This window comes from Ruminococcus sp. YE71 (assembly GCF_900119155.1).
Lineage (GTDB): Bacteria > Bacillota > Clostridia > Oscillospirales > Ruminococcaceae > YE71.
The window spans coordinates 1-87,009 of sequence record NZ_FPIR01000019.1; the positions used below are offsets into that span (position 1 = coordinate 1).

77 protein-coding genes and 1 tRNA gene are annotated in these 87,009 nt (G+C 47.4%); 39 read left to right on the forward strand and 39 right to left on the reverse strand.

The window, feature by feature from the left end:
• Positions 1-258: 258 nt before the first annotated feature.
• The 6 genes from BT142_RS15045 to BT142_RS15070 form a co-directional block, all read right to left on the reverse strand.
• On the reverse strand, positions 259-4,944 hold the full coding sequence (locus BT142_RS15045) for a phage tail tape measure protein (protein ID WP_072419006.1): 4,686 nt from the start codon (positions 4,942-4,944) through the stop codon (positions 259-261).
• A 3-nt stretch (positions 4,945-4,947) separates the two neighbouring features.
• Complete coding sequence (locus BT142_RS19230) at positions 4,948-5,187, reverse strand: hypothetical protein (protein ID WP_139182260.1); 240 nt, start codon at positions 5,185-5,187, stop codon at positions 4,948-4,950.
• 590 nt (positions 5,188-5,777) lie between these two features.
• Positions 5,778-7,751, reverse strand: coding sequence for a hypothetical protein (locus BT142_RS15055; RefSeq protein WP_072419008.1), 1,974 nt, complete (start codon positions 7,749-7,751; stop codon positions 5,778-5,780).
• Positions 7,752-7,781: 30 nt separating this feature from the next.
• Positions 7,782-8,000 carry a DUF5659 domain-containing protein gene (locus BT142_RS15060; RefSeq protein ID WP_072419009.1) on the reverse strand — a complete coding sequence of 73 codons (219 nt, stop codon included), beginning with the start codon at positions 7,998-8,000 and terminating at the stop codon, positions 7,782-7,784.
• Positions 8,001-8,004: 4 nt separating this feature from the next.
• Positions 8,005-8,682 carry an HNH endonuclease family protein gene (locus BT142_RS15065; protein WP_072419010.1) on the reverse strand — a complete coding sequence of 226 codons (678 nt, stop codon included), beginning with the start codon at positions 8,680-8,682 and terminating at the stop codon, positions 8,005-8,007.
• A gap of 1,037 nt (positions 8,683-9,719) precedes the next feature.
• The gene (locus BT142_RS15070; protein ID WP_072419011.1) at positions 9,720-10,493 is read right to left on the reverse strand and encodes a hypothetical protein; all 774 of its coding nucleotides are present in this window, start codon (positions 10,491-10,493) and stop codon (positions 9,720-9,722) included.
• A gap of 274 nt (positions 10,494-10,767) precedes the next feature.
• On the opposite strand from BT142_RS15070, the gene BT142_RS15075 reads away from it, so the two are divergent.
• Complete coding sequence (locus BT142_RS15075) at positions 10,768-10,959, forward strand: helix-turn-helix domain-containing protein (protein ID WP_092983348.1); 192 nt, start codon at positions 10,768-10,770, stop codon at positions 10,957-10,959.
• Between the two features lie 509 nt (positions 10,960-11,468).
• Here BT142_RS15075 and BT142_RS15080 read toward each other — a convergent pair.
• Positions 11,469-12,230, reverse strand: coding sequence for a hypothetical protein (locus BT142_RS15080; RefSeq protein WP_072419013.1), 762 nt, complete (start codon positions 12,228-12,230; stop codon positions 11,469-11,471).
• Positions 12,227-12,421: a hypothetical protein gene (locus BT142_RS15085; RefSeq protein ID WP_072419014.1), complete on the reverse strand. Its 195-nt coding sequence runs from the start codon at positions 12,419-12,421 to the stop codon at positions 12,227-12,229. The genes BT142_RS15080 and BT142_RS15085 overlap by 4 nt, the downstream gene beginning before the upstream one ends.
• Positions 12,422-12,582: 161 nt before the next feature.
• Between BT142_RS15085 and BT142_RS19915 the strand changes: the two genes are divergently transcribed.
• On the forward strand, positions 12,583-12,708 hold the full coding sequence (locus tag BT142_RS19915) for a hypothetical protein (protein ID WP_278277330.1): 126 nt from the start codon (positions 12,583-12,585) through the stop codon (positions 12,706-12,708).
• 421 nt (positions 12,709-13,129) lie between these two features.
• Here the strand turns inward: BT142_RS19915 and BT142_RS15090 are convergent, their stop codons facing one another.
• The 12 genes from BT142_RS15090 to BT142_RS15145 form a co-directional block, all read right to left on the reverse strand.
• Positions 13,130-13,870, reverse strand: coding sequence for a recombinase family protein (locus BT142_RS15090; protein ID WP_072419015.1), 741 nt, complete (start codon positions 13,868-13,870; stop codon positions 13,130-13,132).
• Positions 13,871-14,042: 172 nt separating this feature from the next.
• Complete coding sequence (locus tag BT142_RS15095) at positions 14,043-14,948, reverse strand: tyrosine-type recombinase/integrase (protein ID WP_072419016.1); 906 nt, start codon at positions 14,946-14,948, stop codon at positions 14,043-14,045.
• A 185-nt stretch (positions 14,949-15,133) separates the two neighbouring features.
• The gene (locus BT142_RS15100) at positions 15,134-15,877 is read right to left on the reverse strand and encodes a YebC/PmpR family DNA-binding transcriptional regulator (protein ID WP_072419017.1); all 744 of its coding nucleotides are present in this window, start codon (positions 15,875-15,877) and stop codon (positions 15,134-15,136) included.
• Between the two features lie 47 nt (positions 15,878-15,924).
• Positions 15,925-16,347 (reverse strand): Mini-ribonuclease 3, encoded by a 423-nt coding sequence (locus tag BT142_RS15105; protein WP_072419018.1) that lies wholly within the window; start codon positions 16,345-16,347, stop codon positions 15,925-15,927.
• A 4-nt stretch (positions 16,348-16,351) separates the two neighbouring features.
• The gene (gene obgE / locus BT142_RS15110) at positions 16,352-17,629 is read right to left on the reverse strand and encodes a GTPase ObgE (protein ID WP_072419019.1); all 1,278 of its coding nucleotides are present in this window, start codon (positions 17,627-17,629) and stop codon (positions 16,352-16,354) included.
• Positions 17,630-17,656: 27 nt separating this feature from the next.
• Positions 17,657-18,301 carry a hypothetical protein gene (locus BT142_RS15115; RefSeq protein WP_072419020.1) on the reverse strand — a complete coding sequence of 215 codons (645 nt, stop codon included), beginning with the start codon at positions 18,299-18,301 and terminating at the stop codon, positions 17,657-17,659.
• 73 nt (positions 18,302-18,374) lie between these two features.
• A complete protein-coding gene (locus tag BT142_RS15120) occupies positions 18,375-19,130 on the reverse strand; it encodes a hypothetical protein (RefSeq protein ID WP_139182261.1) in 756 nt (251 codons plus the stop codon).
• Positions 19,131-19,188: 58 nt separating this feature from the next.
• Entirely contained in the window at positions 19,189-19,470 is a 282-nt protein-coding gene (rpmA, locus tag BT142_RS15125; protein ID WP_072419022.1) for a 50S ribosomal protein L27, read from the reverse strand.
• Positions 19,471-19,499: 29 nt separating this feature from the next.
• On the reverse strand, positions 19,500-19,826 hold the full coding sequence (locus tag BT142_RS15130; protein ID WP_072419023.1) for a ribosomal-processing cysteine protease Prp: 327 nt from the start codon (positions 19,824-19,826) through the stop codon (positions 19,500-19,502).
• Positions 19,826-20,137: a 50S ribosomal protein L21 gene (gene rplU / locus BT142_RS15135; RefSeq protein ID WP_072419024.1), complete on the reverse strand. Its 312-nt coding sequence runs from the start codon at positions 20,135-20,137 to the stop codon at positions 19,826-19,828. The genes BT142_RS15130 and rplU overlap by 1 nt, the downstream gene beginning before the upstream one ends.
• Before the next feature lie 170 nt (positions 20,138-20,307).
• Positions 20,308-21,024: a sigma-70 family RNA polymerase sigma factor gene (locus tag BT142_RS15140; protein ID WP_084659518.1), complete on the reverse strand. Its 717-nt coding sequence runs from the start codon at positions 21,022-21,024 to the stop codon at positions 20,308-20,310.
• A gap of 29 nt (positions 21,025-21,053) precedes the next feature.
• Positions 21,054-21,878: a sigma-E processing peptidase SpoIIGA gene (locus tag BT142_RS15145; RefSeq protein ID WP_072419025.1), complete on the reverse strand. Its 825-nt coding sequence runs from the start codon at positions 21,876-21,878 to the stop codon at positions 21,054-21,056.
• Positions 21,879-22,103: 225 nt separating this feature from the next.
• Here BT142_RS15145 and BT142_RS15150 point away from each other — a divergent pair, with 225 nt between their 5' ends.
• Positions 22,104-22,721, forward strand: coding sequence for a hypothetical protein (locus tag BT142_RS15150; RefSeq protein ID WP_072419026.1), 618 nt, complete (start codon positions 22,104-22,106; stop codon positions 22,719-22,721).
• A 71-nt stretch (positions 22,722-22,792) separates the two neighbouring features.
• On the opposite strand, the gene BT142_RS15155 is transcribed toward BT142_RS15150, so the two are convergent.
• Positions 22,793-24,061 carry a bifunctional folylpolyglutamate synthase/dihydrofolate synthase gene (locus BT142_RS15155; RefSeq protein ID WP_072419027.1) on the reverse strand — a complete coding sequence of 423 codons (1,269 nt, stop codon included), beginning with the start codon at positions 24,059-24,061 and terminating at the stop codon, positions 22,793-22,795.
• Positions 24,062-24,390: 329 nt separating this feature from the next.
• Here BT142_RS15155 and BT142_RS15160 point away from each other — a divergent pair, with 329 nt between their 5' ends.
• Together BT142_RS15160 and BT142_RS15165 are read left to right on the forward strand one after the other, a co-directional pair.
• Positions 24,391-24,741: a hypothetical protein gene (locus BT142_RS15160; protein WP_072419028.1), complete on the forward strand. Its 351-nt coding sequence runs from the start codon at positions 24,391-24,393 to the stop codon at positions 24,739-24,741.
• Between the two features lie 16 nt (positions 24,742-24,757).
• On the forward strand, positions 24,758-25,282 hold the full coding sequence (locus tag BT142_RS15165; RefSeq protein WP_072419029.1) for a hypothetical protein: 525 nt from the start codon (positions 24,758-24,760) through the stop codon (positions 25,280-25,282).
• Between the two features lie 130 nt (positions 25,283-25,412).
• Here the strand turns inward: BT142_RS15165 and BT142_RS15170 are convergent, their stop codons facing one another.
• The 3 genes from BT142_RS15170 to BT142_RS15180 all read right to left on the reverse strand — a co-directional run bounded on the left by BT142_RS15170 (position 25,413) and on the right by BT142_RS15180 (position 28,895).
• On the reverse strand, positions 25,413-26,561 hold the full coding sequence (locus BT142_RS15170; RefSeq protein ID WP_347497756.1) for an aminotransferase class V-fold PLP-dependent enzyme: 1,149 nt from the start codon (positions 26,559-26,561) through the stop codon (positions 25,413-25,415).
• Between the two features lie 117 nt (positions 26,562-26,678).
• A complete protein-coding gene (locus BT142_RS15175) occupies positions 26,679-26,975 on the reverse strand; it encodes a hypothetical protein (RefSeq protein ID WP_072419031.1) in 297 nt (98 codons plus the stop codon).
• A gap of 186 nt (positions 26,976-27,161) precedes the next feature.
• A complete protein-coding gene (locus BT142_RS15180; RefSeq protein ID WP_072419032.1) occupies positions 27,162-28,895 on the reverse strand; it encodes a sensor domain-containing diguanylate cyclase in 1,734 nt (577 codons plus the stop codon).
• 468 nt (positions 28,896-29,363) lie between these two features.
• Here BT142_RS15180 and BT142_RS15185 point away from each other — a divergent pair, with 468 nt between their 5' ends.
• The 10 genes from BT142_RS15185 (at position 29,364) to BT142_RS15230 (ending at position 42,257) form a co-directional block, all read left to right on the forward strand.
• Positions 29,364-33,068, forward strand: coding sequence for a phosphoribosylformylglycinamidine synthase (locus tag BT142_RS15185; RefSeq protein ID WP_072419033.1), 3,705 nt, complete (start codon positions 29,364-29,366; stop codon positions 33,066-33,068).
• 70 nt (positions 33,069-33,138) lie between these two features.
• Positions 33,139-33,504: a DUF1294 domain-containing protein gene (locus BT142_RS15190; protein WP_242872010.1), complete on the forward strand. Its 366-nt coding sequence runs from the start codon at positions 33,139-33,141 to the stop codon at positions 33,502-33,504.
• Between the two features lie 20 nt (positions 33,505-33,524).
• Positions 33,525-34,001 (forward strand): Lrp/AsnC family transcriptional regulator, encoded by a 477-nt coding sequence (locus tag BT142_RS15195; protein WP_072419034.1) that lies wholly within the window; start codon positions 33,525-33,527, stop codon positions 33,999-34,001.
• A 5-nt stretch (positions 34,002-34,006) separates the two neighbouring features.
• Positions 34,007-35,185 (forward strand): aminotransferase class I/II-fold pyridoxal phosphate-dependent enzyme, encoded by a 1,179-nt coding sequence (locus BT142_RS15200; RefSeq protein ID WP_072419076.1) that lies wholly within the window; start codon positions 34,007-34,009, stop codon positions 35,183-35,185.
• Between the two features lie 268 nt (positions 35,186-35,453).
• Positions 35,454-36,056 (forward strand): alpha/beta hydrolase, encoded by a 603-nt coding sequence (locus BT142_RS15205; RefSeq protein ID WP_072419035.1) that lies wholly within the window; start codon positions 35,454-35,456, stop codon positions 36,054-36,056.
• 11 nt (positions 36,057-36,067) lie between these two features.
• On the forward strand, positions 36,068-36,910 hold the full coding sequence (gene ispE / locus BT142_RS15210; RefSeq protein ID WP_072419036.1) for a 4-(cytidine 5'-diphospho)-2-C-methyl-D-erythritol kinase: 843 nt from the start codon (positions 36,068-36,070) through the stop codon (positions 36,908-36,910).
• Between the two features lie 367 nt (positions 36,911-37,277).
• The gene (locus tag BT142_RS15215; protein ID WP_072419037.1) at positions 37,278-38,852 is read left to right on the forward strand and encodes a hypothetical protein; all 1,575 of its coding nucleotides are present in this window, start codon (positions 37,278-37,280) and stop codon (positions 38,850-38,852) included.
• A complete protein-coding gene (locus tag BT142_RS15220) occupies positions 38,849-39,754 on the forward strand; it encodes a radical SAM protein (RefSeq protein ID WP_072419038.1) in 906 nt (301 codons plus the stop codon). The genes BT142_RS15215 and BT142_RS15220 overlap by 4 nt, the downstream gene beginning before the upstream one ends.
• Positions 39,755-40,235: 481 nt before the next feature.
• A complete protein-coding gene (locus BT142_RS15225) occupies positions 40,236-40,736 on the forward strand; it encodes an HD domain-containing protein (protein ID WP_072419039.1) in 501 nt (166 codons plus the stop codon).
• 588 nt (positions 40,737-41,324) lie between these two features.
• Positions 41,325-42,257 carry a DHH family phosphoesterase gene (locus BT142_RS15230; protein WP_072419040.1) on the forward strand — a complete coding sequence of 311 codons (933 nt, stop codon included), beginning with the start codon at positions 41,325-41,327 and terminating at the stop codon, positions 42,255-42,257.
• Positions 42,258-42,518: 261 nt separating this feature from the next.
• Here BT142_RS15230 and pyk read toward each other — a convergent pair whose 3' ends face one another.
• Entirely contained in the window at positions 42,519-43,946 is a 1,428-nt protein-coding gene (gene pyk / locus BT142_RS15235) for a pyruvate kinase (protein WP_072419041.1), read from the reverse strand.
• A gap of 148 nt (positions 43,947-44,094) precedes the next feature.
• On the opposite strand from pyk, the gene BT142_RS15240 reads away from it, so the two are divergent.
• The 4 genes from BT142_RS15240 to BT142_RS15255 all read left to right on the forward strand — a co-directional run bounded on the left by BT142_RS15240 (position 44,095) and on the right by BT142_RS15255 (position 47,896).
• A complete protein-coding gene (locus BT142_RS15240) occupies positions 44,095-44,484 on the forward strand; it encodes a PadR family transcriptional regulator (protein WP_347497762.1) in 390 nt (129 codons plus the stop codon).
• Positions 44,485-44,677: 193 nt separating this feature from the next.
• On the forward strand, positions 44,678-45,436 hold the full coding sequence (locus BT142_RS15245; RefSeq protein WP_072419043.1) for an ABC transporter ATP-binding protein: 759 nt from the start codon (positions 44,678-44,680) through the stop codon (positions 45,434-45,436).
• 6 nt (positions 45,437-45,442) lie between these two features.
• Positions 45,443-46,759, forward strand: coding sequence for an ABC transporter permease (locus tag BT142_RS15250; RefSeq protein WP_072419044.1), 1,317 nt, complete (start codon positions 45,443-45,445; stop codon positions 46,757-46,759).
• Between the two features lie 27 nt (positions 46,760-46,786).
• Positions 46,787-47,896: a TraB/GumN family protein gene (locus BT142_RS15255; protein WP_072419045.1), complete on the forward strand. Its 1,110-nt coding sequence runs from the start codon at positions 46,787-46,789 to the stop codon at positions 47,894-47,896.
• 421 nt (positions 47,897-48,317) lie between these two features.
• Here the strand turns inward: BT142_RS15255 and BT142_RS15260 are convergent, their stop codons facing one another.
• The 3 genes from BT142_RS15260 to BT142_RS15270 all read right to left on the reverse strand — a co-directional run bounded on the left by BT142_RS15260 (position 48,318) and on the right by BT142_RS15270 (position 51,476).
• Positions 48,318-49,718: an exopolysaccharide biosynthesis polyprenyl glycosylphosphotransferase gene (locus BT142_RS15260; RefSeq protein WP_072419046.1), complete on the reverse strand. Its 1,401-nt coding sequence runs from the start codon at positions 49,716-49,718 to the stop codon at positions 48,318-48,320.
• A gap of 21 nt (positions 49,719-49,739) precedes the next feature.
• Positions 49,740-51,062, reverse strand: coding sequence for an AI-2E family transporter (locus BT142_RS15265; RefSeq protein ID WP_072419047.1), 1,323 nt, complete (start codon positions 51,060-51,062; stop codon positions 49,740-49,742).
• Between the two features lie 341 nt (positions 51,063-51,403).
• Positions 51,404-51,476: transfer RNA gene (locus BT142_RS15270), tRNA-Thr, on the reverse strand.
• Between the two features lie 203 nt (positions 51,477-51,679).
• On the opposite strand from BT142_RS15270, the gene BT142_RS15275 reads away from it, so the two are divergent.
• From BT142_RS15275 to BT142_RS15285, 3 genes are read left to right on the forward strand one after another with little or no spacing between them, the layout of a single operon-like run.
• Positions 51,680-51,910 carry a spore coat associated protein CotJA gene (locus tag BT142_RS15275; RefSeq protein ID WP_072419048.1) on the forward strand — a complete coding sequence of 77 codons (231 nt, stop codon included), beginning with the start codon at positions 51,680-51,682 and terminating at the stop codon, positions 51,908-51,910.
• Positions 51,900-52,160 carry a spore coat protein CotJB gene (locus tag BT142_RS15280; RefSeq protein WP_072419049.1) on the forward strand — a complete coding sequence of 87 codons (261 nt, stop codon included), beginning with the start codon at positions 51,900-51,902 and terminating at the stop codon, positions 52,158-52,160. Before BT142_RS15275 ends, BT142_RS15280 begins: the two co-directional genes overlap by 11 nt.
• Entirely contained in the window at positions 52,160-52,771 is a 612-nt protein-coding gene (locus BT142_RS15285) for a manganese catalase family protein (RefSeq protein WP_072419050.1), read from the forward strand. Before BT142_RS15280 ends, BT142_RS15285 begins: the two co-directional genes overlap by 1 nt.
• A 52-nt stretch (positions 52,772-52,823) precedes the next feature.
• On the opposite strand, the gene BT142_RS15290 is transcribed toward BT142_RS15285, so the two are convergent.
• From BT142_RS15290 to BT142_RS15300, 3 genes are read right to left on the reverse strand one after another with little or no spacing between them, the layout of a single operon-like run.
• On the reverse strand, positions 52,824-53,183 hold the full coding sequence (locus BT142_RS15290) for a DUF1667 domain-containing protein (RefSeq protein ID WP_072419051.1): 360 nt from the start codon (positions 53,181-53,183) through the stop codon (positions 52,824-52,826).
• Positions 53,184-53,186: 3 nt separating this feature from the next.
• Complete coding sequence (locus BT142_RS15295) at positions 53,187-54,443, reverse strand: NAD(P)/FAD-dependent oxidoreductase (protein WP_072419077.1); 1,257 nt, start codon at positions 54,441-54,443, stop codon at positions 53,187-53,189.
• 1 nt (position 54,444) lies between these two features.
• Positions 54,445-55,857 carry an NAD(P)/FAD-dependent oxidoreductase gene (locus tag BT142_RS15300; RefSeq protein WP_072419052.1) on the reverse strand — a complete coding sequence of 471 codons (1,413 nt, stop codon included), beginning with the start codon at positions 55,855-55,857 and terminating at the stop codon, positions 54,445-54,447.
• A 533-nt stretch (positions 55,858-56,390) separates the two neighbouring features.
• On the opposite strand from BT142_RS15300, the gene BT142_RS15305 reads away from it, so the two are divergent.
• The 17 genes from BT142_RS15305 to BT142_RS15380 all read left to right on the forward strand — a co-directional run bounded on the left by BT142_RS15305 (position 56,391) and on the right by BT142_RS15380 (position 81,767).
• Entirely contained in the window at positions 56,391-57,608 is a 1,218-nt protein-coding gene (locus BT142_RS15305; protein ID WP_242872011.1) for a hypothetical protein, read from the forward strand.
• 247 nt (positions 57,609-57,855) lie between these two features.
• Positions 57,856-59,004: a hypothetical protein gene (locus BT142_RS15310; RefSeq protein WP_072419053.1), complete on the forward strand. Its 1,149-nt coding sequence runs from the start codon at positions 57,856-57,858 to the stop codon at positions 59,002-59,004.
• Positions 59,005-59,033: 29 nt separating this feature from the next.
• The gene (locus tag BT142_RS15315) at positions 59,034-59,885 is read left to right on the forward strand and encodes a hypothetical protein (protein ID WP_072419054.1); all 852 of its coding nucleotides are present in this window, start codon (positions 59,034-59,036) and stop codon (positions 59,883-59,885) included.
• A 40-nt stretch (positions 59,886-59,925) separates the two neighbouring features.
• Entirely contained in the window at positions 59,926-61,020 is a 1,095-nt protein-coding gene (locus tag BT142_RS15320; protein ID WP_072419055.1) for a hypothetical protein, read from the forward strand.
• 42 nt (positions 61,021-61,062) lie between these two features.
• Positions 61,063-71,331 (forward strand): hypothetical protein, encoded by a 10,269-nt coding sequence (locus BT142_RS15325; RefSeq protein WP_072419056.1) that lies wholly within the window; start codon positions 61,063-61,065, stop codon positions 71,329-71,331.
• Positions 71,332-71,391: 60 nt separating this feature from the next.
• Complete coding sequence (locus BT142_RS15330) at positions 71,392-72,372, forward strand: helix-turn-helix transcriptional regulator (protein WP_072419057.1); 981 nt, start codon at positions 71,392-71,394, stop codon at positions 72,370-72,372.
• Positions 72,373-72,540: 168 nt separating this feature from the next.
• The gene (lexA, locus tag BT142_RS15335) at positions 72,541-73,152 is read left to right on the forward strand and encodes a transcriptional repressor LexA (RefSeq protein WP_072419058.1); all 612 of its coding nucleotides are present in this window, start codon (positions 72,541-72,543) and stop codon (positions 73,150-73,152) included.
• Positions 73,153-73,866: 714 nt separating this feature from the next.
• Entirely contained in the window at positions 73,867-74,304 is a 438-nt protein-coding gene (locus BT142_RS15340; RefSeq protein ID WP_072419059.1) for a sigma factor-like helix-turn-helix DNA-binding protein, read from the forward strand.
• Between the two features lie 102 nt (positions 74,305-74,406).
• Positions 74,407-74,541 carry a hypothetical protein gene (locus BT142_RS19920; protein WP_278277576.1) on the forward strand — a complete coding sequence of 45 codons (135 nt, stop codon included), beginning with the start codon at positions 74,407-74,409 and terminating at the stop codon, positions 74,539-74,541.
• A 311-nt stretch (positions 74,542-74,852) separates the two neighbouring features.
• Positions 74,853-74,996, forward strand: a complete 144-nt coding sequence (locus BT142_RS19240; RefSeq protein WP_175444974.1) for a hypothetical protein — start codon at positions 74,853-74,855, stop codon at positions 74,994-74,996.
• Entirely contained in the window at positions 74,984-75,346 is a 363-nt protein-coding gene (locus BT142_RS15350; protein ID WP_072419061.1) for a type II toxin-antitoxin system PemK/MazF family toxin, read from the forward strand. The genes BT142_RS19240 and BT142_RS15350 overlap by 13 nt, the downstream gene beginning before the upstream one ends.
• Before the next feature lie 3 nt (positions 75,347-75,349).
• Positions 75,350-77,305, forward strand: coding sequence for an ATP-dependent DNA helicase (locus BT142_RS15355; RefSeq protein WP_072419062.1), 1,956 nt, complete (start codon positions 75,350-75,352; stop codon positions 77,303-77,305).
• The gene (locus BT142_RS15360) at positions 77,305-77,484 is read left to right on the forward strand and encodes an SHOCT domain-containing protein (RefSeq protein WP_072419063.1); all 180 of its coding nucleotides are present in this window, start codon (positions 77,305-77,307) and stop codon (positions 77,482-77,484) included. The genes BT142_RS15355 and BT142_RS15360 overlap by 1 nt, the downstream gene beginning before the upstream one ends.
• On the forward strand, positions 77,481-77,588 hold the full coding sequence (locus BT142_RS15365) for a DUF3789 domain-containing protein (RefSeq protein ID WP_072419064.1): 108 nt from the start codon (positions 77,481-77,483) through the stop codon (positions 77,586-77,588). Before BT142_RS15360 ends, BT142_RS15365 begins: the two co-directional genes overlap by 4 nt.
• A 148-nt stretch (positions 77,589-77,736) precedes the next feature.
• Positions 77,737-79,275, forward strand: coding sequence for a recombinase family protein (locus tag BT142_RS15370; protein WP_072419065.1), 1,539 nt, complete (start codon positions 77,737-77,739; stop codon positions 79,273-79,275).
• Positions 79,265-80,140: a recombinase family protein gene (locus BT142_RS15375; RefSeq protein WP_072419066.1), complete on the forward strand. Its 876-nt coding sequence runs from the start codon at positions 79,265-79,267 to the stop codon at positions 80,138-80,140. Before BT142_RS15370 ends, BT142_RS15375 begins: the two co-directional genes overlap by 11 nt.
• A complete protein-coding gene (locus BT142_RS15380; protein WP_072419067.1) occupies positions 80,127-81,767 on the forward strand; it encodes a recombinase family protein in 1,641 nt (546 codons plus the stop codon). Before BT142_RS15375 ends, BT142_RS15380 begins: the two co-directional genes overlap by 14 nt.
• A 263-nt stretch (positions 81,768-82,030) precedes the next feature.
• Here BT142_RS15380 and BT142_RS15385 read toward each other — a convergent pair whose 3' ends face one another.
• The 8 genes from BT142_RS15385 to BT142_RS15420 all read right to left on the reverse strand — a co-directional run bounded on the left by BT142_RS15385 (position 82,031) and on the right by BT142_RS15420 (position 86,970).
• Entirely contained in the window at positions 82,031-82,270 is a 240-nt protein-coding gene (locus BT142_RS15385; protein WP_139182263.1) for a hypothetical protein, read from the reverse strand.
• 414 nt (positions 82,271-82,684) lie between these two features.
• Positions 82,685-83,179, reverse strand: a complete 495-nt coding sequence (locus BT142_RS15390; RefSeq protein WP_242872012.1) for a hypothetical protein — start codon at positions 83,177-83,179, stop codon at positions 82,685-82,687.
• Positions 83,176-83,562 (reverse strand): type IIL restriction-modification enzyme MmeI, encoded by a 387-nt coding sequence (locus BT142_RS15395; protein WP_347497767.1) that lies wholly within the window; start codon positions 83,560-83,562, stop codon positions 83,176-83,178. The genes BT142_RS15390 and BT142_RS15395 overlap by 4 nt, the downstream gene beginning before the upstream one ends.
• Positions 83,563-84,039: 477 nt before the next feature.
• Positions 84,040-84,264 carry a DUF6103 family protein gene (locus BT142_RS15400; protein WP_072419069.1) on the reverse strand — a complete coding sequence of 75 codons (225 nt, stop codon included), beginning with the start codon at positions 84,262-84,264 and terminating at the stop codon, positions 84,040-84,042.
• On the reverse strand, positions 84,261-85,409 hold the full coding sequence (locus BT142_RS15405; RefSeq protein ID WP_072419070.1) for a hypothetical protein: 1,149 nt from the start codon (positions 85,407-85,409) through the stop codon (positions 84,261-84,263). Before BT142_RS15405 ends, BT142_RS15400 begins: the two co-directional genes overlap by 4 nt.
• 15 nt (positions 85,410-85,424) lie before the next feature.
• The gene (locus tag BT142_RS15410; RefSeq protein ID WP_072419071.1) at positions 85,425-86,423 is read right to left on the reverse strand and encodes a hypothetical protein; all 999 of its coding nucleotides are present in this window, start codon (positions 86,421-86,423) and stop codon (positions 85,425-85,427) included.
• Positions 86,420-86,617 carry a hypothetical protein gene (locus BT142_RS15415; protein ID WP_072419072.1) on the reverse strand — a complete coding sequence of 66 codons (198 nt, stop codon included), beginning with the start codon at positions 86,615-86,617 and terminating at the stop codon, positions 86,420-86,422. The genes BT142_RS15410 and BT142_RS15415 overlap by 4 nt, the downstream gene beginning before the upstream one ends.
• 14 nt (positions 86,618-86,631) lie before the next feature.
• Positions 86,632-86,970 carry a hypothetical protein gene (locus BT142_RS15420; protein ID WP_072419073.1) on the reverse strand — a complete coding sequence of 113 codons (339 nt, stop codon included), beginning with the start codon at positions 86,968-86,970 and terminating at the stop codon, positions 86,632-86,634.
• Positions 86,971-87,009 lie beyond the last annotated feature (39 nt).

The window sequence follows — 87,009 nt, forward strand, 5'->3', positions numbered from 1 at the left end:
TGTTTATCAGTCTTCTTCTTCCTCTTCGGGAGCGTTCCAGTTGTGGTAAACGTTCTGGACGTCGTCGTTGTCCTCAAGGTTTTCGAGCAGCAGACCCATGAATTATAACAATATACTGTAACTATTGAAGATAAGCATATACTGTGATAAGCCATTCCGCACTTACAGTTTATCACACTTCATGTAATTTTGTCAATCTCTGAGTTGGGATAACTGTCTTAAATTTCTGTGTACAGCTTGCTTACTGCGGTAACTTATTCATCTTTTCCCTACAAGTCTGTTCATGTTGGTTTCTCTTACATATCTGTCAAGATAACCCTTGAATGTCTCATAATTGTCTGTCTGAACAGTTCCCGTAATGTTCCATGAGTAATAATTATTCTCATCGCCCATTCGACTGTTGTTTATTATCTCAGCGTTGTTTCTTGTGGTCTGTACAGCATTGTCAACTATATTCCTTATAGTCCTGTTAGTAAGCTGTGCTGTCCCTGTGCCGTGTATCATGTCATATAGTTTCTTAGCATCTTCTGCATTGAAAGTCACTTCTGATTTCTGCTTTGTTCCGTGAAGCATTGCAAGCCCTGTTTCGGTATTCACGCCGCCCTCAGAATAACCCTTGATACTCCTGAAAGCTATGTCAAACAGCTTAGATATTACGTTACCGCTCATACCTCTGAGAATAGCTTCATTCAGCCTTTTTACCGCCTCTGCCTGTTCGTCAGTCGCTTTGGCAAACTCGCTTGAATAGTTCTTGTAAAAATCAAGATAGTTCTGCTGTGCCGACTTTAATTCGTTCTGTGCCGTTATCTGCGAATCATAAGCATTTATTGTGTTTTGAACGTCTTTTATCTGTGGTTCTATCACGTTATGCAGGCGATATTGACAGCTTTCGTAATTGCCCGTGAAGGTGTTCAGCACACCTATGTCCTTGTTTGCTATGTCCTCACGCCAGTTTGAACCGAGCAAAGCAGAGGTTGTCATTTCATCTTGTGCGTTCTTGTAGGAATCAATAGCTTCGTTCCATAACTCTTTGTACTTATTGTATTCTGCTATCTGCTCATCAATGGGACTTGTTTTTGAATCACGCTCTTTTTCAAGTTCTGCTATCCTGCTTTCATTTACAGACTTGTCATATTCTTTCTGAGCCTTTGCAAGCTGTTCTTTATTAGTCTGCACTTCCCAGCCGTGACCCGTGTAAACTCGTTCTTTAGTGTTCTTTGCTTTTTCAAGTGCAATGGCTTTTTCTCTCAGATCATTCGCTCGTTCACGTTCTTCATTTTCAGTCCGTAATGCTTCTATCTGCTTGTTATAGGTTTCTTCAATCGCAGACTTTTCACGTTCAAGAGAACCTATCTCGCTGTCAATGGCACTCCTTATAGTATCGGCGGCTGTCTTGTAATTGTTTGCCAGTTCTTCAAGCTGTGTTTTTTCTGCATTAAGCGAATCAAGATAGCTTTGCTGTGCCGATCTCTTACGCTTTATGCTTTCTGTCTCTAAATCTATAAGAGCGATACTTTTTTCAAGCTGTGATACCGCTTCTTTTGTGCCGTCAATGCCTGCTGCTGTGTCAAGCTCAGACAGTCTTTTAAGCGAATCTATCAGCTTTTCTATTGATGAAATTTGGGTTTTATCAGTGAGATTTTCTTTCAGCTTTTCAAGACTCGCTATCAGCTCTTTAGGCTGAGTTTTAGCAAGCTTTGATATTTTTTGCTGTAACTTGTCTGTATCATCAATAAATGGTGCAAGTTCGGGAAAGTCCTTTATCAACGAAAGCATATCTTTATCAGAAATTGTACCATTAGAAATGCTGTCATAAGCCGTTCTGAGCTTGTCAACTGAACTTGTAATGCCGTCAATCTGCTTTGTGTAATCGCTTATATCAAAGCTGTCAGCTGTGTCTGCAAACTCGCTTAAAGACAATAGCGTGTCACGATATGCAATAAGCTGTTGTCTGTCCTCTGAGGTGCCAAGCCTGCTGAATTTATCTGCAAAATCTAAAAGCAGGCTTCCGTTCATGTCGTTCAGCAATTCAGATATAGCCGTGTCTAAGTCATCAGCTCTGTTTGCAAGCATAGGAAACGCTTCTATAAGCTTTGCAAAGTCTGTGTCCGTCAGCTCTCCCGACTTAAACTTGTCATAGGCAGTTTTGAGCTTGTCAACGTCCTCACGGTATTTTTTTATGGTATCTGAGAATTTATCACCGTTTTTGTTTTCAATATCAAACAGCTCCGACAATTTAAGCTTAGGCAGACTTTCTAACTGTGCTTGAGCTTTCGCCCGTTCTTCTTCAATGGTGTGGCGAATAGTATCATCTGCCTTTACAGAATTGACCCACTGATTATAATAGTCACTGATACTGTCTATACCCGACAGGTAACTATCAACATAGGTTTCGATCCTGTCTGTCGATAATACTCCCTCGCTCATAGCGTTTGAAATGGTATCGTCTTTAGCAAGACTATCAATGATATTCTGTCTGTATTCCTTGTAACTTTCCAGAGAATCAACATCGGTTTGACCCTCAACAGCTATATTTACTGTGAGCGTTTCAAGTAAGTCATTCGCTGCCTGTTCCTGCTTGTCGAGAACATCTTGCAATTCCTTTTGTGCGTTTGAAAGCTCCCGATAAAGCTCACTTGTGCTTGTATCAAAATCAGTATCATTTTCAAGAGCCTGTAAAGCTGTTTCAATGCCGTTTATCCTATCACGCAAGGTCGAATCATCAGCAAAATTGAATGACAAGAATTTATCAAAATCATGCCCTTGTATATTGACATTGGCATCTATCTCATTATCTTCAAAAGCCTTGTTGACAATTTCTGTTATCTGCTTTCTGATCTTGCCGTTATCTCCGTCAATGGTTATCTGATTAGAACCATAAGCCCAGTCTATATAACTGCTGCCTTTGTGATAAGTAGTGCTGTCAGCCTGAGAAGCGGCATCAAGATATGCTGTCCTCTGATCTCTTATCAGTTTATCACGTTCCTGCTGTTCAATTTCTTTCAGCTTTTTAAGTTCATCATCAAGCTGACCATTTACAAGGTCTAAATTATCGGCTTGCTGTCCAACTAACTTTGTTATCTCGCTTTGAATATCACGCACTTCTGAACGTGTTTCAGGACTGTCAAATGTACTGCTTTCTGAAAGCTCCTTGTACTTTGCAATAAGTTCATCGAGCTTTGCAGATTCAGTCTTTATGCTTTCGGCGCTCTGCCGTGACTGTTCGGCTTGCTCTTTTGCTTTTCCAGCGGCTTTTTGCTGTGCATCTTTAAGTGCATTGAATGCCATAGCACACGCAGTTACAGCCGTTATAACAAGCCCTACGGGGTTAGCCGAAAGAGTAGCCCATAGACCCTTTACCGCACCTGATAAGCTGAATGTGCTTGCTGTGGCTGCGTTTTCAGCTGTACTTAAACCTAATGTCTGTAACTTTGCTCTCGCTTCTGCTTCGCTTAGTCCTGTATTTGTAAGAATCTGCATACGCTGGGCATCTGTCAAGCTTTCGGTTGACAATACTGCTTTGAGCTGTGCAGCTGATAAACCCTTTGTAACATTCAGCAGTTGTGCAAATTCATCTGTACTCATGTCTGACCTTGCTAATTCAAGAGCATTGCCAAAGGCTGACATACCGTTTGCAGCCTTAGATACCACATTTACCAAAGCTGACAAACCGCTGACTGCGCCGCCTGCTGCGATACCCTCTAATGCTGATTTAGCAAGATTGGTTTTATCCAAAAATTCTGTTATTTCGGTTGTAAGCTCCAAAACATTCGCTATGCTTTCAGGGCTTATAATGTCAAGTGTCAGTCCCTCAAATGCAGCTTGCAGGCTATTTGACTTTGCTTCAACAGAATCAAGATAAGCATTAAACTTTTCAGCCGATGACCCTGCACTGTCTGCGGCTATCTTTGCATACTTGCTGACATTATCGTAATTCTCCATCAGAACTCTGAATGTTTCAGTCTGCCTTGTTCCTGCAAAAGCCTTTGACAATGCGTTCTGCTGAACCTGTGACAATGAATCCCATTTGTCAGCAAGATTTTCAAGCACTTCCGAATAGCTGTTGTATTCGTTTACCGTTGCTCTGAGGTCTATGCCCACATTTTTTAAGGTCAGTTCAACGTCTGACAAAATCTCTGTTGTTCCGTCATCATCAATAAGCTGTAACTTACCGCCTTTAATGTCAGACATTCGGGTGAAAATGGTTTTAAACGCATTTCCGATACTGTTTGCAGACTGCTGTGTTATCTCTGTAACGGTCGTTATCATGGCTGCCAAGTCATCAAACGAGACACCAGCCATTGAAGCTGTCGTTGCTACCTTTGACATTCCGTCAGCCAAGGCTCCGGCATTTACAGCGGCATTTGAATCAATTGCAGTAAGCTTATCAGTTATCTGTGAAATATCATCATCAAGAACATGATATGATTTGGATAATGCAGTCAAGTATTTTGCTGAATCCTCTGCCGACTTCTTAGATACCTTAGAAAACCGTATTGTCTCTTCATTTAATGCCTGTGCTTGTTCAAGTGACTTGCCTTGACGCAGCCATGTTTCAACGCCTGCTGCCATTTCTGATGTTGTCGCACCTAAATCCACACCGTTTCCGCTGAGATTTTTCATCAGGTCAAGAGCATTTGTAAATGTATCGCCTGTTGCAATCCTGATATTCGTCAAGCTTTTATCAAGCTGTTCTGTTGTGTCTATCAGCTTTTTTACAACGTTCTCGATCTGCTTTACAGCTTCAACAGATACAGCCGCTGTCGTGCCTATTGCCTTTGATACATCATTGATATTGCTGACCGCCTGCTGAGTTCCTGTTGTCTGGATATTGACAGCCACATTGGGAGCTATTTTTGCAAGCGCTTCCTGAATCCTGCGTTTTGTCTCTGCTTCGTTTATTTCACCTGTTATGTTTATAATAAAATCGTTTGTATCAGCCATTATTTAATGTCCCCTTTCGTATGGTATACCTTTGTTCTTCAAATAGTTTTCAAAAGCATCGAACACAAGTTCTTTGTCTCTGATCTCGTTTTCGGCATCGCTCCAAAGTCTTACATGACGTTCACCTTCTTCAAAATGATTGTAGACAGAACCGTGTAAGCCATTGTCAGCCGCTGTCAAGATACCCTGTTCATCCGTTGAATAGTGCAGCAGGCTTTCATCAAGATAAACCGATACTGACATTTTATTACTTTGCTTTATAACTTCCGTTCTCGTAATAGAATTTAACAGTTGATAGGTTCGCTGATACCACAAAGGTGAATAGTCTGAATACCATTGATTTATAAAATCTTCTATTAGGTCTTTAGTAAGATTGGCTGTGTGGTTTAAGGCTTGTTCGGTATCTGACTTGATAGCGGTTATTAGATCTTTTAAATTGTTGAATGTTCTTGCTATATGAATCACCTTCTTTCTTTACGTTAAAAATATAAAAGATAAATCTTCGGACTGTGAGCGTAGCGAAACAGGACGAATAGCGGGGTTGTTAGGGGGCGGCGACTAAGCCCCCTAACTATCAAATTAGATTTATTTTATTCTTTTGATTCTTTATTCTATCGTTGTAGACAAGTTAGGGGGGCTAATCGCCGCCCCCCTAACAACCCCCTGCTTTCCAAACTGTTTCGCTACGCTCAACCAGTTTGGGATGAACGGATTTTTAGGAATGGATTTTCTGAATATCAATATCCATATTTTTACTATTTAATAAAAAAGGGGGGGGTACATTTTTCTATAATATAGTATTTATATAAGAAATGTACCCCCCTACTCTAAAATCATTTCATAAATCTGCCAACATCTATATTTATTGATTTCAATAACTCTGATAGTTTCTTGTTATGTTTCTTAGCTGATTTGAATTGATCTTTACTTATTTGACAATTGTCCAAAATATCTTTAACTCTAAATTCTGTTCCTTCGGATAAACTGTCAATATATTCCATTATCTTTCCTGCTGTACTATCTGGATTTTGTTTTCTGGGTTTCTTGTATCTATCTTTAAATTCGTCCAGTATTGCAGAGTTTACAGTTTCAATATCAGCATTCCATTTTCTGCTAAAGTGTCCTCCGACAGTACTAATATACTTCTGGTTACAATACAGATACAATGTAACAGGTGTTTGACTGTTAAAGTCTCTTAAACTGCATCTGAATAAATTTTGTTCAAGGTCTGCTATGGCTCGATTCATACATATCTTATGAATCCTGCCATCTTCAAATATACCTTTGCTGATTTTTAGCAGCTCTGCTATTTTCTTTCTGCTCTCTTCTTCATCAAGTTTAAGCAATTCGTTATAGCCTTCTGTATCTATGAAAAAGTAATTCATGAGATAGTCGAAACCCGATTGTCTGTTTAAACCAAATTGAGCAACATTATCAAAATTGTACCATTCATTGCTCCCTCTCACATTTCCGAAATGAGCAACAGCAGTATTACCCTTTTGAAAGTATTCTTCACATTGCTGATAGCATACAATGAGCGTATCATTTTTTGCTCTGGAATGTAGATCATCAGCCAAAGCACTTAAATATTCAGTATTCTTTTTGCGCTCTTTTAAATCGCTTGCCTTATCATTAGTAATCATGCGATTAACATTTGTATCTACATTCACGATTTTAAGGGGCTTTAATGGTTCAAATGCAAGATTGTCCATCATGACAAAATCTTTATGCAAATATATAGGCTCAATGCCTGCTGTTGCATCAAGAATAATCGTCTTTATATCTTGCATAAGACTTGACATATTGTTTTTCAGATAGTACATGGATAGCTCATAGCTTCCACTGTCAATGGAATTTTTAGATGACTTTGTAGCCTTGACAATGACACCTTTTCGGACTATCTTTTTGAGATAGTGAAGTATCTCATAGCTCTTTGAGTTCAATTGACGGTTGTTGTTTATGGTTTTCTTGTGTTTGTCAATTACGTCAAAGAACAGTTTATCATTTCTTGTCAATCTCCTGAGATTAAAATGCTTAACGAAAAAATCTTGTGCAGCATCATCTGCAAGCGTATTTTCCGAATGGTTGTCCACTCTCAGGAAGTCATCTATGATTGCTTTGCGTAGATTCTCGTAACTGTCTATGACAAAATTTCTGTCAGCTTCGCTTGTTGGTACACCTTCGCTTATGGCGGTTGAAACATCGTTTATCTCTTTTCTTCCAATCGGAATATATTCATACGCTATCGGTTTTTCATCAATTAGCAGGAATTTCCTTTTGCATAGTTTATCATCACATTTAAATGTCAAAAGGTCTTTCAGGTCATATTCGCTAAGGTCTTTTAGTCTTTGTGAACTCATGAAAACGAATTGCTTATATTTAGCTTTTATCAATTGTTCTCTTGCTGAAAGTTCCCTGCTCTCAGAAGATACATAGATGCTCCTTGAACTATAACTGTTTCTCCCATCACCCCAAGAATCATTAACTATTTCACCGCCCGATAAAATTTTTAACCTTTCAAGTGAATCTGTAACAATAATTACTCCGATCTCTTTCATCTCCAAGTACGCTAATGATTCACAAAAGGCTTGAACGCACTGACTTTTTCCACAACCACATCGGCAAGGAATGACAATAGGTTTATTTCTTGTGTGGTTTTCAAAGTGCTTACACTTTGGGTTATCGTCAAGCAGGGTATCAATAAAATATTCTGCATACTGTCTCTGCTGTTCGTGAATGTCTGGAATATAATCTTCGATTTTTTCAAAAAACTCTTTCTTTAAGCAGGCTTTCTGAAAATCGTTCATTATTTGGTGCTGATTATTAGCTTCTATAACTTATCTCCCCTTCCTGTTATTCGTCTTAGGTTTTGAATACTTGCTTGCATAATCATCAATAGCGTGTTCAAGCTCTGGACACTCATTAAACAGGAATACAATATATCCCTGCTTTACCATGCTGGGCTGAACATCTATTAAATCAAATCCGTTATTGATAAGGTAAACAGCAAGTCTTTTTGATACTATCGCTTTTATTTCAGTTGTTGTATTATTCAAAAAATCATCCTCCGTTTTTGTCAAGGTAAATATTTACTTTTTCGTATGTGTCAAGGTCAATCCTGCTTTTCAATGCTTGATGTATAATGCTATGATCTCTATCAGATAGAATGATAAGGTTGCAGGCTCTGTTATCTGTTGTATCACGATTGATATGGTGTACATGAAAATTATCCCATTCAAAGTCTAATACCGATCTGTCATACTTACATAAATCAAGAATCTTATCCGCTATAATTAAATGAGAATACCGCCTATCAAAACCATCATCAAATAAAGCAGCAACGATATTTGACCATGCTACTGTGTGTTGCTTTCCATTCTTGCAAAGGTCAACGCTTTTGTATGATGTATTTTGACTTCTATCATGAATCGAAAGAAATTCATTGGTCTTAGTGCTATAAATCCTATCTTCTGTAGAAACAAAATACCCATCATAAAGCCTGAATTTTTCAGTGTCGCTCTTAGGCTGAAATTTGACTTTTTTGTGCTGCTTCTCCTGACTTATCGGCTGATAGTCAAGTTTCGGAAAACGTTCCCATATATTATTGTTCTTCTTGTAAGCTATAAGATTTCCTTTGTCACCAATAGCCCACGTTATTTCGTTGTAGCAATACTTTTGCGCAGTTTCAATTACTTCATTGTTTTTAGCTTTCAGCAGATCGTATTTAGCAGTTCGCATTTAATAATCACCTTTCCGTTTCTTTATAAAATGATAAAAGTGTGTTTCTGCCAAAAAACACACTTGATAACTTAATATCTTAGCTTCATGATTTGGCAGTATCGTTATTCTTCTCACTTACATTTATATCTATCATCACCTACCTATATAATAGTACAACTCAGCCTTACACTCCGACTTCCGAGAATCACCCTGAGTTAAATTTATCGGTGTTCGGTAAGTCAAAGTGTTTTAGCTGAATTTCTTTTCAGGCTCTGCCCGTCAGACAAGGTGACGTTGATCGCTAAACCCTTTTTTTACAAACATGGGTAAGGCTGTGGAATACCATTAGCAATAACATCACCCTGTCTCGCAGGCAGAAATTTTATGTTTGTTTCTAATTTTCAGATTTTATTCACAAATTGTTTGCTGATTCTTAATTGATTTTGTAGTTCACATATGGTATACTAAGTATAGTAAATGATATAATGGGGTATTATGTTAAAATATATTTATCCCCACATTATATTATATCACGCTTTTTGATATTTGTCAATAGGTTTGTAATAAAAATTAACTAAGTTGTAACTATTTTGTAATATTTTACACGTTACGTCTGCTCACGCAAGAAGTTGAAAATTCCCACGTATTATTTACGATTTTATTTATTTTTCGTGCAGTTTTCGTGTGAAAAAAAAGACTTTAAATGCTCCAAAAGCCTTGTATTTACGCATAGTTTACGAAAAACAGTCATGTATTTGGTACATAATAAAGAACATTTGTTCTCAAAACCCGTTTCGTAAATTATCATTATTGTCCGAAAAATCATACTTTAAATCAATGTTGCTGGTGAACATTCTGCTCACCCCTTTTTAGGTTTTCCCGATTTTGGAAAAGCCTTTTTTTCTATTAGTCTTTTTCTTTTCGTAAGTCACAAAATCGACTTGTGTAAATTGAAAGACATAATGAGGGGACAGCGACAAAGAGCAGGGGGCTATTTTATGTTAATATCCCCCTGCTCCCCTCGTTGGCTTGTTCTATATTGACAAAAACTATTTTCACCCTACGTCCTGTAACGTTTCTAAATACTTGTCCTTGTATCTATGTATAACGTTCTTGTTTTCCTCGCTAAGTTCATCAATTTCCCCAAATCCGAGAATGTACTCACCTGTTCTGCTGTCCAATAACCCCATATCAATTCTTCCAAAAAACGGATGTCTAAGCCCATCTGTAAAATCTTCATTCACAATGAACGCCAACACATCATGAACGTTCTTATCTTCAAGTCTTTCTTTTGCATGAGGTGATCTATACCAACCAGTTTCTTTCATATTCTGTGTTATATACTTCAATATCGGGTAATGTTCATATTCGTGAGTGTCAACGCCGATGATTACTCGTCCATCTGGAAGTCTAAAAGTATATTCCTTGTTTATAGAATTAACCAGTTCGTTTGGTATATCTTTCCCTATCTTTTTGTACTTTCCTTTGTGGTAAGTAATGTAAACCGTTGCTAAAAGTACCTGATCGTTATATATTTCAAGAGTTTTGCTTGAATCTGTTTGGCTTGTAACCTTATATGAGAAGTCACCAAAGTATATTATTGTTCCGACTATATCATAGAGCAAAACTGATGAATAATCACCTTTGAGAAAAACCATGTGTCCAATTCCATTCATCGAAACAGCACTGTGAGACAAATCGTACTCGTTCCCGATTGTACCATTTGTACCGTTTGTTTCTACGATAGTTCCATCAGGCAGTTTAAAAATTGCGCTGTATGAGTTATCAAACTCCCTGATAAAAGCCTTGTGAATCGTTTTAAGTTTCATTATTTATCAATCCTTTCGTTTTCTTGTGTCTTAAATCCAGCTTGTTTATTATTGCCATAACCACGATTTAACCGACCCCATAAACATTGCAGCTCGTTCCTGTTGTTTGGCTTGATTATATTCTATCATTAAAGATAGTGATAGTCAATACATAAATATCACAATCTTTAGTGATATTTATTGTTATATTTGTCACTTGATTTAGAGATATTTAAATGATATAATTATTAGGGGTGTTATTTTGTCTATTGTTTATGATAAGCTGATAGCCAAAATGAAAGAAGCGGGTATAACTTCTTATACAATGAAGCGTGATAAAATCATAGGTCAAGCTACTTACAAAAAAATAATGCAAGGTGGAGATATTGATACGAGAACGATTGATAAACTTTGTGAAGTATTAAATTGTCAACCCGGTGATATTCTCGAATACGTTCCCGATGAACAAGAGCAGCCTAAAGAATAATTATGCTCTGAAACGCTCTACAATGCGTTCTAAGTGCTTGTATTTTCGACCCTGTAAATTCTCACCATGAAGCCATTACAAGCCGTTACAATTGATTCTCGTGCATTCTGAGAGCATCGTGAACGTGCTTTATACATTTCCGAAAACTCTGATAAGTTATCTGCAAAACAGGCTCTAAAATCGCTTGCAGACTTACCCTTATAGTTATACCTCTAAGGGGTCGCAAGGCTATTTTGGGCTGTTCTCGTTTGATATAGAGTGTGTTTTACAACAAGAAAAGCCCATGTAAGATAGTTCCTGCGTGGGCTTTTGGTACAAACGATAAAGCAATAAATATTGCACAAGAATCATATAATTTTTTGTGCAAAATGTGCATAATTCTATTTACACTTAAACATTGATAAAAGAGGACAGCGATTTGTGACACACCCTGTCTAAGATGGGGGTATCAGATGAGTACCCTCTTGAACCTCGAATACCAAATTGGTACTCCATTGAAAATACATATCTTACCTATGATAAAACTCGGCGACGTTTTGTCGTTGAGTTTTTATAGCTCTTTCTATTTCTTCTTTTGTAGGGAATATCTCAATAATGTTTCTAACGTTTCTATACTGCATAACTTCACATTCGTTTCTGTCGTTTGTATATGCTATGATCTTATCATAGTTGATAATACCTTGATAAACGTGTAATCCGCTAAAGATCGAGCTATGAATATCATTGAATTTGTAAGCAAACCATATAGCAACATCTTTATTGATAGTCCATGATATTTCATTTTTGGCTTGCTCCAGCCTTGAAGCCGTAGCCCTATATACTGTTACCTCTTTTGTTCTCGGTAAATCATGGTATCTTTCAGAATCGGGAATATTTGGTGCTATTCGTTTTGCTTTCATCATTATCTTTTTAGGAAAATTATAACCATGTGATGTATAATGATCTATTATTGTTCTGTATATTAGTCCTTCATCTTTGCACATTTGACAAAAAACATCAAGCGCTTTGTTTTGTATTTTCAGTTTTTCTCCACATAAAAGAATTTCATCTGCTGCTTTCTGATCTTCTCCAACTTCGATAAAGTGATAAACCTGTTTTAACAATTCATTTAGTATTTCTTGCGGTGTTCTTCGTTCTCTTTCATAAAACCTGAAATATTCTTCTGGTGAACAGGGTTCTCCATCAAGATCATTATCAGCATCATTAAAATGTTCTAAATACTTATTGTATATAACTAACTGTTCATCAGTCATAATAAAATCATCATTCATTCGTCATTCTCCTTATTGTCAATCGTTATCATAGTTTCGATTGCCCTCATAACAAAAGCGTTCAAACTCTTGTCCCCAGTCTCCGAGATATGCTTTAACAATTCTGCTTTCATGCCTTTAGGCAGCATAAGCCCTACACGATCATACTTTTCTTTTGCAAATTGGTTCTTATATTCGGTTTTACCAGCCATAACAAGCCCTGCCTTTCATGTTTTTTTAATTATACCACATTTGATGATCTTTAGCAAGATACAAAATCAACAAATCATCTTACTAAAGATTGTTGATATTGCCTATTGCAATCTTACTAAAGATATGATATAATATATTACAGAAAGTGAGGTGAACAGCTTTGAGCTACAAAAAGCAAAAAAGAAAAGCAAAGGTTTTCTACAGCTACGCTAAATCAGTTTCCTTAATACTTGCAGGTCTTACGGGTCTGATAATGGCGATAGCCGAGCTTATCAAAAAGCTCTGAAAACTAAGCGGGGTGAAAGTCCCCGCCCCCTCGTGGGGCTTTGCTTTTCTGATTATAGTATACCATGCCAAAGGGAGGTTGTCAAGATGAATAGAAAAGTTTTTACTGCTGTGATCTGTTTTGTATCTGCTATGATAATAAGCATTCCTTTTGTTTCGGCTTGTCTGTATCTCGTATCATCGGGACTTTTCATGCAAGAGGGAATAAAAGACTTCAATAAAGCCCGTAAGCTGCACAAAAGTATAAAGTAATATTATTGCTCAAAGTTGTTTACCATAGTATTTAAGCCCTGTGACACTCTCACGGGGCTTATTTCACATTATATTGACTTTATCGTATCAGCCTGTCTCGTTCATTTTATAAGCTGAGTTATTCATTTCAAAAGTTGTCCATTTATAACTTCTATAATATGCCCTAATACTTATTCGATACCATATTCAGCAAACAATTCAGACTTATACTTGTAGTAGCTGTTTCTCGCAACTCCTACACCCTGACCGTTTATCATTGCCATTGTATCAATATCGTTAAGAGTTCCCTTGCCAAAAGCCTTATGATATTTAACTATCATTTCTTTGACTGCTGTTGACTTTTTAGTTACGATCTTCTGACCCTCTGTCCTGCCTATCTGCTTTCCCTGCTTTTTAGCTTCTCTGATACCCTCGCTTGTTCTTTTGTGAAGGTCTTGTACTTCTTTCTCACTCTGTTCAAATGCAAGCCTTATTTGTTTTTCGGCTAACTTTGTAATGTATATCGCTACTTCTGACATAATGCCGTTGATAAGTCGATCGGTATCGTCATCATTGGTATTGACCCTGACTGACAGCTTGTTATCACCGAGAACCGATTTGAAACTATCTGTATTGATAGTCTGCTCTTTGAGAAAAACAAGGTTTATCCCTTTGTTGTACAGTTCCATGTAAGTATCAAAGCCCTCGGCAGCGTTGCGGCTCATGCGGCTCACACTGTCAAATACAACCGTGTCACCTGTATTCAGTTTCTTTAAAAGCTTTGTCCATTCAGGGCGGTTTGACTTTGTACCCGTGTAAGTCTCCTGAATAATCATAGCTGTTGGGTAGGCTCTTGTTATATTGGTTATCTGTCTGTCAATGCTCTGCTTTGCGGTCGATATTCTGCAATAGCCGTAAATCTTATTATCCATAGTAACAACTCCACTTTGTATCATTTTTAACGAACGTTTATTTTGATACTCAAATTATATCACTTTCATTCCTTTTTGTCAAGTGGTTTTGATACATTTCTATACAACGTCTAAAATGATACTTTTATAATTGGCTATTCTTTACAAATCGGTATGCTGTTTTGACAGCTTATCATAAATTCATCAACGGACTTGCAGTAATACTCTTTGTAACTATATCTGCATCGAGCATAGAATTAAGATACCTTTGTGTAATGCTTATATTTTCATGACCCAAGAGCCTTGACAGACTGTAAACATCTACACCGTTTCTCACAAGGTTCTGAGCATAGAAATGTCTGCACGTATGCGGGGAACAGCGTATATCACTGTTCAGTTCCGCTCTTATTCCTGCTGTTTTAACTATGTTTTCAATGGTGTTCGGTGTACATTGACGGCAGGTTCTTGACAAGAATAACGCATCACTGTGAATCTCTTTATCACTTACATAGGCTTGCTTTATACGAAAATATATCAAAAGCTGTCTTTGCAGTATCGGGCTTATCCCGACTTGTCTTTCTTTATTGCCTTTGCCTTTTATTGTAAGTATATTACCGTTTAAAGAGCGTTCTTTTAGCATACACAATTCACTGCACCTTATCCCCGTATCAAGCAGCATAAGCATGATCGTTCTGTTTCTGGTTTCCGTGTAGGTAGTATTCATAAATACCGCTGAAAGTTTTCTTGCTTCCTCATCGGTAAATGTCTTTATAAGCGGTTTGTTCTCCTTTGTCCACTTGACTTTGAGCATAGGGTCAGAAGCTATATAATCACATTCGACTGCATATTTGAAAAAAGCTCTTAGCTGTTTTATTATGCCGTTTATGTAAGTTTCTTTGCAGTTATTATTGATCTTTGTAAATATATATTCCTTGACACATACAGTCCTGACTTCTTCAAGTTCTGTTATTCCGTGTGTATCGTTAAGCCATTTTATAAACAGCCCATTTCCGTTCCTGTACCCTTTGATAGTCGCAGAAGTGTATTTCTTGATAGTACATTCATAAACAAACTCATTCAGCACCGCATTTAAACGCACAAAAAAGCCTCCCCTTTCTCACAAAGAAACGGAAGGCTTTCAACATATATGAACTGTGATATACATTCAGAATATTTCACACAACGTATATCACTGTTCCTCTGCATTTTTCACAACTCGGACAGTGTTACTTTTTTGTATATCACCGTTCGGAAACCAAACAGCACGTAATATCGTACTGTTTATCAGTCTTCTTCTTCCTCTTCGGGAGCGTTCCAGTTGTGGTAAACGTTCTGGACGTCGTCGTTGTCCTCAAGGTTTTCGAGCAGCAGACCCATGAACTTGAGCTGCTTTTCATCGGTGAGGGTGGTGTAAGTCGAAGGTACCATCTCGCTGTCGGCGCTCATAACGGTGTAGCCGAGCTCCTTGAGCTTCTCGCTGACTGCGATAACGTCGTTGGGCTCGCAGCTTACCTCAACGATCTCGTCGTCGATGTTGAAGTCGTCAGCGCCTGCCTCGAAGCAGTCCTCCATCAGCTTGTCCTCGTCCTGACCCGAGTACTCCAGAATAACGGTACCCTTCTTGGTGAACATGAAGGAAACGCAGCCGCTGGTGCCGAGGTTGCCGCCGAACTTGTCGAAGTAGTGGCGAACATCGCCTGCGGTACGGTTCTTGTTATCGGTAAGGCACTCAACGATAACAGCAACGCCGCCGGGGCCGTAGCCCTCGTATACCATTTCTTCGTAGTTGTTCTTGTCGCCCTCGCCCGCAGCCTTCTTGATGATGCGGTCGATGTTGTCGTTGGGGATGTTGTTCGACTTCGCCTTAGCGATAAGCTGAGCGAGCTTCGAGTTGTTAGCGGGATCGGGGCCGCCCATCTTTACAGCTACAGCCATCTCCTTGCCGATCTTGGTGAAGATCTTGCCCTTGACAGCGTCGTTAGCCTCTTTCTTTCTCTTGATGTTTGCCCACTTGGAATGTCCTGACATTGGTTTATCCTCCTTGATTATATCCTTTATCAAACGTTTGTCCACGTTTATTGGTCTTGTTCAGCCGCGATGTTTTCTCTGATGATACCGTAGAGCTCCCTGATGCGTTCCGCACTTCCAATAAGCTCCAGATACCCGAACACCGCTTCGAGCCCTGTAGCGGCGCGGTAATCGGTGTTGGTCGCACTTTTCGGCGCACCGATGTGGCTCGAATTTCTTCCGCGCTTGTATATATATTCCTCATCCTCGGTGAAATGACCGTCCAGCAGGAAATGCGCAGCCCTTGCCTGATAACCTGCCCTCACCAGCTTCACGGCTTCCTTGTGCAGCTTGTTCGCAGGCATATTCGCGTGTATCACAAGCTCTGTACGCACCAGCCGCTCGTAAACGCTGTCACCCAGAAACGCCAGCGTCAGCGGTGAATACTGCCGCGCCTCGGCAGGGGAGAGTGTCTTGTTCAGCTCGTCCATAGCCTTACTCCACAAAGTCGAATTCGAAGCCGAAGATGTCTACCGTATCGCCTTCGTTGATGCCCATCTGCTCCAGCTTGTCGATGATGCCCGTCGAGCGCAGCACCCTCTGGAAGTACTGAAGCGACGAGTAGTCCTCCATGTTGCAGCTGCGGAGCACGTCCCAGAGCCAGTCCGCCTCGACGAAGTACACGCCGTCCTCGATGGTGACGGTGAAGTCCTTCTTCGAGAGCAGCTTGTCGTCCAGCTCTTCCTGAGTCAGCGGCTGAGCCTCGAACTGCTTTACGGGCGGCAGCTTGGACAGCTCCTCAAATACTTTCTTGACGAGCTCCTGCGTGCCCTGTGTGGTCGCCGCCGAGATCTCGAAGAACAGTCTGCCCTCGCCCTCGATGAACTTTCTGAACTGCGCGATCTGCTCGGGTGTGGCGAGGTCGCACTTGTTGGCCGCGACTATCTGAGGGGCTTCCGCCAGCTCGAAGGAGAAATTCTCCAGCTCGCGGTTGATTATCTTGTAGTCCTCGATGGGATCGCGTCCCTCGCTGCCCGAAACGTCCACGATGTGAACGATGAGCCTGCATCTCTCGACGTGTCTGAGGAACTCATGGCCGAGTCCCACGCCGTCCGACGCACCCTCGATAAGTCCGGGGATGTCCGCCATCACGAAGCTGTGCTCTTCGTCAAGTCTCACCACGCCGAGAACGGGGGTGAGGGTAGTGAAGTGGTAACTCGCTATCTTTGGCTTAGCCGCCGAGACCACCGATATGAGCGATGACTTGCCCACGCTGGGAAAGCCCACAAGACCCACGTCCGCGATGAGTTTCAGCTCCAGCTGGACTTCGTACTCGTCGCCCCTGAATCCCGGCTTTGCGAAACGCGGTATCTGTCTTGTGGAGGTGGCGAAGTGCTGATTGCCCTTGCCGCCTCTGCCGCCCTTGCATACGACAACAGGCTCATCCCCCGAAATGTCGGCAAGTATCCTGCCTGTCTCGACCTCCTTAATAACGGTGCCCCTCGGCACTTTGATGACAAGGTCGGGAGCGTTCCTGCCCGTACAGTTCTTCGAGCTGCCGTCCTTGCCCTTTTCCGCAACGTACTTGCGCTTGTAGCGGAAGTCGATGAGGTTCGAGATATTGTCGTCCGCCACGAACACGATGTCGCCGCCCTTGCCGCCGTCACCGCCGTCGGGACCGCCTGCCGCAACATATTTCTCGCGGTGGAAGGACACGCAGCCGTCGCCGCCATCTCCTGCCTTGATGTATATTTTCGCCTGATCTACAAACATCGTGTTCCCCTTTCGGTCGTGTGATGGTTACTTTCTGTCAAATATCTTAGCCGCGTCATTGAGCCGCTGATTTGCAGCCGAATTCTGCGAGAAGCTTTCTTTCCTGCCTGCGCGTTCGTGCTTGGCGCCCTCACCGTAGCAGAACAACCCGATGATAAGAGCTATTTTCAGCACAAGCTCGGCGGTCATTTCAAGACTGCCCCTGTTTGCTTTCTGGTACTGTTTCTGCGCAGTGCTCAGAGACGCAGTCGAGATGAACAGTTTTCCCTTCTCATCCGACTTGTACACATTCATCTGGTGCTCTTTCAGGTCTGCTATCTGTGTGAAGGAGTTGTAGGTCGCACTGTCGTTCTTCTGACTGCCCTGAAATTCCTCACCGCTGCCGTCGTAAGTTCCTTTGAAGGTGACGTGGTAGGTGTAGGTGGTGACTCTTCTCCTTCCGCCGTGTCTGCGGTGTCTGTAGTGAGTATGCTTTTCGGTCTTGCAGTCAAGGATGATGACCTTAGCCGTACCCACCTTGCTGATGGTGTTGCCGACCTTCAGCAGCCTTATGGGCGCCGCGATGAGTATCACGATAAGGCAGACCAGCGCACCCTTGTAGAAATCGGCACTGAGGTTTCGGGCAAAGGTATTGTTCGGGTCTTTTTTTAATTTTTCAAATAGTGAAGCCATTGTCATCCTCCGTAGGTCATGTTCTGCACGCGGGGCGAATCTTTATCTTTGTTTTTTTGTGAATGTACGGGTTTCAGCTCATCTGCTGTCCCGCGACATTTTCTTTCGGGTCGCTGCATGGCAGAGCCGGCATCATCGCGTCTTTCATATCCGCTCTGACGGCACTTGCGGCTCTGTCTTTGAAATAGTCGTCATTATGCAGTACCGCAGGCATCCCCGCGAATTCCTCGGGCACGTCGTTTCTCGGGTATTTCATTCCGAGCTCCATCTGTTTGTGACCCAGATAAAAGATCGCCGCCGCCAGAAAGAGCAGCACCCACATACCAACGGGCATCGAATACCTGCTGATATTGTAGCAGTATTCGTACTGCCGTTCAGCCGCATACTTGTCGTCTGGCGAGATGTACCAGTCGGTGCCGCCCTTGTTCAGCTTCACCTTGTACAAATAATAGGTGTGAGGAGTGTTTTTTCTCGCATCGTAAGTGAGGTCCTCGTACATATACAAAGTAACGCGCACTGTCATTTCTATCTCGCTGCCGTTTTCGTCAGAACCCGAGTAGGTGATGAAATACTTGTCATTGTTGAGTATGTTCTGTTCGGACGAAAACTCGATATTCGAATTCGACACCACAGCCTCAACAGTGCTTTCGCGGTGCATAGTGAAATAGCTGCCGAACAGTATCGAGAATAAGAACAGAGCCGCCGCAGCCGCGACCGTCAGGACTCCTGCACGCATCAGCCATACTCCGATGTTGTATGTGAAATGTGCGCCTTTGTCCATCATGAACAAGCGGAAAAAGTTATATATTCCTGCTAATAATTTTTTCATGATCTATCAATGTAAAAAACCCCGAGAAGTCATGCTGCCCGGGGTCTTGTCTGTCATATTAAGCCTGGGGGTAAACAGAAACCTTCTTGCGGTCCTTGCCCAGTCTCTCAAACTTTACTACGCCGTCAGCCTTAGCGAAAAGCGTATCGTCCGAGCCCTTGCCTACGTTCTCGCCCGGGTGGATGTGAGTTCCTCTCTGACGAACGAGGATGTTGCCGGCCAGTACGAACTGACCGTCAGCTCTCTTGACGCCGAGTCTCTTGGATTCGGAATCTCTGCCGTTCTTGGTAGAACCCATACCTTTCTTATGAGCGAAATGCTGCATGGAAATAATTAACATTTGAAATACACCTCCGTAAATGAAGTACGTCACCTGTCAATAACAGTGACCTTAACAGCCTGCGGAAATTCTTTCGACAGCATATACATATGGGTGAGCAGACCTAAGATGATCTTGTCTCCCGTGCCGTCGCTGTCATCCGTAAGCTTCAGATAAATGTCGCCGTTCGGTTCTTCCCTGACTTTAGCGTTCAGTGCGAACACTTCTGTCACGGTATTTGCCGTCAGCATAACAGCCGACGAAACTGCCGCACAAACGATGTCCTGCCCCTCTTCCGCATAACCTGCGTGCCCCGATACGACGAAGCCGAGGAGTTTCTGTGAATCACCGCTGCGGTAAAACTCCGCGTCGATCATTATGCGTTGATCGCTTCGATAGCAACCTTAGTGTAGGGCTGTCTGTGACCGAGAGCTCTCTTGCAGCCCTTCTTAGGCTTGTAAGTGAAGACGTTGATCTTCTTGCCCTTGCCGTTCTTGATGACCTTAGCGGTAACGGTAGCACCCTCAACGTAAGGAGCGCCTGCCTTGATAGCGCCTTCGCCGCCTACTGCGAGCACCTTGTCAAAGGTAACGGTCTCGTCAGCGTTTACCTCGAGCTTCTCGATGAAGATCTCGTCGCCTGCCTTTACCTGATACTGCTTACCACCGGTTTCGATTACTGCGTACATTCTTAGTACACCTGCCTTTTTATACAAACTCGCTGCGTTCGGTGTATACCTCAAAAGGGCATAACTTTAGCGTCTACCGAAAACAAGCGGCTTAATAATAATAACACATTACCGCGCATTTGTCAAGTCCGCGCCGTATCCCACAGAAGATTTAACATTTTTTTTACATTTCAGCACAGCTGTTCCATCCGTTCCCGCATCGCCTTGAGTATCTTCTTTTCCAGCCGCGAGATGTAGGACTGCGAGATGCCTATCCTGTCCGCCACCTCTTTCTGAGTCAGCTCTCTGCCGCCCCTCAGCCCGAAGCGCAGCTCCATTATCTGCCGTTCGCGGTCGCTGAGCCGTTCTATCTCTTCCATCAGCGTCCTTCGTTCGCACTCGCGGACCATCTTTTCTGCGGCGGTCTCCTCGTCCGAACCGATGATGTCCGAGAGGAGAAGCTCGTTGCCGTCGCGGTCGCTGCCAAGCGGTTCGTCTATCGAGATGTCCTGCTGACGTGTGGACGCCTTGCGAAGGTACATCAGTATCTCGTTCTCGATGCAGCGCGAGGCGTAGGTCGCGAGCTTGATGTTCTTCTCGGGGTCGAACGACCTTACCGCCTTGATGAGCCCGATAGTCCCGATGGAGACCAAGTCTTCGCTCGTACAGCTCGGCGACTCGAACTTCTTTGCGATGTAGACCACCAGCCGCAGATTATGCACCGTCAGCGTTTCGCAGGCGGCTTTGCGGTCGGTCTTCAGCAGCTCGAACGCCGCCTGTTCCTCTTCCTTTGTCAGCGGCGGCGGCAGCTGTTCCGCACCGCCGATGTAATCCACCCTGTCAAGCTCCCCGACGCACTTCCTGTAAAGCTCCGTCAGCCATTCCGCAAGTTTCTTTCTCAGACTCATTTCATACCACTCCTTATCTCTTGTCCGTATCACAGTATTTCGGGATTGAACACCGCGTAGCCCTTGCTCCCTCTGCTGGGCAGTATCCCCGTACAGCATCGCACCTGACGGCGCATCCCCGTGCAGCTGATGGTGACTCTGCCTTTCGAGGTCACATAGATGAGCCCCTCGCCGCCGATGGTCTCGAAGGGGACGGGTCGGAAGCCGTAGAAAAGCAGCTGTTCGGGGCGGTCGAGACTGAACCTTGTGTACAGCTCGTCCGAGCGGAAGATGACGACGGGCGCCCCCGTAAAGCTGTCGCAGAGCATATTCCCCGTGTCGGCTATGGCGGTGAACTCCGCCGAGAACGCCCCGAGCCTGTATTCGGCGCGGTACCTTTTCACCCTCGCACAGCTCCTGCGCCTGAGGGTTTCGAGCATCATCCCCGACAGGTACACGAGGGCACAGCAGACACCCAGCTGCGGCAGCGTCACGTCGAAATAGGGCACGAAATTCCGCACGAAGAGTATCCGTCGGTGGGTGATGCAGACCCACGCCATGCAGCATCCGCCGAACACCACGTCGCAGAGCAGATACCCCGCCGTCCGTCCTGCCAGCGCGAAAAACGACCTCGGACGGAAAGCCTCGGTCACGATCATGATGACCAGCGCCAGCTTGCCCGCCGTCATGGCGAACGCCGCCCAGAAACCCTCGCAGTCGATCATCAGCAGCAGCGAACCTGCCGCACTCATCGCGGCGGCTGTCAGCTCGTGGCGCGGCATCAGCTTTTCGTGGGTGACGGCGGAAATGCAGCCAAGATAGCTGAGGGTTATCACGGCGTTGGTGAGCATGAGTATATCTATGTAGACCTTCATTCTCCTGCCTCCTCCTGTGAACAGTATATCACCTTCGGGCGGTGAAAATGCTCGAATGCTGTGACTGCTCCCAAAAGTTGTTGCGTAAGCGGAAACTAACAGTTACATAATTATGACAATTTTTAGAATTTGTCCATCTGTGTTTGACAAAGTGATAGGAATGTGATATAATATTATAGATAAAAGGCAATATAAAAAATCTATTACTGTCAGGAGCAGTCGTTTATGACCGAGATAAGACTTGATTCGCGTCTTAAAAAACGTACACTTTACATATTTCTTGTGAGAACGAACTCCTTTTTTTCACGAGTGATCGCATTTTTCACAAAAACAAACTACACCCACGCATCTGTCGGCTTCGACCCTTGCTGCAACTCGCTCTACAGCTTTGCACGCATTTTCACGGCTCTGCCGATACCTGCGGGATTCGTTAAGGAAAGCACCAAAACAGGACTTCTGAGCCTCAGCCCCAACGCACCCTGCGCTGTCTACAAGCTCAGAGTCACCGAGCAGACCTACGAGGACATCGAGAACGAGCTTCAGCGGATGTACCTTAATAAAGAGCAGTACGGCTACAATTATTTAGGACCTATCGCCTGCTTTTTCGGCATACCGTTCAAGCTCGAAAAGCATTATTTCTGCTCACAGTTCGTTGCCGAGCTGCTTGAGCGGCACCGCGCCGTGACACTCGTCAAGCCTGCATCCCTCTACCACCCGAGGGACATCGAAAAGCTGAAAGGTCTTGAGCTCATCTACCGCGGCAGACTGAGCGACCTCACTCCCGAGCGTCTTTCAAAGCACCGTCGCCCCGAGAACATCCGCGACCTTACAGCACAGCTCTGAAAAAAACACAGACCCGAACGTTTTTGCAGCGTTCGGGTCTTTTTGTTATTCCGACTCTCGGGGAGCCTGACTCACTTCCCGAGATGTTCAATACCGCCTGCGAACAGCGACGCGAGGTACAGCGAACCGCAGATGATGAGCGCTTCGTCCTCGCCGAGGGACGCCAGCTCCCTTGCCACCGTCTCTTCGGCGGAGAGGGTCGAAGGTTCGGCATCTGCGCCGCTGCTTTTCAGAAGTTCTGCGAGTTCGGCGGCGTTCCTCGCGTTCGGGGCGAAGCTGTCAACGCAGACGAACCTGTCTCCGTGCGGCGCGATGAGTCGCGCAGCTTCGGCGCTGTCCTTGTCGGAGAGCATCCCGATGACGAAGTGCTTTTTGCAGCCGAGGGTACCCACCGTCGCGGCGAGTGCCGAGATGCCCTCGGGATTGTGACCGCCGTCAACGATGACGAGGGGGTCGCGGCTGAGCATCTGTATACGTGCGGGTATCTGCGCCGTCAGACCCTTGCGGAGGGCGGCTTCGGGTATCGAAAAGCCTCGTTCGCGCAGGGCTTCCGCCGTCTCGATGACGGCGGCGGCGTTGTACAGCTGATGCGTTCCGCCCATCATCAGCCGCAGACCGCGCATATCCCCGTAGTCGAATTCGCTGCCGAACATATCACAGCGCCGAACGTTCATGCGGCTCATGTCGGGGGTGCGGAGATGTGTGCCGCAGCGTTCTGCCTGTTCCTGCATGACCGTCAGTGCGCCGTCCTTCACGCACGCCGAGCAGACCGCCGCCGAGCCGCGCTTGATGATGCCTGCTTTCTGCATCGCTATCTCCTCGATGGTATCGCCGAGGATCGCCGTGTGGTCGAGGGCGATAGAGGTGATGAGGGCGGCTTCGGGGGGCGGGATGATGTTGGTGGAGTCGAGCCTTCCGCCGAGACCCGTTTCCAGCACGACGACATCGCATTTCTGCCGCGCGAAGTGGAGCAGACCCATCGCCTGCGTGATCTCGAACTGCGAGAATCCCTCGCCACAGGCATCGACCGACGGCTCGATAAGCAGGGCGAGCTCGTTGAGCTCGGCGTCGGTGATGTCCTCGCCGTTGATGCGGATACGGTCGTTATAGCGAATGATGTAGGGCGACGTGAACAGTCCCGTTCTGTAGCCTGCCGCCGTCAGCGTTTTCGCGAGCATCTCACAGCACGAGCCTTTGCCGTTGGTGCCTGCGACGTGTATGAACCGAAGCCGCTGCTGAGGGTCGCCGACCGCCTTCATCAGCCTGCCGATGCGCGAGAGGTCGTCAACGCGCTTTCCGAGCTTCGAGAACCTGTTTATGAATCTTTCGTATTCCTGCATAGTATCATCTCCGTTCTATATTTTAACACAGATGTTTCCGCTGTGCAAGGTTTTTTTCTGAATATTCGGAAAATATGGGGCGACAGGCAATACGTAATTACTTATAATTTTACGTTTTTGCGAAATATGTACAAATCTGTAAGCGGAATTTCGTGCAAGTACATGAAAATTACGTAAATGCTGAAAATCGCTTGATAAAAAAACTGAAAACGTGGTATAATATGATCACGGAAAGCGGTATAACATCACACGTTCATGCCGCTTTATACAGAAACGATGCATTGTTTTCAGTAAGTTTAAAGTCAGTATTTACGAAAGGACAGGTATCTATGAGAAAGTATAACAAATTTTCGGTCTCGGCAAAGATGTCACACATTATTTCGGTGGTCAGCACACTTATACAGAAGGCGGGTTCGGGTTCGATAAGCGCGCAGTACGGCGTTCTTGAGCTTGACAGGGCTTTTCTGGACGCTGTGAACAGAGAGGCGAAGCTTTCGGGTGTTGAGCGCAGCACGGTCGATTCCGCGATGGCGAGATGCTGCGGCATGGAGAGGAACGACTGGCTGCCGCCTTTGTATTCCGCGCTTTTCTGCGGCGATAACTCGCAGCTGCGTGAGCTGATGTTGAGTAACGCGCTGAATGAGAATGATGTCATAGCCGTACAGAGATTATTACCGTAAAATGGGAGGGACAGATATGGCAGAGAACAACATTTTTGACGAAAATATGTATGCGGGCAGCGGCAGAAAGAAGATCTCGAAAATAGTCGTTTACTACACGGACGGGACATACACCGAGTGCTACGTGACGGCATTTGAGGGATTTGAAGCGCCTGTCATCATTTCGGAGAGGGATGTTCGGGGCGATACTTCCGAACGGCTTCCTACATCCGCAAAAGCCGAGATCATTGTTGAGATACTGGGTGAAATTTCGGACAGCTGCAAAATGAGGGGAACTTCGCAGTTCGATGCGGCATCAGTGAAAAGCATGATAAATTCGGCTGTAAGGGAGATCAGTGAGAACAGGGTGATAACGTATCAGAGTGCGTATGATAAGATCGGAAGGGGAATAGGTGTGAGATCTGAGGAACTTATTGAACTTGTTCGTCAGTGGCTTGGCGGAGACCCATTACCGTTGAAAGAACAGATAGTCGGAAACCTCAGCGAGCGAAACCGAAAGGGGGACACGAAACTCGTCGAGGAATTCTTTGAAAAGCACTGATCCGAAAATCTGTAAAAAAATACGGACATCTCCGTCTCGGCTGACAGTCGGGGCGGAGATGCCTTTTTCGGAGGATATATATCATCGGCGGTCGCCGTTGATACATTATATGCGCGGAGAGGGGATCGCGTTACAGCCCTTTTCCGAGCTCGGCGGCGGTCTGTGCAACGGCGCGGACGAGTGCGTCGGTCTGCTGACGGGTGCTGAACACCGACGGCGAAAAACGCACCGTCCCCTGTCCGAGCGTCCCGATGGCGCGGTGGGCGAGGGGAGCGCAGTGCAGTCCGCCGCGGAGCATGAAGCCCTTGTCTGACAGCCGCGCCGAGACCGCCTGCGCGTTGAATTCGCCGATGTTGAAGCTCACGACGGGGACGCGGCGCTCGCAGGGGTAGAGCTTCACGCCGCCGGCCCTGCGCAGACCTTCTTCGAGACGGTCGCAAAGCGAAAGCTCGTGTGCGAGAATGTTCTTCGTACCCTTCGACCTCACGAAGCGGATGCCTGCCCCGAGACCGAGAATGCCTGCGGTGTTGACGGTGCCGCTCTCGTACCGCTCGGGTGCGAAGGGGGTCTGCTCGGGCTCGGACGAAGTCGCGCCCGTGCCGCCTTCGATGACGGTTGACAGGGTGAAGCGTCCGTCCGAAACGAGCAGTCCCGTTCCCGAAGGTCCGTAGAGTGCCTTGTGACCTGCCGTGCAGATGAAGTTCATGCCGTCGTTGAGGGAGATGTCCAGCAGACCTGCCGCCTGCGCCGCGTCCACGATGAAGCACAGCCCGTAGCTCTTGCAGAGCTCGGCGATGCGCCGATAGGGGAGTATCCGTCCCGTGACGTTTGAAGCGGCGGTGCAGCAGACGCACTTTGTGTCGCTTCGGATGAGGGAGCGGATGTTTTCAAGGGTCTCGTCGTCATCGTCGGAAACGGTCGCTGCCGAGTAGGATGCGATGCGGCGCTTCGCGAGAGTATGGACGGGACGCAGGACGGCGTTGTGCTCGTAACCCGAGATTATGATGTGGCCGCCGTTCTGCATCATGCCTTTTATCGCCATGTTCAGCGCGAGGGTGCAGTTTGAGGTGAACGCCGTGTTCTCGGGCTCGGCCGCGAACAGCTGTGCCGCCTGTTCGCGCACCGAGTAGACCGCTTCGGCTGTTTCCGCCGAGAGCCTGTGACCGCCGCGCCCCGGGTTGCCGCCGTAGCGCGTGAATGCGCTCATCACCGCCTGACGGACGCTGTCGGGCTTCGGGAAACTGGTGGCAGAGTTATCGAAATTGACCAACTGTTTCACTCCTTTCGGTCTGATGCTATACCAGTATATGCTGCCGCCGCGCCGAAAGTGAAAGTCCCGATAAACGAAAAAAGTGCTTTCGGAACGTTTGCCCCGAAAGCACCTGTGTTTGTTCTGTTACTGGTAATTCTGTGTGATGTCGTAGAGGACAGCACAGAAACCGAGCAGCGAGTAAACGCCGCCTACAACTCCGATGACCTTGAACAGCCAGCTTATCCATGCAGGAAGACCCATGCCGAGCAGAACGAAGATAGCTATGAAGACGATCAGTGCGCCGATGTAGATACCGATGAGCTTTGCGCAGTTTATCATCTCGTAAGTCGGCAGCTTCTTGTTCAGCGGAAAGTAGTCATATCTGTCCATTATAAGCAGCTTTTCCTTGATGTTTGAAAGAATTTCCTTAAACTTTTCCATATTAATTCCCCTCCCGAACTCAATGTACTTAATTACATTATACATCGGTCGGCCGTATATTTCAACATTTCGCCATGATTTTTGTAGAAATGCACAATATATCGTATTTTGGAAATCTCGATTTAGATGTGTATTGCTAAATATACTTTTGCCTTTCGGGCGGTGAAAGCCATGCGGACGCGGCCGTTATTTAATGGTGCAGATGCGGTTCCTGCCTGCTTTCTTGGCTTCGTAGAGGGCTTCGTCAACGCGTGTGCATACGCTGTCGGTCGTTTCGTTCGGGCGCAGGTAGGTCAGACCTATGCTCACGGTCTGGTGACCCGCAAGAGGGAAGCAGTGATCCTCAAACTCGCGGCGGATGCGTTCGGCGGTCTCTTCAGCGAAGGATGCCGCTTCGCCCGTCAGGCAGAGCATGAATTCCTCACCGCCCCAGCGTCCCGCGTAGGCGCTGTTGGGCAGTTCCTCGGCGGTGCGGCGTATCATATCGGAGAGCCCCTTGAGGACGTCGTCGCCCTCGCCGTGACCGTAGGTATCGTTGACGTGCTTGAAATAGTCGGCATCTATCATGATGAGCGCGGTATCGCGTGGGTGGCGTTCGAGAGCGCGTGTGATGCGCTGCTGTATCTCGCGGCGGTTGAAAAGACCTGTCAGACCGTCGGTCTTTGCCATAGTTTCTAGCTCTTCGGTGGCGGCTTCGATGAAGGTGGCAAGGCGGTTTATCATGGAGACCTTGCCCGAATGCTGTTCCTCGGTCATCTCGAATCTTGCGGCGGTCTCGCTGGTCCTGCCGCCCTCGCGCATGGCAGCGCAGACGAGGGTGACGTTATGCTGGTTGACGTCGTTGTTTGAGCGCAGGAACTCGCCCGAGGTGTAGAATCCCGAGGTCGGAGCCATCGTCTGCATCGGCAGGGTCTCCTTGTAAGCCTCACTGCCCCAGAAGGTGCGGCGTGCGGCGCAGGAGAAGACCTGGATGACTTCTGGCTGGAACTGACCTATCTGCACGCAGCCCTGACGCACGTCGTCGAGTATCGTCCAGGGGTCGCCGTATGCGATGCGTGCGCGGACGTCGGTCTCGATATCGGCGGTCATCAGCAGCGAGCCGTCCTCGTTGGCGGCGGTGGGAGCGCGGAGTATGTTCATGCCGTTTTTCTCGTAGAAGAACGGGAATTCCAGCGTGTTGTTGAAGAAATGCTCATCGTTTCGGATGCGCAGGAAGTGGTAGTAGGTATCGTAAGCAGGCTTGTGGTCGAGCTCGTAGAGGACGCTGCCCTCTGCACGGGTGACGATAAGCTCACGTCCGAGAGGTTTCCAGCCTGTGATGTGGGTAGTCATGATATGCAGGTCTTCGCCGCCGTAGAGGGTGAAGACCACCGAGTTTGTCTCGCACTTGCCCACGCCCGAAAAGACGTAGGCGACGTTGTTGTTTATGTCCGCCGCGAATGCTCCGCCGCCGAACACTTCCACATGGTCGGGGAGCTTGTTCAGGTCGTCGCAGAACCTTGTCATGGACATCCCGCGGATGGTGACGAGCATACTCACGCCCTTGACCCAGCTGTTCGCCTTGACGTAGGCGCAGAGGTCGTCGGTGACGCTCTTTTCGGTCTCGTCGCTGAGAGCGTACTGGCGCATCTCGACGCGTGTCGAGGGGAATTCAAAGATTGTGCAGACGATAACGGTGCGCTTCTTCGACTGTCCGCCGCGGATGATGTTGCCGTTGGTCGAGCAGCCGCGGTAGAGCGCGTCCGGCATTTCCTCGCCGATGAGCGAGATGATGCTGTCGAGCTCGTCAATTTCGATGTCCTCGGTGAAAATGTCTATCACAACACAGGATGACATGGCATTCTTTGCCCATAACGTAGTCTTCCTGAGATCTCTTTGCAGTGTGGCTCTGTCAGTGTACTCAAACTGGAGCTGTTTCATGCACCTGTCCTCCTTTGTGCTTTTATTGGGTGAAACCCGCCGTGGCTGCGCACGGCTATAAAAAGGGTTCTCCCCAGACCCTCTTCCAAAAATTTTTTATGCTTTTTGGGCAAAGGGAGTTGTTCTTTCGTATATGGTATTGAACTGTAAGTTTGCGATTCTTCTGCTGTATGGTGTAGCCCTTGCCAAAAAGACGGTTGTGAGAGCCTTACGGGTCTGATTTGTGCCGTTTTTGGTGGGGGCTCTTTGCTGCACACACGGATCGGTGGGCGTTTTTGCAATTTGTTAAGCGTTTTTACGTGCTTAATAATATTATAACATGGTTTTTTGATATTTGCAATAGGTTATAATTAATTATTTTCATTTAACATATTGGGAATCGTGTTGACAAAATGCGTCGTTGTGTGGTATAATAATGTGTAGCAACGCGAAGCAGAAAGCTTCCGTAACATAAAGGAGATATTGATTATGTCTGTTTACAGGATCTATGTTGAAAAGAAGCCGGGATTCGATGTTGAGGCACGTTCGCTGGCTGCGAGCCTGCGTTCGGCACTCGGTTTCGAGGAGCTGGGAGTCCGCATCATCAACCGCTATGACGCCGAGGGTCTCTCGGAAGAGGATTTCAGGGCGGCTGTTCCGGTAGTGTTCTCCGAGCCTGCCGTTGACGTTACCTATGACCACGTTCCCGAACTTGGCGAGAACGACCACGTTATCGCCGCCGAGTATCTGCCCGGACAGTTCGACCAGAGAGCAGACTCCTGCGCACAGTGCATCTCGCTTCTGCGCGGCGGAAAGCGTCCTGCTGTAAAGTCGGCTAAGGTGTACATCTTCACCGCAAAGCTGACCGCGGAACAGCTTGATACCATCAAGCACTACATCATCAACCCCGTTGAGTCCCGCGAGGCGAGCCTTGACCGCTTTAAGACGCTTGACGTGAGCTATGAGATCCCTACTACCGTAAAGACCGTCGAGGGCTTCATCGGCAAGTCGGACGACGAGCTGAAGGCTATGATTGCCGAGCTGGGTCTTGCTATGGACTTTGACGACATCAAGTTCTGTCAGGCATATTTCCGCGACACCGAGAAGCGCGACCCCACCATCACCGAGATACGCATGATCGACACCTACTGGTCGGATCACTGCCGTCACACCACTTTCTCGACCATCATCGACAAGGCGGACATCGAGCCGCAGTATATCAAGGATACATACGCAGACTATCAGGCTGCCCGTGCCGACCTCTACGCAGGCAGAACGGACAAGCCCGAGACTCTGATGGACCTCGCTGTTATCGGCGCGAAGAAGCTGCGCAAGGCAGGCTTCCTCGACGACCTCGACGAGAGCGAGGAGATCAACGCCTGCTCCATCAGGATCACCGTTGACAACAACGGCACCGATGAGGACTGGCTGCTGATGTTCAAGAACGAGACCCACAACCACCCCACCGAGATCGAGCCTTTCGGCGGTGCTGCAACCTGTCTTGGCGGCGCTATCCGCGACCCGCTGTCGGGCAGAAGCTACGTTTATCAGGCGATGCGCGTGACGGGTGCTGCCGATCCCCTCGTGCCCGTTGAGGACACTATGGAGGGCAAGCTCCCCCAGCGCAAGATCACCGTTACTGCGGCAAACGGCTACAGCTCCTACGGCAACCAGATCGGTCTTGCTACGGGTCACGTAAGCGAGGTATATCACCCCGGCTACGCTGCTAAGAGAATGGAGATAGGCGCTGTTATCGGTGCGGCTCCTGCGGCTAACGTAAGACGCGAGAGACCTGCCGAGGGCGACGTTGTCATCCTGCTGGGCGGCAAGACAGGCCGCGACGGCTGCGGCGGTGCTACGGGTTCGTCCAAGTCGCACACCCTCCACTCGCTGGAAAGCTGCGGCGCAGAGGTACAGAAGGGTAACGCTCCCGAGGAGAGAAAGCTCCAGAGACTGTTCCGCAATCCGACCGTCACCTCGATGATAAAGCGCTGCAACGACTTCGGCGCAGGCGGTGTTTCGGTAGCGATCGGTGAGCTGACCGACGGTCTTTCCATCAACCTCGACGCTGTCACCAAGAAGTACGACGGTCTCGACGGCACAGAGCTCGCTATCTCCGAATCTCAGGAGAGAATGGCGGTAGTCATCGCACGCGAGGACGTTGACAAGTTCATGGCCGAGGCTGCAAAGGAGAACCTTGAGGCTACCCTCGTGGCGGTAGTTCAGGCAGAGCCCCGCCTTAGAATGAACTGGTGCGGAAACACCATCGTTGACCTGTCGAGAGAGTTCCTCAACTCCAACGGCGCCGAGAAGCACACCACCGTTTCCGTTCCGAACCCGACCGTCGGCTTCGACGCAGGCGAGGATAATGCGGAGCGCTGGGAGTCCATGATCTCCGACCTCAACGTATGCTCGCAGAAGGGTCTGGTTGAGCGCTTCGACTCGACTATCGGCGCAGGCACCGTGCTGATGCCCTACGGCGGCAAATATCAGAATACACCTTCGCAGGCTATGGCGGCGAAGATACCCGTTATCGGCGGCGAGACAACTACCGTTTCGCTGATGGGCTGGGGCTACGACCCGAATCTGTCCTCTCAGAGCCCGTATCACGGCGCTATGAGCGCTGTCGTTGAGTCGGTGGCTAAGATAGTTGCGGCAGGCGGCAAGTACGAGGGCGTTCGCCTGACCTTCCAGGAGTACTTCGAGCGCACCCAGAACGACCCGAAGAGATGGGGCAAACCTTTCTCGGCTCTGCTGGGCGCTTACAAGGCACAGTGCGAGCTGGGCTGCGCGGCTATCGGCGGCAAGGACTCCATGTCGGGTACCTTCGAGCACATCGACGTTCCGCCTACGCTGGTGAGCTTCGCAGTTGCTGTCACCGACGTTGACAGCGTTGTCTCCGACGAGTTCAAGAAGGCGGGCTCTAGGGTAGCTTACATCGCTCCGAAGTACGACGAGAACGGTCTTGTTGATTTCGATTCGTTAAAGAGCGTATTCAAGAAGATAGAGGCACTCACCGCCGAGAAGAAGGTGCTGAGCTGCTTTACCACCGCTAAGGGCGGTATCGCTGAGGCTGTCGCTAAGATGGGCTTCGGCAACCGCATCGGCTTCAAGTTCACCGACAAGCTGACCGCGGCTGAGCTGTTCACCCCCTGCTACGGCGCGTTCGTGCTGGAGCTTGCGGACGGCGTTCAGACCGACCTTCGCATCATCGGTGAGACCACCGAGGCATATACTATAGACAACGGCTACGTTATCGACGGCATGAAGCTGGAATCCCTCTGGGAGAACAAGCTCGAACCCGTATTCCCGACTCACGTTGACGAGCCGAAGGAGAAGCCCGAGACTTATTCCTACGAAGCGACCGAGCGCAAGGCTCCTGCCATCAAGGTGGCGAAGCCGAAGGTGCTCATCCCCGTATTCCCCGGCACCAACTGCGAGTACGATACCGCAAGAGCCTTCGAGCAGGCAGGCGCCGAGGCGGAGATCTTCGTTATCAGAAACCTCAACAGCGACATGATCGAGGAGTCTGTTGACGAGATGGAGAAGCTCATCAAGCAGTCGCAGATCGTAATGCTGCCCGGCGGATTCTCGGGCGGTGACGAGCCTGACGGTTCGGGCAAGTTCATCGTTTCCTTCCTGAGAAACCCGAGACTTACCGACGCTATCCACGACCTGCTGAAAAACCGTGACGGTCTGATGCTCGGTATCTGCAACGGCTTCCAGGCGCTCGTCAAGCTGGGTCTCGTGCCCTACGGCGAGATCGTGCCCATGAGAGACGATTCTCCGACACTGACCTTCAACACCGTTGCGCGTCACCAGTCGAAGATGGTCAACACACGTATCGCGTCCAACAAGAGCCCGTGGCTCGCATCCTGCAAGGTGGGTGACATCCACAACATCGCTATCTCGCACGGTGAGGGACGTTTCGTTGCGACGGCTGAGGAAGTTGCGAAGATGGCTGCCAACGGTCAGATCGCGACTCAGTACGTTGACTTCGACGGCGTGCCGACCTTCGACATCCAGTGCAACCCGAACACTTCCGTTCAGGCAATCGAGGGCATCACCTCGCCCGACGGCAGAGTGCTCGGAAAGATGGGTCACTCGGAGCGTAAGGGCGTGGGCGTCTGCAAGAACGTTCCCGGCGAAAAGGATCAGCAGATCTTTGAGAACGGCGTGAAGTACTTCAAGTAAAACCACAAGATGGGGGACGGGTCAGCCCGACCCCCTTTTTGTAAAGAACGCACTGAAAAGGAAAGATAGCATGGAACGTACAGAAGCAGGCATCATCGGACAGGTCATGTCGAATACCGAGGCTATGAGGAAGCTGCTGGCATTTTTTATAGCCATGTCGTTGCTTTCGAGTCTGGCGACGTTCGTCATCTTCGGCATCGACAAGAAGATCGCGAAGGCGAACGGCAGCACGGCAGGGCCGCACCTGTACCGTATCCCCGAAAAGCTGCTGCTCTGGCTGGCGTTCCTGTACGGCTCACCCGGGGCTTTGCTCGGGATGAATTTCTTTCACCACAAGACTCGCAAGCTCAGGTTCAGGATAGCCGTACCGCTGTTTTTCACAGGATGGCTCGCAGCAGGGGCTTTTCTTGCATACGCGGCTTATTTCAGGACATAGGATCATAGGAGGGCAAAAAAATGGACACTTTACTCAGACTGCTCAAACAGAACGCAAGGCTCACCAATGCGGAGCTGGCTGTCATGCTCGGTATCTCCGAGGCGGAGGTCGCAGAGAAGATGGCGGAATATGAACGTCAGGGCATTATCAAGGGCTACACGGCGATAATCGACGACAGCGCCGCCGACCCGAACACTGTCACAGCATTCATCGAGCTGAAAGTCACTCCCCAGTCGAGGAGCGGCTTCGACGAGATAGCACAGGAGATAGCAGGATATGAACAGGTGGAGAGCGTGATGCTCATGAGCGGTTCGTATGACGTGCTGGTCACCGTTACGGGCAGCAACATCCGCGAGGTATCGCTGTTCGTGTCGGAGAGGCTGGCGGCTATCGACGCTGTGACGGCGACTGCCACACACTTCCGTCTCAAAGCATACAAGCAGAACGGCGTGCTGATAAGCGCCGAGGAGCGCGATGAGAGAGGAATGGTTCTCTGATGGGCATGGATTACGATAAGCTGATGAACAAAAACGCCGTCGAGATGAAGCCTTCGGGCATACGAAAGTTCTTCGACATCGCGGCACAGCTGGAGGGGGTAATCTCTCTCGGCGTGGGCGAGCCCGACTTCAAGACCCCATGGAAGGTGCGTCAGGCGGCGATAGAGACCCTTGAAAAGGGCCGCACCTGCTACACGGCGAACTCTGGTCTGAGGGAGCTGAGGCAGGAGATAGCAGGCTATGTGAAAAACACCGTGAACACCTCTTACGACCCCGACAGCGAGATACTCGTATCGGTGGGCGGTTCGGAGGCGATAGACCTTGCTATCAGGGCGTTGGTATCCCCCGGGGACGAGGTGCTGGTGGTCGAACCCTGCTTTGTCTGTTACTCGCCTATCGTCAGTATGATGGGCGGCGTGCCTGTGCCGATAGAGACTAAGGTGGAGGACGAGTTCCGTCTGACCGCCGAGGAGCTGAAGGCCGCTATCACGCCGAAAACGAAACTGCTGATACTGCCGTTCCCGAACAATCCGACGGGTGCGGTCATGAGACGCGAAGATCTGGAGCCTATCGCTGAGGTGCTTCGCGGAACGGATATTTTCGTCATCACCGACGAGATCTACTCCGAGCTGACCTATTCGGGAAGACACTTCTCGATTGTTGAGCTGGAGGGTATGCGCGAGAGGTGCATACTGATAAACGGCTTCTCGAAATCCTTTGCGATGACGGGCTGGAGACTGGGCTTCGCTTGCGCTCCCCACGGGATAATGCAGCATATGCTGAAACTGCATCAGTACTGCATCATGTCCTCGCCGACCACAAGCCAGTACGCGGCGGTGACCGCTCTGCGCGACTGCATGGGCGACATCGCGAAGATGAAGAACGAATACAATATGCGCCGCCGCTTCGTGGTGGACGGCTTCAACAAGCTGGGACTGACCTGTTTCGAGCCGCAGGGCGCTTTCTACGTGTTCCCATGCATACGCTCGACGGGGCTGACCAGCGACGAATTCTGCGAGAGACTTGTCTACTCGAAAAAGGTCGCGGTGGTGCCCGGCAACAACTTCGGTGCCTGCGGCGAGGGCTTCGTGAGGGTCAGCTACGCGTATTCGCTCAACCACCTGAAGGAAGCGCTGAGACGCATCGGGGAGTTCCTTGAAGACCTGAAAGAGGAGCAGAAGTAAGCCGTGAAAAAGAAGCTCATCATCGCGGCGGTCTGCATACTTGCCGTCCTGTTCACACCGTCCCGACAGGGACTTACAAGGACGGCGGCACACGGACTTATACCGCGCTGACTTACAAGGTCGTGAAGTGGCGGCGTGCTGCAAGTGAGCATACAATATTTATCTACACGTCCGTCTACTGGTTTCCCGACAACTTCAAGACGCTTGACGAGCTTTGGGAGATGGAGTTGGAAAAGCACGCGGACACGATATACTGAGGGACACAAAAATGAAAAAAGCTTTTGTTTACGTTCACGGAAAAGGCGGCAGTGCCGATGAAGCGAAGCACTACGAGCCGCTGTTTCCGCAGTATGATGTCATCGGGTTCGACTACAGGGCTGAGACTCCTTGGGACGCGAAGGCGGAATTCGCGGAGTTTTTCGGCGGTATCCTTGCCCGATACGATGAGGTCGTGCTTGCGGCGAACAGCATCGGGGCGTTCTTTTCGCTGGGGGCGCTGTCGGAAATGCCGATAAGCCGCGCATATCTTATCTCGCCCGTCACGGACATGGAAGGGCTGATACTCGGCATGATGGCGGCGGCAGGCGTTCCCGAGAGCGAGCTTGAAAAGCGCGGCGAGATACCGACCGACTTCGGCGAGACGCTTTCGTGGAAGTACCTGTCCTACGTTCGGGAGCACCCCGTTGTGTGGAACATCCCGACGAAGATACTTTACGGCGGAAATGACCGTCTCGTGCCTTTTGAAGCGGCGGCGGCGTTCGCGGAGAGGACGGGTGCGGAGCTGACTGTCATGGAGGATGGCGAACACTGGTTCCATACCGACGAACAGATGGCGTTCCTCGACAGGTGGATGACCGAAGATATGAACTAAAGGAGAAAACAATGCAGAAACACACCGAAAAAGCATACGCGAAACTGAACCTCTATCTGGACATCACGGGCAGGCGAGCGGACGGCTATCACGACCTGAAAACCGTTATGCAGACTGTTGAACTGTACGATATTCTGGACTTCGAGCTTTCGGAGGGGACGGGTATCGTGCTCAGCTGCGGCAGGGAGGACGTTCCCTGCGACGACAGCAACCTCGTGGTCAAGGGCATCCTTGCGGTGCTGAGCTACGCTTATTTTCAGCCGAATTGCAGGATAAGCGTAGATCTCACGAAAAACATCCCCTCGCAGGCGGGCATGGGCGGCGGAAGTGCCGACTGTGCGGCGGCGATCAGGGCGATGAATGCGCTCTTTCATCTCGGAATGAGCGCGGATGAGATGCGCGAGGTCGGAGCGATGTGCGGTGCGGACGTTCCTTTTCTCATCGAGGGGGGGACGGCGCTCTGCGAGGGCATCGGCGAGAAGCTGACGCCCCTGCCGAAGTTCGATGCGGTCTTCGCGGTGGTGAAGCCTTCCGACGCGATAAGCACTCCGCAGGCGTATAAGCTGTTCGACGAGAAGGGCACGCCGAATGCGGGCGATTACGGGCGTTTCGAGCAGGCTTTGCCGAAGGGCGCGGAGGCGGTCGGAGGGGCGCTGTATAACGCCTTCACCGAGACCTGCGGACCGGACTCTGTCAACGCGGCGATTGCAAAGCTGAAAAAGTACGGCGCTCTCGGCGCGGAAATGACAGGCAGCGGCTCGGCGTGTTTCGGAATATTCGCAGACGAGGAAACGGCGAAAAATGCTGTGGAAATGTGCGAAATGCCCTTCGGCGGAGTATACCGCACGATATAACACAAACTGTTCGGCATATGCCAAAGACCCAAAAAGTTTAGTGGGGAGTCCGAAGGCACGCAGGGGTCAGCGCTTTGAAATGTAAGCGCACCATATTTCAAAAAAACGAATAAAATCGGCAGCCCCCCAAAAAACGCCCAAAAAAGGCGCAATCGTAAGATCCAAGACTATTTAACGGGAACAAGCGATCTGCCGATTTTATTTTTCGCGGGAGAGCGCAAGCGATTCCCGTGAAAGACCCATAACGCGCAAGCGTTAAGACTTTTTAGCACTCAAAAGGTGCAGAACAACAATTTTTTTCAGCATGATATTCAATTTCGCGGGGTAAACGAACGAAACTCGAAACGAGAAAAACAAGGAGGCAAACATGGCATACAAGTGCAAGACCTGCGGTTATGTGTTCAAGAAGTCGGATTCCGACCTCTGCCCCGAATGCTTTACCGCACGTGATGACATCAGCTGCTTTGACGCAGGGGAGAACCATAACCACTTCAAGGAGACCGATTCGGGCGAGGACAGCTTCATTCAGGAGCAGATGCGTCAGGAGGCCGCGGCTACTCCCGAGGAGATAAGCGAGAAGATACACGGCGTGACCGACAGCTTCAAACGCAATTTCTCGGAGGACACGCCTCCGAATACCTACGCGAAAACGCCTCAGCAGCAGACTCCGCCGCCGTCGGGTGGTCAGACCATTAACTCTCCCTACAATCAGGGACGTTCCACACTCTACCACACCACGGGCGTCGGCAAGTACGGCGCACAGTACTACACCAGCATGGATCAGATCAACCGCGGCAGCGGCGGCAGACAGGCGGCAAAGGCGCCGAAATGGCTGGTGGGTCTGATACTGTGTATGTTCTTTCTGCCGTTCATCATCTCCATCGGGACTTTCATCATCGGGTTCGTGAATAATAATTCGAGGTCAAACCGCGCTGTTGAAGTTGGGGACGCCGAACTTCCCGAGGTGAGCTCGGCAGACGACGGGCTGATACAGGAGAACGATCAGAATATCCACACCCGTCAGTTCGCTTCGATGGACGTGTATGACGAGGAGATATACATGACCGTCAAGGACTTCGAGTTCGCGGACAACTACGATACCCTTGAGGACTGCAAGAATGCGGGCATCGTCGAGTTCAACGACGTGAGCGGCGGCTCGCCCGATTACGCAGGCAAGAAAAACTGCGCGCTCGTTTACTGCACGCTGTCGCTGGACACGGCAGGATTCGACATCACCGACTGCGCATTCATGAGCGCCGATGACCTCAATACCATTTATTATGAGCCGTTTGAGGGCGTTTCGGGCAAGGAAGTCGTGAAATTCCCGATGTTTATTTCCGCGGACATAAACGATTACCTCATCTACGTGAATTGCCGCGGCAAGGACAACGAAGAGGAAAAACACATCTTCAACTGCTACCTGACCTACGGCGAGATAATGGAGCTTTCGGGTCAGACTTCGTATTTCAGCGAGCCTGTCGGGAATGAGAGCGGCAGCGGTGAAACGGGCTTTTACTCCTACGATTACACAACTGCGCCTTTCGAGACCTCGCTGAAGGACGACACGGGCAGGAACGTGCAGCTGAAGTTCACAGGCAACTCCGCGGAGATAGTCGAGGGTTCCGAGGATAAGGAGCATATCACCCTCATCGACAGCGACCTCGCCACCGACAGCTGGGCGCTTTATCAGGTGAAGCTGGTGGGCGCTGACCAGAACCACGCCGATATCGACTGCCGATACAAGACCGTTTCGATGTTCGCTTACGATGCAAACAACAAGTGCGTCTATACCTACCTACAGCATCTCAACGGTGCCGAGCCCGAGCTGGCGCTGTGCAAGAAAGTGCAGTATTTCTACTGCATCATCGACTATGTGGACGCATCGGGCACGCCTTATCAGGCGAATTTCAACATCAGTGCGTCTGACCTTTATAACTCATGAGTACTAAAATACGGACTATTATGGAGCGCTGCACCCTCTGCCCCAGAGAGTGCGGCGCAAACCGCGTCACGGGCAGGGGATTCTGCGGCGAGAGCGAGACCGTCCGCATCGCAAGGGCAGAACTGCATATGTGGGAAGAGCCGCCGATAAGCGGCAAAAACGGCGCAGGGACGGTGTTTTTCTGCGGCTGCACGCTGCGTTGCTGCTACTGCCAGAACCACGAGATCTCCCACGGGGGCAAGGGCTTTGAGCTGACCGTCGAAGAGCTTTCGGAGACTTTTCTGCGGATGCAGGAGCTGGGGGCGCACAACGTCGAGCTCGTGACTCCGACGCATTTCACGCCGCAGATAATCGAAGCGCTGGATATGGCAGGGGAACGGCTGAACGTCCCTGTCGTGTGGAATTCGGGGGGCTACGACAAGCCCGAAACACTGCGGATGCTGGGCGGCAGGGTGAAGATATTCCTGCCCGACCTGAAATACGCTTCGGCAGACATCGCACAGAAATATTCGCAGGCAGGCGACTATCCCGACGCGGCGTTCGCGTCGCTGAGGGAGATGTGCCGCATCGCAGGCAAGCCCGTGATCGAGAACGGCGTCATGAAAAGCGGAGTCATCGTCCGCCACATGATACTCCCGAACCACCGCCGCGATTCCATCGAGCTGATACGCAGGCTGAGAGAGGAATTCTCCCCCGACGACCTGCTGGTGAGCCTGATGTGCCAGTACACGCCGATGTACATGGCAGGGGAGTTCAGGGAGATAAACAGGCGCCTCTCGCGCTTCGAGTACGAGACCGTCGCCGAAGAACTCGAACGCTCAGGCTTCGACGGCTTCTTCCAGGAACGCACCTCGGCAAAAGAAGAATACGTCCCCGAGTTCTTCTCCGAAAAGTACTTCTGACTTTGTGAGTGCGGGTCTTCTTTGGGGAAACCCTTTTGAAAAAGGGTTTCCCCAAAACCCCTTTCCTAAAACTTTTAATACTTTTTGGCTTGTGAGTGATTCTTACTTTGTTTGTGCAGGTAGGGAAGATTGTAGTTCTTCTGCTACATAGCTTGACCTTGCCAAAAAGACGTTCAAGTGTGGTCTACGCCTCATTTGCGGAATTTTTCAGATGGTCGCTCATGAAATGTCGAGAGCCTATCTTTCAAACCACAACTATCGTCCAACATATTAAAAGTCTTTGGAATGGGGGCCGCCTTAGCTACGCAAGGCAAGGGGGAAACTTTCTTCAGAAAGGTTCCCCCGGTTAATACCCGCACTCATTCAGCCAAATCAAGCCATTCGCAGAAAAATCAGCAATAATTCATGCAAAGTTCATATTGGTCTGATATACTGAGGAAAATAAGGGGCGGATGTCCCGTATATGAAAGGAAGCTGTTAGATGTCAAGGGCGATCGGTTCAAAGTACATTGTTGAACGTTCTCCGCAGGCTCAGGAGTACCACGAGGCTGTCAAAGACGTTCTCAACAGTGAGGAGGTGCAGGATCTCAAAGATTACCACCATCATCACTGCATGACGAGGTTTCAGCACTGTCTGAATGTATCCTACTACAGCTTTCTGCTGTGCCGCAAGCTCGGTTTCAACGCCGAGCAGGCTGCGAGGGCAGGTCTTTTGCACGACTTGTATCCCGAGTGTCCGAAGTGCGACCGCAGGCATCTGACGACGCATCCCGAGACTGCGCTTGAGAATGCGCGGAAGAGCTTCAAGCTCTCAAAGGTCGAAGCGGACGTTATTTTGAAGCATATGTGGCCGATACGCAAGGGCAGACCGAAGTATCCCGAGTCGTATGTGGTGATGATGACAGATAAGTACGTGGCTTTCATGGAGTTTTGTATTTATCTGAAACAGACCGCAGACATGAGTCTCAAAAAGCACATATAACAGGCAGCTGTCCGATAAAACGGACAGCTGTTTTTTGCCTCTGCTACCTGCGTTTTTTTGGGGGAAAACATTTCTGAAGAAAGGTTCTCCCCTTGCCGTGCGTAGCTAAGGCGGCCCCCATTCCAAAGACTTTTAATATGTTGGCAGTTGGTTGTGGTCGGGAAAATAGTCCCTTGACATCTCAAGAGATGCTGACTTACGAATACCGCAATTGAAGCGTTAACCACTATTGAACGTCTTTTTGGCAAGGTCAAGCAATATCACATAAGAACCACAATCTTTCCGACCAACACAAATTAAGGAAGAAGCACCACAAGCCAAAAAGCATTAAAAGTTTTAGTGAGGGGGGTGAGGGAAGACCCTTTTTCAAAAGGGTCTCCCCAAGAAAAGCCCGTCACTCTGTAAAAATAAGAAGCACCCAAAGCCTGTGAGTCGGACGCTCGCGGGCTTTGGTTTTGTCCGGGGTAAAAAAATCGTACTGTTTTACCAAAAAGTAATTGACTTTTCAGAAAATATAGTGTATAATTATATATACAGATTGTTTCGGTAGTTTGTACTGCCGTAAAAATAGATCATGGAGGTCTGACAATGAAAAGACTTGTGACAAGAAGTGATTTCGACGGATTGGTATGCGCCATGCTTCTCAAGGAGCTTGACCTTATCGACGATATAAAATTTGTACATCCCAAGGACGTTCAGGACGGCAAAATCGAGCTTTCCGAAAATGACATCACCACGAACCTGCCTTTCGACAAGCGCGTTGGTCTTGCATTCGACCACCACGAGAGTGAGCTTCTCCGCAACAAGGAGGAGGACTACAGGGGCAAGTACATCATCGACGGCAACGCACGTTCGGCGGCTCGCGTGGTCTACGACTACTACGGCGGCGCGGACACCTTCAAGCGCGTTTCCGAGGAGATCATGATCGCTGTTGACAAGGGCGACAGCGCCGATTTCACCAAGCAGGAAGTGCTGGAGCCGACAGGCTGGGTGCTCATGAATTTCCTCATGGATGCGAGAACGGGTCTCGGCAGATTTCACGATTTCCGCATCTCCAACTACGAACTGATGATGCAGCTCATCGACTTCTGCGTTGACCACGGCATCGACGAAGTGCTGGCACTTCCCGACGTCAAGGAGCGCGTTGACCTCTACTTCGAGCAGCAGGAGCTTTTCAAGGAACAGCTCAAACGTATCACGAAGATCGTCGGAAAGGTCGCCGTCATCGACCTCAGAAACGAAGAGACCATCTATGCAGGCAACCGCTTCATGGTCTATGCGATGTGGCCCGAGACCGAGCTTTCGGTACACGTTGCGTGGGGCTTCCGCAAGCAGAACACGGCGGTCATGATCGGTAAGTCCATCATCAACCGCGCGTCGGATTTCAATATCGGCGAGCTTTGCCTGAGCTACGGCGGCGGCGGTCACGCGAACGCAGGCACCTGCCAGCTCGACAACGATAAGATAGACGCCGAGCTCCCCATCATCCTCGACAAACTGAACGGCAAAATACCCGTATAAACCAAAAGCACTTCCGAAAAAACGGAAGTGCTTTTCTTTTCTTTTGGGATTCCCTCGCCCAAAAGACATTCAAAGGTGTATAACGCTTCATCAGCAGTTCAGAAGGTATCTCTTTACCCGAAGAGAGTCTATCTAATAAACCACAACCAACTGCCAACATATTAAAGGTCTTTGGAACGGGGGCCGCCTTAGCTGCGCACGGCAAGGGGAGAACCTTTCTTCAGAAAGGTTTCCCAAAGTTAAAACCCGCACTCAAAAGGCTCACTTAACGATCTCAACACGCATCATGTTGGTGTTGCCGCTTACGCCGAGGGGGACGCCTGCGGTGACTACGACGAGGTCGCCGTGGCGGAGGAGACCCATGCCGAGGGACTTTTCGATAGCCGCGTCGATCAGCTTGTCGGTGTCGGTCTGTTCCTCAACGATGCCTGGAACGAGGCCCCACGACATATTCATGTGGCGTGCGGTCTTGTGGCTGGTTGTGAGCGCGATTATCGGGCATTCGGGACGGAACTTGGAGAGGCGGCGTGCGGTGGTGCCGCTCTTGGTGACGGTGATTATCGCTGCCGCGTTGAGGTCGTGAGCGGTAGTCACGGACGCGTGGGAGATAGCCTCGGTAACTTCGCGGCTGGAGTATTCGTCGTTAGAAGAGCGAATGCTGAACTGCTTAGCGTAGTCGATGTTGTTCTCGGTAGTCTCGGCGATCTTTGCCATCGTGCGTACAGCGTCAACAGGGAACGCGCCTGCGGCGGTCTCGCCCGAGAGCATTATCGCGGAAGTGCCGTCGTAGATAGCGTTTGCGACGTCGGTGATCTCCGCACGGGTGGGGCGCGGGTTCAAGATCATGGACTCAAGCATCTGAGTTGCGGTGATGACCTGCTTGCCTGCGTTGTAAGCCTTGTGGATGAGCTCCTTCTGGATCGCGGGGATCTGCTCGAAGGGGATCTCGACGCCCATATCGCCGCGAGCGACCATGATGCCGTCAGCAGCTTCGAGTATCTCGTCGATATTCTCAACGCCGTCGCTGTTCTCGATCTTTGCGATGATGCGGACTCTGTTCCAGCCCAGCGACTGGGTGAATTTTCTCAGGTAGATGACGTCAGCGCCCGTGCGCACGAAGGAAGCCGCGATGAAATCGAAGCCGAGCTTTGCGCCGAATGCCAGGTCGTTCATATCCGAGTCGGAGATGTAGGGCATGGAGAGCTTTACTCCCGGGATGTTGATGCCCTTGTTGTTCTTTATCTCGCCGCCGTGTACTACCTTGCAGACAACGTCGGTGGAGTTTACGTAGGTAACGGTCAGCTCGATAAGACCGTCATTTATAAGGATGCGTGTGCCTGCGGTAACGTCCTTGGGGAGATTTGCGAAGGTAACTGCGCATTCCTTCTCGTTGCCGATGATGTCACGGGTAGTGAGGGTGAACTCGCTTCCGTCGGTGACCTCTACCTTGCCTTTCTCGAATGTTTTCAGGCGTATCTCGGGGCCTTTGGTATCGAGCATGGTAGCGACATGAAGACCAAGTTCGTCGGAAAGGCGGCGGACAGTCTCGAATCGCTTCTGGTCTACTTCGTAATTAGCGTGTGAAAAGTTGAATCTTGCGACGTCCATGCCGCTTTTCATAAGTTCGCGGAGAACGCCCTCGTCCTCGGTAGCAGGGCCGAGAGTACATACTATCTTAGTCTTTCTCATATCTATCTTCCTTTCGCAGGGATATTCCCCATACACAACCATTATATCACAATTAGCATATACCGTCAAGTGGAGAGCACCGATTTTGTATTCGATTACAAAAATACTGCGCATTTTGGAAAAGATTTACCCGAAAAGTAATTGACAAATGAACAGATGTGTGATATACTATATCACAGTAAGATATATCGTGGTTCGATACAGTGAGGTGAGATATATGACCGACAGGCTGAAACGCATCTACGTTCCCATGTCGGAAACGGCGTTCTACATCCTCTTCTGCCTTACGGAAGAGGCTCACGGCTACCTCATCAGCCGCCGCGTGAAAGAACTTACCTGCGGCGAGGTGAACATTTCCGCAGGCACGATGTACGGCACCCTCTCGAAGATGGAAAAGGACGGTCTTATCTCATTCGTCCGCGAGGAAGATAAGCGCAAGCTGTACAAAATCACCCCTGTGGGCAGAGAGATACTCGATACCGAGATAGCGCGTATCAGGCGGCTGTACAGGAATATCGGCGGTGAGGCTTATTTATAAAGGTATGCTTTTTTCGGACGGTCATGAGTGCAGTGCCGTTTGACTGAAAAATACTTCGTGCAGGGGCGCGGAAAATGTAAAAAAAAGATGAACAATACTTTGAGAGTATTGACATTGTAAATGCAACTGTGTATACTATACATGAACAGTCTTAACGGCTGGAAATGTGTGTCAAGAAAGAAAGGAGAACACTATGGCAGAACAGAACACTCCCGTGCTTGAGGTCGAGCATCTTTCCAAGCAGTATAAGAAAGGTGTATACGCTTCAAAGGATGTGAACTTCACCGTCAGCAAGGGCGAGATATTCGCACTGCTCGGACCTAACGGAGCAGGAAAGACAACGACCATCAGGACTATCGCAACGCTTCTGAAACCTACCGAGGGCGACGCCCGCGTGGCAGGCTTCTCGGTGAGAAATCAGCCTGCGGAAGTCCGCAAAAACCTCACCTACCTTCCCGATGAGGCAGGCGCGTACAAGAATATGAAGGGTAGACAGTACCTGCAATTCATGGCGGAAATGTACGCCGAGAGCAGGGACCAGGCGGCGGAGTTCGTCAAGACCGCTGAGGAGATATGCAAGCTCGGCGACAGGCTCGACGACAAGATAGAGAGCTATTCGAGAGGTATGACAAGAAAGCTGCTGCTTGCACGCACCATCATGCCCAAGCCGAAGATAGCCATCCTCGACGAGCCGACCTCGGGACTCGACATCATCAACGCCCTTGAGATACGCCGCATGATACGCGAGCTTGCAAAGAACGGTATGAGCTTCCTGCTGTCGTCGCATAATATGCTTGAGATAGAGTACGTTTCCGACAGAGTGGGCATCATCGCAAAGGGTCACCTGCTGGAGCTGGGCACGCCCGACGAACTCAAATCCAAGTACAGCGCATCGAACCTTGAAGAAGTGTTCGAGACAGTCGTGAACGAGAGAGAAAGCAAGGGATGGTGAGCACAGATGAAGTTTATAAGTTTACTTAAAAAAGAGCTTCGGGAGATGCTCAATGTTCAGACGATACTCATGCTCGTGATGATGATACTCATGATGGGCATGATGGGCGGTATGATGAACAAGGCGTCCGAAGAGACACAGAAGGAAAGCGGAAAAATAACTATCTGCGACCAGGACGATACGCCGTTCTCACAGTCGGTGCTGAAATTCCTTCAGCATCCGACGGCGGATATGGAGAACGATGTGAACATAATCACGATGGATTCCGACGACTACTCGAAGGAGCTTGAAAAACACGACGTCAAGAGCTTCGTTATCATCCCGAAGGGCTTCGAGGACGCTATCAGGAACGAGAAGCAGGCGGAGATAATCTACGTCAGCCGCATGACCTCGCTGTCGATGATGGCGAACATCAACGCGGGTTCCGAGACCGCCGTTCAGCTGATACAGGCGGCGATAAAGACCGCGATGTACACCGACAAGATAAATTCGGGCAAGCTCACCGACGCTGAGGTCTCCCTCATGGAAGCGCCTGTCAGCGTCAACGAGCAGACTATCGTAGCCGACAAGCAGGAGAAGATATCTCAGCTGGTGCTCTATTCGGGTGCCTACTCACAGTCACTGTTCATGCCGATGATAGTTTACATACTCATCCTGCTGGGCTCGCAGACGATGGTCAACGCGGTCAGCGCTGAAAAGCTGGACAAGACGCTTGAGACCCTGCTCTCCGCACCTGTTTCGAGACTGCACGTTCTCAGTGCGAAGATGATAGCGGCGGCTGTTGTGGCTCTGCTCAACGCGGCTGTCTACATGATAGGCACCAACAAGCTGAGCTTCACAGGCGGCGGTGACCTGCCCGATGAGTACAATCAGATAATCGAGAACCTCGGGCTCAACTACAGCTTAAAGACCTATCTTCTCATCGGCGTGCAGATGCTCATCACCATGCTCATCGCACTGTCCATATCGCTGATACTCGGCGCCTTCGCAAGAAACATCAAGAGCTCCCAGACCCTCGTTATGCCGCTCATGATAATCACCGTAATCCCCTTCATGGCGACAATGTTCCTCGACATCAGCACCCTTCCCGGCGTGATAAAGTACCTGCTCTATGCGATACCCTTCACCCACACCTTCATCGCGTCCGACTGCGTGCTCTTCGGCAAGATGGGGCTCTACGTCGGCGGACTGATCTATCAGTGCATCGTGCTGGTTGTCTGCATGGCTTTCGCGGTCAAGATATTCACCAGCGACAAGCTGTTCACTTCAAAGGGCATTATGCTGAATTTCGGCAGGAAGAAGAAGACCGTATACGAGGACTGAGCTCACTGACAGCGGAAAGGAAATGTAATGAACAGAATTTCGATCAGACAGAAAATGGCGGCACTGACTGCGGCGGTTTGTATGATTACAACGTTCGCAGGGTGCGGCGGCTTTTCGGACAGCAGCTCGGCAGGCAAGGCTGAAAACAGCAGTTCGGTGACCGCGGATTCGGTAGAGGTCGTTACCCTGCCTCCAAAGGACGAGGATAGCAAGCCCGAAGAGACTGCTTCTTCGGATGAGAGCGGCACGGAAAGCGCTCCCGCGGATGATAAGTTCGACACTTCGGATGTGCCCTACACGCCCGCCATGTGGAAGGTGACTTCGCCTTCGGGTAATACCATGTACATGATGGGCTCGATGCACGCGCTGAAAGAAGAGTGCGTCCCTCTGCCCGATTACGTGACCGAGAGGTTCGGTGAGAGCGAAGTCCTTGCAGTCGAATGCGATATAAGCGATTCGACAAAGAATTCCGCGGCGGCGCTTGCGGTCATGAACAAGATCACCTACCCCAACGGCGAGACTATCGGCGAACACCTCGGCGAGGATCTGTGGGAAGAGGTAGCTTCGTATATCGAGGCATACGGCGGCGATCCCGAGTCGCTGAAATCCTCTCAGGCGTGGTATATCTACAGCCTGCTGGAGAGCATGAGCCTTGATTCCCTGGGGCTTGATTCGACCATCGGTTTCGATATGCAGCTTCTTAACATGGCTAAGGAACAGGGCAAGGAGATATTTGAGGTCGAGTCGGCTGAGATGCAGATGGATATGCTCTCGGGCTTCGATGAGAAGCTCATAAAGGCGGCGATAAAGGGCTACTCCGCCGAGAACAAAGACCTTATCGAAGAAAAGCTGATCGAGATGTACACCGCCTGGAAATCGGGCGACACCGATTCGGTCAGCACCGAAGAGGGCTTCGACGAAGAACTCTACACCGAAGAGGACAAGGCCAATATCGCCGAGTTTAACCGTATCCTCGTCACCGACCGAAACGTCGGAATGGCTGACAAGGCTATGGAACTCCTCGACAGCGGCAAGACCGTCTTCTACGTGGTGGGCCTTGCACACTACCTCGGCGACGGGGGAATAATCAAACTCCTCGAAGCCGAAGGCTGCACCGTAGAACGCGTGGAAGTCTGAACCTGCAAATAACAAACCCGTAAACGTCCATAAACGCTTACGGGTTTTGATTTTGTTACGGGGGGGGAGTGCGGGATTTTCTTGGGGGAGACCCTTTTGAAAAAGGGTCTTCCCCCAAACCCCCTCACTAAAACTTTTAATGCTTTTTGGCTTGTGGTGATTCTTCCTGATTTTGTGTTGGTCGGGAAGATCGTGGTTCTTCTGCTCATTAGTGCGTCACTTGTCAAAAAGACGTACATGGGAGCGTAACGCACAGTTTGAGCGTATTTATTAGATGGTCACTCTTGAAGCGGTGATTGTCTATCGTACCCTATACATCCAACTGCCGACATATTTAAAGTCTTTGGAAGGGGGGCTGGGGGAGAACCTTTCTTATAGCTGTGCGAAGCTAAGGCAGAGGTTCTCCCCAAGTTAAAACATCTCATTTAAGGATGTTCTCTATCTCCTCGTTAGTGTGAGCGGAGTGCTGTTCGCGGCGGGTGGTGATCATTTCGCCGTCTACGCCCTCGGTGGAGTCGGGGACGAAGATTATCTTCACGGTCATGAGCATCAGTTTCAGGTCGAGGCGGAGCGACTGGCGTTCAATGTACATCAGGTCGAGTTTCAGCTTGTCGTAGGGGGTGGTGTTGTACTTGCCCATCACCTGCGCGTAGCCTGTCAGACCTGCCTTGACCTTGAGTCGGAAGCGGAATTCGGGCATACTGTTCTCGTACTTTTCAGCGAGTTCGGGGCGTTCGGGGCGGGGGCCTACGAACGACATATCGCCTTTAAGTATGTTGAACAGCTGCGGCAGTTCATCGAAGCGTATGCGTCGGATTATCCTGCCGACGGGGGTGATGCGGTCATCGTGCTTGTCCGCGAGCTGTGCGCCGTTCTTTTCGGCGTTGACTATCATGCTGCGGAACTTATATACGTAGAATTTCCTGCCGCCTATGGTAAGTCTCTGCTGTTTGTAGAGCACGGGGCCTTTGTCGTAAGCCTTGATGGCGATGGCCGCGCCTATCATGAAGGGCGAGGTCAGGATTATCAGGACGAGCGACAGGAATATGTCGAGAGTGCGCTTGATGACCGCCTGGTCTGCCGAGAGACCGTCGTTTCGGCAGAGGAGCAGGGGAGTGTCGAACAGGTTGCACTCGTCCGCGCCTCTCACGAGGATGTCCGAGAGTTTCGGGTTGATGTAGGTGCGGATGTCGTTCTCGAAGGTGAATTTCACCAGCTGGTTTTTCATCTGGCTGGGGATGTCGCTGATAACGACCGCCTCATGTGCGAGGATGCGTTCCTTTATCCTGTCGATACTCTCGTCGCAGCTGATGGATTCGTTGATGATGTACTTGTCCACGCGGCTGCACATTTTCCTGACGAGGGCGTTGGCGCTGGAGTTGCCGTAGACTATCAGCATCTTCCGCGGCGGATATAGGTTCGAGTAGAGCTTCGTGAAGAGCAGAGCCCAGACTGCGGCGATCGCGATCTCCCAGGCGGTCAGCCTGATTATCGGCACGGGAGAGAGTCTGCCGTGGCTGATAAGGCTTATCTCGACGAAGGTGATGGCGTTCGTCATCAGTATTCCGAGGGTCTGCGAACCGATAAGGCTCGGCACGCGGTAGTAGCCCACTCTGAACGCGCTGAAGCTGTTGGCGCTGAACGCATACACGAAGATATACATTATCTCCATCAGGACATTTCCGTAGTAGAAGAAACGCTCTTTCATGTCCTGATTATACTGCCTTATCCACAGCAGGAAAAAGCTGTAGGCAAACAGTGTGATGATGATAATGGCTGCGATGAATTTCAGCAGCCTTTTGAACTGTTCCTTGTTTTTCATTTATACTAACCTTTTGATGACTTAGTCGGCTGCCGTTTCCGCGGAAATATCGGATACGGAAACGGTCTCGGGAGCGTCTGCGGTCTCCTGCGGAGCATCGCCGCGGGCTTCCTGAGGCGTATCGGGCGGTGATTTTTGCCTGTCGTAGTCGTCGATAAGTTCTTCCTTGCCGTTCTTTTTCAGCTTGAAGAAGATGATCTTTTTCAGTATGTCGTAGATGACCGCGAACAGCGGAACGCCTATCAGCATACCGCCGAAGCCGAACAGTCCGCCGAAGAAGAGTATTGCGAACAGCACCCAGAATGCCGAAAGGTTGATGCTGCTGCCCATGCACTTGGGACCGAGGATGTTGCCGTCAAACTGCTGTAGTATCAGGATGAAGATGCAGAAATACAGGCATTTCTTCGGGTCGGTGACGAATATCAGCAGTGCCGAGGGTATCGCGCCGATAAAAGGTCCGAAGAAGGGGATGATGTTCGTGACGCCCACGATAACGCTGATAAGCATGGCGTCCTGGATGCCCATTATCTTGACCGCGATGAAGCATATCGCCCCGACTATCGCCGAATCCAGCACCTTGCCGCGGAAAAATCCGCTGAACATCTTGTCGGCGTAGACAACTTCTTCGTATATCATATCCGCGGTGCGGGGCTTGAACATTGCGTAGAGGGTCATCTTGCTCTGGCGTGCGAACAGCTTGCGGGAGTTGAGCAGGTAGATGGAGATGATGAATCCGATTATGGTATTGAGCAGTATCTTGAACACGATGGAGATACCGCTTCCGAGGTTCGAGAGCGCCTGCTGAGCGTACTGGAGCAGGTCGTTTGCGTCGCCCGAGGACAGCTCAAACTGTTGCAGCCGCGAGTTTATGCCCTCGACCACGCTGTCCACGAAGTCGAGCACGTATTTTCTTATCTGGGGGTAGTCTTTCAGCTTGTCGTTTATCCAGTCCAGCAGGTTCATGATGTAGCCGGGGATGGACTGGATCAGCTGATAGATGCTGTTGAAGGTCGCGGGGACGATGAGAAGAATGAGTATCGCCGCGATTATTACAGCAAAAGCCGAGCTGACGAACACGCCCGAGAAGTGTACGAGCTTCTCCTTGTGTTTCCTGTCGGGGAGTATCCGTGTGAAGAATTTCTCGGCGCGGTTGCAGAGCGGAGTCAGCAGGTAAGCGAGCACGCTTCCGATGAGGAACGGCTGTAAAATGGCAGAAATGACCTGAACAACGTTTGCCAGGTCTTTATATCTGAATATGATGAACACGAGCAGCATCGCCACAACGATGACGCAGACTGCCGTCAATCCAGCGTAAAGATACGGGTTGTTGTGTGGTTTCTTCATATATATAATATCTCCAATAAAAATCCGATGATACCTATATTATACTATATTCCGCGGATATAATCAAGCCCTGAGGAGAATTTTTTTTGGACAGATACAGAAAAAAGCCCTTTGATAGGGCTCATTTTCGTGATAATGTTCAAAGCGGATGTTGACGGTATGAAAGATGGGTGATACATTGATAGATAATAGAGATAGAGATGAGAGATAAGAAATAAGGTGTCCGCTGCGCGGACGGGTATTATGAATTGCAGGGGAGCGGAGCTTCGGCGTATCGGGGGCAGCCGCGTAATAATACAAAGTAAAAAGACCTTGAGTTTCCTCAAGGTCTTTTCTTTGCGAGCTGATACCCGGATTCGAACCGGGGACCTCATCCTTACCAAGGATGTGCTCTACCTACTGAGCCATATCAGCACATCGTTTTGAGGTTTTGTTTCCTCTCAACTGACATATAATATTATACACTAAAAAGTCTGATGTGTCAATAGGTTTTGTAAAGAAAATATTGAACGTTTTGTAAATGATTTTCTGATATTATTTTACAGAAGGCTGTGTCACTCTGTCGCCTGCTGTCATATGATGTAACATAAGGCAGAAAAACATCTGAGGAGGTATCTATGGAAGATCTGACTACCGTTTTTTTCGGTAAGGCAGACAGCGCGGACGCATCCGCCTGTCCTGCGACTATGAGCAGGCTGCCTGCCGAAATGCCTGTCGCGATGGCATACGTGCCCGTGCAGTTCTGGGAGAAGCCCTACGACTGCGCCACGGCTCACGCGAGAGGCACTATCTTTCCCTCGCTCGACAAACCTTTTATAGGAGAGGAGGCGGTGACCAATGGCAGATAACGAGAAGCTGAAACTTCTGCAGCGTTTGCAGGCGGTGAGATTCGCCGTTCACGACGCGGCGCTCTACCTCGACAGTCACCCGACCTGTCAGGAGGGGCTGAAATACTTCCGTGAGAAGCGCGAGCTCTGCGAGAAGCTCACCGAACAGTACGAGGAGGCATACGGTCCGCTGACCGCTCACGCAAGCTCTGCCGAGGAGCGCTGGGACTGGGTATGCACGCCGTTTCCGTGGGAAAGGGGTGAAAGCTGATGTGGCAGTATGAAAAGACTTTGCAGTATCCCGTGAACATCAAGAATCCCGACCCTGCACTGGCGAGGGTGATAATTTCTCAGCTGGGCGGTCCCGACGGCGAGATAGGCGCGGCGACACGCTATCTCAGTCAGCGCTACGCCGCTCCCTGCCGCGAGGTGCAGGCGATACTGACGGACATCGCGACCGAGGAGCTGGGACACGTTGAGATGATCTCGGCGATACTCTACCAGCTGACCCGCGGTCTCAGCATCGACGAGATAAAGAAGTCGGGCTTCGACACCTACTTCGTTGACCACACCACGGGGATATACCCACAGGCGGCTTCGGGAGTGCCGTTCTCGGCGGACACCCTGCAATCGACGGGCGACCCTCTTGCGGACCTGCACGAAGATCTCGCCGCCGAGCAGAAGGCACGTCTGAGCTACGACAACATCCTGCGGCTGGTGGATGATCCCGACGTCCGCGACCCGATAAAGTTCCTGCGCGAGCGCGAGATAGTTCACTATCAGCGCTTCGGCGAGGGGCTTCGCAAGGTGCAGGATATGCTGGACTCGAAGAACTTCTACGCCTTCAACCCTGCCTTCGACAAGCCCGCCAAGCGCAGATAAGCGGATGAAAAATCGGTACTGTACGTTAATTTGTACAGTACCGATGCTTGCTTTATTCGCTCACTGACTTTGTGGCGGTGACCTTCGCCCCCGTGCCGAGCAGGTCGTCGATGATGACCTGTCCGACCTTTACGGGCAGATGTACTTCCGCGCTCTTGATGGCGGCGGTGCATTCAAATATCATGCCTTTCGGTATTGGCTGAGCCGTCTTGACGGGAACGGGTCTGCCCTCGGCGGTGATAACGGTGGTGGTTATCGTGCGGGTGGGGGCTGTTATCTCGCTCTCGGCGTAAAGCTCTCCGCGTTTACAGGTGTTTCCGCTCACGCTGACGACCTTGCCGTCCTCGACCCCGACGGTCAGTTCACAGCCCATAGGGCAGTTTATGCAGGTAAGTATCCTTGTTTCAGCCATAGCTCACACCTCCTCCTCAAGACTGACGTTGATCTCGCCCGACAAGCCTTTCAGCTTGTCACCTTTGATGACGATGTCAAGCATTTCGCTTGGCACGAGAATGCGGTTCTTTTTGCGGAATATCTCTGCCTCGCCCGAGCGGACGATGATACTCGTGTTCCTGAACACGCCTGTGACCCTGAACCTGATATGCGCGTCGGGGAAAGGCTCGGTGATGTGGATTCGGCTGGGGACGGTGTAGCGCACGCAATTTCCGACGGTGACGTCTATCGTCTCGTCGGGAGTCCTGCCGTTCTTTACGTAGAACGCCGCTTCCGCGCCTGCCGTTGATGCTTCCTGCGAAACGAAGTCAACAAGGTCGTGGACGTGGAGCACGTTTCCGCAGGCGAACACGCCCTCGATGCTCGTTTCGAGACGGCTGTCAACTACCGCGCCGTTAGTCCTCGGATCGAGGGCTATGCCGCAGTTTTTCGACAGCTCGTTCTCGGGGATGAGACCGCAGGAGAGCAGCAGCGTGTCGCAGGGGAAGTACTGTTCGGTGCCTGCGATGGGGGTGTTGGTGTTGTCTACCGCCGCCACCGTCACGCCTTCAAGGCGCTCCTTGCCCTTGATATCGACCACCGTGTGGCTCAGCATCAGCGGTATGCCGTAGTCGTCGAGACACTGCACGATATTTCGCTTCAGACCGCTGGAGTAGGGCATCAGCTCGACTACCGCCGCCACGTGTGCTCCTTCAAGGGTCATGCGGCGTGCCATGATGAGACCGATGTCGCCCGAACCGAGTATCACGACTTCCTTGCCCACGGAAACGCCCTCGCAGTTGACCAGCTTCTGCGCCGTGCCTGCGGTGTAAACGCCCTGCGGACGGAAACCTGCGATGTTCAGCGCACCTCTCGGGCGTTCGCGGCATCCCATGGCGAGGATGACCGACTTCGCAGCTATCTGCTCGACGCCGTGAGCGGCACTCAGCACCGTCACGGTCTTGTCCTCGGCGATGTCGAGCACCATCGCGCCCGTCTCGTAGGGGATGCCCAGCTCGCGGACCTTATCGGCGTAGCGTTCGGCGTATTCGGGGCCTGTCAGCTCCTCTTTAAAGGTATGCAGGCCGAAGCCGTTGTGGATGCACTGGTTGAGGATGCCCCCCAGCTCGCTGTCGCGCTCTAATATAAGGATGCTTTCCAGACCGTTCTCACGCGCCGAGACCGCCGCCGCCATACCTGCGGGGCCTCCGCCCACGATAACGAGGTCGAATCTGCGCATTTCAGCCATTGTCGGTCACCTCCTCCGCACCTGTTTTTCTCACATCTTCGATGCTGATGCCGAGCTGTTCGGCTATCATGACTATGGTCTTGGGCGAGCAGAAGCCTGCCTGACATCTGCCCATACCTGCGCGGGTGCGGCGCTTCACACCGTCGAGTGTGGCGGCGGGGAGCGTTCGTGTCAGCGCATCGGCGATCTCGCCCTCGGTGACCGTCTCACAGCGGCAGACGATATTGCCGTAGCGGGGGTCTTTTGCGATGAGGGCGTTCTGCTCCTCACGGCTCAGGAGCGTGAAATGTCTGATGCCCTCGCGTGTGTCCTTATGGTCGGGCTTGGGCGTGAGCGGACGGCTCTTTCCGAGAAGCTCGCAGAGACGCTCGGCGATGGCAGGAGCGCTGGTGAGCCCCGGAGACTCGATGCCTGCCGCGTTGAAGAAGCCCGGCGCGGACTCTTCTATAATAAAGTCGTGGGTATCTCCGACGGCGCGGAGCCCCGTGAAGCTCGTTATCGTCTTATTAAAAGGAACGTTCGGGACGGAGAGGGCGGCTTTGGCGCGAATCTCGGCGTAGCCCTCGCGGGTGGTGGCAGTGTTCTCGCGGTCATCGATGTTGACGGCGGTGGGGCCTGCCAGCAGGTTGCCGTGGACGGTTTGGGTCACGAGGATGCCCTTGCCCATTTTGGTCGGGAGCTGGAAGATGGTGCAGCTCACCATGCCGCCTGCGTCCTTGTCCATGAGCATATATTCGCCCTTGCGGGGTGTGATGGTGAAGCCGCCTGCGCCTGCCATTTCGGCGATGCGGTCGGCGTAGACGCCTGCACAGTTGAAGATGGCCTTAGTCTGTATCGTGCCGCGGCTGGTCGTGACCTCGAAGCCGTCGGCGGTTCGGGAGATGGCGGTCACCTCGGTGGAAAAGCGGAACTCGGCACCGTTTTCGGCGGCATTCTCGGCGAAAGCGAGGGTCATCTCGAAGGGGCAGACGATGCCGGAAGTCGGGGCGTAGAGCGCACAGGCGACCTCGGAAGAGAGAGCGGGCTCCTTTGCGCGGGCTTCGTCGCCCGAGAGGATTGCCAGACCCTCGACGCCGTTTTTCCTGCCGCGTTCGAGGAGAGCTTCGAGGTCGGGACGCTGAGACTCGTCGAAGCAGAGCACCATCGCGCCGTTATTCCTGAATGCGAAGTCCAGTTTTTCGGACAATTCAGCCATCATTTTATTGCCCCTGACGTTTAATTCGGCTTTAAGGGTGTCTGGGACTGCGTCAAAGCCTGCGTGGATGATAGCGCTGTTAGCCTTGCTTGTGCCCTCACAGACGTCGCTCTCGCGTTCGGCGAGACAGACCGAGAGGTCGTATTTAGCAAGCTCATACGCCGCGGCGCAGCCCACAACTCCGCCGCCGATAATCAGAACATCATACATCATATCACCTGCTTTTTCAAAATCGCACAATCGGATATACACAAAAAATATATCCGATATTAATAAAATTGTAGCACATCTGACGGTATATGTCAAGGGGTCATTTTATATAATGTAAGAGGGCGGAAAAACGTATGATTTTTGAAAAATGTGTTAAATGACGGAAAAAGTGGGTCGGAGTCGGGTATAAAAAAGGTTATGTATATTTCAAATACATCTGCGTGTGTAAATTAGTTTAAAATAAATAACAAAATATTTAGTATACAAAATAAACAAAAATAACGCACATTGACACATATATACAACGAAAACGTTTATTTATTGGCAAAAATGACATAAGAAATATACCTGCTTTGTGCATTTGACTGATTTTGCAGTTAAATCTGTGAACAAACCAAAAAACTCTTGACAATCATAACAAAATCATATATAATATAAATCAAGATAACAAACCAATCGATAATTCATAGAATTATGGACGGTGATCGGCAGCCGACTTAGCCGAAATCTATTTACTAGAAAGGAAAATGATTATGAAAGCTAATACTAAGAAAAACTCAACGACCAAGAAATTGGTCCCGGCGGCCGGCTCGCTCCTGATCTCGGCTGCAATGCTCGGTACTTCGACTTACGCATGGTTCACTATGAGCCGTGAGGTTGAGTTGAAAAATATTCAGATGACTGCTACTGTTCCTGAGGATATTCAGATTTCAATTGGTAAAATAGGTAAGACTGCTGATAGCACAGTTGTATCGGAAGCACAAGGCGATGGCGCTGTTGGTAATAATACTGGCTATGTTATGAGATCATCAGAGGGAGCCGCAGTAGAGCCTAGAACAAGTGGTCAATATCAGTCTCTTGACTGGTCAAACAGCATAGACATTTCACATTACTACACTTTTGGAAAGCTTATCCCTGCTTCTTCTGATACTGGCGTTAATATTTTCTTTACTCCTGATGCTAATGGTATAGGTCAGACTGTTAAAACGGATGCAAAATACTATCAGGCTGCTAATGGATTATCTCCTATTGCTGAAAGTACCGCATATTCAAGCGGAGCTGGTTCGGCAAAGCTTAATGCAACAGCTCATCTTAAGACTGGCGATTCCGATGCTTGGACTGGTAGCGGCGCAACAGATTTTAACTGCACATATGATGATGGTTACTATGTTGATATTCCCGTATGGCTTAGAACTTCAAGTTCTGAAGGCGCTGACTTAAGTGTTAAAGCTTATGTTATAGACAAGAATGAAATTACAGGGTACGGAACCAATACTTCGGGAACATCTGATGGAAAAGAACTCTATAGAGCTGTTAGAGTAGCGATTCTGACAAGTAGTGGTTCAGCAGCCGCAGCTTCTGGTACAGGAAATTTGATTCCTGTTAAGGATGGTGGTCAGACTGGCGAGACTGGTTATAATGGCACTTCGATTCTTGACTGGTATACTGCTTCTAGTGGCGCAGAACCCCATCCTTTCAAAGTCGGTGGTGGTGCTGTTAGCGCTATAACTGATCAGAATAGCACTAGTGTAACATATACTCCGATTGCAACATTACAGAGTACCACAAATGCAAAGGGTACTTATAATGGAACTTCTTCGGTCGTTCATCTCGCAAATGGTTCAGGAACTGCTTATGGTGCTATGACACAGGTAATCGTTCGTGTATGGCTCGAAGGCGAAGACCCTGATTGCTTTAACGAAACAGCAGGTCAGGATTGGTCTATCAATCTCAAGTTTGAGAAAATCTAAAATCAATTAACTTATCCAACCCCCACCTCGGTGGGGGTTCTTCTTTTGCCATTTGTGATCTTTTGTTATAGTTTGATAAAAATATAATGATAATTAGCGCGTGGGACAGGGTTTTGGGTGGATAAAGTATTGACAAATTGTGTGATTTGTGTTATAATTGTATAAGGAATATTCTCGGATATTTGCTCATTTAGTTGATTTTTAACAATGGTCTTCGGCTGACACGACCAAAGGAGAGGTGACGCAGATGAAGGAAATTAACGATATTTCGGCTCAGACGCTGCCCGAATCTGTTGGGTCTGCCGCAGTCGCCGAGGAACTCGCTAAGGAAGTCAAACGGCGTAAGATCAAGCTGATAAAGGCGGTTTCCGCGTTCGTGGTGTTCGCTGTTGTTTGCTTTTTTATTACGATCGCATGGTTTACGATGTCAAGAGAGATATCGGCAGGGAGCATGGCAATAAAGTCTGAAGATGCCCCTTTTGAACTTGAGGTTCGCGGTACAAACATTGAAAACGAAGATGATTTTTCAAAAGCTGATAATGATTACGAAGATGGTATTGATATGGAAGAACTTGATGCTTATCAGACGTCTGGACAGTATGAAAAAATCATTTGGAGAAAAAATGGTTCTACTGCTGATGATGGACATTATAATGAAGGATTATCACCAAATTCGCATGGAAAGCTCACTTTTTGGGTTGTTCCAAACAGTACTGGAGCACTAGATATTGAATTCAAATTCAAGGTCAGAGGCTTTATCGGAACTTATACTCCTGCTGCAACAGAAGATGCAGAGCCTACTCTGAATGATTTGTTTGAAGTAACAGAGAGTATGGCAGTTACCGCGGAAAACGGATTGAAAAATGCTGCAGATCTTGCTAAGAAAAAAGACGCTTTAGGTTATATACAAGGTCACATATTGTTTTTCTCTGATTTTGATGGAACAAACTACTCAGGATTTCTCGGAACAGGTCGTTCGATCAGATTCGGCGACTGTATAAATCCTTCAGCAGAGCCAAAAGCAAAATATAATGCCGAAAATGCTGTAGATGTCACAGAAGGACAAAAATATCAGGTGACTATCTACTGGAAGTGGGCAAATACACTTGAACAGATGGTTTTTGACAGCACTTCCCAATACAGAGACAATCCAATGTTCTCGACTTCAAACACTACTGATAGAAATGCAATATACACATATTTAAAAGATACTACTAACAACTCGGTTTTTTCTGGGGCATCAAACATCGAATCGCTTCTGACAACTATTCAAGGTGGGACTAATTTTTCTACAGCACTTGCAACGCTTACGAATGCATACGATAATGCCGATCAGATAATAGGTAATAATTTGGATTACATCTTGATTGAGATGAGCGCAGAAACGCCATCATAATAATACGAAAAAAAGAAGGAGGTGCTATTATGAGTAAGTTTTTCTGCAAGATCAAAAGCTTAAAACTAAAGGATAGAATACAGCTTATTATAGCACTTCTTTTAACATTAGCAATAATAGTATCGTTTCCGGTTTATGCATGGTTCAATCACCGAAGACAAATTGCAGAGCTTCAAAGAATTAAAACGCCGGACTTACTATTTATTAGTGCTGCATATGCTGAAGATGTAAAGTACTTTCAAATTCCGTCCATCGATGTCGCTGATGAAAACAACACAAAACACCGACGGGTATTTCCGTTTGCTGTAGCTGGAGAATATGTACCCGAGTTCACTTTACAACTTGCGCATACAACAAACATTCCTTTTACTTATAAGATATACGAGGCTGATTATTTCAATAGCGAGTCTGCTGCTAAGGAAGCGATTGATACTAAAAATGAAAGTATTGCTGAGGAAGCTGATAAACTATCATATGAATATGATGCGGTTAAGTATGATGTTAAAGCGAAATGGACGATGCTGGATCAATACACGTTATCTCAGCGAACATTAGATGAAGGTGATACTCTATATCTGGTTAAAGGTAATCTGGTTTCTGGCAGTTATCTGAACAGTACAACTTCAGGAACCCGAACAATCGCAAGCAATAAATACCATCAAGAAACATATAAAGATGGAGACGGTACTTATGATCAAGTACAAATTTATGCTGAACCGTTGTATTGGCAAAGCAGCAAAATTCCAAGCGTCCCCAATTCTTCAGGATGGGGCGGAAATCCATTTTTCAAAACCTTTGTCATAGAAATATCTTGGGATCCGTCCGAGATACAGAATGATAAAGAAACTGATATGATCTATTTTTCCGCCTACAGAGAATAGGTATTATTATTAATAATTCAAAGAAAGGAGCAATGGCACTATGAAAAAGGTAATTACTGCCAAAAAGTTTATAAAAAAACACTTGATCACAATATGGTTAGTTATAGCTGCTGTTGCTTTTAGTGGGATCCTCGCATATGCAAAGTTTAGTGATGGACAGAACTATACAAAAAGAGTTGTTTCTACAGGAACGAATGATAAGGTGCTGTTCACATCCAATTTGCTCAACACTTCAAATACGGGCCATCCAAAAACAGTAACAAAGGGTTATACTTCTGATAGCTACTATGATATAAATATTTACAATTATGATAAAAATAAAGTATCATCTTATTATCCCGGTACAATAAACTATACTTTAAATGCAATGCTTGTTAAGCCTGATGCGAGTAGTACAGTCTATGATACCACCGATTCGGATGATCTTAATGCATTAAAAAATGTATTAGTTGAAACACAGATCAATGATATTGACCCTGATAATCCAGTCATCACCTATACTTATCACAAGATATACATATATAGATTGATTGATGGAACGCCAGAAGACACGCCTATTGTAACGCTTGGTGCAATAGATCAGGATACAATGACTGCATCATATAATTTAACAGGAGAGCAACTAGTTCCGGGAAAAACCGGAAGTGCAGTTGAAAGCTACAGAGTAGTTTTGCCAAAAGAAGTTATTGATTCTGATGTTCGAGTTAAAATCACGGCTGAACCGAACGGACATAGCGATCTTCCTTCGTCAATAGGCGGAGTGTTTTACATTCAGTCTCAAAACATTGTTATTACAACAGGTTGGAATGGCGAATTTGTTGATAGCCGTACAAAAGCTCCGAGTGAATACGATGCATTCAATTACAGAATATCCGGAGCAGGAACGGCAAACAAGGTACTGAAGTGGAATAGTACTTATCTTCAGCCTAACAAACAGGAGATAGCTGATCTTTTCGGAGATAATTCATTTTCGGCATCAACTAGTCAGGAAGCACTTAGCTTACCACTAAAGCCCGATGTTTACACTTATGATATCCAGTTCTATGTAAAAGATGCTGTAGCAAGAGAATACATTAATGGTTTGACATGGGATCAGTTGATAGCGGCCAACCTTGTCTCTTTGGAAGATCCATAATAATTATTCAGATTGCTTTGTTGCTTAAATGGAGTGATACAAATGAAAAAACGTTTGAGAAAATACAAAGTTAATAACGCAAAGAAACGTGTCATAAGCTCTGCGATAGTATTCGCCTTGCTAATGAGTGACTTCCCTATGCCAGAATTTTCTGAGCTCATTGAAAAAAAGACGTCCTCAGCATTTTCTCTTGAAGCTTCTGCTGAAATTGTTTATGACAGGAGTGAATATACCAAGCATTATATAAACGAAGGTGTAGATACCGGTTACATACTCATCGAGTCATGGGATGATCTTGTTTGGTATTCTCAGTCTTATCACAATTACTCACTTGGAACTGTTTATTCAACTGATATAGAACATGAAAAGGACATTCTTTTTTTAAACTTTGGTGAAAGTCAGGGAAACAACTACAACCTAAATGGAAAAAACTATGTTCCAATCGGCAATGACAACAAACCATTTGAAGGAAGAATTATTTTTTCAAACTCATCGGCTACGGAAACCTTCAACGTTCCCGAATCACTTTTTGGTACTATTTCCGAGAAGGTTTCTATTAAAAATCAAACAGAAACCGCTGTAAAGCAAATAAAGCTTACACGCACTGGCACAGGAAGCGGTGACGTATTATTTGCAAGAAAGGTAAAATCTGATGATGATAGCACCACTTGTGCGGAGTGGAACATAATATTTGACAAGTTCGATAATTCTTCAGCTATTTCATATGCCGGATTGATAGGTGAGATTGAGGCTGGCGCAAATGTTCAGATTACTTATGAGAACAATTCCATTTTGACAAAATCAAATCTGGAAGCAAATGCAACATCTTCCGATACAGATGGTAAGCCGGTAGATGCCGGTGCCCTTTGTGGAAAAATGGGTGCAGGGGCATCCCTGACTGCGACTTATTCCGGCACAAATACAGATTATAACATTACATCAGCTAATGGAAACGCAGGAGGCCTTGTTGGTTCAATGGAGGTTGGATCTTCTCTGACAGTGACAACTTCTAATCTTCAGGGAGCTTCTGCTTGGGTATCTGCATCAAATGGGTATGCAGGTGGTATTGTCGGAAAGAATGACGGCGGTACAGTTACAATTACCCCATCATCCGGAACAACTTATACTGTTAGTCAAATAATACATGGAAAATATGGTTCAGGTGGATTATTTGGTTATTATGCTCCGCCATCAGCAGCTACATCAGAACTTGATATTAGCAATTATCTGGTTAATTGCAAACTTGAACAGGCAGTATCAGAAACCGGTTTTTCAGGAGGAATCATAGGCGTTATTGAAAATGCTCCCGCAGACCCCACAGGAAGAGTAGGTGGCAGTTTAACAATTAAAGGTAAGTCTGATGGAACTACTGCTGTTACTTCTACTCATGTTTCGCAATTGAATCCTGTAACAGGTAAAGAAACAGGATATAAAGCTGAAGCGTATGGTGGGCTTATCGGTTCATATAAAGCAGATGATACTGGTTACTCTCTGAACATCAAAGATGTTTCAACTACACCTACAAATACTCTCTCAGCTTCTGTTTATGGCGGAGGTATCGGTAAAATCATCGATGCATCATATGTAAAGTTTGAAACCTTTAAGCTCAATAGTGCAGCAGGTGATCGTTCAGGAATATTTGGCGGGTTAGTTGCAGACTGTCCAAATGGGTATATTTATACTGATGGTTCAACCACCAATGAAAATTGTACAGGTATTGTAATCGGCAGTTCTGTGATTGATGGTTTTACAGGCGGCGGCCTTGTAGGAAACCTGGGTGATGGCGTTCTTGGTATGAAGGGAACTATAAATGTATCTAATGCAAAGCCTTCTGCTGCTGATACAAATGGTCATCTTGTCGGAACAAGAGACAACGCATTTATATATTCCGACGGAACCCTGAGTGGCTATTCCATGAGTGAAATAGAAGTTGATAATGTTGGCTCATGGGGCGATGTTCTGGTTATTGATGGTACTAAACTGAAAAAGGATACAACGGACGATGCTCTTAATGTATTTAGTGAATCAAATCATATGATCTCTATTGTAGATGTGACCACTACTGCAATTGCAAATGCAGCGGATTATGCAAAGGCATCACTTCTCTACCAAATTGATGTTACTGAAAATGATTTTATTGCCAACACTTCGAGTTTAACATCAAGTTCGTCTGCACCATTAAATCTTACATTTGGAGCAGATATTGATCTGACTGGAACTGGTCTTCGCGGAATAACCAGAGACAATGGAACCGACAGGGTTTCATATTCAGGTACTATTTCAGGCGGACACACGATCACTCTGGATATAAAAAATGTTGGCGGAAGCAACAGACCTGTCTACAGAAAGAAATACATCGGAATGCTTGGAATAGCAGATACCGTAACGATCAATAACACCACCTTTAGTGGTACTATTCTAAGCAAAAATGAAAGAACCACTGATAAAGACACCATATGTTATTTGGGGTCAGCTGCCGCACAGATTAAAACAAGCTTTATCGCATCAAATTGCAATACAGCAAGTGGACTTAGTATAACTATGACTGGTTCAAAAGATGTTATTTCTGGCAGGCTGATAGGTGAAGCTGAGAGTGCTATTGGTACAATAACAATTTCTGGTAGCACATATGATGGAAATATTACCGGAAATAACAAAACGACTGTAGGCGGTACTATCGGCAAAATTGCCGGTGCTGCAAGCGGAGCTGTTTGGTCATTTAATGGTATCACTCTAAGAGGCAACGTAAAAGGAATACAACATGTCGGAGGCCTTATTTCTGATGTTGAAGGTAGCGGTAATGCTACGATAAAACTTGGCAATTCTTCAAGTGTAGTTGCTGATAATAATCTTCATATTGAAGGAAATAGCAGTGACTCAATGGGAGGTCTGCTCGGTTATAGTTGGTCAAAAGCAGATGTGGAAGTCACAGATGTTGTAGTTTCCGGTCATCCTACAGTAGAACAAAAAAGCAGTGGTGGAGCTGCTGGCTTAGTTTATAGCGCTACAGGTCATTGGACTATTACAAAGCTGTACCTCGGCTATACTGACGCAGAAGAAAACTCTCATGCGATCAAAATGCTTACCGGTACGGCTGGTTCTGTGGGCATGATCGTTAACAAAGGTAAAATAAGCAGTGACGGTATTTATCTCGAACTGCCTTCGGGATACGATTATAAACTTGCATATTATACAGCTGAAACAGAAGGCTCTGCTTTCAAATCTGGTGGTGTGTTTGATGAGATCTGCGCATACAGTGCTTCATCTAAAGATGCTATAATGAACAACGGTCAGGGTATTGTTTCTATTAGCACGACCGGTCTGACAATGTCAACAACAGCGTCCGACAGCTTGAGTTATAAGAATCAGACTGTTCAGGGTAAATATAAAAACGGAAATACAAGGTATTATTACAATTTGGATACTATTGATAAAGATAACACTCTATCTTCAACTGCTTATGCTAAGAAACTAATGAGATGGGGTGTACGTCAGTATGCCTGTGGAAATATCCAAAAGTATTTCCCCGATCCTTTCAGCAATAATACTATTCCTTCAGGAACATACAATATGCAGGGTTATAGCTGGTATCCAGTTACACCTCTTAACGCAATGACGGTAAACGGCACGTTTACTTTCTATAATAAGGAATTTGACGATTGCGAAAAAGTCAAGGGAAAGCACGCAAATATTTCAGATGCTAACAATAAAAACATCTGGTCACCGCTTGAGGCTGATCAGCATTACATGATGCAGAACGGCTTGTTTTATGATGTAAATAAAAATATAACAATTGATGCAATCACAATTGCGGGTACTATCGGTGCAGTTGACAGTACCTCCGGTACCGGTGCGCTTGTTTACGGGACTGTAAAAGGCACATCAACTGCTGTAACTACTATTAGCAATACTGGAACAATTTCTCTGGCAGGCATCAGAGTTTGGAATTTGAGCACATATTCGAGCTATGCGCCGCTTCTTATCAATAAAGCAAGCGATTATGTTACATTTGATATAAAGAATGTATCAACGACTGCTGACTATAAGAGGACGACAACGGGTGAAACGCCCGTCACAACAACGATAGATGCCGCAACAAGCCTTATCGGAAAAGCCGGAACACGTGATACAGTCACCACAGACAGCAGCGGTAACCAAATACCGATAAGTCAGGGAATTACCGTCAATTTCTCAGCAATTAAGCTTGACGGTAGAAATGCTGAATACGTTTCTGCCTATGGTACTACACCTGATCGTTATAATACTACAAAATCAATATTTACAAGTGCAACGCTGCTTGAACAGTTAATTGGTTCAAACGGCATATATAACTATACATTTGATGAGGACTGGGGTACGGGAACTCCTCATAAAGTTACTTATGGTAAAGAAGTAGGTTATACAACACAGGGACAGTATCCTAATCAGGAATTGTGGTATAAAGACGAAAAAGCAACCGGAGGCAAATCGAGATATACTCATCCTGACGCTGCGCCGCTCGATTCAGGGTCCACACAGTATACAGGTTTTGACTCATTCCGTCCTTATGTAGCAAGTGTCAGCACAAAAGCTGATATAGATGATAAGACAGGGTTTAAGTACCAGCTCATGGTCAACCATCAGCCTTCGGATGAGATAGCAGGCTGCGGAACTTATAACGATCCGTATATAATCACAAGTGCGACAGACCTGGTTAATATTTCAAAATTTATCAACAGCGCGTCTAATCTTAACGGTAAGATAAACATAGATGTTGACGGAGATGGCTGGTGTGATTCTACAACAGTAGACCAAACAACAACTCTCTATACAGAGCATGTTAAATATACCCTTAATACTACATCAGATGCTACTTGCACAGGGCAGCCCAGTATCACGGCCGAAAATATGAGAAAGTATCTTGCAAGCGCATATTATCAGATTCGTCTGTCAGGAGCTAATCAGCTTGTACTTACTTCTTCGTCAGGTTTCGTTGGCCTTGGCACATCGGATATTCCCTTTTCCGGTGTTATTGACGGCGGACAGAATTCAACAACTACAATCGTAAATGAAACCCAGTACCCGCTGATTAACTACAGCGGCGGTTGTGTTGTAAGAAATCTAATCGTAACAGTTAATGAAACAGTTACCCTTGATGACGCGACAGATTCATATGATTATATTACTGGAGGAAAAACACACGGCGCTTATGGTGCCATAATTGCTGTCGTTGAAGGCGGCGATAATATAATCGATAATACACAGGTTACCTTTGGTACATCTGTAAAAATAAATGCCATGGGTAAGAAAGCACAGTTCCAGCCGATCGGCGGTTATGTTGGTGTTGTTGTTAATGGCGGTGTTATATTCAGAAATATGACAACAGGCAACATTAGCGGTATTACCAGTTCAAATGTATCAGCAGTAAAAGGAGGCGACTGGCCACAAATAAATTATTCTGACGGGAATCCTATAAATACCTCAGCTAAGCTGTCTGAATATACTGTTAATATGACTCAGTCAAACAATTTGCTTTGGCTATATGTAAACCCGATCATCGGCAGAGTGATCAACGGGTATGCTGTGAATATCGCATCTGAGTATCATACTGCATATTCTGACTGTATAATGAACAACGGCAATAAGAGCTATTCAATAACAGATATTTCTTTATCAGGTGGTTCGTTAACAATTTCCGGATCAAATTTGACTGTTCCAAATGGTCAGGCACTGTTTTTGACTTCGGTGATCGTAAACAGCGGAATGGGCGCAACAAAGCTTGGATATACTTCGGATTATATTAAACGTACTGCGGCATATGATAAAGTTGGTTCTAATGCGGCAGCTCCTTCGTCGTGTCCGGATTATGATACCTATGCAAGGAACGATACCACAAGCGGTCCGGCGTATATCATTAAGAACTTTGCAGCCGGAGGCAACACGCTTGGAAGTGGAGGACCGTGGAATATCACGTTGACATCGAATGGATCATTTGTTCTTCCTGATGGCTTCAGAGGAATTGGAAATTTCTATCAGAATGATACGGATTTGCTTCTGAATGTCAGTGATTTTAACGGTAACGGAGTTACAATTACTGAGAATATCTTATTCTATACATATGATGATGGTAGTGGAAATTTTGATAATACGTATTATCCTAACACTAACGTTGAAGGTGCAGGATCATTTTGTAGTACAACAGATGCCGGAATAGGATTATTCACAAAACAACCACAGGTTGGAGGAAATTATTATAATTTTAAATTGTCCGGTAAAATCAAAAGTGATGTCATAAATCATAAAACAGGTGTACACATTGATTATACAGGAAATACTTCAACAGATAAAGTAGGTGGTGGTAATGTTGATCAAAAACAGGTATTATCAGCCGGAATGTTATTTGGTAATTTCTCAGGAGCGGGAGCAAAAAAAGTAAGAAATGCTACGCCAACCCATATAACTAATGTTGCGTTGGTAAATGTAGATGTAAGCGCAGCAAAAATGGCAGGCGGAATGATTGGTATTGTGCCAATTGGTGCGGATAATAACGACGGTTTCATAAATATGGAGATAGAAATTATTTCCAGCGAATATAATTCTTCCGGAATAAAAGTTCATGGTGGATTGAGCGCTGCCGGTTTAATCGCAAGATATCAACAAGGTACTTGTAACATAAACTTTAACGGTAATAGCTTTGGTATAATTGAAATAGTAAGCGATACAAAGTCAAATACAGATAGCTATTATTACGGCGTAGGTGGAATAATTGGAACGCTCAGAGCGGATAGAGAAACACCTGCAACACCTGTTACAATAAAAAATGTTACGTTGGGTGATGAAAATGCTACAAAAGCCATCGAAGTTAAATGTTCAGAAAGCGGTTGTGGTATAAATGCCGGCGGATTGATCGGCTCGCTTAACAGAGCTTCGGCGACAATGGACAATTGTCATGTGTTCAATGTTTCTGTATCTTCCAATGGGTCTTCAACTCATGTTGGCGGCGCTTTTGGCCATATGCGTACACAATGTAACGTTACTGTAAAAGATTCCTCAATAGAATCAAATGACACCGCAAAAGCAAGTATAAGCGGAAATGGCTATGTAGGAGGCTTTTTAGGAAACTCACCGAATAATAAAGATAAAGCCAGAATTTTTACTGTTGAAAAGAGTCGTATAAAAGGATATACCATTTCAGGTGATACTTCAGGAGGAATTGTTGGTGAGCGTGATGCAATTGATGCCACTTACTACTTAAAAGTTAGCGATTTTTCTATTGAGAACTGTATAATCAAGGGTGATACTTATGCAGGTGGTCTAATTGGTCATCTGATTAAACCACTGAATGGTTATAATATTTTGGCAAAGGATTTAACTTTTGAACCTCATACTGAAGGTGGCACTATTACCAATCTTGGTTATTTAGTAGCGAAAAATGATAGCGTGGTCAAACTGGTAGGTTTTTCTCGTCAGGCAGAAGACCCGAATGATATGGTTCATGCTATGACAGGTGGCTCAAGCGCTACAAACTACGGCAGTGGTGGCTATGTTATTTTTGCCGATTACATGGGAACAGCGTCGTATGACAATGACGATTTTACTCCCGAAGCAAACTCCAAGGACGCCTTTTCAGGTATGACGAGCAACACCAATGTAACGCCGTATGCTCCTTATGTATCGACAAGCCCGTTTATAAATATTGCAAATTATAACTATGTCATGCAGTATCTGCTAAGTGATGGCGCAAGCCCGCTGACGAGTGCAACATTCGGTCGTTCTACACAAGCTTTTGCCAAGATTTATGATGATATTGCCAATAACAATAATGGCTATTATGAGATACCAAAAGCATATCTTGATACGGAGGATGAGTATAAGTCGTATACTACAAAAATCTCATCATTTAAAACTGAAATGGGCGACAAGCTTGCGAATGGAATAGATTTTCCTGTGCTTGTGCTTGATAAAATTAACAAAGATGAGATGACTGATTTTATAAATCACTATATAAATCTACTTACAAATACGTCAAGCACATATAATTTTGCAACAAGTGCTAATAGTACAATATACGATGTTGATATTTACAAGGTTATATTTAATGCTGCCGGTGATGAGATAAGCACTATTACAGATGTAGACACCTGTCTTAAAGTTAATGCTGGAACAAATGCAACTGCCCAGTTCTATATTGAATCCGATGATACGGATACAGCTGCCTCGACAGCACAGTTTACTCTGATGGATGTTAAGTTTATGAATCCTTCGGCTACGGGAACGGTTGCATATCATCTGTATATTCCCTGCTATGTCAGAAAGCTTCTTGAATACGACTTTGATATCCATATAGATTCAGGAACGACCTATGACATAAACAAATATACTCAGCTCACTGAAAATAGTCTTGTTGAGAACATCGGAACACCTATAACTCTGGAATTTGCGTTCACCTATCTGCGGAGTGCAGCGGAATGGACTGAAGCAGTTAACAGCGGAGATTCACTTCTCACAAATTATCCAAAGAACCTGCTATTTGACAACTCAACAAATGTATCATCTGGTTCAAAACCTCAATTTCCAGCTACAACCCAGATGGTTCTTATTGATACGCAGAATTCTTCAAAGGCATATTATCTTGATGGGCTTGACAACACTTCATTCAATCCGTTCGGAGATTACAGAACATTGAACTTCAGTAGTTTTGCTGATCTCGATAGTACAGAATTTTCACCTGTAAATTTCAATGATATGCTGAATGTTTCTGTTACAGGAAATTCATCCGGCACCCTTGTGCAAGACAATACCAATGCTATTGTTCAGGACACAACTACCAAAACCAAATACAGGATGGCTACAGATGCTGAGAAAAATAATAGCAACATCCAAAAATATAGTGCTACAGTCACTTTTAAAAACCCTGATGATATTGCTTTGTCTGAGCATTATTTCCTGACAATATATACTCCGTATTCAACCGCTGACGTTGTTTATCATTATGTTATTCAGGCAAACAAAGACCTCGGAACTGATCCGTATCCTTCCAGAATTACGACAGTATCCGAAGGAAATGCTGTCCATCTGTACACGGGTTATATTTATAATAACCACGTATATATCGATAGTCTCAAAGTGGGTGGAATAGAAAACAATGTTGAAATAACAGCAGAGAACAATTCTATCGAAGCAAGTATTCACGCAACTATCGGACTAACTTCATCTGGCGAAGAGAACATCAGATCAACCTTATCTGCTACATCCCCTCCCGACATTTTCCAGAGTTTTCTGATAAAACTTAACAAGGACGGAAATGTTGGACTTGCTGCTGCTAGCTCAGTTACAGTCGAGGATTATATGATTGGAAATAAACCTGTAACACATTCTACACTGAACCCATCTTGGACCAGTTCTGAATACACAGATATACGCATTCCCAATTACATAGAAATGAGAAATGGTGTCCTTCTTGCTCGTTCTCTTTCTGAGATTCCGGCTAATGGAACTCTCAATGTTTCAGCTAAAGCTACTATCACCTTTGACAATGACAATGGTGATATCACTGCACAATTCTTCCCTCAAACGGCTAAAAAATACACTACGCTCATTGCTTATTCAAATATTGCTTCAAGTAGTGAAAACACGGCTTCAAGTAATGTTTCAGCATCAGCAGATACTACGGTTGGTGGAGTAAAGCCTCAGTATTATACTAAAATTGAAGAAAAGGCAATATTGAATTATGATGCACTTGATATTCTGGCTGACGGAAGTTATTTACCTCAGCTTGGAATAAACGCAAATGATCCGAAGGACTTTAAGAAACTGCCTGCGCCTATAAAAACAGTAGCCTCCTATAATGTTGAAAACTGTCAGTCTGCATGGCAAGAAGCCAATTTCATTAAAATTGAAATTGAGTTGAAATCCAAAAATGATGATTATAATACTCCTTTGGATATTTTTGATTACATTCAAGAGAGCACTTTTTCAATATTTGATGACGAAATTGCTCCCGGTGATATTATTACGACGGGCACCACTTCAACAAAACTGGTCTATATTATCAACAAGGCTGATTTGGAACATTTTTATAACGATAAGGTTTATCGTATTCCTATTGATTTCAATGTTTATTCGGGAAGCGGATCAAGTAACAACTTTGAATCGTCGAATAGGCAGTATTCAAATTACGGTATTTTCTTAAAGGTTTCAATGCTTCAAGCAGCAAATTCTGCATCAGCGGTAAGTGGAACAGAGCCAGAGTATAATAATAACAATTATGTTAAGTATACTAATGCCAGGATATATCTTGAAAAGTTGAATCCAAACAAATCTGCTGCGTAACACCCCCAGAGCCGAGAGCCACGCTCTCGGCTCTATCTATAAACAAAGGAGAATAAACCCATGTCCGAACTCATCCACAAGAAACTGCGAGTCGTCAAGCTGCTGGAGATCCTGCAACAGGACACAGACTCCTACCACCCGCTTGCGACCAATTCCCTGCTCCAACGTCTCGCCGAGCTTGGCTATACAGCTGACCGAAGAACGGTTGCAAGAGACATCGAGATACTAAATGCGCAGGGATATGAGATCATGCAAGTCAAGGACGGAAAGCAGAATGCGTATTACATAGAGGACCGAAGCTTCAGCCTGCCGGAACTCAAGATACTCATTGACGCAGTTCAGGCGGCAAGCTTCATAACGGATAAGAAATCTGATGACCTCATCAAAAAGATCGCTGCCCTCGGCGGCAGTCATCAAGCGGAGATACTGACTGACAACATCGTGCATTTCAATACACGAAAGCATACCAACGAGCACATCTACTATAACGTCAGCATCCTCGAACAAACTATCCGTGATAAGCAAAAGGTGGCGTTCAAGTACTTCGACCTCGACGAAAAGCTGAACAAGGTTTATCGCAGAGACGGCGCTGTTTATGAGACAGAGCCTTTCGCTCTTGTCTTCAATAACGATAACTATTATCTCATGACCTACGATCAGTCGGCGGACGGCGAAGTTCGCAATTATCGTGTTGACCGTATGGATTCTGTCGAGATTCTGCCGGACAGCATCAGCAAGGAAGCGAAAGCAAAGATACGCACGGTCTCTAAATATACCGAGCAAGTGTTCAGAATGTATGGCGGCAGAAACGCAAAAGTCACGCTCATGTTCGATAAAAAGCTCATTGGTACGGTCTATGATAAGTTCGGTGAGAAAACCAAGATCAGAAAGAAAGACGAACAGTATCAAGCAGAGGTCGAGGTGCAGATCTCACCAACCTTCTGGAGCTGGGTGGTTACATTCAACGGACAGATGAATATTGCTGAACCGCAGGAAATAAATGCCGAATACAGGGCGTGGATAGCACAATTGCAAAACTGACAAATCAATGTTCACATTTTTGTGCAGCTATACAAAGATAAGAATAGCAGCCGTTTTCCTGTGCAATTTCTGCCCACTTAGGAGAACGGCTGTTGACTTTTTCTCATGGTCTGATATAATATATATAAACGGAGCAAATGCTACAAACACCAAAAAAGGATGACCTTTATGCGCACAAAGAATTCCGAGTATTTCAGACTCATCGAAGATTTCATTGACAACTATATCGAGACCCACGACCGCTCACCCTCGCAGCGTGAGATAGCCGGCGGCACCGGTATGTCGAATGCCAACGTGTCACGCTATCTTTCGTATATGCGTGAAGAAGGTATGCTCGACTATGACGGCACACGGAACTTCACCACTCACAGGCACCGCAGAAACAGCGGTACTGTTGAAGTTCCCGTTGTAGGCACAGTAGCTTGTGGTACACCGATCTATGCCGAGCAGAATATCGAAGAATATGTCAGACTTCCGGAGTCTTGGCTCGGCAGTGGGGAGTTTTTCCTGCTGAAAGCTAAGGGCGAATCAATGATTGGTATCGGCATTAATGACGGTGATCTCGTTATCATTCGTCATCAGGATCACGCTGAATACGGTCAAGTCATTGTAGCACTTGTTGACGATGACACAGCGACCCTGAAAAGATATTATCCCGATGATGATTCCGAAATGATAAGGCTTCACCCGGAAAATGAGAACATGGACGATATATATGTAGAACCCGAAAGGCTCCGGATTCAGGGAGTGGCTGTAAAAGCACTCAAAAATATCGAATAAGGACAGGTAAACGCAAAATGTATGACAATAGTGCTTACAAAATAGAAGGATATGAAACAAGACCCCAACGATGGTTTTGCCCGAACTGTGCGGCACTGCTCAACGGAAGCAAAGGCAGCGACGGCAAAACACGAATAAAATGTCCGAAGTGCAAAGTCTGGACAACAAAATACCGAGAAAACCGACAGGTCGATATAATAGAGATAAGAATACCCGAAAGCTGCATATATTAGCGGCAAAATCAAATATTGTAAGCAGTTTGTGGAGAGCAAGGCCCGGCTGAAACAGTGCCTTGATGATAAGTCCCTGCATTTCAAGCAAGCTGAACCCGATAGTACTGTACCCGACACCGCAAGGTGTGCGCTGGAGGACGTCGGCAGGATTTATTCCTACACATTGTAGGAGTATATCTTGTCGGCGTCCTTTTTTTGTTTTTAAATAAATATATTCAACGCCGATATGCATTAAGGCTGAGGATACAAAATAGAGGTTTTAAGTTTTACTGAAAAACCGCTATGACTTGTACCCTTTCTTTAGTGTGCCTATTTTTCGGCAAGCAGAGGCTGTGTGCAAGTATGTACACAGCCTCTTTTTTTGTGTCCTCGGAAAGGACGCAATATGTTTTTACAAGCAAAATGGCTGTGTATCACAGCAAAATATCCATGATCTTCGTTTTGTCTTTTCAAAATCGAAATTCAAAACGGAGGTCTTAAAATGAACAATAGAACAGTCAAGGTGTATGACACTATCACAGGCAAAATGGTCGATGTTGAGGTGTCGCAGGAGGTCTATGATGCCTACATGAGAACCGAATGGAACATACACGATAACAACGAATCCTTTTATGAGCATGAGATACAGTTTTCAATGCTCGTAGGCGGCGATGACGGAGCTTTTGAGAACTTCCATGAGTTCATAACAGATGATGACCCGACCGCCGGCTATGCACTCTCAAAGGCTGCATTCGATGAGGTAATGGCGGCAGTAGCAAGGCTGAAAAAAGCTGACAGAAAGCTCATACACATGATATATTTCAGCGAATACACTGAGCAGGAGTGTGCAGATCTGCTTGGCACAACTCAGCAAAATATACACAAAAAGAAGAAAAGAATTCTGTCTAATCTCTACAAACTTATGGAAGATGGAAAATAAAAAGGTTGTAAAAAGCCCGACTTCTTCCCCTATACAAGCGAGAAATGAATCTCACAGCATTTTGACAACTGAATATCCAACACTCCGGTACGTCAGATCCCGATGGCGGGCGATGAACTCGTCAGCCGTGACCGCTGTACGCCACGACCCGTGAAAACGACGAGCGAAAAATACAAACAGGTCAGCGAGGCAGCCACCTCGCAGGCGATGAAAGTTGGGATATGGGTACATCCGTAAAAAACGGCTCGGGTTTTGCAGCCCGGGAGGTGAAAGTCCTACGGAGCCTGATGAGGACGTCAGGCTCGCCGGAGTGTTCCTTTTGCATGAGGGGGCAGTTTTCTGTCAGATAATTTCATGCACCTTCGGAACAGTTCATCTGTCGAAGGAAAGCGGTGCCGTGTTTACGGCAGTGAGGTCACCCCATAAGGTGACAGAGGGCATAGTGATATGCTCTGTCGGTCTTCAAAAGAGACCGAAAAGGCAAAACGAAAAAGCGGATACGGTGAAAGCTGTATCCGCTGATACATAAAAAACAGGAGGATTTGAAAATGAATTATTACACAATTGAGATCGAAAGTATCAGATTCGGAGACATTCGCAGAATTACCGTACTGGCTGACTCGTCAGAAAAAGCCTGCGATGAAGCCGTTGTTCACTGCGGAGAAAGGATAGTCGCCGTATGGAGAATGTAAAGAAAATAAGGCGTGGCGATATTTACTACACCCGGCTTGAAAACATAGATAATGCGGTTGGTTCTGAGCAGTCCGGCAGCAGACCGGCGGTTGTCATTCAGAACGATGTGGGCAACAAATATTCGCCTACGACGATTGTTGCATTCATCACTACCAAACCGAAAAACTGCCTGCCTACCCACGTCCGTCTGCATACAAAAATGTTGTTCTTCTCATCGACTGCCATGCTGGAACAGATCAGAACAGTGTCGAAAGACAGGCTCGAAAAGTACATTGGGACACTTAGCAAGTCTGAGATGGAAAAGATAGACAGGGCGATATGTGTCAGTCTTGACATAAAGGAGACTTGAAAAATGGCAGTATTATCAGAAAAATGGTTATCATATCCGATTGATGAAAGCACCAAATATTTCTTTGAAAAAGCAGCATATGACGGCTTGGAGCTTCGTCCCGGGCAGCTTGAAATGGCGTTGGAGGTATGCGAAGCAATCAAGGAACGAAAGCCCTTAGCGGTCGAAGCGGAGGTCGGAATCGGGAAATCCTACGCATACCTTGTGCCGGCGGTCATGGAGTATATGAAATCGCATAGGCAGATAATCATAGCAACTTCGACAATTGCCTTGCAGGAGCAACTCGCAAAAGATGCTGCGAACGTCCTTAAAATGACAGGTTTGAGCATAGATATCACGGTCGCAAAAGGTATGAGAAACTATCTTTGTCCAAAACGTCTGGAAAGTGCAATTAAAAGACAGAAGGACGCTGCAATTTTCCAAGATATTTCGTCTTTGATGAGATCAAAAGGTGCTGACCGAGCATCTATCGGCATTAACATTCCCGACAAGATGTGGGAGCTTGTGAACGTTCAGAACTACGGCGAGAATTGTCATAACTGTAAGATGAAAAACGACTGTGAATATTACGCATTAAGGGAACGACTTCACAATGGAAATGGCATTGTCATCTGCAATCAGAATATGCTGGTGGCTCATTTGCAAAACATATCCACCGGCGGTCGAGGGATATTTGACCCGAATGGCAGCATGGTGATAATTGACGAAGCTCACAATCTTGAAAGCAAGTTCCGTGAAGCGTTCACCACCGCTTTTGACTGCTGTGAGCTTCAAAATGCTGTCAGACATAGTATCTCAAAAATACCGAAAAATCGAAAGGCAGCGCTTGAGAAATTTGCTGATGACACGATAGAATATATCGAACAGCTCTACAGATGGCTTGTCCGTCAGGTCAGCGAGCAGCGGAAAGCGAACGAAGCGGATACTTCGACATATTATTTGCAAAAAGACAAATATACCCAAGAACTGCTCCGGGTGATATACAACAGACTTGTGTGGATAGAGAATAACTCGAAGACAAACCTTGCGTGTGCAAAGGAATTTGTACGGAATGTTTTTAACACTTGTGATGACAATATCGTCTGGCTCGAAATGGAAAGCAGGCTGAAAATATGCGTCTGCCGCAAGGAGATTCGCTTGATGATAAACAAAATGCTTTTCCGGTCGGGTCTAACGACGATACTGACTTCGGCGACTATCTCCGACAAGAATGAGGGTGAACCTATCGAAAAGTGCCGTTATTTCCTGCACAATATTGCGTTTCCGGTCGTTGGTCTTGTGTCCGAGCCGAAGCGTTCGCCGTTCAATTACGATGAAAATACGATGCTGTACTGTTCAACCAAGCTGCCATATCCAAATAAGGAAAACAGGTCGCTGTACAGAGAACAGTCGATAGCGGAAATCGTCAGACTTCTGAATGTAACTCATGGCAAAACGCTGATTCTCTTTACGGCGAAAGAAGATATGGAGTATGTCTATAAGAAACTCAGCAACAAGCATCTGCCTTACAAGATATTGTTGCAAGGAAAAGGTTCATCGCAGTCACGTCAGCTTGGTAAATTCAGGAGTGACACAAATTCGGTATTGCTCGGTACGGGAACTTATTGGGAAGGCATAAACATTGAAGGTGAATCGTTATCACAGGTCATCATCTTCAAACTGCCGTTCCCTGTTCCCGACCCAATAATCGACTACAAAATGTCAAAGGCAAAGGACAGGGTCAGAGATGTGGCTGTTCCCGAAATGATAATCAAACTCAAGCAGGGTGCTGGCAGGCTGATTCGCTCATCAACTGATAAGGGTATAGTGTCTATACTCGACCCGAGGGCAAGCACAAGAGAGAACAAGCCTTACCGTGATACTATCCTGAACGCTCTGTGTGAAAAGCACAGCACCGAAGATATTGACGAACTGACAGCATTTTGGAACAAACTAAACGAAACTAAGGAGGCGGTATGATGGATATGAAGTTATACGGACAGGCAGATTTTCTCTATGCGGTGAGCAGGCAGATACTCGAAAGACTGTTCAGCAGCGGTATTATTTCCGAGGAACAGAAAGTAAGGGCAGACGAGCTCAACCGCAAGACCATTTTTGAGAGATACTCGTCTATCGCAGATCTGGAGGTGAGTGCATGATACAGTTCATAGCAGGAACGATTGTCGGCGGTCTTGCCGGCGTTACGGTGATGTGTCTCTGTGTAGCGGCAGGCAGAGCCGATGAGCAGGCTGGGATAAGATAGCCTGTAATTGAAAACCGCCCGGCGAGCGTCGGGCGGTGGGTACATATAGTCTCATTTCCACAAAAATCGGTCATCTATTTCGTGTAGATAAGTGATTACAATCCGCCGTTTTTTGTGGTATCATTTAGTTCTGAAAGGAAGTGATGAAATGTCACGAATGATAGTGATACCGCCGTCCTCGGACAGATCGGGAGCAAAAATAAGGGTCGCCGCCTACTGCCGTGTTTCGACCAGTCATTCCGATCAGGAGAACTCCTACGAAACGCAGGTCAGATATTTCTCATCACTGTACAACGGCTCGCAGACGGAGGAGCTTGTCGGGATATACGCTGATGAGGGCATCTCGGGAACAAGTCTCAGCAACAGAGTGAGCTTTGTGAAGATGATGCAGGACTGCCGCAAGGGAAAGATAGACCGCATCGTCACCAAGTCGGTCAGCAGATTTGCAAGGAATACCAAGGACTGTCTTGTGACTGTCCGGGAACTGAAAGACTTAGGCATTACTGTCAGCTTTGAAAAGGAGAACATAGACACATCAAGGCTCTCTGATGAGATGATGATAACCATTATGGGCGGTCTTGCACAGGAGGAATCACACTCCATATCCAACAATGTACGCTGGGGCTTTCAGAAGCGGATGGCGAACGGAACCCTCGGACACGCAAGAGTACCCTACGGCTACAAAAGCGACAAGAAAACCAGTATGCTTATAATAGACAGAAAAACAGCAAGGATAGTCCGCAGGATATTCGATATGTATATCAACGGCTGCGGAGCAAACAGGATAGCACACATTCTGAACGATGAAAAGATACCCTCGCCCACTGGCATAAGCTGGAACAACATAACCATTCTCAAAATGATACGTCAGGAAAAGTATATTGGAGATACCCTATGGCAGAAAACATATTCGGAATTTATGGGACCATACTTTCAGATAAACCGCGGACAGCTGCCGAAATATTACATTCAGAACAGCCACAACGCCATAATCGACCGTGAGACATTTGAGCTTGCCAACAGGGTGATGAAAGCAAGAACAAACAAGGCAAAACAGAAAACCGAGTCACCGTTCAGACAAAAGATCTTCTGTGGAAAATGCGGACATAATTACGGATATGCAAACCGGAAGAACACAAGCTGCTGGATGTGCAGTCACAGGTACAATATATCGGAACCTTGTGACAACCCCGATGTCTATGACACCGACCTTCAGAATGCGTTCTCGGCTTTGTGCGACAAGCTCCACGCACAGGGAAAACCGATATTTACAAGAGCCCTTGAACAGCTTCAGCTCCTCGAAAAAATGCGTCAGAACGGAACTGTCACCACTGCAAGCCTGTACGAGCAGATAGCTGAAATAAAGGAACAGAAGCACAGGCTCGCCGAGCTTCGTACCAAGGGGTATGTCTCTGATGAAAAGTATGCTGAAATGGAATCGGATATGGATAACAGGATAGTCAAGCTCTCTGTAATGATCGACAAGGCAAACGAGGAAAAGGATCCTGCGTTCACGGAGCTGCCGATGCTTTCAGACTTGTTCGCCGGTTTCGACGGAACAGAAGAATACCGCCTGAGAATACTCTCCGAGGCAGTGGAACGAATAACGGTACTTGACAAAGCGATCACCTTTGAGTTGATCGGCGGTATGAGATTTACCGAAAGGACGGATGCTTATGATACATAAGAGAAAGATACCCTACGGATATATGATGCGGCGTGGACAGACAGTAATAAACGAAAATGAAGCACAGATCGTCAGGACGATATTCGAGCTTTCGGCATCGGGCATATCGGGCGGTGAAATATTACAACAGCTTGATGCCGGAAATGATGATTACTGGAAAGATGAAAAGAACAAGCTGATTGACAAGGTCCACGGCATTCTCAGAAAAGAATACTATTGCGGAAGTGATGATCTCCCGGCAATTATCACTAAAGAGCTTTTTGATAAGGCAAGGGAATCGACCCGAAAGAGAGACCACTTTCACAGCTCGAACCAAACAAAGGTGCCAATAAAATATGTTTGCTGTGCCGTATGCGGTAATCCTTTTTTCAGAGGAAGAAACACCGGTGACCTCAGATGGAAATGCAAGAATCCTGACTGTATCAACCGTGTGGACGGCATAAAGGAGAGCGACCTGTACTATCAGCTTACCGCAATACTTCAAAGAGTTCAGGCAGATAACAGCTTACTTGACATTGAACCCAAGCCTATCCGGTATGAACCGACTGTAGAAGTCCGCAATGGCGAAAACGAAGTCCTGATGCGGTGTCATGTAAAGCCGATCGATGAAGAAAGGATACGCCGTGAGATCATAGAGCTTGCCTCACTTAAATATGACTGCATAAGCTACAGCATGGCTCCTGCTCGAACGGCTGAATTAAAGGAGCTGCTGAACGGCATGAAACCGATTGACAGCATTGACACAAAACTTATTCGTGCAACAATGAAAAGAGTACTTATCAGCGGCGATCAGACTGTCACAACGGAGTTTATAAACGGCAAAAAAATACACTACGAAAAGGAGAAAGACCATGAACACCAATAACATAAAAACAGCATCAAACGTGATAGTTATACCGGCACTGACCAAAAACGAGATGAGCCCGAAACGGCTGAAACAGACAAGAGTCGCTGCCTACTGCCGTGTTTCGACCGATCAGGACGAGCAGCAGAACAGCTATCAAGTACAGATAAGCTACTACACCGACTACATAAACCGCAACCCCGAATGGTGCATGGCAGGGATATTTGCTGACGAGGGTATATCTGGTACGCAGACTAAAAACCGCACTCAGTTCGGCAGAATGATACGCAAGTGCAGGCAAGGCAAGATCGACCTCATACTTTGCAAGTCGATATCGAGGTTTGCGAGAAACACCGTTGACTGTCTCGGCTACATCAGGGAGCTGAAGTCGCTGGGCATCGGCGTTATTTTTGAAAAAGAAAACATAGATACGCTCAATATGACCAGTGAGTTCATCATCTCACTGTACGGCTCCTTCGCACAGGCGGAATCGGAATCCATAAGCAAGAACGTGACCTGGGGTATTGAAAAGCAGTTCCGTGAGGGAAAGGTAAGATACAACATGAGCACGGTGCTTGGATACCGGATGGGCGACGACGGCAAGCCATACATTGTGGAGGAGGAAGCCGAGATCGTGAGGGAGATTTTCAAAATGTACCTTGACGGCATGACGTTAAATACTATTGCGGAGATACTGACAGCAAAGGGTGCAAAGCGGCGAAACGGCAGTTCCGAGTGGCAGAAGAACAATATCAGGGTGATCTTAAGAAATGAAAAATATGTCGGAGATGCTATCCTGCAAAAGACTTATACCAAAGACTGCATTACCCACAAGCGACTTATAAACTACGGTGACAGGACGAAATATCTTATCCACGACTGCCATGTACCGATCATCGACAGGGACACCTACAACCGAGTTCAGCAGGAGATCGCAAGAAGAAACTCAGTTCAGCAGAAAAGCACCAGAACCAAGACCGAGCAGGGCAAATATTCGGGGCTGTACGCTTTGAGCGAGATAATGGTCTGCGGTGAATGCGGCTCTCAGTACCGCCGAGTGACCTGGACTTCGCACGGACACAAGCTGATAGTATGGCGGTGCATAAATCGTCTCGATCACGGGAACCGCTACTGCAAATGTTCGCCGTCGCTGAACGAGGAAAAACTGCACAATGCAATAGTCGGGGCGATGAACGAGATCTACAAGAGCGACAGCAGCTTCCTTGATATGATCGAGCAAAACATCGGCTGTGCAATAACCGAGAGCGATGAGCTTGGTCATGCGATAACAAAGATCGAGGACAGACTCACCGAGATTGAAAAAGTTCGTGATGACCTGATACAGCTTGTAACAGCAGGCTCCATAGCGATAGAATCTTCCGACGACAAGTTCAAGGCACTGGGTGAGGAAGAAAGCTATCTGCGCACCCAGCTCACAGCACTCAAAACAAAATCAGATAACAGCAATGATATAAGGCTGATGCTGAAAACTATCTCCGACGAGCTGAAAAAGTACAGTGGCTCGCTCCTTGAATATGACGATATGACGGTCAGGAAAACTATTGAATGTATAAGAGTAATGTCCAAAATCGAGATTGAGATCACATTCAGGGGTGGGTTTGAGATGAAAGCGGCGGTTGAGAAATAAGGCAGAGAAAAGCAGCGGCTCAGAGCGTTTCTGAGCCGCTGTTGTTTTCTTAGGGTAGTTTAGCAAGAACAATATCAGAGTGGCATCTGAGGGCATTTCCGTGCGTCTGAGAGCGTGCTTTTTCAGGCATACGAGAAAACAAAAAACCACAGCATACATTATCCAAACGGATAATTTGTTGCGTCTGTAACCTCTCTCTTGAATCCGATATTTTGTACAGTAAAAATGGCATAAAAAAAGCCGCAAACGGCGTAAAATCGTCATTATACGGTGGTCATCCAAAAAGTACGTGATTGTATTGTAGTAAAGATCAGTATGAGCACAGTGAGTACCGTCATTGCGCCGAGCTTTATCAGACGCTTCTTTCGTTTCAGGAAATCTTCCTTCAGCTGTCCGACCCTTGTTTCCGCAAAGGCTTCAGCGGCTGCTATATTTTCCTGAGCGATGCCGGTCTCCGCCAGCTCGCCGTTCGAGATCAAGCCGTTTATTTCTTTTCTACTCACTGTTCTCACCTCACTTTTTAAGCATTTTCGTCTTTTGGACAGACTGCACCCATCATAATTAATACTCTTTATTATTGTAACATATTTTTAAAGATTTTTCAAGTAGCATTTACAAGAAAAATCGAGCCAAAAATAGTACAATATGCACAATACGGGCATTCATTTCTTTCGCACATTTAATAGTTCCTAAAGATGTTTTAACTAATTCAGTGAGATTTTGAGCTGCTAAATAGCCGATTTGAAGTTTCTGAGCTTCTGTAGTACACATCCCCAATCAAACATATACATTATATATATGTCGAAAATGTGACTGAATGCTGAAATGCAGAAAAAAGCGAGAGCAGCAACTGCTCCCGCTTAATTCGATCTAATCTGCACATAAGTCTTTGCACTGTCTCCTTTATAGAATTGATCTTATGGAAGTTTGTCAACCGCTTCATCATCAAATAAATTGATGATTTTCTTTCCATGTTGTTCAGCATATTTTACCGCCTTGGCTGCACCACCGCTTTTGCGTTCTATCGCACAGATGACGAGATCACTTCTGATTATCATTTGCTTGTTACGCTCGAAGATCGCTGACTTCGGGTGTGCTTCTGATGATTCAGCACACACCTCGACTTCATCATAATAGTTGAGATATTCCTTTTCGTTGTTACGATATTCGGCTTTCATATAGGGCAGGACAAGGGTGAAATGGGTGTTTCCGTTTCCGTAACTGGCGACGGCTCTCTTTATGGCTGCCGATGCAAGCAAATCAAAATCCCCATCCCTGCCCACAAGGAACTCGACATACTCCTTGCTGTTGATAAGATTCCGTAGTATGGACATGAGCTTATCTTCCAGAGCAAACAAATTTGGCAGCTCACGGTGGCCGAAAAAGCTGACAGTATAGATGTTCAAACTCATTTATTACCACCCTCTGTCAGCTTTTGATACATCTTCATCAACTCTGCCACGCACTCGCTTTCGGTCATGGTCTTGTAGTCGAAGCCATAAGCCTGCATTACAGCCTTATCGTTGAGCTGGTGAGCCTTGCGAAGTTCGGGCGGCATGGTGGTCTCGTCATAGAGATCGGCAAGAGAGCAGTCAGGGTATTTAGCCCTTGCGTCGAGAATCGCTTGTGCGGTTTGCTCGATTTTGGCTTTCTGTTCGGCGGTGGGGATACACCATGGAAAGTTGTTGTAAATAGAAGGAGAATAGCGATAATCGCTTTTTAACCTTCCACATACAGTTCTCATCCATGACATATGAACATTTGATGTTAGTACACCAAAGTGAAATAAAGTCATGTTTTCTGCAACCGAACCGCTTTCTCGATGAACTCCGACTTGGTGGAGCAATTGTCGCCTTTGTACAGACTGTTTATCGTTTTCATCGTCTCTGGGAAAAGATACACTGCGAACCTCATTTTATCGGCTGTGACACCGTCGATTTCTCTCGCAATACCGCCGTTATCCCGGTCTTTCGTAAATTTTGACACCGTCAATTTTCACCTTCTTTCAAAATGACACCATTTTCAGAAAGCCGAAAACCCTCGCAATAATGCGGTCGGCTTTGCCGTCCGCTGTGAATTTTGCGGCAAATGGAGCCGCAATTTAACCAGCAAATCACAAATACCCCTCAAATCCCACCCTCACGGGCTGCCATCCCATTTTCAAAACTCTGCGACAAACGCCCACAAACCGCCCCGACTGCCGAGGGGTACACCTTGCCGCCCTCGGTTCAGAAAACGGCACACGGGGCATTCTCGTGCGACACGTGGCGAGTTACGGCTCAGGCTTTGTACTGACACTCGCAGACCTGCGGCGTGGTCTTTCATGAGCAGACATCTTCTCGATATAGTCCCTGACCACTTGCGGAACGACCTTGCCATAGAGTTGTTCAACATATTTGTCAAGTTCGGCGGCGAGGGTTGTGTTCTTCTGCTCGAGGTACATCTCGATCGCCGACAGCTTTTCATCGCTGATCTGAACGCTTATCGTTTTCTTCATGTCATTATCACTCCCATATTTTCATCTTCTGATTCGTCCTCGGTTTCCTCAATGACCTCATCGACAACCGCCGTGTAGAGCTGCTGCCCCTTGCCCGACAGCGCACCGTAGGTCGTGATCGTGCCGCCCTTCATGAAAAGAACATTGCACCCGAGATCAGTCAGATCTGTATCGTCAAGAGCGCTTTCCGAGAAGTCCGGCGGCAGCAGCTTCTGCAAATACTTCTGTCCGAATTCATCGTAGCTGCGGACACTTCTGTCGAGATCATACTCATCAAGGTGCATGGTAATGTCCCACACCTCTTGGATACTATGCGATGGCAATGTTTGAAGAATTGCTTTCAGCTTCACCACCTCGTAGCCCTCCAGTTTCGACACCAAGTTTGCAAGGGCATTCAATGCCATAGGACTTTGCGGTTCATACCTGACTGGAATCGAACAGTTCAGGCTGTAATAATTCAGATCATCAAGAGGCACACCGCTCTCAGCTGAGAACTTTTCAAGATCGTCAGGGTTCACTGGCAGCCTGAAGTTCTGCCCACAGATCTCAGGATCCTTTCCCGGCGGCACCAGCGTTATGCTGAACACATCGTCACGCCTGCCGACCGTGACCGATATATCCGGTTCCTCATAAGCCGCAGACTCGCAGTAGTATCCTTCAACAAAAATGCCGCCCTCGCGCTCGGCATAGGTTCTGCCGACCCAAGCCTTGTCCAGAATAGGCAGCAGATTCTCGGGGACATCTTCGAGCTCGGACAGCATATCGTTGTCAATGACCACCGCACCAAGTTCTGCAAAGTCTTTGCAATGATAGACAGGAATGCCGTCCGAGTAGGTCATACGAATGAGTTCGTCTATCGTCCGCTGCGGCTTCACTTTGAGCAACGCCGCTATCTGAATATCCGGCTTTGAGGTACTGTTCAGGTCAAGCTGGTCTATCCTCTCTGCGAACACATTCATCTTCCAAAGGGCGGCGGTCAGCTGCATCCCTTCCAGAGCGCCCACCTCGTCACAGTCAGTGATCTTGATTTTTAGCTGCGTATCATCCCCGGCTCTGAGTTTGTCAAGTTCGTCACGGATAATGAAAGGGTGACCCGGCAATGAAAGTTTGCTTGTGAACTTGCCGTTGATCGCTGTTATTTTCATTTTGATATTTGCCTTCTATTCTTCGCTTTCATCACCGCTGCCGTCATCGCTGCTGTCGTCGGACGGAGCCAGTTCATCTATCTTATCCAGCACCGCCTGCGGATACCCGATGCCTTCATAGGTACACCAGCTCGTCCACGCCCCGTCAGACACAGCCTGCTTTGTGACATATCCGACTGCTTCATCGCAGAATACAACCTCACCGAGACCGACATAAATGCCATGCTTTGTGCCGTTATACAAGCCGATCCCGGCGACCTCGGGCATCGTGGAAAGGTCGCCCTGCTCGGTAAATGTCAGCGTATTATATCCGTTCCCGAAGCTCTTGCTGTCGGGAAGATAATTCAAGTAGCCAATCATAAGACCTGCATTATCACAGTATCGCAGCCGCTTTTCCGAATCCTTTTCGCCGGTGAAGCCAGCTTTGTAGCCCCACCCCGACACATACGCATTGTTCGCCCACGCCGCTAAGTCAGCTGCGTTCTTGGTCGTGGGGTCACTGAACATATACGGATTTATCGTATTGTTCATTACAAAAGTGTAGGTGTGCAGGTATTCCTCAAAGTCAATTACAAGTCCGTAGTTCTGGTTTATGCTGTCGATGAGGGCGGCATCGTCAGGCGCAGTCTTGAACAGATTTGCATAACTGTTGGCATTAAAATCATCCACGTTATCAAAAAAAGACACATAGATAAGCTGTGCCTTGATCGTCTGGTCGGCTATCCCGAGCGCAGCCATCTCCGCTTCGATACTGCCTCCGGCGGACTTCAGTGCGTCAAGCTCTGCCGCCTGCTCGCTGTCGAGACTCGCTATGAAATTGTCCTCAGTGAGCTGTGACAGGTCAATATCCGCAGTTCCAAGATCGACCGAGCCGAGATTTGAAAACACAACGACCGGCAGGCACAGCAGATAAATAAACCCGAAAGCAACACTAAGAACAAGAATGATGAGCTTCTTCCTCAGCTTTTCGTCAGAGAGTATCATCACCAACAGCTTAATCAGCTTCGCACTCATGCCGACACCTCAATCTCCCTCACCTCAAACTCAATAAAATCATCGCAGACCTTCATGTCCTCGCCATGCTTGTATTCAAGTGCCGCATACTCCGTAGAAAACAAAACGGGTACGCCGTTCTGACGTACCCAGTCCTCAAAAATCGTCGCCACATTCTGCGTGTAGCGAGTTTTCCATATTCCGTATTTTGTCAAGCTATCATGCCTCCTTACTCCATTTTCATACCTGTCTCAAAATCCGAATCGAGATCATGCTTGTCATAAATCTCACGGAGCATTTCGCTGAATGTTTCTCTTGCCGCTATATCCATCGGGTCGTAGCGGCTGGCAAGAGTGCCCATCAGCACCTCCAGCGGATTCTTGAAACTGAGCAGATAGTCAGCCGCATCATCGAGAATACAGGATTCAATATTCGTTCTGATGAACTTGACGGCTGCTATCTGTTCGGCGTTCTCAATCAGCTCATCGGCTGTCATGTCCCACCAGATCTCACGCATGGATTCGTATTCAAGGTTTATCTTTTTCAGCAGCTTATCGATCGCAGTCATGCTCTCACCTCACTATCTTCCCCCAGCCGCTCCGAACAG

What these genes read in the sequence shown, in the direction of transcription:
- BT142_RS15220 (WP_072419038.1), top strand. Translation starts at nt 38,849, where the DNA reads ATGAGTACTAAAATACGGACTATTATGGAGCGCTGCACCCTCTGCCCC.
- BT142_RS15070 (WP_072419011.1), bottom strand. Translation starts at nt 10,493, where the DNA reads ATGAAACTTAAAACGATTCACAAGGCTTTTATCAGGGAGTTTGATAAC.
- BT142_RS15370 (WP_072419065.1), top strand. Translation starts at nt 77,737, where the DNA reads ATGTCACGAATGATAGTGATACCGCCGTCCTCGGACAGATCGGGAGCA.
- BT142_RS15420 (WP_072419073.1), bottom strand. Translation starts at nt 86,970, where the DNA reads ATGACTGCGATCGATAAGCTGCTGAAAAAGATAAACCTTGAATACGAA.
- BT142_RS15245 (WP_072419043.1), top strand. Translation starts at nt 44,678, where the DNA reads ATGGCAGAACAGAACACTCCCGTGCTTGAGGTCGAGCATCTTTCCAAG.
- BT142_RS15225 (WP_072419039.1), top strand. Translation starts at nt 40,236, where the DNA reads ATGTCAAGGGCGATCGGTTCAAAGTACATTGTTGAACGTTCTCCGCAG.
- BT142_RS15190 (WP_242872010.1), top strand. Translation starts at nt 33,139, where the DNA reads ATGGAACGTACAGAAGCAGGCATCATCGGACAGGTCATGTCGAATACC.
- BT142_RS15405 (WP_072419070.1), bottom strand. Translation starts at nt 85,409, where the DNA reads ATGAAAATAACAGCGATCAACGGCAAGTTCACAAGCAAACTTTCATTG.
- BT142_RS15045 (WP_072419006.1), bottom strand. Translation starts at nt 4,944, where the DNA reads ATGGCTGATACAAACGATTTTATTATAAACATAACAGGTGAAATAAAC.
- BT142_RS15160 (WP_072419028.1), top strand. Translation starts at nt 24,391, where the DNA reads ATGAGAAAGTATAACAAATTTTCGGTCTCGGCAAAGATGTCACACATT.
- BT142_RS15205 (WP_072419035.1), top strand. Translation starts at nt 35,454, where the DNA reads ATGAAAAAAGCTTTTGTTTACGTTCACGGAAAAGGCGGCAGTGCCGAT.
- pyk (WP_072419041.1), bottom strand. Translation starts at nt 43,946, where the DNA reads ATGAGAAAGACTAAGATAGTATGTACTCTCGGCCCTGCTACCGAGGAC.
- BT142_RS15090 (WP_072419015.1), bottom strand. Translation starts at nt 13,870, where the DNA reads ATGGATAATAAGATTTACGGCTATTGCAGAATATCGACCGCAAAGCAG.
- BT142_RS15215 (WP_072419037.1), top strand. Translation starts at nt 37,278, where the DNA reads ATGGCATACAAGTGCAAGACCTGCGGTTATGTGTTCAAGAAGTCGGAT.
- BT142_RS15145 (WP_072419025.1), bottom strand. Translation starts at nt 21,878, where the DNA reads ATGAAGGTCTACATAGATATACTCATGCTCACCAACGCCGTGATAACC.
- obgE (WP_072419019.1), bottom strand. Translation starts at nt 17,629, where the DNA reads ATGTTTGTAGATCAGGCGAAAATATACATCAAGGCAGGAGATGGCGGC.
- BT142_RS15300 (WP_072419052.1), bottom strand. Translation starts at nt 55,857, where the DNA reads ATGTATGATGTTCTGATTATCGGCGGCGGAGTTGTGGGCTGCGCCGCG.
- rplU (WP_072419024.1), bottom strand. Translation starts at nt 20,137, where the DNA reads ATGTACGCAGTAATCGAAACCGGTGGTAAGCAGTATCAGGTAAAGGCA.
- BT142_RS19240 (WP_175444974.1), top strand. Translation starts at nt 74,853, where the DNA reads ATGAATTATTACACAATTGAGATCGAAAGTATCAGATTCGGAGACATT.
- BT142_RS15130 (WP_072419023.1), bottom strand. Translation starts at nt 19,826, where the DNA reads ATGATCGACGCGGAGTTTTACCGCAGCGGTGATTCACAGAAACTCCTC.
- BT142_RS15310 (WP_072419053.1), top strand. Translation starts at nt 57,856, where the DNA reads ATGAAGGAAATTAACGATATTTCGGCTCAGACGCTGCCCGAATCTGTT.
- BT142_RS15250 (WP_072419044.1), top strand. Translation starts at nt 45,443, where the DNA reads ATGAAGTTTATAAGTTTACTTAAAAAAGAGCTTCGGGAGATGCTCAAT.
- BT142_RS15230 (WP_072419040.1), top strand. Translation starts at nt 41,325, where the DNA reads ATGAAAAGACTTGTGACAAGAAGTGATTTCGACGGATTGGTATGCGCC.
- BT142_RS15275 (WP_072419048.1), top strand. Translation starts at nt 51,680, where the DNA reads ATGGAAGATCTGACTACCGTTTTTTTCGGTAAGGCAGACAGCGCGGAC.
- BT142_RS15360 (WP_072419063.1), top strand. Translation starts at nt 77,305, where the DNA reads ATGGATATGAAGTTATACGGACAGGCAGATTTTCTCTATGCGGTGAGC.
- BT142_RS15280 (WP_072419049.1), top strand. Translation starts at nt 51,900, where the DNA reads ATGGCAGATAACGAGAAGCTGAAACTTCTGCAGCGTTTGCAGGCGGTG.
- BT142_RS15055 (WP_072419008.1), bottom strand. Translation starts at nt 7,751, where the DNA reads ATGAACGATTTTCAGAAAGCCTGCTTAAAGAAAGAGTTTTTTGAAAAA.
- BT142_RS15295 (WP_072419077.1), bottom strand. Translation starts at nt 54,443, where the DNA reads ATGCGCAGATTCGACCTCGTTATCGTGGGCGGAGGCCCCGCAGGTATG.
- BT142_RS15180 (WP_072419032.1), bottom strand. Translation starts at nt 28,895, where the DNA reads ATGAAACAGCTCCAGTTTGAGTACACTGACAGAGCCACACTGCAAAGA.
- BT142_RS15080 (WP_072419013.1), bottom strand. Translation starts at nt 12,230, where the DNA reads ATGAATGATGATTTTATTATGACTGATGAACAGTTAGTTATATACAAT.
- BT142_RS15395 (WP_347497767.1), bottom strand. Translation starts at nt 83,562, where the DNA reads ATGACTTTATTTCACTTTGGTGTACTAACATCAAATGTTCATATGTCA.
- BT142_RS15265 (WP_072419047.1), bottom strand. Translation starts at nt 51,062, where the DNA reads ATGAAGAAACCACACAACAACCCGTATCTTTACGCTGGATTGACGGCA.
- BT142_RS15085 (WP_072419014.1), bottom strand. Translation starts at nt 12,421, where the DNA reads ATGGCTGGTAAAACCGAATATAAGAACCAATTTGCAAAAGAAAAGTAT.
- BT142_RS15290 (WP_072419051.1), bottom strand. Translation starts at nt 53,183, where the DNA reads ATGGCTGAAACAAGGATACTTACCTGCATAAACTGCCCTATGGGCTGT.
- BT142_RS15120 (WP_139182261.1), bottom strand. Translation starts at nt 19,130, where the DNA reads ATGAAAAAATTATTAGCAGGAATATATAACTTTTTCCGCTTGTTCATG.
- BT142_RS15340 (WP_072419059.1), top strand. Translation starts at nt 73,867, where the DNA reads ATGAACAATAGAACAGTCAAGGTGTATGACACTATCACAGGCAAAATG.
- BT142_RS15100 (WP_072419017.1), bottom strand. Translation starts at nt 15,877, where the DNA reads ATGTCAGGACATTCCAAGTGGGCAAACATCAAGAGAAAGAAAGAGGCT.
- BT142_RS15255 (WP_072419045.1), top strand. Translation starts at nt 46,787, where the DNA reads ATGAACAGAATTTCGATCAGACAGAAAATGGCGGCACTGACTGCGGCG.
- lexA (WP_072419058.1), top strand. Translation starts at nt 72,541, where the DNA reads ATGCGCACAAAGAATTCCGAGTATTTCAGACTCATCGAAGATTTCATT.
- BT142_RS15105 (WP_072419018.1), bottom strand. Translation starts at nt 16,347, where the DNA reads ATGGACGAGCTGAACAAGACACTCTCCCCTGCCGAGGCGCGGCAGTAT.
- BT142_RS15195 (WP_072419034.1), top strand. Translation starts at nt 33,525, where the DNA reads ATGGACACTTTACTCAGACTGCTCAAACAGAACGCAAGGCTCACCAAT.
- BT142_RS15165 (WP_072419029.1), top strand. Translation starts at nt 24,758, where the DNA reads ATGGCAGAGAACAACATTTTTGACGAAAATATGTATGCGGGCAGCGGC.
- BT142_RS15380 (WP_072419067.1), top strand. Translation starts at nt 80,127, where the DNA reads ATGAACACCAATAACATAAAAACAGCATCAAACGTGATAGTTATACCG.
- BT142_RS15075 (WP_092983348.1), top strand. Translation starts at nt 10,768, where the DNA reads ATGAAAGAAGCGGGTATAACTTCTTATACAATGAAGCGTGATAAAATC.
- BT142_RS19230 (WP_139182260.1), bottom strand. Translation starts at nt 5,187, where the DNA reads ATGTCAGTATCGGTTTATCTTGATGAAAGCCTGCTGCACTATTCAACG.
- BT142_RS15150 (WP_072419026.1), top strand. Translation starts at nt 22,104, where the DNA reads ATGACCGAGATAAGACTTGATTCGCGTCTTAAAAAACGTACACTTTAC.
- BT142_RS15390 (WP_242872012.1), bottom strand. Translation starts at nt 83,179, where the DNA reads ATGAGTTTGAACATCTATACTGTCAGCTTTTTCGGCCACCGTGAGCTG.
- BT142_RS15365 (WP_072419064.1), top strand. Translation starts at nt 77,481, where the DNA reads ATGATACAGTTCATAGCAGGAACGATTGTCGGCGGTCTTGCCGGCGTT.
- BT142_RS15185 (WP_072419033.1), top strand. Translation starts at nt 29,364, where the DNA reads ATGTCTGTTTACAGGATCTATGTTGAAAAGAAGCCGGGATTCGATGTT.
- BT142_RS15115 (WP_072419020.1), bottom strand. Translation starts at nt 18,301, where the DNA reads ATGGCTTCACTATTTGAAAAATTAAAAAAAGACCCGAACAATACCTTT.
- BT142_RS15355 (WP_072419062.1), top strand. Translation starts at nt 75,350, where the DNA reads ATGGCAGTATTATCAGAAAAATGGTTATCATATCCGATTGATGAAAGC.
- BT142_RS15175 (WP_072419031.1), bottom strand. Translation starts at nt 26,975, where the DNA reads ATGGAAAAGTTTAAGGAAATTCTTTCAAACATCAAGGAAAAGCTGCTT.
- BT142_RS15410 (WP_072419071.1), bottom strand. Translation starts at nt 86,423, where the DNA reads ATGAGTGCGAAGCTGATTAAGCTGTTGGTGATGATACTCTCTGACGAA.
- BT142_RS15240 (WP_347497762.1), top strand. Translation starts at nt 44,095, where the DNA reads ATGAACAGATGTGTGATATACTATATCACAGTAAGATATATCGTGGTT.
- BT142_RS15315 (WP_072419054.1), top strand. Translation starts at nt 59,034, where the DNA reads ATGAGTAAGTTTTTCTGCAAGATCAAAAGCTTAAAACTAAAGGATAGA.
- BT142_RS15375 (WP_072419066.1), top strand. Translation starts at nt 79,265, where the DNA reads ATGATACATAAGAGAAAGATACCCTACGGATATATGATGCGGCGTGGA.
- BT142_RS15305 (WP_242872011.1), top strand. Translation starts at nt 56,391, where the DNA reads ATGAAAGCTAATACTAAGAAAAACTCAACGACCAAGAAATTGGTCCCG.
- BT142_RS15065 (WP_072419010.1), bottom strand. Translation starts at nt 8,682, where the DNA reads ATGCGAACTGCTAAATACGATCTGCTGAAAGCTAAAAACAATGAAGTA.
- BT142_RS15330 (WP_072419057.1), top strand. Translation starts at nt 71,392, where the DNA reads ATGTCCGAACTCATCCACAAGAAACTGCGAGTCGTCAAGCTGCTGGAG.
- rpmA (WP_072419022.1), bottom strand. Translation starts at nt 19,470, where the DNA reads ATGTTAATTATTTCCATGCAGCATTTCGCTCATAAGAAAGGTATGGGT.
- BT142_RS15140 (WP_084659518.1), bottom strand. Translation starts at nt 21,024, where the DNA reads ATGAGTCTGAGAAAGAAACTTGCGGAATGGCTGACGGAGCTTTACAGG.
- BT142_RS15350 (WP_072419061.1), top strand. Translation starts at nt 74,984, where the DNA reads ATGGAGAATGTAAAGAAAATAAGGCGTGGCGATATTTACTACACCCGG.
- BT142_RS15320 (WP_072419055.1), top strand. Translation starts at nt 59,926, where the DNA reads ATGAAAAAGGTAATTACTGCCAAAAAGTTTATAAAAAAACACTTGATC.
- BT142_RS15155 (WP_072419027.1), bottom strand. Translation starts at nt 24,061, where the DNA reads ATGCAGGAATACGAAAGATTCATAAACAGGTTCTCGAAGCTCGGAAAG.
- BT142_RS15260 (WP_072419046.1), bottom strand. Translation starts at nt 49,718, where the DNA reads ATGAAAAACAAGGAACAGTTCAAAAGGCTGCTGAAATTCATCGCAGCC.
- ispE (WP_072419036.1), top strand. Translation starts at nt 36,068, where the DNA reads ATGCAGAAACACACCGAAAAAGCATACGCGAAACTGAACCTCTATCTG.
- BT142_RS15325 (WP_072419056.1), top strand. Translation starts at nt 61,063, where the DNA reads ATGAAAAAACGTTTGAGAAAATACAAAGTTAATAACGCAAAGAAACGT.
- BT142_RS15285 (WP_072419050.1), top strand. Translation starts at nt 52,160, where the DNA reads ATGTGGCAGTATGAAAAGACTTTGCAGTATCCCGTGAACATCAAGAAT.
- BT142_RS15200 (WP_072419076.1), top strand. Translation starts at nt 34,007, where the DNA reads ATGGATTACGATAAGCTGATGAACAAAAACGCCGTCGAGATGAAGCCT.
- BT142_RS19920 (WP_278277576.1), top strand. Translation starts at nt 74,407, where the DNA reads ATGGCGGGCGATGAACTCGTCAGCCGTGACCGCTGTACGCCACGACCC.
- BT142_RS15400 (WP_072419069.1), bottom strand. Translation starts at nt 84,264, where the DNA reads ATGAAGAAAACGATAAGCGTTCAGATCAGCGATGAAAAGCTGTCGGCG.